The sequence below is a fragment of the Micromonospora sp. NPDC047793 genome (assembly GCF_040642635.1).
Classification (GTDB): Bacteria; Actinomycetota; Actinomycetes; order Mycobacteriales; family Micromonosporaceae; genus Micromonospora.
In genome coordinates, this window is sequence record NZ_JBEYSG010000004.1 from 228172 (window position 1) to 343514 (window position 115343).

Genomic DNA, 115343 nt, shown 5'->3' on the forward strand with positions numbered 1-115343 from the left:
GCCCACGCGGCGATCGAGAACCGCACCGCAGTGGGGAAGACCCTGCTGCTGATCTGAGCGCCTCGGAAACCGACCGGGCTGCGTCGGGGCATCACTGCCCCGACGCAGCCCCTGCTCCGGTGCGGTCAGAGCCAGTTCTTGTGCCACCTCTGGTAATTGCCGTTGTTGCACGGTTCGGCGTAGGCCCATCCGCTGTAATTGTTGTCGGCACACCGGCCGGTCAATTCGTTCGCCACTCGCGACGGCTGCGTGAGGAAGTACCAGAATTGGAGCGGCTGGCTGTTCTCGCACGCTGCGGTGTAAAGGTCACCGTTGTAGTTGGTGGAGAGGCATCGACCCGTGGCGACGTTCACCATGATGTATCGGTGGACGATGGGGGCGGCGGGCAGGTCGTACCACTTCTGGTTGTTTCCGCCGTTGCAGGCCAGGGTGTAGACGGTGCCCGACGAGTTGCTGTCCAGGCAGAGCCCGGTCTGCACGTTGCGCAGGTGGTACACGGGCGCCGCTGCGGCGGACGCCGCCTGTGGCGCGGCGATCACCGTCATGAGGCTGGCGAGGAGGGTGATCACCATGGTGAACAGCGCCCCGGCGGACTTGCTACGGATCATTCTGCGGTCTCCCGGATGAGGTGATGATGACATTCGCCGTGGTTGCTCACGCTGAATAGTGAGCTTTGTGGACGGCGGCGGCAGTCATTACATCGACACGGTTGTTGTCGGCGCAAGTTTCGATCCGGTGACCCTCTACACAAGATCTGTAGTGAACTTTGGGCGAGTGGTGTCGTAGCGGCGGATAAGTGTTGTCGGTCACGTGAACCATCGACCGCCCGGATCGTCGTCATCGGTATGCGGGAAATTCGATCCACCGCGCATGGGAAATCCACAGCGCGCTTCGTCCGAGCACTATCGACGCTGCTGCTGATACCGGTGGCGGTGCTGGCCCCCTCCCCGGCCCAGGCGACAGCACCGGCGGCGGCGGTCCAGACAGCCGCCGTCGACCCGACCGCCGCGAACCTGACCGCTGCCAACCGGATCGAGCCCGTCGCCGGGATGCCCGACTGGTCCCGCGCGGGCTATCTGGGTGGCGCGCCGTTGCCGTCCGACGGCGACCTGGCCGGTGGCGCCTGCACGATCAGCACGGCTCGGCTCGCCAGCGAGTTCGGCGTCCGCGCGAACGACAGCATCGACGACAGCAGCGGCCTTCAGGCCGCGATCGACCAGATCAAGGACTCCTGCTCGCCCTCGGGCAACCACCGCCGGCTCTCCCTGATCACCCTGCCCGCCGGGCGGATCGACATCACCCGGCAGATCTACGTCGACGCCAGCTTCCTGATCCTGCGGGGTCAGGGTGCGGGCGACGGCGGCACCCGCGTCGTCTTCCGGCCGGGCGCCGACACCCGGTACGACACGCTGACCGCAGACGGCAGCCGGTGGCACCAGGACTCGATGATCTGGGGCACCGCCCCCGACGAGGGCAGGGGCGGCTGGATCTGGCCCGGTCGTGCGCTGTTCAAGGTGCAGACCCGCGAGGTCGCCGAGCGGTACCTGGACGAGTGGACCACCGCACCGCGCAACCGCAAGGACCTGTTCGAGGGGTCGATCAACCAGCACTGGGCCTCGGGCGTGAAACTGGCTGCGGCCTCCGGCGACCCGGGCTTCTCGGCCCGTACCGGGCGCTCTGTGATCCACATCGACGCGGCGGCGAAGATGGACCGGTTCGTCGTCGGTGGCTACGTCTGGGTCGGCGCCGCGAACAGCCGGAACTTCTACGAGCAGCAGGGCCTGTCGCCGGACGACCCGGGCGTCCGCGAGAACCTGCACATGCGCCAGCAGATGTTCCGGGCGGTCCAGGTGGACCGCACCCGCAAGACCGTGACCCTCGACCGGCCGCTGGAGTACGACGTGCCGGTCGACTCGACGTCGGACGGCTCGGCGCCGATCGGCAGCACCGCCTACACCAGCAAGATCACGCCGTTGCGCGTGGTCGAAGGGGTCGGCTTCGAGAACTTCGCCTTCAGCCAGGAACTGCTGGACATGCCGAAGCACGGCGGTGGTCGCTACACCACGCCGCCGGGCGACGCGGTGCACAACTACGGCAACCTCGCGCCCGAGTACGCCATGCACGGCCTCGCCTTCAAGTGGGCCGCGAACAGTTGGGTGCGCGGACTGACCGGCACGATGACCGGCTCGCACCCGGTCGTCACGGAGGTCGCCCGCAACCTGCAGATCGAGCACAACACCTTCGACGGCGCGTGGAACAAGGGCAAGGGCGGCAACGGCTACCTGCGCGGCAGCCGGGTGTGGGACTCGCTCTGGGCCTACAACACCAGCCGGAACCTGCGGCACTTCACGTTCCAGTGGTCGGCCAGCGGCAACGTGGCGTTCCGCAACGACCTCGACTCCGACCTCAACCTGCACGGCGGCTGGGAACGGTACAACCTGTTCGAGGGCAACACCGTACGCGTGCCGTACGAGCACCGGTCCGGCAACTGCACCGCGAACTGCGGCGGTGAGGGCGGCGAGCTGGAGGACGGCACCTGGTTCCCGATCTGGTGGGCGGCGGCGGCCAAGGCGATCAAGTGGTCCGGTGCCTCCGGCCCGCAGAACGTCTTCCACCAGAACACCCTGATCAAGCAGTCCACGCCCGGCGGCCCGTTCCTGCCGTACGCGCCCTACTCGGTGGGTAGCGGCAACAGCAGCGCGATCTACCAGTTCGGCTCCGACGCGAACAACCCGCGCGCGTTCGCCCCGTTGAGCCAGGGCGGCGCACCGATCAAGGACTGGGCCGGGCGGGAGACCGCGACCTTCGACGGCCAGGGCGTCGTCGTCCGCAACGAGCGGTGGCCCTCCCTGTTCCTCCGCGACGTCGGCCAGCTCGATCCCCGGGACGAGAACCGCCAGGAGGTCATCACCTGGAACATGCAGGGAGCGGGGTCCGCGGCGGATGGCAGCTACCAGAACAAGTACCAAGAGGTGAGGAGCTTCCTCACGCAGAGCCAGGCATTCGTCGTAGCTCTGCAGGAAGCCGGAGTGCCCTCGCCGGGCATGACCCGTCTAGCCCAGCACCAGCAGAATGTCTACGATCGAGGCAATGTCCCGAATGGCCCGGGATTCCCGACCGTCGATGAGTATCGCTGGGGCAGCGAAGGGCGCCCCGGTAGCGCGAGGTTGTACTGGTTGCACACCGACACCTCGCCGGCGGGCTTCGGGCGGGTCAACCTGGCGGTGGCCACCCGAGAGCCGGCGGACGAGGTCATCGTGGTCGCCGCCGGACTCAACGGCTCCCGTCCCGCTCTCGGCGTGCGGCGCGGCGAGACGGTGTTCTTCACCGTGCACGGCTGGTCGCCCGGCGGCCCCGACACGCCAGCTCTATTGCAGAACATTCGTACGCACATGCAGAACAACCCGGGCCCGAACGGTCCTTACGAGTGGATAGTGCTCGGCGACTTCAACCGGGAACCGAACAATCTCCGTAACGCGCTGCCTGCGCAACAGTTCGGAGTGATGGATCCGCCTCAGCACACGCATCCCACCCAGAATCCGACGCACAGTTATGACTACGGGGTGACGGATTTCGGGGGCGGGGCGCCGACCCTGCTCAACGCCAGGACACTGACGACGACCGTCTCCTCGGATCACTTTCCCGTCCGGTACAGCCTGACGCTGCGCGCGGCTGCGGAGAACCCACCGCTTGCCACTCCGACGCTGCCGGGCCTGGCGTTGCTGCGCAACGCCGCCACCACGAACGTGGCCGACGTCGAGCCGGGCGGTGGCCCGCTGGTTCCGGACACCGCCTATGACGCGGGACGGGACCAGCGGTGGCGGCTGGACTGGGACTACGAGTTCGACGGTCACCTGCGGCTACAGAACGTGGCGGACGGCCGGTACATCGGGCTGGAGAGCAGCGCGCCGAACTCCCGCGCCGCGCTCAGCTCGGCACGGAGGCTCGACCAGTTGTGGCGGCCGATCATCGCCGACAACGGCGCGTGGACACTGCGGAACCACGTGAACGGACAACTGCTCACCGCCATCACGCCCGGTGACTTCCTGCTGGGTGTCCGGGACGCGGACGGTTCGGCGGAGCAGCTCTGGTTCTTCGCCTCCCAGACCGAGGTCGGGGAACGGCGGGAGATCCGGCACGTGGCGACGTCGCCGCAAGGGGAGACCGAGATCGATGTCGCCGATCCGGACGGCGTCGAGAACCGACCGGTGCGGCTGCTGCCGAACGACACGGCGACCGAAGGCTGGGAGCCGATCTTCGTCGGCCAGCGGGGTGCCGACCGCTGCTTCCATCTGCTCTTCGGTGACGAGTACCTGACGTCGTCGCCCGGCGGGACGGAGCCGCTGCCGGGTGGGCAGGTGGTACTGGAGCCGTACGCGCCGAACAGCGACGGCCAGGTGTGGTGCATGCACCAGGACACCGACTCGATGAGCATCTACAACATGACCGGGTTCCACGGTGCACCGGTTCCGTTGTACCTGACCGACCACGGGGTCCACGCCCAGCTCACGGTGGAGTTCGCCGGCTCCGACGGCGTCGAGAACTGGCGCTGGGCGGACTGACTCACGTCGAGGCGGCCCCAGGCCGGGCAGGTCGCCTGGGGCCGCCTCAGCCGGCGCACCGATACCGACGAATGAGATTCCCGCGCCGTTGGTGCGGGAGGAAGGAACTCGCCATGGAGCGACTTCAGGGTAAGACCGCGCTGGTCACGGGCGGAGCAATGGGAATGGGAGCGGCAACCGTACGCCGGTTCGTGACGGAGGGCGCCAACGTGGTCATCGCCGACGTCAACCGCACCGTGGCGGAGGCGCTCGCCGCGGAACTCGGGCCGCAGGCCGTCGCCGAGAGACTCGACGTCCGGTCGGCAGAGGAGTGGGCAGCCCTCGTCGGGCGGACGGAGGAGCGCTTCGGCTCCGTCGACATCCTGGTCAACAACGCCGGCATCGCCGACCCCGCTCCACTGGAGCAGTGGGACGCTGCGCGGTTGCAGCGCACGTTGGACGTCAACCTGATCGGTGTCTTCAACGGCATCCAGGCCGTCGTCCCGGCGATGAAGCGGGCCGGCGGCGGATCGATCGTCAACATCGGCTCCGTCGGCGCTCTCCAGGGCGTGCCGAGGATGTCCGGCTACGTGGTGTCGAAGTGGGGCGTACGGGGCCTGACCAAGACCGCCGCGCTGGAGTTGGGCGTCCACGGGATCCGTGTGAACGCGGTGCACCCCGGCCAGATCCAGACGCCGATGACCGAAGGCGTCACGTTCGACACGAGCAACGTCGCGCTCGGCCGGGTCGGGCAGCCGGACGACATCGCCCGGATCGTTCTCTTCTTCGCCAGCGACGACTCGGCGTTCGTCACCGGCAGCGAGGTGGCGGGCGACGGTGGGCAGATCGCCGGCCCGGCCGACTACCAGGGTCTGCCGCAATGACGGGCACGCCACACCCGAGGGTGGGAGAGGGGTGCGGCCTCAGGTGAACCGGCGGACCTGATCGCGGCGGTGGCCCCAGACGGTGAGTCCGGCGAGGACCGTGATCCAGACCGCGAGCATCACCAGTGACAGTGGCCCGACGGACTCCCCGGTGAGCGCGACCAGCACCAGGTCGGTCGCGCCCCGGGTGGGTACGAAGGGTGCGATCTGCTCGATGATCTTCGGCGTGTCCGCGTCGTCGAAGAACATCCCGCCGGCCACCGCCAGCGGCAGGAAGCCGACGCTGTTGGCGATGGCGGCCACCCGCATCGACATCAGGTAGCCCATCGCCAGCCCCAGCAGGGTGAAGGTCACCACCGCGACCATCAGCGCCCCCGCCGCCAGCAGTACCCGTGACGGCGGAGCCGAGGCGGCGGTGAACACGCCGGCCACCAGCAGGATCGGGATGACCGCCGCGGCGACGACCGCCAGCCCGACCAGCAGATAGCCGGACATCTGCGGCCCGATTCCACCGGGCAGGGTGCGCAGATAGTTTCCCCAGGCCGACTCCCGCTGCGCCGCGATCGCCACGCTGAAGTGACCGACACAGGCCATGAGCACCCCGAACACCACCAGGGTCGCGGTGGCCGAGGTGATCGCCACCGGGTCCTGGCCGATGAAGGGTACGACGAAGAACACCATGACTCCGACCGGAACCAGTGCCACGGTCAGGAACATGGTGGGCGTCCGGATGGTGTCGGCGAGGTTCCGCCGCGTGTAGGTCATGGTCAAGGAGGACATCGAACGGCCTTTCCGGTCAGGTGGTCCGCCGATCGCCGGTGATCGCCAGGAAGGCGTCCTCCAGCGAGGCGGATTCGATCTCGATGTCGGTGAAGGACGCGCCGGCGGTCACCAGTTCCCGGACCAGCGCGGCGGCATCGTTGGTGAGCAGATGGGCGCGGTCGTCGTCCGGCTCGATCGAGGCGACTCCGCTGAGTGCGGGCAGCACCGGGTCGGTCAGTGTGACCCGCTTGAGCCGTACCCGGCCACGGATCTCGGCGATACCGCCGTCGGCGATGACCCGGCCCTGGTCCATCACCACCACCCGGTCGGCCAGGGCCTCCACCTCCTCGATGTAGTGGCTGGTCAGCAGCACGGCTCCACCGTCGGCGTGGAAGGACCGGATGCCGTCCCACAACGCCCGCCGGGCGTCCACGTCGAGACCGGTGGTGGGTTCGTCCAGGAACACCAGCCGGGGCCGCCCGGCGAAGGCCAGCGCGACCGCGACCCGCCGCTGCTGTCCGCCGGAAAGACCGCCGGCCTGCCGGTCGGCCAACGAGGTGAGGTCGAAGCGGTCGAGTAGTTCGGCCCGGTCGACCGGATCGGGGAAGTGCGCCGAGACGAAGTCCACCAGTTCGGCGACCCGCCAGGTCTCCGGGAGCCCGGTCTCCTGCGGCGTCACGCCGATCATGCGGCGGGTCGACTCGCTGCGCGGGTCACCGCCGCACAGCTCGACACTGCCGGAACTGGGCCGGAGCAGGCCGGTCATGACGTTGATCAGGGTGGACTTTCCGGCACCGTTGGGGCCCAGCAGTCCGAGTACCTGCCCGGCCGGGATGTCCAGGGACACACCGTCGAGCGCGGCCTTGTCGTGGTAGCGGCGGGTGAGGTCGCGTACGTGGGCGAGGACGGTCATGCGGCGGCCTCCGGGACCTGTCGGTGCGGGTCGGACATGATCGACGGAAGGTCGGGGAAGGCGAACGGGCTCGGCTCACCGTGCGGTACGACCGGCCACGCCTGCCCGGTCCCGCCGCGTGTCAGCACCAGCTCGGCGACCTCGGCGACCCGTCCGGGAGACAGGACGGCCACTCCCAGGTCGCTGATGAAGGGGACCGCCTCCCCCAGGATCGGGGTGTCGACGAAGGTGGGGCACAGCGCGTTGACGGTGACGCCCCGGGCGGCCACGATCGGCGCGACGGAGCGGACCAGCCCGATCACCGCGTGTTTGGTGGCGGCGTAGAGCGGGTTCATCGGGCTCTCGCTCAGGCCGGCCAGGCTGGAGGTGGCCAGGATCGCGCCGGATCCCTGCGCGGTGAACACCCCCAGAGCGGCGTGCAGCCCGTAGACCACCCCGTCGAGGTTGACCGAGACCAGGTCGCGGTAGTGCTCGGGCCGGAAATCGTCGGTGAAGCTGCCCTGTTCACCGATTCCGGCGTTCAGCACGGCGACGTCGAGGCGGCCGAAGTGCGTGGTCGCGGCCTGGACGGCGGCGATGTTGTCGGCCAGCCGGGCGACGTCGGTACGCACGAAGGCGCCGGCAACCTCCCGGGCGACCGCTTCCCCGGCCGGATCGACGTCGGCGATGACGACGCGGGCGCCGCCGGCCGCGAAGCGACGGGCGATGGCCGCACCGATTCCGCTGGCGCCACCGGTGACGAGTGCGACTGTGCCGTCGAGGGGGTTCATGTCTTCTCCGTGCGGGACGGGACCGGCCGGGTGGCGTGGTCGATGGCGGTGGTGATCTCCCGCACGTAACGGTCGATGTCGAGGGCGGGATCGCGGGAGAGCGCGGTGGGCACGGCGTCGATCACGCCGCGCACGATCCGGGCCATGACGGTGACGTCGAAGTCCCGGAAGTCGCCGCATTCCTGCCCGGCCGTCAACAGGTGCTCCAGCGGCAACAGCAGTTGCCGGTCGAATTCGGCGGGGTCGGCGTCGGACACATCGGCCAGGCCGCCGCTGGTGAGGATCTCGACGAGGGCGATCATCCGGGCCGGGTGGACGCGCATGTATCCCAGGTTCGAACTGATGTAGGCCCGTAGTTGGCCTGCCGGTGTGGTCTCGGCATCGATCACCGGTGCCATGGACGCTGCGGCGTCGGCGTAGACGGTGGTGACGACCTGCGTGATCAGTTCGGACTTCCCCGCGAAGTGGTACGAGATCAGCCCACGGCTGATACCCGCCCGGGCACCGATCTTGCCCATCGACGCGCGGTGATAGCCGACCTCGGCGATGGTCTCCACGGCGGCGTTCACGATCTGCGCCCGCCGCGCCTCCTCGATGAAGGAGCGTGGCTGGCCGTCGTGATCAGGATTTGGCACCATGGCCAAAATTTAGCACGCACTGCCAACGGCCCGTCAGTGCAGCCAGTTCCGCCGGGATCTGTGGGTCGCTCCGAGGACCGCGCGCCCGCCGCGCGGGCGAGTTGTGCGTAGGTCGGGTGCCGGGATGCCGCTCAGGGTGCGGTGTGACGGAGGCCGTCGACGACGAGCGTCAGGACCTGGTCCGCATTGGTGCGGAAGCTCGGGTGGTCGTAGGCCGCGCAGATGCCGTTGATGGCGATCATGACGGCGTCGGCGCTCACGTCGTCGCGGATGGATCCGGCCTCGGCGGCGTCGGTCAGGAGGTCGGCGATGACCTGGTGCAGGGCCTGGGCGCCCTCGGCCAGGGTCTCCGAGCGGGTCGTCATGAGCGTCGCGAGGGTGCGGGCGAGACCCTCGTGGGCGTCCAGGTGGGCTACGAAGCCGCGCAGGAAGGACTCCAGCGCCTCGTCGGCGGGGAGGGCGGCGTGCAGCTCGCGGGCGCGGTCGCACAGTGCGGCGAGTTCTTCGCGGTAGACCGCCTCGGCCAGGGCCTCCCGGGTGGGGAAGTGGCGGTAGAGCGTGCCGGTGCCCACGCCGGCCAGCTTGGCGAAGTCGTCGAAGCGCAGGTTGAAGCAGTTCTTGGCGAAGAGTTCGCGGGCCTTGGCGATCAGGGCTTCGCGGTTGCGGCGGGCGTCGGCGCGGAGCGGCTTGGCGTCGGTCACGTGAGGTCCCAGGTTGACAAGTGGAGACTGTCTCCATATTTTTGGAAGTGGAGGCAATCTCCAATTATAGGGTACGAGGTGGCGCGTGAAGATCTTGATGTTCGGCCGGGGCGTTGTCGGTGCAGCCTATGGGTGGGCCCTGGAACGGGCCGGGCACCATGTCGAGTTCTACGTCCGGCCGGGGCGTGCGGCGACGTACGGGGACACGATCGACGTTGATCTGCTGGACGCGCGACGGCGGCCGTGGGGGAAGCGGGTCGTGGAAAAGTGGCCGGTGCGCCTCCGCGAGTCGCTGGAGCCGGACCATGACTTCGACCTGATCGTGCTGAGTGTGCAGCACTACGGCTTCGCCGAGGCGGCGGCATTCCTGGGGCCACGCGTGGGCGGGGCCACCGTGCTCGTCTTCAACAACCTGTGGGTCGAGCCGCTCACCGCGATCGAGCATCTCCCCACCGAGCAGGTGGCCTGGGGCTTTCCCGGCGCCGGCGGCGGGTTCGGCGACGACGGGGTGCTGCGGGCGTCCCTGCTGCCGATGGTCTTCCTCGGTACGCTCGACCGGCCGCCGACCGAGCGGGAGCGGGCCGTCCGCGAGGTGTTTCGCGGGGCCGGGTTCCGGACCCAGGAGAACTCCGACTTCCGGGGCTGGCTGGCGGTCCACTTCGTCCAGAACGCGGGTCTGCACACGCAGAGCCTGCGGCGGGGTTCCCTGTCCACGCTGACGCGGGGCGACATGCGCGAAGCGATCCTCGCCGTCCGCGAGCTGCTACCGCTGGTCGAGGCGCGGGGCGTCGACCTGCGGCGGCATCGGTCCTCGCTGCTGCCGTTCACCGGACCCGTCTGGCTGGCCGCGCCGGCACTCGCCTGGATGATGGGCCGATTCCCGCCGGCGCGCAGGGTGACGACGGCGCACGCCAACCCCGAGGAGTTGCGCGCGGTCTGCCGCGACACGCTGGCGGAGGCGCGCCGGCTCGGCATACGGGTGCCCCGCCTGGAGGCGGCCGAGCCCTACTTCACCGACGCGACGACGGCGGGAACGGCGGCGGCTGCGTAGTCGGTGCATGTAAGGAGGGGTCCCCTGCTAACGCCTGGTGTATAGCAGGGGACCCCTCCTTACATGCGACGCCGCGCGTCACCGAGTCTGGAGCCGCCTACGCCGGCTGCGTTCCTTGCGTCGGCTGCGCCGGCTGCGGATCCGGTTGGAACGCCACGTCGGTGACGTCGGCGACCAACTCGGTGAAGTCGGTGCCGTAGGCGGCCGGCTCGATGATGCGCAGCACCAGCGCGAACGGCCGGTCGGCGCCGTAGGTGCGGGCCAGCTCCGGGTGGTGCGTGCTCAGGTAGCGGGCGGCGGCGAGGTTGCTGCCTGCGGTCAGGCCGCCGATGAAGAACACCGGGCGACCACCCACCGGACCCCAGAACCGGGCGAGCAGGACGTAACTGGTCTCCGGGCGGTAGACGTACTCGGTGCCGCCGACCGTGAACGACCTCCGACGCTTCTCCTCGTCGAAGATCTCGTACGTCACGCCACGGAGGATCGCGCGTACGTGCGTGACGCTGCGCGGGCTGGCACCGCCGGGGCCGCCGACGCAGAACTCGGTCAGCCGGCCGATCTCCCCGGTCGGCTGGTCCTCGCCGACCCGGTCCGCGTGCGCGCCGCATTCCCGGGCGATGGTGGCCAGCTCCACCAGTGCGGCGACGTCGCGGCGGTGGACGCTGAACTCGCGCGGCGACGACGCGTGCCGGGAGACCACCAGGAGGCAGCTCGCTCCGGCGGTCAGGCCGAAGAACGCCCGTGCCCGGTTCAGCTTGCGCCGACGTAACAGAAACCCCGAGAGCCAGACCACCGTACCGGCGATGACGCTCGCCAGCAGATTGATCACAAGGTCACCCACGCCTCGATCATGTCCGATGCCGTCATGCCGGGCGTCAGCGGCGGGGTAGCACGCCGAGGAGGGTCGCGGTCAGTGCCAGCCTCAGGGAGTCCCGTAGCTCCATGTGGAAGCGGGCCAGGTCGGGTTCGGCCTGGTAGGCCGCCTCCAGGCTGGGCGGCGGTGTGCTGTACGCCGACAGCGCGCCGGCCATGACCATGGTCTGCAGGCTGAACAGCGTGGCGGTCTCGCCCAACTCCGGCAGACGCTTCTCGATCAGGGCGGTCATGGTGGCCAGGTGCGCCTTCGAGGCGCGCTTGTGGCGCAGGGCGACCTCGACGGAGACGTTGTGTTCCAGGACGGCGACCTGTGCGCCGAAGAGGTCGCAGAGCACCACTCGGGCGGCCAGTGAGCGGCTGAGGACCTCGGCCACCGCCGTCGCCCGCTCGGCCATGGGCAGGTCGTCGTCGACCGAGTCGGCCAACTCGCCGGCCAGGTCGGCAAGCCACTCCTGGAGGTGGCGGTCCAGCAGTTCGAGCAGCACCGCCTCGCGGGACTCGAAGTAGCGCAGCACGTTCGGCTTCGCCAGACCCACCCGGCGACTCAGCTCGTTCAGGGTGACCGAGGCCACGGGCATCTCGTCGAGCATCGCCGACGCCGCGTCGAGGATCGCCCGTCGGCGGATCTCGCGCTGCTCCTCGGTCCGCGCCCGCTGGAAGGTCACGATCGCCAGCCTAGCTTAGGTACCTCCGGTACGTTGACAACGTACCGCGAGTACTTTAGCGTCGTCGTTACAAAGTACCTCCGGTACCTAAAACGATGGGGAGCCTCGCATGAGCGAGAAGTGGACGACGGCGAACATCCCGGACCAGCGCGGGCGGGTCGCCGTGGTGACCGGCGCCAACACCGGACTGGGGTACGAGACCGCGAAGGCGCTCGCCGCACGCGGCGCGTCCGTGGTGCTCGCCGTACGCGACGTGACGAAGGGCCAGCAGGCCGCAGCGGGGATCGCCGGGGACGTGACCGTGCAGGCACTGGACCTGACCTCGCTCGACTCCGTCCGGAGCGCAGCGGGGGAGCTACGGTCCCGACTCGACCGGATCGACCTGCTGATCAACAACGCTGGCGTGATGTACACCCCGAAGCAGACCACCCGCGACGGCTTCGAGCTGCAGTTCGGCACCAACCACCTCGGGCACTTCGCGCTCACCGGGCTGCTGCTGGACCTGATGCGGCCGGTGCCCGGCTCACGGGTGGTGACGGTCAGCAGTGTCGGCCACCGCATCCGGGCCGACATCCACTTCGACGACCTGCACTGGGAGCGGTCGTACGGCCGGGTCGCCGCCTACGGACAGTCCAAGCTCGCCAACCTCCTGTTCACCTACGAGTTGCAGCGCCGCCTCGCCCCGCACGGCACCACCGTCGCGGTCGCCGCGCACCCCGGCATGTCCAGCACCGAACTCGCCCGCAACAGCCCGGCGGCACTCCGGCTCCCACTCACCTGGCTCGCCCCGCTGATCACCCAGTCACCGGCGATGGGCGCGCTGCCGACCCTGCGCGCCGCCACCGACCCCGCCGTGCTCGGCGGCCAGTACTACGGCCCCGGCGGACGCAACGAGGTCATGGGCCACCCCCGACTGGTCACCTCCAGCCCGAAGTCCTACGAGGTGGCCGTCCAGAAGCGACTCTGGGCCGTCTCCGAAGACCTCACCGGAGTCACGTTACCGGCCGTCGAACCTCCGCAGAAGTCGCCCATCGTCGGCCTGCGCGCTGCCTGAGAACGGTCAGGAGTCGCGGGTGGCGTCCAGCGTCGGGGTGTGGACCTGGTCGCAGGCGGCGAGCAGCGTACCGAGACGGCGACGCGCGTCGGTCACCAGCGGATCGCCCTCGCGGCGCAGCACGCGTACCGCCGTCGCGGTGGCCTCGGCCGCCCAGACGGTGAGCTGCGCCGCGGCGAAGGCGTCGGCGATCGCCAGCAATCCGGCGCCGTCCTCGGCGGCGCAGGCCCGCGCGTGCCGGGCCAACAGCGGCGACAGGGTCTCGTCGGTACGCTCGGCCAGCTCGGAGAGGCGTTGGGCCACCGAACGCCGTGCGCCGTCGGCGCAGGTCGGGCCGATCAGGGTGGCCGCCTGGCCCAGTCGGGTCAGGTCGTGCAGGGCCAGCACCTCGTACCCGGTCATCCCGTCGGAACGCAGCCGGTCGGCCAACGCGACCAGGTGCCTGACGGCGGCGGGTAGGTCGCCCGTGGCGGCGATCGTCCCGCCACGGGCCAACTCCAGCCAGGGATAGAACACCGCGATGCACGGGGAGTACGAACGGTCTGCCGCCGTCATCGCCGCGAGAGCCGTGTCGGCGTCGCCGCGCCAGGCCGCCACCTGTGCCCGCTCGCCGTGCGCGAGACTGCCGTAGAGCCGGCTGGTGGCCAGCATCGCGCCGGCCGTGTCGCTGAAGGTGACGGCCTGGTCGGTCCGCCCCCGGAGCCGTGCGGCGTAGGACTGGAGGACGGTCAGGAAGCCGCTGCCGAGCCGCAGGCCGCCGGAGCTGACCAGGTCGGCGAACTCGTCGGCGGCGATCGCGTCGATGCCGGCCAGGTCGCAGGTGAGCGCCAGCCGGGCGGCCCGGCTCGACTCCACCATCGCCTGGAGGTAGGGCACGTCTGCTCGCCAACCGGCGACGTCCGCCTCCACCTGGGCGACCGCGTCGGCGTTGCGGCGGAACAGACCGCGTGTCGCGTCGACGTAGGCGACCACGCACCGGGCCAGGCCACGGGCACCCGGACCGGACGCCGGGCGGGCCAGCACCGACTGGCTCAACCGCAGTGCGGCGGCGATCTCCATCCGGTGCATCCGCATGAGCGCCTCGAAGGCCCAGACCCGCGCCTGGTGGCCGGGATCCGTCAGCGTGACGGCCGCCTCGGCCAGGCTGTCGACGGTGGACTCCGCACCGAGGCTCCAGTACGTCACCATGCCCCGCACCGTCAGCCAACGGCTCCGACGCCGCTCGTCGACCAGATCGTCCCGGACCCGGTCGAGCACCTGGAGTGCCTCGTGGGGGCGCTCGCAGAGCATCAGGACGGTGGCGAGCAACTCGGCGGCGTCGTAACCACCACCGGCGTGCAGCGCCGCCTGCGCCAGTTGGACCGTCAGCGGTACGTCGTAGCGGGCGAACGCCTGCGCGGCACCGCCGAGCAGGAGGCGGGGATCCTGTGCGGAGCCCGCGCCGAGCCGCCACAGGGCGGCCCGCAGCAGGTCACCCGGGCGGCGGGCACCGGTGGCCTGCACCAACTCGGCCAGCTCGGTCTGCAACTGCCGCGTCCGGGCCGGCGGGCAGCGGCGGCGCAGCAGATCCCCGTACAGCGGATGGGTCAGCTGGACGTCGACCCGCCGGTCCCGCCGGACGATCGCGATCAGGCCGTGTTCCTCGGCCTGCCTGATGTCGTCGGCATGTGTCGCCGTGGTGAGCAGCCGCAGGCCGAGTTGCTCGCTCAGGGCGACCAATTCCACCACCTTGCGGACGCCGGGAGTGAGGTGGTCGATCCGGGTGCCGATCACGTCCGTCACGTCGAGCGGTCGCGTCGAGTCGCCGTTCCACTGCCACAGCCCGCCGGAACACGCCCACTCGCCACTGCCCGTCGTGCTGCGGAGCAACTCGTGGAGGAGCAGCGGGTTGCCGACCGACAGGCGGAGCATCCGGTCGATCGACCCCGTGTCAGCCGGCCCGCCGAGGACGTCCGCGAGCAACTCGGTGGTCTCGTCCCGGCCGAACGGGGTCAACTCGACGCGCTCGACCAGATCGTCGACGCAGAGGGGCCGCAGCGGCAACGGCACCTGCTCCCCGTCGTGCACCGTCCCGAGCAGGACGACGTCCTCCTGCCGGGCGAGCACGTGCACCAGTGCCGCCGACGGCGGGTCGAGCAGATGGGCGTCGTCGATGGTGAGCACGATCGCCCGGCCCATGGCCTGCTCGTGCACCGAGTCCACCACCCACCGCAGCACCCCGGCGGGGGTGAGCCCGGCCGGCTGCGCGACGGGCAGCACCTGGGCCAGACCGCCGAAGGGCAGGGCCGTACTCGGATGGCCGGCGGCGATGGGCAGGACGACGTACCGGCTCGCGGGAAGCTTCCCCACGGCCTCGCGCACCAGCCGACTCTTGCCGACACCGGCGTCGCCGCTGAAGAGGACGCCACGCCGGCCGATCCCTTCCACCACCGCTCGCAGGTGCGTGAGCTCACCGGTTCGGCCGACGAAACTTCCCCGATCCACCGAGGCATCGTATCGACGCGGACCCCGACCCGATGTCGCACACCGTGTGCGTCGAGATCGGATGACGTCGGCTACCCGCGAGTCGCGGCAGCCACTCTCGTTTGCATCCACCGTGCTCCGCGTGACGGTGAGCGGGCGTACGGATCAGCCGAACTGGTTAGGCTGACCGCCTTTAGGCTGGCCGGCGGAGGCATCGAGATGTGGCGGGTTCTGCTCGGGCTGGTGTTCGGCGTCCTGCTGATCGTGATCGGGACGGCCCTCGCCAGCGATTACCGCGGCGTTACGACGAAGCACGTGGACCTCTCGACGCGGTTTATCCGTCCGCTCAATCCTTTCCGGTCGTCTGACGACCGATTCGTCCGTCGCCGCGCTCGCTTCGTCCTGCTCGACAGGTTCATCGGTGCACTGATCGTGCTGGCCGGTGTGGGTGGGCTGGTGGCTGCCGTACACCTGCTGCTCGGTGAGTACCGCTAGCTCGGCGAAACGTCGCCCACGAGCCGGCCTCAGCTCTCGGGTCGGCCCGCGCTGATGATTTGGTGCGTACCTGTGGACCGGGCTCTACACTGGATGCAGCTAGAAGGGGAGTACCCCTCCGCTCGGTACCCGCCTAAGGCGCCAGCACAGGCAGCGCGCCCGGGGCCGAGAGCCCGGCAACGGGCTGGGGGAGACCTTCGGCCGACCTACCCTGGTCGAGCCGAGGTCGCTGAGACCCCATCGCTCGACCCGAGCGATGGGAGTGTCTTCGATGGGGATCACCATCGGGATCGTGGCCTGGGTCCTTGTGCCCGTACTAGCTCTTGTTGCCCGCGTCGTCATCGTGTTGATAGCTCTTCGCGGCACGAAGCCGAGCGAGCGCCCGGCAATCCTGCGGGCCCTGGCAGTTCTCCTGCCCTTGACTGGGCATACCGTTCCGAGGGACAACCACCGTGTCGAAGGGGGCGTCCGCACCCCTCGAAGCGGGGGGTGTCCCGGTCCCGACCAGGTCTCGTAGGGTGCGCTCACACGTACCTGGAGGAGTTGGGCTCGATGGGATCGAAGCGCAGGCGGGCCTGGGTGGGGCTGACGGCGGCGGCGGTGGCTGTCGTCGTACTCGGTGTCGGCATCGGCGCCGCCGGCGCGAGCGGCCGACAGCCCTGGTGGGGCCTCGGGCAGCAGGCCACGCCCACGCCGAGCGTGACCCCGGGCGACGCCCCGACCTCCGATGCGTCGTCGGCCCTGGGCGCGCCGGTGAGCGCCGGGCCGACCACGGCGGTGCCGTCGGCGAGTACGTCCCCGAGCGTGCCCGCGACCACGCCGTCGCCCTCGCGGACCCCGTCGGCCTCCGGCAGCCCGGCCGCGTCCGTCCCCGCGACGACGCCGCCGTCGGGTGACCGCACCACCGCGCCGACGTGGGCGCCGCCGCCCGCCGATGCCGGGTTCGACTACCAGATCGGCGGGGTGTACGCGCCGCCGTCCGGCGTCACCGTGGTCAGCCGCGACCTGGAGGCGTCGCCGGCCGCCGGGCTGTACAACATCTGTTACGTCAACGCCTTCCAGGCGCAGCCGGGCGCGGAGTCGTGGTGGAAGACCAACCACCCGGACCTGTTGCTGCGGGACGCGCAGGGCAACCTCGTGGTCGACGAGGACTGGGACGAGCTGATGCTGGACTTCTCGACCGCCGCCAAGCGGACCGCGTTGACCACGATCGTGGGCGGGTGGATCGACCGGTGCGCCAGTAAGGGGTTCAAGGCGATCGAGCCGGACAACCTGGATTCGTTCACCCGGTCCAAGGGGCTGCTGACCGAGTCGCAGGCGGTCGCGTACGCGGCGTCGCTGAGCGCGTACGCGCACGGCAAGGGTTTGGCCGTGGCGCAGAAGAACCTCGCGGAGCTGAGCACCTCGAACGCCCGCAAGGCCGGGTTCGACTTCGCCGTCGCCGAGGAGTGCGGCACGTGGAACGAGTGTGACGCGTACACCCGCACCTACGGCGCCAACGTGATCGTGATCGAGTACACCGAGAGCGGCTTCACCAAGGCGTGCGGGTCGCACGGCAGTCGGCTCTCGATCGTGCTGCGCGACCTCGCCGTGTCGGCACCCGGTTCCCGCACGTACGTCCGCAAGGCGTGCTGAGCGGGGTCCTCAGCTTCCGGCCACCACCTGGATGACGCTCTCGCCACCGACCGCGTTCCCCTGGTCGGCCATGGAGCTGATCAGGTTGTAGTAGCCGGGGCCGGCGTCCGGGGCGATCGCGATGGTGCTGACCGGCCGCCGGTCGGGCGCGTCGGCGGGGCGCACCGGCTCGGCCGGGTAGGTGACCAGCCCGGGGACGGTGAGCGTGCCCATCGCGTGCGCGGTGAGCTGCTCGACCGACTCGAACGGGCCGATCAGGTGGGCGGTCAGCTCGACGCCGGGCCCGGGAGTCGGCGTGACCGGCGGGTCGTCGGGCGACTCGACGATCCAGTTCAGGGTGAAGGTCTGCCCCGGCTGGTACAGCTTCTCGACGTCTGCGGCCTCACAGCAGGAGTAGGTGACCGTCGACGCCACGACCTCCTCCACCGGGCTGGCCACGCAAGCGGCCAGGAGCGGAAGCAGGAGGGCCAGCGGCCACGCGCGGTAAGCCTTCATGCGCCGGATCGTATGCCCCGGTCGCAACCCCTGACCTCGACGTTCGCGCCAGGAGCGGTGGCGAGCACGGCTCGGCCGCCGCCGGGGTCGGCGGCGGCCTGCCGTCGTCGTCTGTGGTGCTGGTCGGGTCAGCCGTTGTCGATCAGGCCGGCGATCTCGTTGTAGATCAGGTGCGCTTTCGCGCCCTGGTTGGAGGGGCAGCCGCCGAGGTGGTGCAGGGCGATCACCCGGTGGCTGCTGTTCAGCACCGGCGAGCCGGAGTTGCCGCCGGAGGTGTCGCAGCTGTAGCTGATGTTCCAGGTGTTGTAGTTCGCGTTCCGGACGGTGCAGCGTGCGCCGTTCTGGGCGTCCTCGAAGATGGACAGGCGCTTCGGGCTGCCGTCACCGTGGCCGGGGATGTACATCTGGGTGCCGGTGGTGGTGGCGGTCGTCGCCAGGTAGAGCGTGCCGAAGCCCTGGATGGCCGCGAAGTTGTTCACCGAGAACAGGGCGTAGTCGAGCTGGTTGGAACCGCCGCTGCTGACCCGGTAGAGCGTGGCGCCGCTGACCTTGGTGCCGGCGCCGGGGTTGGCACCGCCGCAGGTGCCGCACTGGTAGTTGAACTGCATCTCGCTGCCGCTGACCGCCGACTGCGTCGAGAAGCAGTGCTTGTTGGTCAGCATCCGGTTGGTGTTGCCGACCCGCCAGGTGGTGCACATGCCGCCGCCGCTGATCAGCAGGCGGGCCACGGCGTTGCCCCGGGCGAACTCGGTCGGGTGGCTGTTCTGGTAGCAGACCACGTCGCGGCGGGCGTCGGTGCTGCACACGGACTGGGTGGAGAAGTTGTGCGCGGCGATCTCGGTGCGGTCGTAACCGCGCCAGAACCGGTCGATGGTGGCGGCGCTGCTCCGGGTGGCGCGGGTGCTGTGCAGCGTCACCACCGCGGTGTCGCCCTCGACGGACATGGCCCAGAAGCCCGGCCGCCCGTCGGTGGTGTAGTCCGCGCCGGTCGCCCGGTTCAGGTGCCGGTCGTACCGGTAGCTCTCCCGGCCGTCGGGGCTGGAGACGGTGACGTACTCGCCGGGGCCGAGTCGCAGCGAGGCGAAGTGCACCTTGACGTAGGTGGCGCCGGGGTGGTGGATGACCTGGGTCCGGCCGTCACGGGCGTACGACAGCGCGCTGTCGACGGTGCGCAGCTCGCCGACGGTCGTCACGCCCTCGGCCACGAACTGGTCGGACTCGGGGGCGCGCTCGGACTGCGGCGCGAGAGGTGGCGCCGAGTACGCCTCGGCGGGTGCCGACAGCAGGCTCAGCCCGAGCGTGCAGGCGCTGAGCATGACCGCCAGCGTGCGCAGACGGCGCGGGGCGTGTGTCATCGTCGCTCCTCCCAGGAGACCGGAACCTTAACGATTGCTCAGTCTTCATACACGAGCTGCGGCAACACATGCAAGGATGTCGATATCTTCTCGATGTCGACGGGCGCGTCGTCAGACTGTCCCGGACAGGTAGTCCTTCCGTCGCTGCGGCGGGAACTTCTCGATCGCGTACCGCAGCATGACCCTCGGCATCGCCCGGTAGTGGCGGGCCAGGAACTCCTCCTCCGCCGCCGCGTCCCGGTTGCCCACCTCGCGCAGCATCCATCCGACCGCCTTGTGCACCAGGTCGTGCGGGTCGCGCAGGAGTCGCTCGGCGAGCCGGAACGTCCACGCGAAGTCGTCGGCCTTGATGAACGCGAGAGTGGCCATCACGGCGATCCGCCGGTCCCAGACCAGGGGTGATCCGGCCAGCCGCTCCAGGACGTCGCGGTCCTTGTCGAGCAGCCACGGCCCGAGGACGTACGGCGCGCAGGAGTCCACCAGGTCCCAGTTGTTCAGGTGACCGGTGTGCGTCAGGACCAGCTCGACGATCCGACCGCGTTCCGGCTCGTCGGCCCCGCCGAACTTGCGCACCAGGATGAAGATCGCGGTCAGCCGCTCCTCGTGCACGTCGCTGCTGAGCAGCGTGGCGGTGTCGGCCAGGGCGAGTCCGCGCCAGTGCCGACCGGCGACCCGGCGCTGCTGCGGCACGGTGACCCCGATGGCGCGGTCGCCCTCGCCGTACCCACCCGGGAACATCTGGAGGTACCGGCTCACACCGGCGGCGCGGGCCGGGTCGGCGAGTTGGGCGAGGTCGTGCCGGACGTCGGCGGCGGTGGTGGCCATGACTCGGCAACCTACCGCGAGCGGTGTCCGGTGTGGTCGTGGCGCGTAGTCGTGGCGCGGCGACGTTTCGAATCCGTCACGCAGTTCTGTCGGGCGTTGCGGGAAAGTGCTGGGTAGGTGAATTCCAAGAATGCGTCGCCCTGTGACGTCCACCATGTTGACAGTTTCCGGTGGCGCTCGATTCACGTCGCTTCACGAGTCGATTCACGTCCTCCGTTTCGGCAGTGACCTCGCTATTCACGTCGGTGTGCCGGAATGGGATCACACGTGGTTCTGGATCATTGTTGGCCGACGCTGTCCGAACGGTATTGTCGCTGACACTTTCCCGTAACCCCGCACCTCGGCGGATTCGCTAACTTCAGCGTCGCCCGGCAGGGGGCCGGGAAAGTAATCGGGGAGAGGGCGCATGCGCAGAAAACTGATCCGGCAATTACTCGCCGGTATCGCGGTGGGGGCGTTGCTGGTGCCGGTCGTGGTGTCGCCGGCCTCGGCGGCACCCGTGTCGCAGGTGCAGTCGTCGCAGGTGCGGTGGGAGCCCTGTGAGCAGGATGGCGCTGCCCTCTGTGGCACGCTCGACGTGCCGGTGAACTGGGCCGATCCGTCCGGACCGACGATCGAGTTGGCGCTGGCCAAACGACCGGCGACCGACCCTGAGGCGCGGCGCGGATCGCTGCTGGTGAACCCGGGTGGTCCGGGTGGGTCGGGCGTGGACTCCGCGTTGTGGGCGACCTACGGCGACGAATTGCGTCGTCATTTCGACATCATCGGTTTCGACCCGCGTGGAGTGGCCCGCAGTGCGCCTGTCATGTGCGCGGTCGACAAGATCTCGGCGTTGCCGGCGGGCGCCATCCGGACGTCCGCCGACTTTACCCGAATGGTCACCGCGAGTCGGGCGCTGGCCGACGACTGCCGCTCCCGGAGCGGGCCGGTATTCGATCACGTGAACACGCTCCAGGTGATCCGGGACATCGACGCGATCCGGGTCGCCGTGGGTGACCCGCAGTTGAATTTCCTCGGAATGTCGTACGGCACGCTGATGGCCCAGCAGTACGCCGAACTGTTCCCCACCCGGGTACGCGCCATCGTCGCCGACAGCACCATGGACCACAGCCTGGACGCCCGGGGTTTCGCGGTCACCCAGGCGGCCACCGGGCAGGACTCGTTCAACGAGTTCGTGGCCGGCTGCTCCCGGTTGCCGCAGTGCGCGCTGCACGGGCGGGACATCCGGGGGTTCTGGCGGCGGCTGCTCGACCGTGCCGGACGGGGTGAACTGCCGGACCCGGACGACCACAGCTACAAGATCACTAAGCGGGATCTGGTCAACTTCGTGCTGGGCAACGTGAACTACCAGCCGTACTGGCTCGACATCGCCGCCGAACTGGAGCGGGTCGACGCCGGCCGTCCCTGGGGCGTACCGGCGGCCCGCCAGTCGACCGAGGAGCAGCCGCCGACCGTGGTGCCCTTCGCGTACCAGGCGGTGCTCTGCGAGGACTGGAACCTCGGAGCGCAGAACATCGGGCAGTGGCGGTCGATCGTCGACGCGGCCCAGCTCGCCTCGCCGGACCTGCCGGACCTGCCCCGGGCGGCCATCGGTGCCATCTGCCTCGGCTGGCCCAGCACGGCGGACAACCCACAGCGGCCGGTCGCCCCGACCAACCAGGCCAAGCTCCTCTTCGTCAACTCGTTGCACGACCCGGCGACCGGCTACAACTGGGCGCTCGGTGCCACCGCACAGTTCGGTGACCACGCCGAGTTGCTCACCTACGAGGGCTGGGGGCACATCGTCTACGGCCGGGTGGCCTGCGCCGACGAGGCGATCGAGGCGTACCTGATCGACCTCGTGGTGCCGGCGGACGGTACGCGGTGCGCGGCAGCACCGCCGCCGGGCACCGAGTCCGACCAGGCCCGTGGCCGGTCTGCGGGTCCGTCAGCCGAGGTACCGCCCCTGGCGCCGCTGCGCGGCGCACCGGCGCTGCCGACCTGGCTCTTCTGACGCAAGGAGGGGTCCCCTGCTAACGCCTCGTGCATAGCAGGGGACCCCTCCTAACATCCGTCAGCGGTGCAGGTGCCGCCGCCAGTCGCGGGGGACCCGGTCGGTGGGGCCGGGCACGCCCTGGTCGAGAGGGCGGTGAGCGGGGGCGGCAAGTTCCGGACCCTGCTCGTACATCGTCTCCGCGGCGTAGTCCCAGAACCATGCCTCGCCCGGCTCGTAACTGCGGACGACATTGTGGCCGGTTGCGGCGGCGTGGGCGCTGGCGTGCTGGCTCGGCGACGAGTCGCAGCAGCCGACCTGCCCGCACTTGGCGCAGCGCCGCAGGTGGACCCACCAGCCCGGTGGGTCCGCGGCCTCGCAGTCGGCGCATCCCGGGCCGCTGGGTGGGACCGAGGGGTCGATGCCGTCCATGGGTTTCCTCCGTGAGAAGTGTCGGGTGCGGCGGGTCAGGCCCGGCTCGTGGCCAGATGCGGGACGTCGCGCAGGCTGAGCGCGACGGGCGGCGGCAGGGGGCCGTCGCCGGCGAAGGCCGTCAGCAGGTACGCGACGAGCCGCCGGGAGGCGGCCAGCGCCGCGTCGGCGGAGTTGGCGACGATGCCGCCGTTGGCCATGAGCAGCAGGACGAGGTCGTCCTCGCTGAAGTCGGGGCGCAGCCGCCCGGCGGCCTTGGCCCGTCGGGCCAGTTCGGCGAACCCCCGCAGGCCGCGTTCGCGTTCCCGGTCGAGGTCGACGGCACGGGGCAGCGACGCGACGACGGCCGCGCTGAATCCCCGGTCGACGGCCTGCATGGCGCACACCTTCTCGACCAGGGTGCAGAAGCCTCGCCACGGGTCGGGGTCGGCCAGGGCCTCGTCGACCACCGACACGCAGGCCGCGAACTGGTCGGCGAAGACCTCGGCGACCAGCGACTCCTTGGTGGGGAACCGACGGTAGAGCGTGGCGACGCCGACCCCGGCACGGCGGGCGATCGCGGCCATCGGCACGTCGAGCCCGCGTTCGGCGAACAGTGCGCGGGCGACCTCGACGATCCGGTCGCGGTTCTGTCGTGCGTCGGCGCGCAGCCCGACCGTGGTCGGCATCTGAGAGGCGTTCCCACTCACTCTTCTCACTTTAGCCTAAGCGGATGGTGCTCTCCGCTTGAGCTGTTAGTTTGGCGGGCACCGAGATCGCTGGAGGTGTGGTGCGCTACCGAATTGCCCTGCCCGTCAGAGCCGTGGCGCGGGTGAACGCCTGTGCGCTGACCCTGCGCTCCTCGCGCCGATGGGGTCGCCTGGTCGGCAGGTATCTGACCGTCATGACGTACACCGGACGTCGTTCGGGACGCACCTTCAGCACCCCGGTGGGATACCGGCGTACCGGCGACACGGTGACGATCCCGGTGGGCCTCGCCGACGCCAAGAAGTGGTGGCGCAACTTCCTCGGTGAGGGCGGCCCGATCACGCTGAACCTGGACGGCGTGGACCGCACCGGCCACGCGGTCGCCCGACGCGACGGGAAGGGCCGGGTCACCGTCACCGTCCGCCTCGACGGCTGACCCCGACCGACCGCGACCGCCGGACCTCGCCCCGCGCCGCCCGGCGGCCGGAGATGTTAGGAAGGGTCCCCTGCTATACGCGAGGCGTTAGCAGGGGGCCCTTCCTTACACCCGGTCCAGGAAGGCGGCCAGGCCGTCCAGGACCCGGGTGACGTCGCTGTCGTCGTTGTACGGGGCCAGGCCGAGCCGGAGCGCGTGCTCGTCGTCCAGGCCGAGGCGACGGAACGGCTCGTACGCGTAGAAGGAGCCGGCCGGGGCCAGGACGTCGTGGTCGAGCAGGAAGCGGTAGGCGTCGCGGGTCTTGCGGCCGGGCAGCGTGACCAGCAGCGTCGGGGTGCGGTCGGCGGCCCGGGAGTGGACCACCACGTCCGATCCCAGGTCCGCCAGTCCCTCCTCGATCCGCTGCCGCAGGCGGGTCTCGTGCGCGTCGACGGCGTGCAGCGAGGCGCGCAGCCGCTCCCGCCGGGACGTGTTCGCCGGGTCGTCACCGGGGACGATGTCGGCGAGGAACTCGACGGCGGCGGTGGCACCGTCCAGCATCTCGTACGGCAGGGTGCCGAGTTCGAAGCGCTCGGGCACCACGTCGGTGGCCGGGATCAGCTTGTCCGGTCGCAGCGTCTCCAGCAGGGCCGGGTCGGCGGCGAGCACACCGCAGTGCGGTCCGAGGAACTTGTACGGGGAGCAGACGTAGAAGTCGGCACCGAGTGCCGGTACGTCGACGAACTGGTGGGCGGCGTGGTGCACGCCGTCGACGAAGAGCAGTGCGCCGACCGCGTGCGCGGCGTCGGCGATCGCCCGGACGTCGGGTCGGGTGCCGAGCAGGTTCGACGCGCCGGTGACGGCGACCAGGCGGGTCCGCTCGGTGATGGCGGCGGCCACCGAGGCGGGGTCGAGTTCGGCGGTGGTCGGGTCGAGGTCGATCCAGCGCACCTCGGCACCGGCCCGTTCGGCGGCCAGCACCCACGGTCGGACGTTGGCGTCGTGGTCGAGGCGGGTCACCACCACCTCGTCACCGGGACCCCAGTCCCGGGTGAGCGTCCGGGAGAAGTCGAAGGTCAGCTGGGTGGCGCTGCGTCCGTACACGATCCCGGCGGCGGGTACGCCCAGCAGGTCGGCGTAGGCGAGCCGGAACGCGCCGACGGCGGCGTCCGCGTTGGTCTCCGACAGTGCGCCGGTGCCCCGGTTGGAGATCGGGGCCGTCATCGTGGCGGCGACGGCGTCGGCGACCGACCGGGGCGTCTGGGTGCCGCCCGGGCCGTCGAAGTGCGCGATGCCCGAGGCCAGCGAGGGGAAGTGGGCACGGAGCGCGGCGACGTCGAATCCGGTCGGTCCGGCGGATGCGGGGGAGGTCATCTCGGTCTCCTGGCGGTCGAGCGGGTGGTCCGGCGCCGGTGCGGGGCGTGGCGCCTGCAACATAGTGCAGGCCGGTGGAGTTCGGCAGGATGGGCACGTGGACATCGAGCCGGTCGACTGCGCGCCCGAGCAGGCTTTCCGGCGTCCGCTGGACCTGGACGACGATCTGGTCACCGCAGCCGGTCTGCCCCGGCCGATCGGGCCGCCGGCCAGCGTGCTCTATTCGCCCGGTGTCGCGGTGCGGTTCGGTGCGCCGGTCACGCTGCGTCGGCCCGCCGGTCGGTGAGCGTACGCGGGGGCGGCGGGGGCGGCGACGGTCCCTCCGGCGCGGCTAGGCTGACCGACGACAGTGGTCCTAATCAGACTGAGGGTGCGAACGTGGTGGACGGTGCGACGGTGACCGGCGGCGAACAGGACAGGCCCACTCTGGACACCGGAGTGCCGCAGACCGCGCGGATCTGGAACTACCTGCTCGGCGGCAAGGACAACTTCGCCGCCGATCGCGAGGTCGGCGACCAGATCATCGCCAACCTGCCGCAGCTCGCGCAGAACGCCCGGCTGTCCCGGGCGTACCTGGCCCGGGCGGTGCGCTACCTGGCCGGCACGGCGGGTGTCCGGCAGTTCCTGGACGTGGGCACCGGCCTGCCGACCGCCGACAACACGCACGAGGTGGCGCAGTCAGTCGCCCCGGAGGCGCGCATCGTGTATGTCGACAACGACCCGCTCGTGCTGGCGCACGCCCGTGCCCTGCTGGTCGGCACCCCCGAGGGCGCCACCGACTACGTCGACGCGGACCTGCGCGACCCGGACCGGATCCTGCACGAGGCGGCCCGGACGCTGGACCTGGACCAGCCGGTCGCCGTGATGCTGATGGGCATCCTCGGTCACGTCGAGTCCGACGAGGAGGCGAAGTCGATCATTCGCGGACTCGTCGACCGTCTGCCCTCCGGCAGCTACCTCGCGATGTACGACGGCAGCGACACCAGCGAGGCGGTCACCGAGGCAGTCAGGATCTGGAACGTCTCCGCCAACCCCCGATACCACCTGCGCAGCCCGGAGCGGATCGCCGGACTGTTCGAGGGCTTGGAACTCGTCGAGCCGGGCGTGGTGTCGGTGACCCGCTGGCGTCCCGACGGCGACCCGGCCGAGCTGCCCGAGGAGATCGACCAGTACTGCGCCGTCGGCCGTAAGCGCTGACCGGGTCGGCGACGGTAATCAGTCGTCGGACATCTAGCTGGCAGGCCATCTCGTTGGTACTGTCGCCCGATGCCGACGGATTTCGAAGCTGAGGGCGTCGACCGTACCCGCCTGGGTCGGCTGCTCGCGCGGGAGCGGTCCACGTTCGTGGACCGCCACCCCCGCTCGGCCGCCGCGTACGCCGATGCCGGGCACCTGTTCGGCAAGGTCCCGATGACCTGGATGAACAAGAACGCGGCCGGCTTCCCGGTCTATCTGGACCGGGCTCGCGGGGCCCGGGTCACCGACGTCGACGGCAACGAGTACGTCGACTTCTGCCTCGGCGACACCGGGGCGATGGCCGGGCACTCCCCGGCGCCGGTGGTCGAGGCGGTCACCCGACGTCTGGCCGATCTCGGCGGGGCGGCCACCATGCTGCCCACCGAGGAGGCGGCGTCGGTCGGTGCCGAGCTGACCCGTCGCTTCGGGCTGCCCGCCTGGAGTTTCACGCTCACCGCCACCGACGCCAACCGGTGGGCCATCCGGCTGTTGCGCGCCGTCACCGGCCGTCCGCGCATCCTGGTCAACAGCTACTGCTACCACGGATCGGTGGACGAGTCGCTGATCGTGGTCGGGCCGGACGGGCGGCCCCGCAGCCGGGCGGGCAACGTCGGTGCCCCCTGCGACGTGACCACCACCAGCCGCGTCGCCGAGTTCAACGACCTGGACGGGCTGGCCCGCGAACTCGCCCACGGCGACGTGGCCGCCGTGCTGATGGAGCCGGCGCTGACCAACATCGGCATCGTGCTGCCGGAGTCCGGCTACCTCGACGGGGTGCGGGCGCTCACCCGGCAGCACGGGACCTACCTGGTCAACGACGAGACGCACACGTTCTCCGCCGGGCCGGGAGGCGCGACGGCCGCCTGGGACCTGACGCCGGACGTGGTCACCATCGGCAAGGCCATCGGCGGTGGGATCCCGGTCGGCGCGTACGGCCTCTCGGCCGAGCTGGCCGCCGACCTGACCGCCCGGACGGACCTCGACCTGGTCGACATGGGCGGCGTCGGCGGCACGCTGGCCGGCAACCCGGTGTCGGTCGCGGCCACCCTGGCCACCCTGCGCGAGGTGCTCACCGACGAGGCGTTCGCCGGCATGGCCGAGACGGCGGCCCGCTTCGCCGAGGGGGTGGGCGCGCTGTTCGCCGAGTACGCGTTGCCGTGGTCGGTGAGCCGGCTCGGCGCGCGGGTGGAGTACCGCTTCGTCGACCCGGCCCCGCGTACCGGCACCGAGTCGGCCCGGTGCGCCGACGCCGACCTGGAGGACTACCTGCACGTCTATCTGCTCAACCGGGGAATCCTGATGACCCCGTTCCACAACATGGCGCTGATGTGTCCGCAGACCACGGTGGAGGACGTACGCCGGCACCACGAGGTCTTCGGCGACGCGTTGGGCGAGCTGGTGGGATGACCGATCGGGTGGGAACAGTCGAAACCTATTGACTCTCGATAGGTAGCGAGTGATAGTCGATGCATGCTGGTGACACGTTGGGCGGTGGCCGCCCTCAGAGTCTTCCTCGTGGTGCTGTTCGGGATCCTGGTCGTGTTCCAGACCCTCTCGCTGCCGGGGCAGTTCGCCCACATGGCGCAGGAGTCACCGGAACAGGCGTACCTGCGATGGCCGTTGACCGCCGTCACGGTGTTCTGGGTGCTCTGCGTCCAGGTGGTGGTCGTCTGCACCTGGAAGTTGCTCACCCTGGTCAAGAACGACCGCATCTTCAGCCCGGCCGCGCTGGTCTGGGTGGACGTGATCGTGTGGGCCGTCGCCGCCGCCTGGGTGGTGCTGGTGGCCGTCTTCCTCTACGTAGGATTCAGGGCCGACGACCCCGGAGTCCCGTTCCTGCTGCTCCTGCTCTCGACCGGCGTCGCCGTGCTGGGGCTGCTGATGGTGGTGCTGCGCGCGCTGCTGCGCCAGGCCACCACGCTGCGGACCGACATGGAAGCGGTGATCTGATGCCCATCGTGGTACGCATCGACGTCCAGCTCGCCAAGCGCAAGATGAGCGTCGGTGAGTTCGCCGAGCGGGTGGGGCTCACACCGGCGAACGTGGCGGTGCTCAAGAACGGCCGGGCCAAGGCCGTCCGGTTCAGCACCCTGGAGGCGATGTGCCGGGTGCTCGACTGCCAGCCCGGTGACCTGCTGGAATGGGTCGAGGAGTGAACCCTGCGGGGCCCGGCCGTCGCGCCGGGCCCCGCGAGGTGCGGCCTCAGTAGCCGTAACGGCTCTTGAGGTGCCGCCACCAGTCCCGGAACATCCAGGCGTCGAACTCGGTGATCGAGCTGGCGCTGCCGGCCCGCATCAGGAACCCGCCGACTCCACTGGGCGTCCAGTCGTAGAAGTCGTCGAGGCCGAAGGTGTGGCCTATCTCGTGCAGCAGGATGTGCATGTTCTCGGCGTTCAGGTTGTTCATGTAGTACTCGCGGCCCATGCGTTGGCCCCAGTCGCCGCCGGCACCGCCGCCGAACCCGTCGGTCAGCCACAGCGACTGGTCGTAGTGGCGGGCCACCCCGCCGGGGCAGTTCGGGTACTGCCCACCCTGGTTGAAGAAGCGACCGCACGCGGGCGCGCACTGCGGGGCGTTCTCGCGGATGTCGTTGACGTAGACGTCGACGCTGGTGTCGGTCCACTGGAGCTGGCCGCGGTCGCGGACCGCCCAGCCGACCACCTTGATCGGCACCTGCTGGTAGGGCCAGGCGTTGTGCCCGACCATCACGTCCATCCACTTCCTGTACTGCCGGGCGAGCGTGGCGTGGATCTGGTCGCGCTGGGCGGCGGTGACGGTGGCGCCGGAGTCCCAGCGGACACAGAAGTTCAGGTAGCCGCGGTTGGCGATGACCTGGTCCCAGCCGTAGTTGCGGAAGCCGTACGGGTTGCCGTTGTGGTAGGTCTGTTCCACGTGCTGCCACACCTGGTTGAGCGGGTTCACCAGGTGCGCGGGCGGGTTCCAGCCGCTGGTCGGCGTGGTCGGGCTCGGTGCCGGGGTCGTCGGGGCGGGCGTGGTCGGTGCCGGGGTGCCGGGCGTGCCGGTGCAGGTGACGCCGTTGAGCGCGAACGTGGTCGGTGCCGGGTTGCTGCCGCTCCACGACCCGTTGAAGCCGAACGAGGCGGCGGCGCCGGTGCCGAGGGCACTGTTGTGGCCGACGCTGGTCGCGGTGACCCGGCTGCCGCTCTGCGTCACGGTGGCGTTCCACGCCTGGGTGACGCTCTGCCCGGCGCCGTACGTCCAGGTCACCGTCCAGCCGTTGAGCGGGTCGCCGAGGTTGGTGGCGGTGACCTCGGCACCGAACCCGCCGGACCACTGGTTGGTGACCCGGTAGTCGACCCGGCAGCCCGGGGCGGCGGCCTGCGCGCCGGTCACGGCCAGGGTGGCTCCGCCGGTGAAGGCCAGGGTGGCGACGACCGCCACACCGAGCCGTGGTCCTGTTCGGGGTGATCTCATAGGTGGTCCTCCCGGTGTCGGAGACGCCGTCGGTGGACACACCGACAGCGATAGATTGGCGTCGATGTAAACTAAATGGCGGCAGGTGGGAGGGCTGGTCGGGCTGACCGGTGTTCGCAAACCCTGCCGTATTCGGCCCCGGGCTATTGCCGAAATGGTTTTCGTGGACGAAGCTGGCCCGCTTGGTCCTCTGCGGGGTGCCGGAGCGGGCCTGATTGCCGAAATCCCGTGATCTCTGCGATCGGTTTAAGCCGGAGATCTCCTGGGAGGGATTGCCGAAATGGTTTTCGAGGTTCATTGTCGGAGATCAGACCACCGGGGTCCTCGCGCGTACGCGGGCCATCGGTCCCGGCGGCACGGGCGACGCGACGGGGACCTCTGGGCAGGGGAGAGCAGGCGATGATCGAGAAGAGCGGCGGGTCACGGATGGGCGCGGCGAACAGTGGGGCCGGCGCCGGGCGGTCCAGCGGTCGATCGATCATGCGTGACGTCGCGGCGCGGGCGGGGGTGTCGGCGCAGACGGTCTCCCGGGTCATCAACGGCCACCCGTACGTCGCCGACGACACCCGCCAGCGGGTGCTGGCGGCGATGCGGGAGCTGGACTACCAGCGCAACCCGGCGGCCCGCGCCCTGGTCACCCGGCGTTCCGGCACGCTCGGGATCATCGGCTACGAGAGCCCGCTGTACGGGCCGACCTCGATGCTCTACGCCATCGAGGGCGCGGCCCGATCCGCCGGCTACTTCGTCAGCGTCGCCAGTGTGCGACACCTGGACCGGCGGTCGGTGCTCGACGCCGCGGACTGGTTGCGTCGGCAGTCGGTCGAGGGACTCATCGCCATCGCGCCCAAACCCGCCATGGCCGGGGCGCTGGCCGAGGCGGCGGGCGAGCTGGCGGCGGTGACCGTCGGCGGTGGATGCAGCGACGAGATCGCCAGCGCGCAGATCGACAACGTGGCGGGTGCCCGACTCGCCACCCGACACCTGCTCGACCTCGGCCACGCCACCGTGCACCACGTGTCCGGCCCGGAGGACTGGCCCGAGGCGGACGAACGGATCCGTGGCTGGCGGGAGGCCCTGCGGGCCGCCGGTGCGCCGGTGCCCGCCGTCGTCCCCGGCGACTGGAGCGCCAGCACCGGCTACCGGCAGGGGGAGCGGCTGGCCGCCGACCCCGCCGTCACCGCCGTCTTCTGTGCCAGCGACCAACTCGCCCTCGGCGTGCTGCGGGCGTTGCACGAGGCGGGCCGCCGGGTGCCGGAGGACGTCAGCGTGGTCGGCTTCGACGGCACGCCGGACGGGGCGCACTTCCTGCCGCCGCTGACGTCGGTGCGGCAGGACTTCGCCGAACTGGGCCGGCGCAGCCTGGGACTGCTGCTGGCGCAGCTCGACCCGGCCGGGCAGACGCCGGCGCGCCGACGCGACCTGCTGGTGCCGGAACTGATCAGCCGGCGCAGCGCGGCGGCCCCGTGCGGCGTCGGCCGACCGCTGCGCGCGCTGCGACCGGCCAGCCTGATCGGTTAGGTCCTCCCGACGTCCCGGCGGCTGTCGGAGGCCGGGGCCGTCTCGCGGCCCGGTCCGCTTCTCCGACGGGGGTGCGGACACCGGGCCGGCTTCCTCGCCGGGACCGTCGGCACCGGGCCGGTGTGGGGATCAGCGGTGCACCGCCGGTCCGGTCGACTCGCGGACGACGAGGCGGCCGGGTTGGCGGATGACGCCACTGCCGGGATTGCCGTCCAGGGCGGCGTAGAGGTGCTTGACCGCGGTCGCGCCGAGCCGTTCCAGGTTGAGGTCCACCGTGGTCAGCGGTGGTCGGCAGTCGGCGGCGAAGAACTCCCAGTTGTCGTAGCCGACGATCGCCACGTCGTCCGGGATGCGTCGCCCGAGGTCACGCAGTGTGTCGGCGGCTCCGGCGGCGAGCTGGTCGTTGCCGCAGAAGATCGCGTCCACGTCCGGGCGGGCCGCCAGCAGCAGTCGGGTGGCGTGCCGGCCCCACCGCTGCGACCACTCGCCGAACAGCGGGTCCCCGGCGGGATCGAGGCCCGCCTCGGTGAGCACCGTCCGCAGCCCGGCCGCCCGGTCCCGGGCCGACCGGTAACCGTCCGGGCCGGTGATGTGCCCGATCCGCCGTCGTCCGTGCAGCACCAGGTGCTCGGCGGCGAGCCGGGCGCCGCCCTCGTCGTCGGCGATCACCGACAGGTCCCGGGGGTCGGTCGACTCGGCGTAGGCGTAGACCACCGGAACCGGGATGTCCTGCGTCAGCGAGGGACCCACCTCGTTGCTGTCGCCGACCACGATGAACCCGTCGACCTGCCGCGCCAGCAGCGTACGGATGTAGTGCTGGCGCCGGATCGCGTCACCCCGGGCGTCGCAGAGCAGCACCGACATCTGCTCGTTGCCGAGGGCGTTCTCGGCACCGAGCAGGATGGACATGGCGAACCGGCCGCCGAGTTCGTCGGTGAGCAGCCCCACGGTGCGGGTGCGGCCGTTGATCAGCCCGGAGGCCAGCGCGTTGGGCTGGAAGGAGAGCTCGTCGGCCGCGCGCAGCACGCGTTCCCGCGTCGCCTGGGCCACCTCGGCGCGTCCGTTGAGCGCCTTGGACGCGGTCGCGACCGAGACGCCGGCCCGGCTGGCCACGTCACTCAGCGTCACTGACTGTGATCGTCGTCGACCCACCGAAAGCCTTTCGCAAGAGTTTCAGGATGGCCGGCAGGTGGTCGCCGCCCCCGTATGACGGGCAAGCGTAGAGCGCAGGGTGCATGTAAGGGAAGGTGAAGCCCACACCGAAACGGGTTCAGGTTTTACCCATCAGACATCTTGCCGAAACCGTTTTCGTGGGACACGCTAGCGGCGGAAAGTGATACCGACCACCTCGGCGGCGGTGCGGCTCGCCGTGCCGGTCCCGTCGGACCCGGCGGGAGGCGACACCGATGAGGACGGACGAGGCATCGCCCACGAAGACGGTGCGGACCGCGTCGTCGTCACCGGTCCACCCCACCCGCGCGACGCAGCGATGCGGCGGTGCCGCATCGGACCGTCCACACGACACCTCGGCTCGGCGGGACTCCGTCGGCGGCCTGTTGTCCACACCCTGACCCTGCCCGGCCGGTCATCCGCCGGCCGTACCTGATCATCCGGCTTCGCCGATCACGTCCACGGCCGACGGCCGGTGCGGCGGCTCCGGTCCCACCCGATCGAGCGGAACCGCCCGCTACCCGGCTCACGGGAACCGCCTCGCGGATCCCCGGCGAGCATCGATGCAGACTAGGAGAGGAATCATGAGGAAAACCCTGGGCAGGCGTACTGCCCTGCGTTCGCTGGCCGGAGCAATGGCGGCGACGATGGTCCTCGCCGTGGCGGCCTGCGGCAGCGACGAGCCGAGCGGCCCGAGCGCCGCCGAGGCCGGCCCGACCGGCGTCGACGACGGCAGCGAGCTGACCCTGTGGACCCGCGCGCCGCTGGAGAAGCAGGCGAAGCTGCTGGTGGACGCGTACAACGCCACACACCAGAACCAGGTCAAGCTCACCGTCGTACCGAACGACGACTACGTCGCCAAGGTCGGCGCGGCGGCCGGCTCCGGTGGCCTGCCGGACCTGTTCGCCGCCGACATCGTCTACGTGCCGAACTGGGTCAGCCAGGGCCTGTTCCAGGACATCAGCTCCAACATCGACGGCCTGGACTTCAAGGACCAGATCAACAAGGGACACCTGTCGGCGGGCACCGTCGACGACAAGGCCCACGTGCTGCCCTTCGTGCTGGACCTGTCGATGATGTTCTGGAACAAGCAGTTGTTCCGGGACGCCGGGCTCGACCCGGAGAAGGCGCCCGCGTCGCTCGCCGAGTACGCCGCCGCCGCCAAGGCGGTGCAGGCCTCGGGCAAGGAGGGCGTCTACGGTACGGCCGCCGGCCTGAACTGCGGCGGCTGCCTCGTCTTCACCTGGTTCCCGTCCATCTGGGCCGACGGCGGGCAGGTGCTCAGCGACGACGGCACCGAGTCCAAGCTGGCCGACGAGACCGCGCAGAAGGTCTTCAGCACCTGGCAGGACCTGTGGCGCTCCGGTGCCGTGCTGCCCGCCTCGGCGGGGGAGACCGGTCCGACCTGGACCGCCGCCTTCACCGCGGGCAAGGTCGGCCTGATGTTCTACCCGGCGACGCTGCTCTCCTCGACGCCGTTCGACGCCGGTGTCGCCGGCATCCCCGGCCCGAACGGCGGCGCTTCCACCTTCGTCGGTGGCGACGGTGTCGGCATCTCGAAGGACTCCAAGAAGGCCGCGCAGGCGTGGAACTTCCTGAGCTGGATGATGTCCGAGGAGGCCCAGGTCGAGGTGCTGGCCAAGAACAAGGACGTGGTCTCCCGCGCAGACCTGGCCAACAACAAGTACGCCGCCGAGGACCCGCGCCTGGTGACCATCAACGAGGTGGCCGGTCAGGGCGACACCCCGGTCGCGCTCAACTTCCAGCAGGCGTTCAACGCGCCGAACAGCCCGTGGCTGACTCTCGTCCGCAACCAGGTGCTCAACGGTAACGGCGACCTGCCGAAGGACAACGGCGAGATCACCGCCGTCCTGAAGCAGTAGGTACCCGGTGGGGGCGGGTGCCGCCCGAGGAGTCCCTACCGGTCGGCACCCGCCCCCGCCGCGCCCACGTTCGGTCCGTCAGCGAAGGAAACGAGAGGTCCCATGAGCGTCACCGCACCGTCTCGCCCGCCCAGTGCGGCGACACGGCGCCGCGCCCGTCCCCGAGGTCGTCAGGCACTGCTCGGCTGGCTCTACGCGATGCCGACCGCGGTCTTCGTGGCGCTGCTGTTCGCCGTGCCGCTGCTGCTGGTCATCAAGATGTCGCTGTCGCGGTGGCCGCTGCTCACCGGTGACCAGGGGTTCAACGCGCCCGACAACTTCGTGAAGGCGGTCGAGCACCGCTTCTTCACCGACTCGGTGGTGTTCACCCTCAAGTACACGGCGCTCGCGACCGTGCTGCTGCTGACGCTCGCTCTCGGGTTGGCCCTGCTGGTGCAGGAGTCCAGCCGGTGGAACAACCTGCTGCGGGCCTCGTTCCTGATCCCCAGCGCGCTCGGCCTGGCCTCGGCGTCGCTGCTGTTCTACGTGATCTACTCGCCGTACGCGAGCCCGCTGGCCCCGCTGATGGACCGCCTGGGCATCACGTTCCTCGGCTCCCCGAACGCGGCGCTGTTCTCGACGACCTTCCTGATCGTGTGGCGGTACGCCGGGTTCTACATGGTGCTCATGCTGGTCGGCCTGCAAGGGATCCCCGCCGACGTGTACGAGGCGGCGCGTACCGACGGGGCGAGCCGCTGGCAGACCTTCCGCAAGGTCACGCTGCCGCTGCTGCGCCCCACCCTGGCACTGACGACCGTGCTCTGCGTGACCGGCTCCCTGCTCGCCTTCGAGCAGTTCTACATCCTGACCAAGGGCGGCCCGGACAACAGCACGATCACCGTCGTGCAGCTCATCTACATGGTGGCCTTCCAGGGGCAGAACGACCTGGGGGTGGCGGCGGCCATCTCCGTCATCGTGCTGGTCGCCCTGATCATGATCAACGCGTTGCAGATGCGCGCCTTCCGGTCCGAGGGGAACTGATCCGATGACCGTCGTTTCCCGCACCACAGAGACCGTCGCCGACGGGACACCGCCGTCCGCACCGGAGCCGTCGCGGCCGAGGAAGCCGAGCGGCACCACCATCGCCGGGATCGCGCTGCGGACGCCGTACTGGGTGTTCACCGGTTCGGTCGCCCTCATCTTCCTGGCACCGCTGGTCTGGACGGCGGTCGCCTCGGTCTCCCCGCAACCGGGCACCAACCAGGTGGACGGCTGGGGCATCGGCAACTACCAGACGTTGGCCGCCTACCAGGCCGGCGTCTGGCGCTACCTCGGCAACTCGGCGTTCGTCTCGCTGCTCACGGTCGCGCTGACGCTGCTGATCTCGTTCCTCGGCGGGTACGCCTTCGCGCGGTTCCGCTTCCCCGGCAAGAACATCCTGTTCCTGCTCACCCTGGCCATCCTGATGGTCCCGTACGCGACGCTGCTGATCCCGCTCTATGTGCTGCTCAACCAGGTGGGGTTGCAGAACTCCCTGGTCGGCGTCGCGCTCGTGCTGACCATGTTCCAGTTGCCGTTCTCCACCTTCCTGATGCGCATCTCGTTCGAGGCGGTGCCCCGCGAACTCGACGAGGCCGCGATGGTCGACGGGTGCTCGTCGTTCAGCGCGCTGTGGCGGGTGCTGCTGCCCGCCGTGAAACCGGGTCTGATCACCGTCGGTCTCTTCGGTTTCCTCGCCGCGTGGAACGACTTCATGGCCCCGCTGATCCTGATCAACGACACCGAGAAGATGACGCTGCCGCTGGCCGTGTCGAACCTGCGCGGCCAGGTGCAGGGTGTCGTCGACTACGGGGCGACCGAAGCGGGCGTCGTCGTCCTCGCCCTGCCGTGCATCGTCCTCTTCCTCCTGCTGCAACGACACTACGTGCGCGGCTTCATGTCCGGCGCGCTGAAAGGATGACCATGAGCGGCAACGCACATCCGGCCGCACCCGTCCTGCCGGTCCGGGGTCGCCTGCGCCCCCTCGACCTGCGGGAGGTCCGGATCGCGGGCGGATTCTGGGCCGAGCGCCAGTCGGTCAACGGGGTGACCCTCGACCACATCGCGCACTGGCTCGAACGGGAGGGCTGGGTCCGCAACTTCGACCTGGCTGTGGCGGGAGACCTTGCCGGCGAGCGGCGCGGACGCGAGTTCTCCGACTCGGAGATCTACAAGTTCCTCGAAGCGTTGGCGTGGGAGATCGGCCGGACCGCCGACCCGGATCTCGAATCGCGGTTCCGTGCCCTGGTGCGGCGGGTCGGCGCGGCGCAGGAGCCCGACGGATACCTGAACACCAAGTTCGGCCGACCCGGGCAGGAACCGCGCTGGTCGGACCTCGAATGGGGGCACGAACTCTATTGCGTCGGGCACCTCGTCCAGGCCGCCGTGGCCCGGGCCCGGACCCGGCCGGACGCCGACGACGGCCTGCTCCAGATCGCCTGCCGGGCCGCCGACCACGTGTGCGAGACGTTCGGCGTGGACGGCATCGACAGCGTCTGCGGCCACCCGGTGATCGAGACCGCGTTCGTGGAACTGGCCCGCACCACCGGTCAGGACCGCTACCTGACCCAGGCCGCGCTCTTCGTCGACCGGCGCGGCCACGGTCGGCTCGCCGACATCGAGTTCGGTCGGGAGTACTTCCAGGACGAGACCCCGATCCGGGAGGCCACCGTGCTGCGCGGGCACGCGGTGCGTGCGAACTACCTGGCCGCCGGTGCCGTCGACGTCGCGGTCGAGCTGAAGGACGCCAGCCTGTTGGACGCGGTACGCGGTCAGTGGCACCACGCGGTCACCCGCCGCACGTACGTCACCGGTGGGCAGGGTTCCCGGCACCAGGACGAGGCGTTCGGCGAGGACTGGATGCTGCCGCCCGACCGGGCGTACTCGGAGACCTGCGCGGGTGTCGGCTCGGTGATGCTGGCCTGGCGGCTGCTGCTCGCCGACGGCGACTCCCGCTACGCCGACCTCATCGAACGGACGCTGTTCAACGTGGTGTCGACCTCGCCGTCGACCGACGGACGCAGCTTCTTCTACACCAACACGCTGCACCGCCGGGAACTCGGCACGGTGCCCGACGCCGACCGGCCCAGCCTGCGCGCGGCGGCGTCGCTCCGGGCGCCGTGGTTCGAGGTCTCGTGCTGCCCGACCAACGTGGCCCGCACCGTGGCCAGCCTCGGCGCGTACGCCGCCACCTGCGACGACGAGGGTCTGCACCTGCACCAGTACCTGCCCGGCACCATCGCGCACCGCCTTCCCGACGGGCGGGAGCGGTGCCTCGTCATCACCACCGACTACCCGCACGACGGCGAGATCCGGGTACGCGTCGACAGCGACGACGACCGCCCGTGGTCACTGTCGCTGCGGGTGCCGGACTGGGCCGTCGACGGCGCCACGGTCACGGTGGCCGGAGCCACCCGACCGGTCGCCCCCGGCATGGTCACCGAGCAGCGCACCTGGCAACGCGGCGACGAGGTCGTCCTCGCCCTGCCGATGGCGCCCCGGTTCACCCATCCGGACAGCCGCATCGACGCGGTGCGGGGCTGTGTGGCGGTGGAGCGCGGTCCGCTGGTGTTCGCGATCGAGTCGGTGGACGTGCCGGGGGTGACGAGCGTCGACGAGCTACGGATAGACACCAGCCAACCGCCCCGGCTGGTCGACGGTCGGGTGGTGGTGCGGTGCCGCCGGGTGCGCCCGCACGACCACGAATGGCCCTACCGGGCCGACGTCGCCGAGTCCTCGCCCGCGCCCGTCGAGGTGTTCGACGAGGTGACGTTGGTGCCGTACCACGCCTGGGCCAACCGTGGGCCCTCGACCATGCGGGTCTGGATCCCCGTCGACGGTGACCTGCCGGAGCAGGGCCGGGGGCGGAGCTGATGTTAACGCTCACATCGGATTGTCCGAACCGCGCCGACAGCACCACGAGCCGCTCGAATCACCACCGAGGTGCGACGTGGGGGACCGCCTCACCCGCCCGCCCGCACCGATATCAAGGAGGAAGAAGATGATCCGCAGACGCGTGCGGAGGGTGCCCCTCTGGGGCGCCCTTGCCGCGCTCGTGGTGTCGGGGACGGTAGCCGTATCGTCCCCGGCCCACGCGGCCGGCCCGATCCTGCCCGGTAACGAGGGCGACGTCGGGGTCCACACCAACGGTCAGAACCACGTCATGGACATCGGCGACCCGACCTACAGCAACGTCGGCGACGTCGTGAACCAGCTCCGGCCGGGCGTACCGTTCACCGCCGGCAACATGCACCAGTCCGTCTTCGACGCCGACCTCGCCGCCGGCGGCACCGACTACTACCTCGACCGCATCCTCGGAGTGAGCGGCACGCTCGGGTCAGCGGTGCTGATGACCCGAGGGCGCACCCTCTACATGCGCGGCGCCAGCAACAACAACTTCACCGTGATGGGCTTCGCCGGCAACACGTTCGTCGGCGGCCCCAACAACCTCGGCAACCTCTACACCGTCACGGTGCCCGGCCAGACCGTGTCCGAGGTCAACGCCAACCGGTTCAACGCACCGAGCCACGCCCGGAGCCGCTACACCATCGGCTCCACCGGGGTCCGCGCCGACCTGACGAAGTTCATCACCTACGACAACGTGGCGGTCACCGCCATCGAGTTCACCAACCCGGGCGGCTCGGCGGCGACCTTCACCGTCCGGGCCGCGTCGCCGCTGGCCACCCAGGCTGCGGGCGACAGCGCGCTCACCGGCACCCGCACCATCACCAGCGGCTCGAACAACGGGCTCGTCGACACCCCGTGGGACTCCGTCCGGGTGGACCTCACCGGCTCCGGCTTCACGCGTACCGGCAGCAACCTGGACCGCGAGATCACCGTCCCGGCCGGTGGCTCGCTGTCGCTGTCCGTGGTGGGCGCGGTCTCCTCGGCCACGCTGCCCGAGACGGTGGAGAGCTACCAGGAGTACGCCGGCCTGTCGCCGAGCGTGGCCGTGCGGACCGGCATCACCGCCTTCCACCGCCAGTGGGCCCAGGACGTGCCGTACATCAACGTCCCGGACGCGGCGATGGAGAAGGCGATCGTGTACCGCTGGTGGGGCGAGCGCTACAACTCGCTCGACGCCAACGCCTCCGGCCACGTCTACCAGTACCCCACGACGATCGAGGGGGTGAACCTCTATCAGAACTCGGTCGCGCTGACCCAGCCGATGCACCTCCAGGACACCAAGTGGCTGCGGACGCCCTATCTGGGGTACGGCCAGATCCTGAACATCGGTGAGCTGTCCGGCTCGTCGGCCTTCCTGGACAGCCCGGGGCACACGAGCTGGAACAACCACTACTCGCAGTACCTCGGCACGGCCGGGCTCGAGGCGTACCAGGTGCACGGCGGCGGCAAGCAGGTCGCCCGCAAGTTCGCCCAGTACTTCGAGGGTGACGGCGTCGGTCAGCTGGAGCACTACGACGGCAACGACGACAAGCTGATCGCGTACGACACCAACTACATGCCGGGCAACGACGCCGACGCGATCACGTTCGGCTTCCCGAAGGTGAACACCGGGGCACCGGGTGCGCGGACGATCGAGCGCCCGGAGTCGGCGTACGTGTGGGGCGCGTTCGACGCGGCCCGTCAGCTCTACCAGCTCTCCGACGCCGACCAGGCCAAGGTCGACGCGATGGGGGCCAGCGCCGACGAGATCCGGGACGCGATCCTGACCCGGCTCTGGAGCCCGGACATGCGGATGTTCCTGTCCGGCACGTCACACGGCGCGAGCAGCGCGGCGACCGCGAACGGGCGGGCCAACCCGCTGCCCGCCTCGGCCCGGAACCTGATCCCGGCCAAGGAGACGAACCTCTACGACATCTACGCCGAGAACCTGATCCCGACCGACCAGTGGGAGAAGTACGTCGACGGGTTCCGGTTCCTGACCTACGGCGACAACTTCCCGATCTTCCCGTTCTACACCGCCAACCAGTACGACCGGTCGGCGTACGGGATCGGCGGTTCGAACAACTTCTCGAACATCAACTTCACCGTGCAGTACCGCGGTGTGCGGTCGGCGCTGCGCCACTACGACCCGGAGCAGAAGTACATCACCCCGGAGTACGCCAAGCGGCTGCTGGACTGGATGGCGTGGAGCATCTACCCGAACGCCGACATGCGGGTCGCGAACCAGGCGGAGTACTACTCCAACTGGAACCCGACGACGCGCTCCTACAACCGCAACAACCAGAACCACATCATGCTCGGCAACATGAACTACATCTTCATCGAGGACATGGGCGGCATCCAGCCGCGTTCCGATGACAAGATCGAGTTGTGGCCGATCCAGTTCGGCTACGAGCACTTCATGGTCAACAACCTGCGGTACCACGGTCAGGACGTCACCATCGTCTGGGACCCGGACGGCAGCAAGTACGGCCTGGGCGCCGGCTACAGCCTCTTCCTCAACGGCGAGAAGAAGGTCACCACCGACAAGCTCGGCAAGGTCACCTACGACCCGAACACCAACCAGGTGCAGGCCGAGGAGGGCGTGACCGTCACCTTCACCGCCACCACCGGGGCCGACTTCCCGAGCGCGGTGGACACCCCGATCTCCGACGACCGCGTCGTCGGCTACCTCAAGACGGCCGGTATCGACCTCACCGAGCAGGCGCCGAACCTGGCGCAGGGCGCCCAGCTCAGCTCCTCGTACACCCAGCAGGGTGTGCGGCCCACGCCGTGGCGGCAGTTCCACACGCCCGGCTGGAGCACCACCTCGATGAACTACACGCCCGGCGCCATCTCCGAGACCGAGCGTCCGGTGTCGCTGGCGGCCGTCACCGACGGGATCACCGCCAACGAACCCTACTGGGGCAACTACGGCACCACCGAGCGCAACGGCTACATCGAGCTGGACCTGGGCGCGGCCAAGAGCCTCGACAACGTCAAGGTCTTCTTCGTCAGCGACCGGCAGGCCGGTGGCTACCGCGAGCCGGCACGCTGGTGGGTGCAGGTGCCCGACGGCAACGGCGGCTGGAAGGAGGTGCCGGACCAGTTCAAGAACCCGGTCGTGCCCTCGGCGAAGTTCAACGAGGCGCTGTTCGACACCGTCACCACCGACAAGCTCCGGGTCACCTTCACCAACAACCCGACCCACTTCACCGCGATCAGCGAGATCCAGGTGTTCGAGTCGGGGCGGGACGTGCCGGACGTGACCAACCAGGCGCCACAGGTCACCGCCAACCGGGACGGCTCGGCGGACGGAAACCTCTCCACCCGGCTCGTCGCCACGGCCGCCGACGACGGCATCCCGTACGACAGCGAGCTGACCTTCGGCTGGGAGACCGTCTCCACGCCGCAGGGCGCGGGCGTCATCTTCGCCGACGCGCGGGCGCTGACCACCCGGGTCACCGGCACCGTCGCCGGTGACTACGTGTTCCGGTTCTGGGCCGACGACGGCGAGAAGCGGTCGACGGCGAACGTGTCGGTCACGCTGGCCGAGCGCGAGGTCACCGCGGAGTTCGGTGCCTCGGCCACGATCAGCACCAGTGGCACGGCATCGTGGGAGAACCACTCGCGGGTCAACGAGCCCACCACGCCGACCAACTCCAACCCGGGTGCCGGCAGCGGCTGGGGCAACTGGGGCCAACCGCAGAACGGCACCAGCACCGCACGGGAGGCGTGGATCCAGTACCGCTGGAGCGCGCCGGTGCGACTCTCCTCGACCGACATCTACTGGTACGACGACAACGGCGGCACCCGCCGTCCGAACGCCGGCACGTACGCCATCGAGACCTCGGAGAACGGCACCACCTGGACGCCGGTGACGCTGGCCGAGGGCAGCACGTACGCCGGAGGGCTGGCGACCAACCGGTTCAACAGCTTCGAGTTCACGCCGATCACCACCAGCTACCTTCGCATCCGCATCTGGGGCGTGCAGGGCAGCGGTGCCGGCACCGGCGTGCTGCGCTGGCGGGCCAACGGCGAGACGGTCGACTCGGTGCGGTCCCCGGTGCTCATCCGCACCGGTGTCGGTGACGTGCCGACACTGCCGAGCACGCTGGACGCCGTCTACGCCAGCGGCGAGCGCGGCCAGGTCGCGTTCAACTGGCAGGAGATCACGCCCGAGCAGGTCGCCGAGCCGAACGTCGACCCGTTCGTGGTCTACGGCACGAACGACGCGTACGGGCTGATCGCCGAGGCGCGGATCTACGTACGGCCGGAGATGTCCACCGGCGGTATCTCGATCCAGGGCGCCGAGACCTTCGAACAGTCCGTCGAGGTGGGCGAGCTGCCGTTCCTGCCGGACAAGGTGGAGGTCTCCTACAACGACGGGTCGCGGGACAACCAGGCCATCGGTGTCGACTGGGACTTCGACGAGCGCATCGTCAACACCCCCGGCCGTTACACGATCATCGGTGACCTGATCCTGCCCCCGTACGTCAGCCAGGCCGGGGCGACCCGGACCACGTTGACCCTCACCGTCGGCGACCCGCCCCAGACCCCGGTCTGGGACGTGGAGGTGCAGGCCAGCACGCGCTGCACCGGCCGGAACGTCTACGTCTCCGTCAACGCCCACAACGCCGGGGACGTGCCGCTGCGCATCGAGCTGATCACGGCGTACGGCTCGCGGACGGTCGCCGACGTGGCGTCCGGGAAGGCCGCCTTCCAGGCGTTCAACACCCGCGCCACCTCGGTGCAGGCCGGCACCGCGACGGTGAAGGCCACCGGCACCGTCGACGGCGAGCCGGTGACCGTCGAGTTCGAGGCGCCGTTCGGCGCGCTCACCTGCGGTTGACCCCTCGTGGTGGCGGCGCCCGGCCTGGGGCGCCGCCACCACCCCCGCGCACGAGTGAGGAGATCGACACCGTGAACACCACCGTGGGACGCGGCGCCGCCCCACCCTCCACCCGGCCGTCGCCCCGATGGCGCAGGGCGATCGCCGTGGCCGCGTCCGTCGCGCTCGTCGCCGGCGGTCTGACCGGCGTCGCCGGTCCGGCGTACGCCGCCGAGCCCCCGTCGTACACCTTCACCACCACGGTCAACCCGATCCTCGGCGACGGCAGCTACTACTCCGCCGACCCGGCGCCGATGGTGGTGCGGGCCGGTGCCCCCGGCAACGACACCGACGCCGACCAGCTCTACGTCTACACCGGCCACGACCAGGCCGGACCGTCCACCAACGACTTCGTCATGAACGAGTGGGGCGCCTTCCGGACCACCGACGTCGAGGCGGGGGAGTGGACCCACTACCCGTCGCTGATGCGCCCGGAGGCCGTCTTCGCCTGGGCCACTCCCGGCCGTGCGTACGCGGGCCAGGTCGTCCAGGGCGTCGACGGACGCTACTACTGGTACGTCCCGATCCACGAACGCACCAGCACCGCGTCGGACCGGTTCGCGATCGGGGTGGCCGTGTCGGAGAGCCCGACCGGCCCGTGGACCGACCACGCGGGGGGCCCGATCATCTCCCAGCGGGTGCCCACGCCGAACACCATCCACAACATCGACCCGACGATCCTGGTCGACGGCGAGGCCCCGAACCAGCGGGTCTACATCTGGTGGGGCTCCTTCAGCCAACTGCGGATGCTCGAACTCCAGCAGGACATGAAGACCCCGATCGGCACCCCGCGCACCGTCACCGGCCTGACCGGCTTCTTCGAGGGCGCCTGGATCTTCACGCGTAACGGCACCTACTACATGGCGTACGCCGGCAACAACGCCGGCCCGACCTCGCAGTGCACCCCGGCGAACTACCACGCCTGTCTCGCCTACGGCACCGCCGCGTCGCCGGAGGGACCGTGGACCTACCGGGGAACCTTCCTGCGGCCGGTCTCCTCGACCACCAGCCATCCGGGTGTCCTGGAGTTCAACGGCACCTGGTACCTGGCGTACCACACCGCCGACGCCGTGGGCGGCGGTCACTTCCGGCGCTCGGTGGCGATCGACCCGGTCGAGTGGGACGACTCGCTGACGCCGCCCCGGATGAAGCTCGTGACGCCGACCCCGGCCACGGGACGTGACCTCACGCCCCGGCCGAACATCGCCCAGGAGGCCCGGGTCACCGTCTCCAACGAGCCGGTGCCGGTGCAGTACTGGGTGAAGGCACTCAACGACGAGATCGTCCGGTCGAACCCGCTGCCGCCGGACATGTGGGGCACCTGGACCGGCAACAACCCGCCGCAGCAGTGGGTGCAGTACAGCTGGGACCAGCCGATGCGGATCTCCGGTTCGCAGATCGACTTCTGGAACGACCAGCCGCAGGGCACCGGCGTCGGAGTCGCCGCGCCCGCCCGCTGGCGTATGCAGTACTGGAACCTGGAGGCCGGGCAGTGGGCCGACGTGCCCAACCCGAGCGGTTTCCCGACCGGTACGCAGGGCTTCCAGAACACCACCTTCGACCCGGTGACCACCACCCAGGTCCGCGCGGTGTTCGACGCGTCGACCAACGGCAGCACGTACTCCGGGGTGGCGGTCGAGGAGTGGAAGGTCCTCGCCGCGCAGCCGGAGTCGGTCAGCGCACCGGCGATGACCGTGGAGGTCGGCGAGACCGACCTGCCGGACACGCTGCCGGTGTCGTTCGGCGCGCAGACGCTGCGGGTGCCGGTCTACTGGGACGAGGTGGCGCCCGCGGACGTCGCCGAGCCCCGGACGTTCACCATCGGTGGGACCGTGCTCGGCTACGCCGCCGATCGCGTCTCCGCGCAGGTCACCGTCATCTCACCGGACGACACCGAGGGAGACGTGACGCCGCCGACGGTGACGCTCACGCCCAGCGGCAGCGCCGGCAGCGACGGCTGGTTCCGCTCCACGGTGCGCGTGCGGGCCGCCGGTGTCGACGACCGGGGTGGCCGGATGACCATCTCCACGCGGGTCGGCTCGGACACGCCGGTCGAGACCACCGACGTCCGGTCGGTCGACGTCACCGTCTCCGGGGACGGCCGGCACACGGTCACCGCGACCGCCACCGACCGCGCCGGCAACGTCTCCGACCCGGCCTCCCTGGAGGTACGCGTCGACGCCACCGCACCGGTCAGCACCGCCACCGTGAACAGCACCACGCGGGCGGTCACGCTCGCCGCGACCGACGCCACCTCCGGCGTCGCCCGGATCGAGTACGCCATCGGCACGGGCGCCTGGACCACGTACGACGGTGCGGTCCCGGCACCCGACGCGAACCGCCACACGCTGGCGTACCGGGCGGTCGACGTGGCCGGGAACCTGGAGACCGCCCGGACGGTCGCCATCCCGGCCGACCTGTCCGGGCCGCTCACCGGCAACATCGGGCCGATCGGCACGCCGACCGCCTCGTTCACGGCGAGCTGGAACAGCCTCACCGCGCTCAACGACGGTGCCGACCCGACCAACCCGGGTCAGGCGCAGATCTGGGGCACCTGGTCGGGCACCCGCCCGGCCACCCAGTGGATCCAGTACGACTGGAACCGCCCGGTGCGGATCACCGGCACCGAGCTGAAGTTCTGGCGGGACTCCAACCGGGGCACCGGCGACGGTGTCGCCCAGCCCGACGGGTGGGTGCTGCAGTACTGGGACGCCACCACCTCGACCTGGCGTGACGTGACCGGCGCGTCGCCGTACGGCACCAGCACCACCGCGTTCAACACCGTCTCCTTCGACCCGGTGACCACGTCGAGGGTGCGGGCCACCATCCAGGCCAACGGCAACGGCACCACCTACTCGGCGGTCGCCGTCACCGAGTGGCGGGTGTTCGCCGACGACCCGGGCGTCCGGCCCGAGGTGCCGGTGACGGTCACCGTGCAGACGCGGTGTGTGGCGGGGAAGGCGTACGTGGCGGTGCAGGCGCGTAACGACCACGACGCTGCGGTGGACGTGGTGTTGGAGAGTGCGTACGGGCAGCGGTCGGTGTCGGCTGTGGCGCCGGGTGCGAGCGCGTTCCAGCAGTTCACCACCCGTGCCGCGTCGGTGCCGTCCGGCAGCGCGACGGTCCGGGCCACCGGCACGGTCGACGGCACGGACGTGACGACCGTGGTCACCCAGGACCATCCCGGCGCGAACTGCGCCGCCGACCCCCGTCAAGCCCAGTAACCACGAGAGACAACGGAGAATCGCATGAACACAGGGAATCGGAAGCGGTTGCTGGCGGCGGGTGCCGCCGGGGCGTTGCTGGTCGGGTCGGTGGCGATGGCCGCGCCGGTGTCGGCCGATCCGGGTGACAGCGGTGACGTGACGGTCACGGTGGAGATCGAGGAGTTGGTGGAGCCGGGTGTGTTGGCGATGTCGATCGCGGGTGACTCGGTGGCGTTGACCGAGGACGGGTCGACGTTGGTGGTGCGGCAGTTCGTGGGTGGTCTGCCGACGGTGACGGTGACCGATACGCGTACGGTCGACGAGGTGCCCTCGGGTGCGGCGTGGGCGGTGCTCGGTAGTGCCACCGACTTCACCGGGGCCGACGGTCAGGAGCCGATCGGTGCCGGGCACCTGGGCTGGAAGCCGCGCCTGGTCGACGGTGGGGACACCGGTCTGGTCAGCGAGGGCGAGGAGGTCGTCACGGTGTTGGACGAGCCGACGCAGCCGGGCAACAACGTGGGTCTGGTCGACCAGGAGTTGCTGGTCTCCACGTTCGACTCGGGTGCGGTCGCCGGTGGGGCGTACTCGGTCGACGCCGACCTGTTCCTGCGCACCCCGGCGGACGTGGCCGCGGGCGAGTACACCTCGACGCTGACCCTGTCCCTGTTCGAGTGATCCACCGGGTGGAGGCCGCCCGGCGTGGTGGCCTCCACCCGTACCCCTGCGGGGTAAAGGGCTCGTCGTGAGCGTGCCCAGGATCCCGAGGCGGCGCCGGCGCGCGGCGGCCGGGCGTCACACGCGGAGGGGCAGGCCGTCGTGATGCAGCCGGAACGCGTCCAGGTCGGTGGCGTCGACCGCCAGCCGCAGGCCGGGCAGGTGCCGTGCCACCCGGTCGAACAGGATACGGCTCTCCAACCGCGCCAGGTGCGCGCCGAGGCAGAAGTGGATGCCGTATCCGAAGGCGAGGTGCCGACGGACGTCGGTGCGCGCGATGTCGTACTCGTGCGGCCGGTCGAAGACCGCCGGGTCCCGGTTGGCCCCCCACACCGACAGCCCCACGCGGTCGAACGCGGGGATCCGCCCACCGGCCAGCTCGACGTCCGCGAAGGCGAACCGTGGCGGCACGATCTCCACCGGCCCCCGGAACCGCAGCGTCTCCTCCACCACCGCCTCGGCCAGGGTGGGATCGTCGCACAGCGCCTCCCACTGCGCGGGGTGGGTGAGCAGCAGGCGGAGTCCGTTGACGATCAGGTCGACGGTGGTCTCCTGCCCGGCGATGAGCAGCAACTGCACCAGCGCCACCAACTCGTCGCGGTCCAGCCGGTCCGCCCGGTCCTCCGCCGCCACCAGCTCGGAGATCAGGTCGTCGGCCGGGTCGGCGCGGCGGCGCGCCGCCAGGTCGTCGAGGTACGCCGCGAACTCCAGGGTCGCCGTCGGGCCGTCGAACCCGGCCGACACGATCGCCGCCGACCAGGCCCGGAACTGCGGCCGGTCCGCCTCCGGTACGCCCACCAACTCGGCGATGACGTTGACCGGCACCGGATCGGCGAGGTCGGTCACCGCGTCCACGTGACCCCGCCGACGTGCCCGGTCGACGAGTCGGTCGGCGAGGTCACCGATCCACGGCTCCAGCCGGGCCACCGCCCGCGCGGTGAATCCGCCGCTGACCAGTCCCCGCAGGCGGGTGTGGTCGGGCGGGTCGAGGCTGATGAGCTGCCGGGACTCGATCCTCGCCACCTCGGACAACGCCTCCGGGGCCGGGGCGGGGCCGTCCGGGCGGTGCCGGTGCACCTCGTGCCCGATCATCGGGTGCCGCAGGCCGTGCAGCACGTCGGCATGACCGGCGACCACCCACAGCCGGTTGCCGGCGGGGTCGATCTGGAGCACCGGTCCGCCGCTGTCCCGCACCCGGTCGTAGAACTGGTGCGGGTTCCGGCGTACCACCGGGTCCCACAGCTCCGAAAGGCCGAACGCGACCGCCACCTGGCCTCCTCGGATGAAAGGAAGGGTCCCCTGCTAACGCCTCGTGTATAGCAGGGGACCCCTCCTTACATTCGGGCAGCGAACGTTTCGGGGGAGTTTTCGGGAAGGGAGCACCGACGGGCCTTCCTGAGCCGAGTCGACGGGACGCATCGGTGTAGTGTTCCGCGCAGGTACGAGCGACAGTGCGGGTCGGGCAACGGTCCGAAACAACGCCGAAAACGTTTACAAGATCACGTCCACCGGGAGTGCCTGTACGGGCTTCCGGGGCAGCCTGTCGCCGCTGCGTCGCATCCGTGCCGGTCGTTGGGAGGGAGCACCGCATGACGTCCGAGCCCGAGGTCCCCGCCAACCGCACACCCACCCTCACCGACGTCGCCAAGCTGGCCGGCGTCTCGGTCGCCACCGCCTCCAAGGCCATCAACGGACGTGGCGAGGTGCGGGCGACCACCCGGGTACGCGTGCTGGAGGCCGCCGAGCTGCTCTCCTTCGCGCCGAACGCCCTGGCCCGAGGTCTGCTCAGCGGCCGGACCGGGACGGTCGGCCTGCTCACCAGCGATCTGGAGGGACGGTTCTCGATCCCCATCCTGATGGGGGCCGAGGACGCCTTCGGGGCGGGGCAGGTGTCGGTCTTCCTGTGCGACGCCCGGGGTGACGCGATCCGGGAGAAGCACCACGTCCGCGCGCTGCTGTCGCGCCGGGTGGACGGGCTGATCGTGGTCGGCTCGCGGACCGATCCCCGGCCGCCGCTGGCCGGCAACATCCCGGTGCCGGTGGTCTACGTGTACGCCCCCTCCTCGGACCCGGCCGACATCTCCATCACCGTCGACAACGTCGGTGGTGGCCGCCTCGCCATCGAGCACCTGCTGGCCTGCGGTCGGCGCAACATCGCCCACATCACCGGCGAGCCGGGGTTCCAGGCGGCCCGTGACCGGGCCGAGGGCGCGGCGGCGGCGCTCGCGGCGGCGGGCCTGGGCATGGTCGGTGACCGGCCCTACTACGGGTCGTGGGACGAGTCCTGGGGGCGCGCCGCCGCACGCATGATCGTGGAGCAGCGGCCCGAGGTGGACGCGATCTTCTGCGGCAGCGACCAGATCGCCCGGGGCGTCCTGGACGCGTTGCGTGATCTCGGGCGGGACGTGCCGGGGGCGATCTCGGTGATCGGCTTCGACAACTGGGAGGCCATCTCCGCCGACTGCCGCCCCCGGCTGACCAGCGTCGACATGAACCTCCAACACCTCGGCGCGGTGGCCGGGCAGCGCCTCTTCGCGGCCATCGACGGTGCGGTGACGCACTCCGAGGAGTTCGCCAGCCGCCTGGTGATGCGCGAGTCGACGCTGCCCGTGCGCTGAGGGAGCCGGAGGTCCGGGGCTGAGGCGGCGGCCGACCGTCCGGGCGCTGAGGTGGCCGCCGGTGGATGGTGGCCCGGGTGGCTACCGGGTGGTGAGCCCGAGGCTGATCGTCTTGGTCAGCGTGGCGTTGTCGTCGTCGCCGTCGAGCGACCAGATCATCGCCCCGCCGAGCCCGGCGGTCCGGATGTAGAGCATCTTCTGGAGCACCACCGCCGGGTCGTCGTACGTCCACAGGGTGGTGCCGTCGAACAGCCAGGCGTGCCCGGCGCGCAGGTCGCGGTGCACCGTGAATCCCTTGCCCGGCAACGTCTTGAGCTGCTTGTAGTCCTCGTAGCCGGCGGCGTGCGTGGCCGGTGCCGGGCCGGTGGCGGGGCGGAACAGGCCGGTGCCGCCGCCGGTGACGCCGGTCCAGCCCTGGCCGTAGTACGGGATGCCCAGCACCAGCTTGCCGCGTGGTGCGCCACGGGCGATCCAACCGTCGACCGCCACCTGCGCGGAGAAGTCGGGGTCGTCCGGCGCGCCCCTGGGCACGCGCAACGCCGACTGCTGGTTGGTCACCGAGTCCCAGCTGCCGTGGAAGTCGTACCCCTGCACGGTCGCGAAGTCCAGGTACTTGAAGATCTTGCGGCCCTCGAATCCGGCGTCCATCGCGGCCGGGTTGGCCGGCAGGAAGGCGGTCAGTGGGTAATGCGTGCGGGTGGTCCGGCCGTACGCGTCGAGCTGCCGACGGAACTCGGCGAGCAGCTTGGTGAAGTTCTCCCGGTCCTCGGGGCGGACCACGTTGCCCGGTTCACCCGTCGAGCCAGGCCACTCCCAGTCCAGGTCGATGCCGTCGAAGACCCCGGCGGCCGAGCCCGGTCCGCCGCTGCCGCCGTCCAGGATCGGCAGGTCGCCCTTGAGGTAGAGGCCGATGCAGGAGGCGACGAACGCTTTCCGGGAGGCGTCGGTGCGGGCCGCGTTGGAGAAGTACGTCGACCAGCTCCAGCCGCCCAGCGAGATCATCACCTTGAGGTGCGGGTGCTTGGCCTTGAGCTTCGCCAACTGGCCGAAGTTGCCGTTGAGCGGCTCGCCCCAGGCGTCGGCGACCCCGTCGACGCTCTCCTGCGCCGGGACCGGGCGCTGGTAGTCGGCCCAGGCGTCGCCCTCACCCGGCCCACCGTCCACGAAGCAGCGACCGTCCTCGCTGACGTTGCCGAAGGCGTAGTTGATGTGGGTCAACCGACTCGCCGCCCCGGAGGTGTCCAGCTTCTGCACCGGGAACGCCCGGCCGTAGATGCCCCACTGGGTGAAGTAGCCGACCCGGTGGTAGCCGGTGCCGCGCTGCGGAGCCGCGTTCGCGGCGACCGGTGGTGCGGCGGTGACCAGCAGCGTGGTCAGCGCCACGAGGGCGGTGAGGCGGCGGGCACGGAACGGTCGCATCGGCACTCCCGGGAGGTCCACGGCGATCAGTAAAGACACTTGCCTGATTGACGAAGTTAAGCTGATCACCGTTTCCGGTCAAGGGTTGGTCCGGTTCCCGTCGCCGCGCTCACGCAGGTCCCGCTCGGCGGCGGCGACCACCACCGGATCGGCGCATCCGGCCGCGTAACCGGCGATCCGGCGGCGGATGTCCCGGCCGAGCAGCCAGGTGCCGATCCGGTCGGCGACCGGCCGCAGCAGCGCCGGACGGCAGCGGAAGTGGTACCGCCAGGTGGCGACCGAGTGGCCGGGCTCGGCGGCCGGCGCGAACCGCCAGCCGCCGGCGAACATCTCGAAGAACCACGGGCCACGCACCATCTTCATGCCCACGGTGGTCGGCGGTGCGTAGGAGACGTACTCACTGACCATCGAGAAGCCGTGCCGGGACCGGGTGAACGTGCGGACGCCCTTGTCCGGCCGGACGGCGCCGTCGACGAAGTGCTGACTGCGGACGAACGGGTCCCACCGCCGCCGGACCGGCATGGTGGTCTGCGAGATCGCGAACGCGAGATTCGGGGGTACGGGGACGACGGCCACCGCCTCAACCACGGGCATCGCCCCATTCTCCCCCGGTGCGACCGGTTCGGCCCGGGTAGCCGGGTGCCCGTCCGGCCCCGGGTGGATCGACTGGTCGTCCGTTGTATCGATGGTTCTCGAATGAAACACTCTGCGTAGTCGCGTCCGGGGCCGGCGTGCGAACCATCGTCAGGGCGTGCGGGAATGCCACCCGCGCAGGGCAGCCCGTTTCCAGGCACCGGCCGCCGTGCTGCGCCCGGTGCTCCCACCACCCCGGAGGAGACACCGCATGTCGAAGAAGTACGCCCTGGCGACGATCGCCGCCGCGACGCTGGCCCTGGTGGGCGCGGCCGGCGTGGCGAGCAGCGCGGGCGCCGCCACGTCCCCGCCCGTCCCGCTCACCACCTCGCAGTCGCCGACGCCGACGGTGACGGTGTGTCCGCCCGCGCTGCCGCTGGCCGGCATGGTGGCCGGCACCACCACCACGACCGTCACCATCCGTTACTCGCTGACGTTCCGCCCGCCGTGCGGGTACGACCTGCCCATCACGGTGCACCTCTTCGCCACCCGGGAGGACGCCGAGCAGTGGCACAACCCGGTGGCCTCGGCGGACACCGGGCTGGAGAGCTACGGCAACGTAGTGGTCGAGGGGCTCACCCCGGACACCGAGTACTGGTTCCGGTTCAGCGATGCGAAGGGCCGGCGGGACCCGTACATCCTCGGCGGGCCGGCGCGTACGCAGGAGGTGCCGGTGTGTGCCGCGACGGCGACGATCGGCAGCGGCTGGGGGAGTGGCTTCGTCGCCACGGTCACCGTGCGCAACACCGGGACCGAGGCGCTCGACGGCTGGCGGGTTTCCTGGACCTGGCCCGGTGACCAGCGGATCCAGTCGCTCTGGAACGGGACGGTGACCGAGGCGGGTAGCGAGGTGACCGTCCGCGACGCCGGCTGGAACGGCCGACTCGCCCCGGGCGGGTCGACGACGTTCGGCCTGCTCGCGTCGACCACCTCGGTGCCGGAGGGCTTCGCGCTCGCCTGTGGTCGCTGAGGCGGACGGCGTACCCCGGCCGCATGGAGGATTGTGAGTGCGTTACCGGGTGGTAACGATGTCGTGTCATGGACTCTGCCCTGACCCTGATCGGACTGCCCGTCGCCCTCGGCATCATCATGCTCGGTCTGGGTCTCGGCCTGACCGTCGCGGACTTCCGGCGGGTGGCCCAGCACCCGAAGGCCGCCGTCATCGCGCTGGCCTGCCAGGTGCTGCTGTTGCCGGCGCTCTGCTTCGGCCTGGTGCTCGCCTTCGACCTGCCGCCGGAACTGGCCGTCGGGATGATGCTGCTCGCAGCGTCGCCCGGCGGCACCACGGCCAACCTCTACAGCCACCTGTTCGGGGGACACGTGGCGCTGAACATCACCCTCACCGCGATCAACTCGGTGCTCGCCGTGCTCACCCTGCCGATCGTGGTCAACCTGTCGGCGGGCTACTTCCTGAGCGACGCGACGAGCATCGGCCTGCAGTTCGACAAGGTGGTGCAGGTGTTCGCCATCGTGCTCGTGCCGGTCGCGATCGGCATGCTGGTGCGGGCCCGGGTGCCGCGCGTCGCCGACCGGCTCGACCGGCCGGTCCGGATCATGTCCGTGGTGGTGCTCGTCGCGGTGATCCTCGGCGCGGTGCTCGGCGAGCGGGAGAACATCGCCGACTACTTCGTCGCGGTCGGTCTGGCGGTGCTGGCGTTCAACCTGCTCAGCCTCGCGATCGGCTACGGGGTGCCCCGTCTGGCCGGGATCGACCCGACCGCCGCGAAGGCGGCCGGTTTCGAGATCGGCATCCACAACAGCACCCTGGCCATCACGATCGCGCTCAGCCCGGCGCTGCTGAACAACACGCAGATGGCGATCCCGGCCGCCGTCTACGGCATTGTCATGTTCTTTACCGCAGCGGCTTTCGGATACCTGGTCAACCGCGTCGACGCGCGGCCCCGCAGCACCCGCGACGGTGCCACGACGACCTGAGAATAGGGGCGCTGAGCAGTCAGGACACGACGATCACCGGTCGCCGTGCGGGCACCGTCCACGCGCGATGCCGCATCGACGACTGGATCTGCCGTCGCGTTCCCTGCCTGTGCAACGATCGTTGAGCGTCATGCCGACCGCCCGGTCCCGCCGGCCTGCCTGTGCCTCGGTCACCGGCAGGGCTCGGCGGAACGGCGCCACACCTCGTACCCCTTGGAGAGCACGATGTCCTTCTCTCCGGCTCAGGTCTTCGCCGCGCTGAACGCGGTGCGGCCGCCCGACCAGCCGTCCCCGGTGCTCGGCACGGCCGTGGTGATCGGCGGCAGCGTCGCCGGTCTGCTGGCCGCCCGGGTGCTGTCCGACCACGCGGCGAGCGTGGTCGTGATCGACCGCGACGACCTGCACGTGCCCGGCGGACGGCCGGGCGTGCCACAGGGGACGCAGTTGCACGCGCTGCTGCCCGGCGGCTTCCTGCAACTGGAGCGTCTCTTCCCCGGGTTCCGGGAGCAGGCCCTGGCCCAGGGTGCGGTCGAGGCGCCCCCCGCCGCCCGGCGCAACTACCTCGACGGCCGTCTCAAGGTGACGGTGCCCGACGACGCAGACAGCCTGGCCGGGAGTCGGCCGCTGCTGGAGGGGCTGATCCGTCAGCAGGTCCTGCGGCTGCCCAACGTCAAGACGGTGACCGCCCGCGCCACCGGCCTGGTCGTCGACGGTTCGTCCGTGGTCGGGGTCCGGTGCGACGTCGACGCCGCGTCCGGTGTCGAGAACGCCGACCTGGTGGTGGACGCCATGGGCCGGTCGAGCCGGCTCTCCGACTGGTTGGTGGACGCCGGTTGGGAGCGACCCGCCCTGCGGCGGATGCCGGTGCACCTCAACTACGCCACCGCCCTGTTCCGCCGTCGCGAGGCGCACCCGGAGCACACCGTGGTGATGGCCCTGAACAGCATCAAGGCGTCCTCGGACGTGGCCGGGGCGGCGTACTTCGCCATCGAGGACGGCCGATGGATGGCGATGATGGCCGGTTACGGTGACAACCGTCCCGGCCGCACCGCCGAGGACTTCGTACGCCGGCTGCGCGAGCAGTTCCCACCCGAGTTCAGCGAGGTCGCCGACAGCGAGATGCTCGGCGAGGTGCAGACCTACCGCCACGCCGACAGTCGGCGGCGGGACTACCACGCGCTGCGGCGGATCCCGGCGGGCCTGGTCAGTGTCGGTGACGCGGTCGCCTCGTTCAACCCGGTATACGGCCAGGGGATCACGGCTGCGGCGCTGCACGCGGCCTGCCTGTCGGCGTACCTGCGCTCCGGGCCGGACCTGCGCTTCCCGGCCCGCCGCTTCTTCGAGCTGCAACGGGTGGTGGTGGACGCCGCCTGGTCGATCTCGACCTCCGCCGACCTGGCGTTGCCGCACGTCGACGGTCCCTACCCGCGTGGGTATCGGCTCTCCAGCTGGGTGAGCGGCCAGATCGTCCGGGCGACCATGACCGACGTGACGACGGCCCGCCGCTTCAACGACGTCGTCTCGATGCGGGAGCACCCCCGTGCGCTGGCCCGCCCCGGCGTGGTGCTGGGCGCGCTGTGGGCGAACTGGCGGGCACGCTGACCGCGCCCGACATCTAGCCCGAACGTCGGACCTGTCCGGTTAGCCGGACGCGGCACCATAGTTGCATCTATTGCAATGTCAGCATATGTTGCTGGTGGTGAGCGGAAGGAGTGCCGGATGGGTGCCGGGCACGATCACGGGCAGCAGGTCCTGCGCGCGGGGGAGAAGCACCGGGGGCGGCTCTGGGCGGCCTTCGCCCTGCTGGCCGTCTTCATGGTGGTCGAGGCGATCGGTGCCTGGGTGACCGGTTCGCTGGCGCTGCTGTCGGACGCCGGGCACATGTTCACCGACGTGCTCGGCATCGGCATGGCGCTGGCCGCGATCACGGCGGCGAGCCGGGCCTCCCGGGACGGGCAACGCACCTTCGGGCTCTATCGGATGGAGGTCCTGGCGGCGCTGGCCAACGCCGTGCTGCTCTCCGGGGTGGCGCTCTTCGTGCTGGTCGAGGCGGTACGCCGGCTCGGCGAACCGCCGGAGGTGCTGGTCGGGCCGATGCTGGCGGTGGCGGTGGCCGGGCTGATCGCCAACATCGTGGCGTTCCTGCTGCTGCGCTCCGGTGCCGAGGAGAGCCTCAACGTGCGGGGCGCGTACCTGGAGGTCTTCGGTGACCTGCTCGCCTCGATCGGGGTGATCGTCGCGGCCGGGGTGATCGCGTTGACCGGCTGGTGGTACGCCGACCCGATCGTGGCCGTGGCGGTCGGCTTCTTCATCCTGCCCCGCACCTACCGGCTGGCGCGGGCCGCCCTGCGGGTCCTGGTCCAGGCCGCGCCGCCGCACCTGGACGTCGCCGAGGTCCGCGACGCGCTGCGCGAGGTGGAGGGCGTGGCCGACGTGCACGACCTGCACGTCTGGACGCTGACCTCGGGCATGGAGGTGGCCTCGGCGCACCTGACCCTGGCCGGCGGGGCGGACCTGGCCCGGGTGCTCGCCGCCGCGCGCCGGCTCCTGCACGACCGCTTCGGGATCGAGCACGCCACGTTGCAGGTGGAGCCCGGGGACGCCGAGGGCGTCTGCCACGGCGCCCATTGGTGACGGCCGGGAACCCGGAGCCCCGCCGCGCCGACTACCTGGGAAACCACCCGCACCGGGAGCCGTCGTTGAACCGCCCGCACCACCTCGTCCCGACTCTGATCCTGCGCCGTCCGGTGCTGGTGCCCGCCGCCATGGTCCTGGTCGCCGCCGGTGCCGCAGCCGTGCTGCTGTGGTGGGGCGGCGGCAGCGTACCGCCGACTCCGCCGGGGCTGCCCGACCCGGACCCGACCGCGGCCTGGCTGTTGCCGGCCGCCCGGCTCGGCATGCAGATCGGCGCGGTGGCCACCATGGGACTGCTGGTGGCGGTCACCGTGCTGTCCCCGCGCGACGACGGCGGTCGACTCTCCGCGCTGGGCTACCGGCGGCTGCGCGCTGCGGCGTGGACCGCCGCCGCCTGGGCGGTGTCCGCCGGTGTCGCGGTCTGTTACACGCTCGTCGACCTGTTCGGGCTGCCCGCCACGCAGGTGTTGTCGGCCCGTGCGGTGCTGAACTTCGTGCGCAGCGTGTCGCTGGGCCAGTCCTTGGCGCTCAGCGGAGCACTGGCGCTGGTCGCGGCCGTCGTCGCGGCCCGCAGTCTGCGTCCGTCCGGGGCGGTGGTGGCGCTGCTCGCCGCGCTGGCCGCAGTGGTGCCGCCGGTCTTCACCGGGCACGCCGCGTCGGCCAGCAACCACCAGGTGGCCGTCTCGGGCCTGCTGCTGCACGTGGTGCCGGTCACCGTCTGGGCCGGCGGCCTGCTCGCCCTGGCGATCACCGCCCGGGGCACCGCCGCCGACTTCGCGGTTGCGGTGCGCCGGTTCTCCCCGCTGGCGCTGGTCTGTCTGGTCGCGGTCGGTCTGTCCGGACTGCTGTCGGCGAGCGTACGACTGACCGGCCCGGCCGACCTGACCGGCACCGGGTACGGGCGGCTGGTGCTGGTCAAGACCACCGTGCTGGCCGTGATCGCGGTGCTGGGGCAGTGGCACCGGCGGTCCACGATGCCGGCCCTGGCCGCCGGCCGGCGACGCCCGTTCGTGCGGGTCGCAGTCGTGGAGACGCTGCTGTTCGGGGCCGCCGTCGGGGCCGCCGTGGCGCTGTCGCGTACCCCCGTGCCGGCCGTCGGCGCCGACGAGGACGTGGCGACCGCCCTGCTCGGCTTCCCGATGCCGCCGCCGTTGAGCGTGGCCACGGTGGCCCGCCTCTGGCTGCCGGAACCCCTGGTCATCGCCGCCACCGTGGGCGCGGCCGGGCTCTACCTCGCGGGGGTGTGGCGGCTGCGGCGGCGCGGCGACGCCTGGCCCGCCGCGCGTACCGCGTTCTGGCTGCTCGGCTGCGTGGTGATCGTCGTCGCCACCTCCAGCGGCCTGGCCCGGTACGGCCCGGTGCTGTTCGCCGTGCACATGGTGCAGCACCTGCTGCTGATGATGGTCGCGCCGATCCTGATGGTCCTGGCCGGACCGGTCACCCTCGCACTACGGGCGCTGCGACCGGCCACCGACCCGCGTTGGCCGGGTCTCCGGGAGTGGCTCCAGGCGGGCCTGCACTCCCGGGCGTCCCGCGTGCTGACCCACCCGGTGGTGGCACTCGTCGTCTACGTGGCCAGCCTCTACGTGCTCTACTTCACCGGCCTGTACGAGCTGGCGGTCCGTTCGCACGCCGCCCACCTGGCGATGGTCGGGCACTTCCTCGCCGTCGGGTATCTCTTCTTCTGGGCGGTCATCGGCGTCGACCCGGCACCCCGCAAGGTGCCGTACCCGCTGAAGATGGTCCTGGTCCTGATCAGCATGGTGCTGCACGCCTTCCTCGGCGTCGCGCTCATGCAGTCGGCGACCGTGCTGGCCGCCGACTGGTGGATCGCGCTGGACCGGCCGTGGGGGCCGACCCCGCTGGCCGACCAGCAGGCCGCCGGGGGCATCGCCTGGTCCTTCGGTGAGCTGCCCACCGTGATCGTGATGGGGGCGCTGATGTTCCAGTGGATCCAGGCCGACCGGCGGGAGGCCCGTCGCCGCGACCGGGCCGCCGACCGTGCCGAGGCGGAGGGACGCGAGGACCCGGAGCTGGCCGCCTACAACCGGATGCTCGCCGAGCTGGCCGAACGCGACCGCCGGGTCCGCCGGTGAGGTCCCGTCCAGCCTGCTCCCAGCTATCTGCCAGCCGACCGGTGCAGCATGGGCTGCTCCCGCAGAGAAGGTTGACGCCCGCATGACGAGGAACCTGCGACTGACGTTGGCGATGATCCTGGTGGTGATCCTCGTCATGATCGGCCTGACCGCGATCAACCGGAACTCCGGCCCACGCGCCAGCGGCGAACCGGTCGATCCGGCCGTGCTGGTGCGCGACGACAGCCACCGGCTCTCCACCGCCACCGACGGCAGGGTCACCCTGGTGGAGTTCCTCGACTTCGAGTGCGAGGCGTGCGGCGCGGTCTACCCGGCGGTGAGCGAACTCCTCGACACCTACCAGGACCGGATCACGTTCGTCGTGCGGTACTTCCCGATCCCCAGCCACCCCAACGCCGAGCTGGCCGCCCGGGCCGCGCAGTCCGCCGCCAACCAGGGCCGGTTCGCCGAGATGTACACCGTGCTGTTCGAGAACCAGGAGACGTGGGGGCACCAGCGGACCCCGCAGACCGAGGCGTTCGTCGGGTACGCGCGCACCCTCGGCCTGGACGTCGAGGCGTTCCAGCGCGACCTCGACGCCCCGGCCACCGCCGAGCGGGTGGCCCGGGACCGCGCCGACGGGGAGGCCGCCGGGGTGCAGGGCACGCCGACGTTCTTCCTGAACGGTCGGCAGTTGACGAACGTGCGTACCCAGGCGGACATGGTGGCCGCCATCGACGCCGCGCTCGCCGGATGAGCGCCGACGCGGCGTGCCGGCCGACGGACACCGACGCACCGGACGCGGGGTTCCTCGCCCGGGTCACCGCGTGGGTGCTCGCCGTCGGCGGTGCTGTGGGCCTGCTCGCGGCAGCCACGCTCACCGTCGAGAAGATCAACCTGCTGAGCGACCCGGACTACGTGCCGACGTGCAGCATCAACCCGATCCTCTCCTGCGGCTCGGTGATGACCACCCCGCAGGCCGCCGCCTTCGGCTTCCCGAACCCGCTGCTCGGCATCGCCGGTTTCGCGGTGGTCGCCACCGTCGGCGTCGTGCTGCTCGCCGGGGCGCGGCTGCCCGGCTGGTTCCGGGCCGGTCTCCAGGTCGGTGTCACGTTCGGCGTGATCTTCGTGCACTGGCTCATCTACCAGAGCCTGTACGTCATCGGCGCGCTCTGCCCGTACTGCATGGTGGTCTGGGTGGTGATGATCGCGATCTTCGTCTACACCACGCTGCACCACCTGCGCCGGGTGCCGCCGTCGTCGCCACCGGCCCGGCTGGCCGGGCTCGCCGGCTACCACAGCTTCGTCCTGGTCGCCTGGTACACGGTGATCCTGCTGGCGGTGCTGGTGCGCTTCTGGGACTACTGGTCCACCCTGCTCTGACCCCGGCCGCGCCACCGGGTCGACGGTGGCGCGGCACCGGCCGCGAGCGTCACGGAGCGGGGACGACCTCCTGCCCGAGCGGCCAGATCGCCGCCGGCACCAGCTTGAAGTTGGCCACCCCGAAGGGGATGCCGATGATGGTCAGGCAGAGGCTCACCCCGGCGACGATGTGCGACAGCGCGAGCCACCAGCCGGCCAGCACGACCCAGATCACGTTGGCGACGCCGGAGGCCACCCCGACACCCGGCTTGGGCACCAGGGTCCGGCCGAACGGCCACAGCGAGTACGACGCCAACCGCAGCGACGCGACGCCGAACGGGATGGTGACGACGAGCACGAAGCAGATCAGGGCCGCGATGCCGTACCCGACCGCCAGCACGATCCCGCCGCCGAAGATGAGCCACAACACGTTCAGCACGAATCGGATCATGACTCCATGATGACCGGTGGGTGCCACCGACCGCGAAGGGCGGCCGGTGGCACCGTCGCTCGGCCGGTGAGGCAGGTACTCAGCCGGTGACGCCGGTCACCGTCGTGCCGGACCTGGTGACGCGGTAGGTCGCCTGGGCACCGCTCCAGAAGTGGAAGGTGAGGGTGACCGGGGCACCGTCGCGGACCTCACCGAAGAAGGTGGAGGTCAGCGTGATCCGGTTGGCGGCGTAGTCGGGCGCGAAGGCGACGTCGAACTCCTTGTACGACGTCCAGTCGTGCGGGCCGGCGTTGCTGCCGTCGGCGTACCTCGCCTCCATGGTGGCGAGCTGGTCGCCCCGGAACTGGGTCGGGATGGCGAACGCGCCTGTCGTGCCGGTGGCGTTGGAGAGCACCGGCGGGTCGTACGTGACGATGTCGATCCGCCACGGCACGCCGGTGGAGAAACGGGCGTGCAGGGTGGCGTTGACGCCGTACGCCCGGCTGCCGACCAACCGGGTCAGCGCACTCGCGGTCAGCGTGAGCTGGTTGCCGGAGACGGTGTAGTCGGTGCCCTGCGTCAGGTTGGTGGTGCCCTGCCGCAGCCCGGAGAAGGTGGTGCCGTTCAGGTTCAGCGTCAGCGACTTGGCGGTGACCGCGCCGGTACGCGGCACGTACACCTGGTCGGCGGAGGCGGTGCCGGAGCGGGTCGTCCAGCTCGACTTGATCTGGGCGAACAGCTCCGCGTCCTTCCACCGGAAGGCGACCCGGTCGAAGTGCTGGCCGTTGTCCCAGAGCTGGGTGGTGAGCCGCTTGGTGCGGGCGTAGTGGCCGAGGAACTCGAAGAACTTGAGTTTCTCGCCCTGCTGCACGGTGCCGGTGTGCCGGTCGAAGCCGAGCAGCCCGTACTCGCCGATGACGACCGGGATGTTCCGGGCGACGAAGGCGTTGTGCACCCGGTCGAACCGGTCGACGAGGTCCTGCTGGGTGACCGCGTCGAACCGGATGCCGCCGGCGACGTTCACGCTGAACGGCCAGTAGCCGTAGAAGTGCACGGTGGCGATCAGGTTGCGGTCGTTGAGCTGGGTGAAGGTGCTCACCAGCTCGTCGATGCGGGGCTGGTCGGAGGAGGTGTGCAGGGTCGGCAGGACCAGCATCCGGGTGGCGTTGTTGCCGCCGGAGGCGCGCACGATCCGGTGGAACGAGGTGTTCAGCTCGTGCAGGAGCTGCGCGTTCTGGGCGTCGCCGGAGCTGTTGGCGAACTGCGGCTCGTTGACGCTCTCGAAGTGCAGTTTCGGCCCGGCGTCCCGGAACGCGGCGGCGATCTGGGTCCAGAGCGCGTTGTAACGGTTGAGGACCGTGGTGCGGTTGGTCGGCATCTCGTGGATCCACTGCCACGAGTCGTGGTGAATGTTGATCATCACGTAGAAGCCGTCGTCCAGGGCCCAGCCGACGACCTCCTTGATCCGGTTCAACCAGGCGGCGTCGATCGTGTACGAGGGTGCCGCGCCGTGCCGGTTGCTCCAGGTCACCGGGATGCGGATGCTGTTGAAGCCCTGGGCCCGGATGGCGTCGAGCTGTGCCGGGGTGACCCGGGGGTTGCCCCAGGCGGTCTCGTCGGCGCCGACCGAGTCGAAGGTGTTGCCGAGGTTCCAGCCCGGCTGCATCGCGTCCACGTACGCCATGGCGTCACCGGCGGGCGGCGGGGTGGTCGGCGGCGGCGTGGTGGGGGGCGGGGTGGTCGGCGGCGGGGTGGTCGGGCCGACGCTCCCGGTGCAGGTGACCCCGTTGAGGGCGAACGAGGTCGGCGCGGTGTTGCTGGTGCCGGTGTAGGTGCCGTTGAAGCCGAACGAGACGCTCTGGTTGGTGCCGAGGGCGGCGTTGTAGCCGACGTTGGTGGCCGTCACGTCGTTGCCGGCGGAGGTGACGGTGGCGTTCCATGCCTGCGTCACCCGCTGGCCGGAGGGGAACGTCCAGGTCAGCCGCCAGCCGTTGACCGCGTCGCCGAGGTTGGTCAGGTCGACGTTGGCGGTGAAGCCGCCGGGCCACTGGCTGGGGGCGGAGTAGACCACCCGGCAACCGGCGGCGGCGTGTGCGGCGCCCGCGTTGACCAGGCCGACGCCGGCCAGTAGGACCGCTATCCCGCTGGTGACCAGGCCGAACCGCCATCGTGTCCTGCGTAGTGTGCCTCTCAGCCCGGCCATGACGCTCCTCGGTGTGGTGATGGTGTCGACGGGTGCTGGCCGAGCGCCGCCGGGACCACCGGAAACGTCCGGCCGGCTCGCACCATAAGTTGGGATCAACAACTTTGTCAATCGACTCAGGCTGATATTGGCTGCTTCTGCGCAGGTAGGGGAGTTGTGTCGGAGCGAGTGCCTCTCGGGTGTGCGTACCGGACTGTCGGACGCGTACCGGCGAATGAGCGCAGCCCGGGCGGGTAGTCGGCGGCGTGACGGCGACGGACGAACGGGACAGCGGATGGCTGCGGGGCGCCGTCGGGCGGGTGGTCGGGATGGTCGCCCGCGTGGTCGGCGGGATCAGTGGACGGATCGGCTGGCGGGAACGGCGCCGGACGCTGGAGCTGTACGCCATCCTCGCCGTGCAGGCCGGAGCAGCCGCCGCCGTCGCCTGGACGGTCGCGCACCAGGTGCTCGGGCATCCGTCACCGGTCTTCGCGCCCAGCGCGGCGGTGGGCACGATCGCCGCCGCGATCGGCCGGCGGACCCGCCGCACCGTGGAACTGCTGATCGGCGTGCTGGCCGGGATCGTGGTCGGCGACGCCCTGATCTGGGTCATCGGCACCGGACCCTGGCAGATCGGCACCGTCGTGACGCTGGCCATCCTGCTCGCCCTCACGCTGAGCCGGGGCGGCCAGGTGGTGACCCAGGCCGGCGGCACGGCGGTCCTGATCGCCACGCTCGCGCCCGTGCAACGCGGGCTGGAGGTGCCCAGGATCATCGACGCCACGATCGGTGGGCTGGCCGCCGTGCTGGTGGTGGCCGTCCTGCCGGTGAACCCGGTGCGGCTCGTCCAGCGGGCGGCCCGTCCGCTGTTCACGGTGCTGATGGAGCAACTGCACGTGGGCGCGGACGGCTTGTCGGCCGGCGACGCCGAGGAGGTGGCCCGGGCCCGGGACGCCCTGACCGCCCTCGACCCGCAGGTCAAACTGATCAAGGACGCGGTCGCCGGAGCCCAGGAGGCGGTGGCGATCTCACCGGCCCGATGGCACCGCCGGACCGACTTCGAGCACTACGAACGCGGCGTCCGCTACCTCGACCTGGCCGTGCGGGGCTGCCAGGAGATGCTGCGTCGGGCCGCCACTGCGGTCCGCGACGACGAACCGGTGCCGGCCGGTCTGCCCGCGGCGGTGCACTACTTCGGCGACGCCCTCGCGCTGATGCAGATCGCGGCGGAGAGCGGGCACCACACCGGTCGCACCGAGCGGCTGATCCTCAAGGCGGTGGACCGGGCCGCCGAGGCGTACCACGAGGGGGTGGGCTTCTCCGGCAGCGTGGTGGTGGCACAGATCCGGACCGTCGCCACCGACCTGCTGCGCAGCCTCGGCCGCTCGGAGTCGCAGGCCAGCGAGTCGGTCCGGGAGCGGTTCGGGCGGCGGCAGGAGGAGGGCCGGCCACCCGGGGCGCAGCCCGATCGCGCGTGACCGGGCTGCGGCCGTGTCACAACCGCCCGGCCACCGTCCGGGCCACCTCGGTGAGGCGTCCCACGTACCCGGCCGGGTCGTCCAGCCGGACCAACCGGACGGCCACCCAGGTCCCGGAGACGCTGACGAAGACCGCCCCCTCCTCCAGGTACGCCTCGTCGCCGATGCCGGAGAGCGTCTCGAACTCGTGGTCGAGTTCCCGGTCGATGTCGAGGATCTTCTTCGCCCCGTCGCCGACGAAGACCTCCACCTGGGCCAGCGGCCCCGAGACCGGCCCGGTGTACGTGCAGGTGTCCGCCACCGGCACCGGGTCCTCCAACGGCGTACCGGCCAACTCCTCGGCCTCCGCCCTGGTCACCAGCGCGCAGGCGTCCACCTCGGGCGGGTCCGGCGGCGCGGGCGTCTCGTTCGGCGGCTCCGGCGTTCCGGCCGGCTCCGGTGCCCCGGCCGGCGCGGGTGGCGGTGCTGCCGCCGGCTCGGCGGCCCCGCCACAGGCGGTGAGCACGGCCGCCAGGACCACCGTCCCGATGAGCCGGGCGGTGCTGGGCAGGTGCCTCATCGTCGTCTCCCTCCGCCGCGCCGTCACCGGGGCAGGGCGTCGAGCAGCCGACGCAGCGCCTGCGCGTACCCGTCGGGACGGGCACCGAGGCGGGCGAAGCTGCTCAGCGTCACGGTGTAGGCGCCGCCGGCGCCGACCAGCACCGCCTCGGCGCCGATGTCCTTGACGGCCAGGTAACCCTTCGCGCCGTTCCCGATCTCCGTCACCGTCGAATAGATCTGCCCGGCCTGCTGGCGCTGGTAGTCGTAGGTGCCCTCGCCGGTCGACCGGGAGGCCGTGGTCACGGTGAGCTGGGCCACCCCCTTGCCGTCGCCGAAGCTGCACGTGCCCTGGTCCACCATGGACTCACCGACGAACTCGGAGACCTGTGCCGCGGTGAACGGGCAGGGCGGGCGTACCGTGTCGGCCGCGTCGACGGGCAGGTCGACGTCGGTGTCCGCGTCCGCGCCCGCTCCCGTGTCCGGCGCCGGTGGAGCCGCGGTGCCGCCGTCGCCGCATCCGGTCAACGCGAGCACCACCACGCAGAGCGCGGGCAGGATCTGTCGCCGCACGTGTCCTGCTCCCTTCTTCGGCCGACCACTGACTGTCTCGACGCTACGGTCGGCGGACCGGGAAGGAATCCGGTGTTTCCCTAGCTTTCGACGCCCGCCGCCGACGTCCGGGTGCCGGTCGCCGTGCGGGCGAGAGCGGCACCGAGCTCGGCCCGCCGGGAGATGCCCAGCTTCCGATAGACCCGGGAGAGGTTCGTCTCGACCGTCTTCGGGCTGACGAACAACTCGTCGGCGATGGCCCGACTGGTGCGCCCCTGGGAGGCGAGCCGGGCCACGCGTTCCTCGGTCGCGGTGAGGTCCGACGGCGCGGGCGGACGCCCACCGAGCCGGGCGGCCTCGGCGCGGGCCCGTGCCGCGAACGCCGCCGCCCCCAACGCGTCGAACTCCGCCGCCGCGGCCTGCAACGCCTCCCGGGCCTGCCGCTTGCGGCGCGACCGGCGGTGCACCACCCCGGCGACCAGCAGACACCGGGCGCGGTCCAGCGGCAGGACGTCGGGCGGCACCGTGGCCCGCGCGCTGTCGATCTCCGCCAGCGCGGCCGACGGGTCGACCCCACCGGCGCTGTCCACCAGGGCCCGGCTGCGCGCCAACCCGAGCAGCGTCCAGGGGCGCGGCAGCCGCCGGTGTCGCTGCGCCAGCCGCGCCAGCGTCGCCGCTGCGGTGACCAGGTCGCCGACCCCGACACACGCCTCGATCCAGTCCGGCTCGAAGCGTTGGGCCAGCGGCTCGGTCAGGCCCATCCGGTCGAACACCGCGGCGAGCCGCCGGAACCCGGCGGCGGCGTCGGCCGTCCGCCCGGCACTGAGCGCGACGAACGCACCCAGGTGCAGGTGGATCCGGCGGCACCAGTCGTCGTCGAGTTCCTCGCCGAGCCGGGTGCCGGCCTCCGCCACCCGGGCCGCCGCGTCGAGCCGGCCCCGCATCGCGTCGAGGAACGCGGCCAGCCAGGTCTCGGCGGTGAGTTCGGTGCCCAGCAACTCACCGAGCTCGCGGGCCGCCGCGATGTGCCGCTCCGCCGCCGCCCAGCGTCCGGCCAGCAGCTCGGTCTCGCCGAGGTGTTTGAGCAACTCGTGCTGGGACGGCTCGTCCCCGCGTGCGGTGGCCCGGTCCAGCAGCCCGGCCAGGCGCTGTCGGGCCCGGTCCAGGTCGTCGATGCCCTTCCACCAGACCGCCGGGATCGTGCCGGCCAGCCAGGACGGCTCCGCACCCTCCATGGCCAGCGCCCGGTCGAGCAGTTCGACGCGGGGCGGCACTCCGGCGCGTACCTCGTTGAAGAAGAGGTTCATCAGGGCGGCGGCCAGCAGCGGACGGTCACCGCCGGGCCCGGTGAGCAGCCCGACCGCCGCCTCGGCGTGCGTGCGGGCCGGATCCGGCAGGTCGACGAAGAGTGCCAGGTGGGCGTGGATCCGGCCGGACAGGGGAGAGCCGGGTCGGGTCGCGGTCAGTGCCCGCGTCGCGGCCTCGACGGCGGTGCCGCCCGGCTCGTCGGCGCTCCACGCCACCACGGCCCGCAGCAGCAGCGCCTCGGCACGGACGTCGCCGCCGAACCCGTCGGCCACCGCCTCGGCGGCGAGTCGGGCACCCGGATGGTCACCGCAGTCGAACCGGCACCGGGCCGCCGCCAGCCGTCGCCGCCCCTGGGCCTCCCGGTCGTCCGCCGGAGTGAGCCGCGCCGAGGACTCGTAGAGCGTCACCGCCGCCTCCGGCGCGCCGCGCGCGTGCTGCCGTGCCGCAGCCGCCGCCAGGGCGTCGGCCACCACCGGGTCGGGCGTGGTGGTGCAGAGCGCCAGGTGCCGGACCCGCTCGTCCGGATCGGCCACCACCTGGGCCAGCCGGCGGTGCAGGGCACGCCGGACGCCGGGCGGGATGCCCGTGCGGACCGCCGCCGCGTACACCGGGTGGGTGAACTCGACCCGCTGCGGTGTCACCACCAGCAGCCCCGCCTCCTCGGCGGCGTCGAACGCGCCGGGACCGACGCCGGCGGCGGCCAGATCCCCGAGCAGCGGTACGCCGAGCAGAGCGGTCAACCGCACCGCGTCCCGGCAGCGGGGCGGCAGCCCGGCGAGGACGTCGTCGAGGAGATGGTGCATGGAGGCGGCCACCGGCAGGTCCTGCCCCGGCTCGGGCGGCCGCGGCAGGCGCTGCACCGCACGGGCCACCTCGATGGCGACCAGCGGGTTGCCGGCGGCCTCGCGGGCGATCCGGGCGAGCAGCGGACGGCTCAGCGGGGCACCGATCCGGTCCCGCAGCACGTGGTGCAGCGCGGCCACGTCGAGCGGGGCCAGGGCCAACCGCGTCAACCGCCGGGGACCGGTGTCGAGCCCGAGCGGAGCCGGCCGGGGCGCCGGCCCACCGGGAACGCGGCAACTCACCAGCGTGGCCGGCACCGGGTCGAGTCGGCGCAGCGCGAACCGCAGCGCGCGTTCGCTCGGCCGGTCCAACCAGGGCGCGTCGTCCACGGCGACCAGCACCGGCCGACCGGCGGCGAGCGCCGCCTCCAGCAGCGTCCGGGTCGCCGCGCCGACCACGCGTTCGTCGAACGTCTCGTCGCTGTCGCCGGTGAGCAGCACCACCTCGGCGGCGACCCGCTGCGGACGCGGCAGGTCCACCACCAGGTCGGCCAGCGGGCGGAGCAGGTCGGCGAGCGCGGCGAACGGCAGGTCGGTCTCGCACTCGGTCGGCGCGCAGGTGAGCACCGACCATCCGGCCCGGGTCGCCTCGGTGACCAGGGCCCGCAGCAGGGTCGTCTTGCCGATCCCGGCCGGACCTTCCAACAGCACCGGGCCGGGCTCGCCCAGCGTGCGCCAGGCCAGGTCGAACAGGTCGTCCCGGCCGACGAGCGAACGCGGCATGTGGCGATTGTGGCACCGGCCGGCGTCGATGGGCATCAGGCGCTCGGCGCGCCGGGGCGGTCGGTCGGCCGGGGTCCGTTCAGGCGTGTGGCGTCCGGCTCGGCGGGATGCCACAGGCGGTTCGTGCGTCGCGTCGGCCGGTGCTCGATCGTTGCCGAAGACGGGAGGCGTCGTCGTCGGCCGGCGCACCACGCCTCCGGGCGTGCGGTGCACGCGGCTGGATGATCACGATGGGTGTCCGAAGGAGAGGTAGCGGCACGACGTACGCCGGAGAGGGGTGGGGTGTTGGAGGGTAGTGATCCGACTGACGTCGTCCGCCGGGCGACGGCTGAAGCGCTCCGGCGGATCGCCGGGGAGACGGTCCTGATCGGCATCGTGGGGAGCCGGCTGGGGGCACTGGGGGACGGCCTGCGGGACGTCCTGCGCGCGGCGCTCGTGACGCAGCGGGTGGCGGCGCCGCTGCGGCTGATCGGGCTGTGTCGCGAACTCGACCTCGGGCCCGACGCGTTCGACCTGCTGGGACACCATCTGCTGGGAGCGCTGGTCGGGCACCGGCCCGGACCGGACGCACTGGTACGCGCCGGCGGTGCGCTGGGGTTGGCGCGACGGGAACTCTTCGTCCCCCACGGTGCGGAGTCGGACGACACGGTCCGGGTGCTCCGTCCGCACACCGGTCGCGGCAACAGCGCGAACGCCCGCTACCGCGCGACGAAACCGCCGGAGCACCTGCCCTCGCCGCCCGCCTGGACCTGCACCGGCTGCGGCCAGGAATGGCCGTGCCCGGTCAAGCAGAGCCAGTTGCTGGCGGAGTTCGGGGGAGCGCGGGCCGCGCTCGCGGTCTATCTGGGGTCGTGTCTGCTCGCGGCCGCCCGGGATCTGCCCGGGTTACCGCCGGCCCACGCCCGAGACCGGTTCCTCGGCTGGTTGCCGCGCCGACCGTGCTGAGCACGGTCACCGGTCGGGCCGGAGCGGAGACATTCCCGCACCGACCCGACCGGGTCTCTCAACGTGCGGTGGGCTCGGGCGCGGTGCCGTTGGCCGCGACGACCGGGTGCCCGGCCTCGTCCTCGGCGGGCGGTCCGGCGAACCAGTCGATGCCGCCCTTTCCGCCGGCCGCGACCACTGCCGCCGCCCGCGCCACCGGGTCGGTCAACGCCGACGGGTCGGACTGCGTCGGCCCAGGGCCGGACCGGCCGGCGTCCGGGCCGCCGCCGGAGGCGACGCCCTCGGCTCCGGTCGGGGAGGCGGTGCCCTCCGAGCCCTGGGAGGACGTGTCCGCCGGGCCATCGGCGGAGCTGCCCGCCGGGCTGCTCTCCGCGCCGGCCTCGGCACGGGCAGCGTCCGAGCCCGCGCCGGAGCGGGGAGCGTCGGTGCCGGCACGAAGATCGCCCGCGCCGGGACGGTGGGCGTCCGCGCCCGGACGCAGAGTGTGCGGACCGGCGGTGGTGCCGTCCTGGCCCGAGGCGACGGCACCGTTGGCCACCGGCCGCGCCGGACCGCCGTACTCGGCACCGGCCGCCTCGGCGCGACCGTCCCCGTTCCCGGTCGACGGCTGCGCGCCGGTCGCCGGGGCCGGCTCGCCGTTGACCCGGGCGGCCGGGCGGGCACCCACCATCGGGTACTCGGCGGTCTCGGTGCCGCCGGCCGCCGCTGCCATGACCGCCGCCGCCGCCAGGTCGGCGACCCGCTTGGCCTCCCGCTGCACCCGCGCTCGGGTCTCCTTGGCGTGCCGCTCGGCCGCCTCGACGGCCCGGCGCACCTCCTCCAGCCGCTGAGTCTCCGCCGCGAGGTCGCGTCCGGTCTCCTCCAACTGCTGGCGCAGCCGGGTCAGCTCGGCGTCGGTGGCGTCCCGGTCCCGCCGGGTCTCGTCGAGCTGCCCCCGGGCGCCGTCCAGTTCCTCCTGCAACCGGGCCAGCGCCTCCTGCTGCTCGCCGACCTGGAGCTGGACGGTGTGCAACTGCTCCTCGGCGGCGGCGGCCTGCTCGTCGCTGAACGTGCGGGTCTCGGCCGCCTGCTCGTCGGCGCGCTTACGGATCTCGGCGGAGTACTGCTGCGCGTCCGCGATCATCGAGCTGACCCGCTGCTCGGCGGCGGACCGCTGGGCGGCCAACTCGCGCTCGACCGACGCCCGCTGCTCGGCCAGGTCCTCCTCGGCGTTGGAGCGCCGCTCCGCGAGCTCCTCCTCCACGGTGGTCCGCCACTGGGTCAGTTCCTGCTGACTCTTGGACCGGGCCGCCTGGATCTCCTGGTGGATCTGGGTACGCGCGGACGTGGTGAGCGCCTCGGCCGCCGAGCGGGCCTGCTCGACCTGCTGGCGGCACTGCTCCCCGATGCGCTGCGCCTCCTGCTGGGCGCGCTCGTGCGCGGCCTCGCCCTCGGTCCGCAGCTTCTCGGCGCGTTCGCGGGTCTCGGCCAGTTCCGCCTCGGCCGTGGCGCGCTTCTCCTCGTACGTCCTGTCGTGCTCGGCCCGCCGGGAGGCCAGTTCCTCGTCGAGGTCGGCCAGCGCCTTGACGGTCCGCTCGCGCGCGTTGGCGAGCGTCTTCTCGGCCTCCGCCTGGAGCTTGGTGGCCCGCTGGGTGTGGGTGTCCACGATGGCCGTCGCCTGCTTCTCGGCGAGGTCCAGGATCTGGTCGACCATCGGGCCCAGGTCGCGGAAGGACGCCCGGTCCATCTGGGTCGGCCGCTGGCGTAGCTCGGTCACCTCGATCTGGAACGCCTGGAGCTTGCCGGTCAGGTCCCGTACGTGTGACGTGGCCCGGTCCCGGTCGGCGGCGACCGCGGCGATGCGGGCGTCGGCCTGCTCGACGTAGCGATCGACCTGCCGCTTGTCGTACCCCCGCATGGTGACCTCGAAGTTCGGCCGCGAGGCCAGGTCGTCGCGGGACGCGAACGGTTCCTCGCCGATGGACATGCCCATCCTCCGTACGATCGCGAGCGCCACACCGGCCGCCCGGCTGCGATGACGCGCAACGCTACCGCTGCTCGCGTTCGTCTGTCGTCCCACCCCGGTACCGATTACGCACCGGCTTGCGGGGTGCGCACGTCCCTCGGCCGCGCGGGCGGTCGGCGGGGTGTCCGAGTGGCCTGTCCCGGCGCTACGCCGGCCGGTTTTCATCGAGTCGCGTCGACCCGCGCCGGTGCGGTGACCGGCGTCAGGGGCCCCATCTTGACAGCGAGTTAGGTTAGGTTAGCCTAACCGCATGTCGAGCGCACTGGCGTCGGGTGACGTCGAGCAGAGCCTGCGTGGAGTCGATCTCCACCTGGGCTACCACGGCACGTCGGTGGTGCACGGTGCCGCGATCACGCTCCGCCCCGGTGCGGTGACGGCCCTGGTCGGGCCGAACGGCAGTGGTAAGTCCACCCTGTTGCGGGCGCTGGCCCGACTGCACCCGATCGACAGCGGCACGGTGCTCTTCGCCGACGGCTCCTCCGCCGCCGGTCTGCCCGCCAAGGAGTACGCCCGCCGCGTGACCCTGCTCGCGCAGAGCCGGCCGGTCCCCAACGGAGTCACGGTCCGTGACGTGGTCGGCTACGGTCGGCACCCGTACCGGGGACGCTGGCGCGCCGACGACCCGGACGGTCCCGCCGCGATCGGCCGGGCGATGGAGGTCACCGGGGTCACCGCGATGGCCGACCGGCCGGTGGACGAGCTGTCCGGCGGCGAGTTGCAGCGGGTCTGGCTGGCCACCTGTCTGGCCCAGGACACCCCGGTGCTGCTTCTCGACGAGCCGACCACCTTCCTCGACCTGCGCTATCAGGTCGAGATCCTCGACCTGATGCGTGACCTCGCCGACGACCACGGTGTCGCCGTCGGCGTGGTGCTGCACGACCTCAACCAGGCCGCCGCGGTGGCCGACGAGGTGGTGCTGCTGCACAGCGGCCGGGTCCGGGCCACCGGCACCCCCGCCGAGGTCTTCACCGAGCACGACCTGACCGATACCTACGGGATTCGGATCGAGGTCGTCGTCGACCCGCTCAGTGGTCTGGTCACCACCCGCCCGGTGGGCCGCCACCTCACCCGCGTCCCGGTCTGATCCCGGACCGACCCGAACAACCCATCCCGAGAAAGAACATCATGTCCCGTACCCGTGTCACGGCCCTGGTCGCCGCCGCCACCGTTCTGGTGCTGGCCGCCTGCGGCACCACCGAGAACACCTCTGATCCCGCCTCCACCCCCTCCGCCGCCGGCGGGCCGGTCACCCTGACCGACAGCCGGGGCAAGGAGATCACGCTCGACCAGCCCGCCACCAAGGTCGTCGGCCTGGAGTGGGGCGAGGTCGAGATGCTCGTCGGCCTCGGTGTCATGCCGGTCGGTGTCGCCGACCCCAAGGGCTACGCCACCTGGGTGACCGCCGCCAAGCTCGACGCGGACGTCAAGGACGTCGGCACCCGGGGCGAGCCGAGCGTCGACTCCATCGTCGCGCTGGAGCCGGACCTCGTGGTGATGACGGACGACCGTGGCGCCGGCACGATCGCGCAACTGGAGAAGTACGTCCCGGTCGTCGTCACCAAGGGCAGCGACGCCAAGGACAACATCGGCCGGATGCGCGCCGACCTGAACATGATCGCCGCTGCGGTCGGCAGGACCGCCGAGGCGGAGAAGCTGCTCGCCGACTTCGACACCGCGATCGCCGACGGCAAGAAGAAGATCGCCGACGCCGGTGCCGCCGGCAAGCCGTTCGCCATCGCCGACGGCTGGAAGGAAGGCAGCACGGTCAGCATCCGGATGTTCGGTCAGGGCGCGCTCGTCTCCCAGATCGGCATCCAGCTCGGCCTCACCAACGCCTGGCAGGGCGAGGTCGACGAGGCGTGGGGCCTGGGCCAGACCGACGTCGAGGGCATGACCGTGCTCAAGAGCCCGGACCTGCACTTCTTCTACAACGCCTCGGACGGCGTCGACGTCTTCGCCGACGGCCTCGCCGACAACGCCATCTGGAAGTCGCTGCCCTTCGTCCAGCAGGGCAACCTGCACCGGATGCCGGACGGCATCTGGACGTTCGGCGGGCCGCTCTCCGGCAAGCAGTACATCGACCAGTTCGTCAACACCTACGCGGTGTGACCACCCTGTCCGCACCCCCGCGTTCGGAGCCGGCCCTCGGGCCGGCTCCGGCCGGGCGCGTCTCGGCCCCCCGCGTCGTAGGGGCCTTCGTCGCCGCCATCGCGCTGCTGCTGGTGGTCGCCGGTGTCCACCTCACCCAGGGCACCTCCGCCGTCGGCGCGCTCGACCTGCTGCGGCTGCTCACCGGCGGCGACGACGAGACGGCCCGGGTGCTCGTCGCCTCCCGGGTGCCCCGACTGCTCGCCGGGCTGGCCATCGGTGTCGCCCTCGGCTTCGCCGGTGCGGCCCTCCAGTCGATCGCCCGCAACCCGCTGGCCTCGCCGGACACGCTCGCCGTCAACGCGGGCGCCCACCTGGCCATCGTCTCGGTCTCCGCGTTCGGCATCGCGCTGCCCGCGCTGCCCGCCGGTGGCCTCGCCTTCTGCGGCGGGCTCGCCGCCGCCGGCCTGGTGATGGCGATGTCCTCCGGCGGGCAGGCCGGCACCACCCGGCTCATCCTCGCCGGTTCGGCCACCGCCATGGCGCTCAGCTCGGTGACCATGCTGCTGCTCCTGCTCTTCGAGCAGGCCACCATCGGCCTGTTCGCCTGGGGCAACGGCTCGCTGGTGCAGAGCGACCTGAACGCGCTCACCCAACTCGCCCCGGTGCTCGGCATCGCCGTCGTGGCCCTGATGCTGCTCGGACACCGCCTCGACATCCTCGCCCTCGGCGACGACACCGCCACCGTGCTCGGCCTGGACGTACGCCGTACCCGGCTGATCGTCACGGTGCTGGCCGTCCTGCTCGCCGCCTCGGCGGTGACCCTCACCGGGCCGGTCGGCTTCGTGGGCCTGTGCGCGCCGGTGATCGTCCGGCTGCTCGGCTCGGTGGTGCCCGGGGTGCACCGGCACCGGGTGCTGCTGCCGCTCTCCGGCATCGCCGGAGTGATCATCGTGCTCGGCTCCGACGTGCTGCTGCGGGCCGTCATGGGTGGCCAGGCCGGGGTGGACATCCCCACCGGCGTGGTGACCACACTGCTCGGCGCGGCCGTGCTGATCTGGCTGGCCCGGCGGCACCGCGACGCCGGACCGACCCGCCGCCCGCCGGGCGGGCACGCGGCCGTACGCTCCGCAGGCTTCCACCGCACCGTGGTCGTCGTGGCGGCCACCGTCACCGCTGCGGCGGTGCTGCTCGGCATGCTCGCCGGGGACACCTGGGTGCTCGTCGGCGACATCGTCAACTGGTTCAACGGCACCACCGGGCCGGGGTACACGTTCGTGCTGGACCAGCGCTGGCCCCGGGTCGCCGCGGCGATGCTGGCCGGTGCGGCGCTGGCCGTGGCCGGCACCACCGTGCAGGCGGTCTGCCGCAACCCGTTGGCCGAGCCCGGCATCCTCGGCATCACCGCCGGAGCCGGCCTGGGCGCGGTCTCACTGCTCACCTTCGTGCCGCTGGCCGGGGTGTGGGCCGTCTCCGGGGTGGCCGGGCTGGGCGCGATGCTCGCCTTCGCCCTGGTCTACGGCGCGGCGTGGCGCGGCGGGCTCAGCTCCGACCGGCTGGTCCTGATCGGATTCGGGGCCTGGCAGGGCGGCATGGCGCTGATCACCTTCATGATCGTGGCCTTCGACCCGTGGAACACCGGCAAGGCGCTCACCTGGCTCTCCGGCTCCACCTACGGGCGTACCGCCACGCAGGTGCTGCCGGTGGTGATCGCGCTGCTGGTGCTCACCCCGGCGGTGGTCGCCGCCCGCCGCGAGCTGGACCTGATGACGCTGGACGACGACACTCCCCGGGTGCTCGGCGTCCGGCTGGAACGCACCCGGCTGATCGCGCTCGGCGCGGCGGCGCTGCTCACCTCGACCGCCGTCTCGGCCGTCGGTGTGATCGGCTTCGTCGGCCTGGTCGCCCCGCACGCGGCCCGCGCGCTCGTCGGCGGCCGGCACAGCCGGGTGCTCCCGGTCGCCGCGCTGCTCGGCGCGGCACTGGTCAGCCTCGCCGACACCCTCGGCCGCACCGTGATCGCCCCGGCACAGATCCCCGCCGGTCTGGTCACCGCCATGATCGGTACCCCGTACTTCGTCTGGCTGCTGTGGCGTTCCCGCGCCGCCGCGCCCCGATCCCGGTGACGCGCCGCCGCGCCACCGGTCCGCACCAGAGAGGCACCATGACCAACACCCTGCCGATCACGCCCTGGCGGTTGTTCGCCGTCGAGGTCCGCGCGGTACGCCGGCTCAGCCCCTCCTTCGTCCGGGTCACCTTCACCGGCCCCGACCTGGACCGTTTCGCCGACAACGGCTACGACCAGCGGATCAAGCTGGCGTTGCCGTTGCCCGGTCAGCGTGGGGCGGACCTGCCGCAGGGGCCGGACTGGTACGCGCAGTGGCGGGCCCTGCCCGAGCCGCTGCGCAACCCGATCCGCACCTACACCGCGCGGGCGGTCCGGCCCCACCTCAACGAGGTGGACGTCGACCTGGTGCTGCACGGCGACTCCGGCCCGGCGACCCGGTGGGCGCGGCGGGTACGCCCCGGCGACGAGATCGCCATCGCCGGCCCGGACGCCGGGTACGACGGCGACCACGGTGGACGGGAGTTCCGACCCCCGTCCACCGGTCGCCTGCTGCTCGCCGGGGACGAGACGGCGGTGCCGGCGATCGGCGGGATCTGCGAGCGGCTGCCGTCCGACGCCCGGGGCCGGGTGCTGCTGGAGGTGCCGTCGACGGCGGACGTGCTGCCGCTGGTGGCGCCGCCCGGCGTCGAGGTGACCTGGCTGCCGCGCGACGGCGACCCGTACGGCGCCCGGTTGGTCCCCGCCGTGGCGGAGGCCGCCGAGGAGCTGCTGGGCCGGGCGCTGCCGGTCGGGGCGGGCGTGTCGGGGGCGTACGCGTCCGGCGGTCAGCTCGTCGACGACGTGGACGTGGACCGCGCGATCCTCTGGGAGGTGCCCGACGCCCTGCCGTCCACGCCGCTGTACGCGTGGCTGGCGGGGGAGGCGGGTGTCATCCGTACCCTGCGCCGGCACCTGGTCGCCGAGTGCGGCCTGGACCGGCGGGCGGTGGCCTTCATGGGCTACTGGCGGCACGGCCGCGCCGACCCCTCCAGCTGAACCCGGGCGGCGCGGCGGTCAGGCCAGCGGGTGCGAGATGCCCCGGGCGTGGTCGGTCAGGGCCGCACCGACCACCGTCGCCTCCAGCGGCAGGACCTCCAGGCAGCGGCGGACCGCGATCGCCATCAGCGTGTTCGGCACCCGCATGGAGAGCGTGCAGTGCGGCACCCAGTGGCCCGGCCGGTAGTGCTCGACCAGCTCGACCCCGGCACCGGTGAGCCGGTCGTGCACCAGCCGGTGGTGCGTCAGCAGCTCCGTGGTGGGTGTCGGGCCCAGCCAGAGCACCCGGCCGACGAACTGGCCGGCGTGCTGGAACGACAGCCGCAGCGGCGCCGCCACGACGGTCCCGGCCAGCGCCGCCGCCACCTGCTCCGGGTCGAGACGGGGCGCGACCGCCAGCGAGACGTGCGGCCGGTGCCGCTGCTCCAACAGGGACCGCAGGCTCTGCACCCCCTCGGCCTCCAGGGCGTCCCAGAGCACCCGGATGCGGCGGGTGGCGACGGTGTCCAGATAGAGCTCCAGCGCGGCGACCACATGATCACTGTAGGCGGACCGTCCCTCACGGCACGATGACCGCCCGACCCTCCAGCGTGCCGTCCTGCATCCGGCGGTACGCGTCCATCGCGTCCTCCAGGCCGAACGTGGTGGTCTTCGGACGGACCAGTCCGCGTGCCCCCAGGTCGAGCACCTCGATCAGCTCCGGCCGGCTGCCCCAGTACGTGGTCTGCACACTGGCCTCGTACGGGACCGTGAAGAAGCCCACGGTCAGCGAGCCGCCGCCGATACCCACGACGGTCAGGTCGCCGACGGTCCGCACCACCGAGACGGCGAGCTTCAGGGTGGGGTCCGCCCCGACGAAGTCGAGCACCACGTCGGCGCCCCGGCCTCCGGTGATCGTCCGGATCTCGTCGGCGGTGCCCGCACCGGAGCGCAGCGTCAGGTCCGCGCCGCACTCCTGCGCGAGCCGCAGCGCCTCGTCCCGGGTGTCCACCGCGACCACCCGGGTCGCGGTGGTGGCCTTGAGGATCTGCACCCCCACGTGCCCCAGACCGCCTACGCCGATCACCACCGCCGTACTGCCCGGCACCAGCTTCGGCCAGGACCGGCGGATCGCGTGGTACGGCGTCAGCCCCGCATCGGTCAACGGTGCCGCCTGCGCCGGGTCCAGCCCGTCCGGCAGCGGCACCACGAGCCGGGCGGCGGGCACCAACTCGTACTCGGCCATGCCGCCGTCCAGACCCAGACCACCGCCGCCACCGGGCACCGGCGCGGCGGCCGGGTTCTCGCAGTAGTTCTCGGCGCCGACCCGGCAGCGGGCGCAGGTCCCGCAGCCCCACGGCCCGTACACCGCGACCGGCTGACCCACCTCCAACCCGGTCACCCCGGCACCGAGGGCGTGCACCCAGCCGGCGTTCTCGTGCCCCAGCACGAACGGCGGCCCCCACGGCAGGGTGTCCGAGTCGAAGTCGTGCATCAGGTGCAGATCGGAGTGGCAGGCACCGGCACCACCGATCTTCACCACCACCTGACCGGGGCCGGGCGTCGGCTCGTCGATCTCGACCAGTTCCGGCTCGCTCTTCCAGGCGGGCAGCCTCAGCGCGCGCATCTGTCGCCTCCTTCGTCCACCGGCTGCCTCCCCGGCGCGCGCCGGAACAAACCCGAGGACGAACGCGCGCCCCACCGGCTTGCCGAGCGGTCCGTGCCGTCCTGACCGGACGCTCCGGTGCCCGCCGCGTCGGCGACGGGCACCGGGACGCGGTGCGGTACTCAGCCGTGCCAGGACCCTTCGGTGTGCATGCCGGTCGCCTCTTCCAGCGCGTTGTCCGGCAGATCCTCGCCGGCCACGTCGTCCGGGAACGGCCGCCTCGGCGGCGCCGGGTCCGGAGGTGCGCCCGGTCCGGCCTCGGGCGTACGGGTCGGCTCCACCGACCCGAACCCGTGCCGACCCTCGGGCCACTGCCCGGCCCCGTCCGCCGCCCGCCGTTCGCCCCGCCGTCCCTCGGGCACCGCGGTCTCCTCGCTGCCCTCGTCCATCGGCGAGTGCTCGCCGGCACCCCACGGCGGGTCGGCGTCGAAGCCGTCGGTGGTGCCCCAGGGCGCGACGCTCCCCGGTCCCCGGTCCTGCCTGTCCCTGTCGGTCATGGCCACCTCGCCTGTCGGTACGCCCGGCGGTCGCGGTCGGAACGCGCGTCGTGCCGGTGGGCCGTCAGCGGCCGTTCATGGCCATGTGCCGCCGGACCGCGTGCATCGCCGCCATCCCGCCGGCACCCTTGCCTATCCGGCCCGGCGCGTGCGCCAGGCCGTTCGCCCGGCCGAAGATGCCGCGCAGCACCTGGCCGGGCTTCTGCTGCTCACCCATGTACGCGGTGACCACGATCAGCGCGCCGGTCAGCGCCGGGATGGCCCACTGGAGCATCCGCAACTGGCGCTGGCTGGCGGCCACGTGCGCCGGGGTCTGCCCGTTGGGCTCGGTGACGCCCTGCACCGACGGCGCACCGGCCTTGGCCAGACGCATGCCGAGCAGCCGGCTGTAGCCGGTCACCGCCAGCGCGCCGACGGTCAGCGCGGTCTTCACCGCGCTGGCCCGGCCGACGCCCCGCTGGGCGGCCATCCGCGGGCTCTCGGTCACCAGTTCACCGACCGCGCCGGCCAGGTGCGCGCCGATCGCGGCGGCGTTGACCGGCGTCCACCGGGTCCAGCCGGTCGAGGCCGTCGGAAGTCGTTTGGTCGAGTCGTCGATGCGGGCCGCGGCGCCGTTGACGCCGAACGCTCCCATCAGGGAGCCGCCGAACCAGGCCGCCAGGCCCAGGTCGTGCATCGAACGTAGTGCGGTGTGGTTGTCAGACATCAGGTCCCCCTCCGCCGTGTCGGGCGCAGCGGCTTACCCCGGTCCGCACCGGCTAATCCACGCCGGAGGGGGCCGCCCCGACGCGCGGGTGGTCGCGTCGGGACGGCCCCTGGTGGTGACTCAGGAGACGCTGATCGTGCCGTTCGAGGCGCGTACGCAGGCCACCGAGCGGGCGGCGGTGGTGGACGCCCCGGTCAGGCACTGGCCGAGCACCTGGTGCCCGGCGGCGTTCGGGTGCCACGACTCCTGGCAGGTCTGGAAGTGGGTCACGCAGGTGTTGGCGATCCGCTGGATGGCGATCTTGTCCTTGCCGGAGAGGCTGGTGACGAAGGTGCCGTTGGGCGGGTTGTCCTGCAACCGGATCGGAGTGGCGAGGGTGCCGGTCGGGCTGTTGGTCCGCTCGCAGAGCCGGGCGCCGTCGAAGGCCCGTTGCACGTTGAGATAGACCAGGTCGGCGCCGGGGAACTCGGCGGCCAGCGTGCTCCGGGTGGAGCCGACGATGGTGCCGAGGCCCTGCGAGAAGCGGTGCCCGGGAGCCAGGCTGGCGCGGTGGATCGGGCAGCCGGCCGCGTACCGCTCGGCACCCAGCGCGCGGAACTTGTCCCGCGTGTCGTCCCGGCTGTCCTCGGAGTGGTACCCGGCCTCCAGCTCCAGCGGCAGCGGGTTGGTGTAGTCCTGCAGCACCACCCGGTGCTGGCCGTCGGCGTCCACCTCGCGCAGCGTGGTCAGGATCTGCCGTACGGCGGCGGTGGTCTCGGCGGTGGCGGCGCTGAGCTGCGCCGGGGTCGCCAGGTCGGCGTCGGTGCACGGCTTCTGCTCCACCGGCCCGTTCAGGTACGCCCAGAACTCCCACCAGCCCGTCCAGGCGTCCGCGATGAACCGGTTGGCGCACTTCTCGGCGACCCCGCCGAAGGTGAAGGAGCTGTTGTTGGAGCCGAGGCCGATCAGCACCAGGTCGATGTCGTGGGTCTGGGCGACCGTGCGGAGCTGGTCGAGCTGCGCGGCGACCTGACGCCCGTTGGTGCGGGCCGACGAGGCGGCGGCGATGTCGTGCGGCTGGCCGCCGGAGCAGGCCAGGTTGAACCGGGCCTGGATGCCGGGCAGCGACGCCTGGTGCAGCGAGGCGTTGCCGGAGCGGTGGCAGAAGAAGGCGTCACTGTTCGGCGCGGTCCACCCCGGGAATCCGCGCGCGACGCCGGTCGAGTCGACCACAGGCTGGTAGGCCCCGGCCCCTTCGCCGCTGATGAAGCTGTCGCCGAGGGCGACCGCCGCGGTGGGTAGGGCCGCCGCGGCGGGGGCGGACGCGGCGACGGTGGTGGTGAGGGCCGCTGTGGCGATGGCCAGGGCCAACGCGGCGGTACGACGCAACCCGGACATGGCTTCCCCATCCGTTCATGGAAATATGAAAGATCCTCTTGAGCGGTGATGACATCACGCGGGTGTGACGCACGTCAACCATGGGAAACATGAGTGGCACCGGGACGCCAGGGACGGCGTGGGCGGACCCCCCGGACCACCCGCACCGGCGGCCCGGGCATAACACCGGAGACCCGGACGTTGACCGCGGCAAGGTCCACCAGCAGCACCGCCACGCGGCGTGCCGCGTGGGTGTCCGCTCGGCTTGTCGGGGCGTGCGGCTACGCTCGCTGCGGCGTGCCCGCGCCGGGCCGACCGCCGACGGTGCGGTGCAGCACATCGCCGAGACCGGGGAGTACGACCAGTTGACCGCAGAGCCTGAGACCCTGTACGGGGCCGACGACCTCACCCACCTCGAGGGGCTGGACGCCGTTCGCAAGCGTCCCGGCATGTACATCGGTTCCACCGACAGCCGTGGCGTGGGCCACCTCGTCAACGAGATCCTCGACAACTCCACCGACGAGGGTGTGGCCGGTCACGCCACGAAGGTCGAGGTCATCCTGCATGCCGACGGCTCGGTGCAGGTCGACGACGACGGGCGTGGCATCCCCACCGACGTGCACGCCCGCTCCGGCATCTCCGGCGTCGAACTGGTCCTCACCCGCCTGCACGCCGGCGGCAAGTTCGGCGGCTCCGGCTACAAGACCTCCGGCGGCCTGCACGGGGTCGGCGCCTCGGCGGTCAACGCGCTCTCCCGCCGCTTCGACGTCACCGTCCGCCGGGGCGGCAAGGTGCACACCATGTCGTTCCGGCACGGTGTGCCGGGCATCTTCGACGGCGACGGCCCGGACGCGTCCTTCACCCCCGGCCCGGGGCTCCAGGTCGTCGGCGGGGTCAAGCGCGGCCAGCGCACCGGCACCTCGATCCGCTACTGGCACGACCCCCGCTACTTCGAGACCGGCGCCGCCCTCGACCACGACGCGGTCCGGGCCAAGCTGCGCCACACCGCGTTCCTGGTCCCCGGCGTCAGCTACCTCCTGCGCGACCACACCGGCGAGCAGCCCACCGAGGAGCGGTTCCACTACCCGAACGGGCTCACCGACATGGTGGACTTCCTCGCCCCGACCGGTGACCGGCCGGTCTCCGGCACCCTGCTGGTCACCGGCGAGGGGACCTACCGCGAGAACGCCGCCGACGCCAACGGTGTGATGCAGTCCAACGTGCAGCGGCGCGCCGAGATCGAGGTGGCCTTCCGCTGGGGCACCGGATACGAGCGCACCGTCGAGTGCTTCACCAACACCATCCGCAACGCGCACGGCGGGACACACCGCAAGGGCTTCGAGCGGGCGCTGGCGCGTACGCTCGCCGACGCCGTCCGCAACACCCGGGGTCTGCTCAAGGCCAAGGAGGACGCGCCCACCCTGGACGACGTCCTGGAGGGCATGACCGCGGTGGTGCACGTGCGGGTGCCCGAGCCGCAGTTCACCTCGCAGACCAAGGACGAGCTCTCCACCGCCGGTGTGGTCAAGGTGGTGCAGGGGCTGGTCGAGCAGCACGTCAAGTCCTGGCTGGACGACCGCAGGACCAAGACCGAGGCGCGGACGGTCCTCCAGAAGATCGTCGACGCGGCCCGGGTGCGGCTGACCCAGAAGCAGCAGAAGGACGCCGCCCGGCGCAAGACCGCCCTGGAGGGCGCGTCCATGCCGCCCAAGCTGGTCGACTGCCGCGCCGCAGGTATTGACAGGAGTGAGCTTTTCATCGTCGAGGGCGACAGCGCATTGGGCACAGGGCGACTTGCCCGCTCTGCGGAGTATCAGGCGCTACTGCCGATCCGGGGCAAGATCCTGAACGTGCAGAAGGCCAACCTCCAGCAGGTGCTGGACAACGCCGAGTGCGCCGCGATCGTGCAGGTCCTCGGCGCGGGGTCGGGGCGTACCTTCGACCTGTCCTCGCTGCGGTACGGCCGGGTGCTCATCATGGCCGACGCGGACGTCGACGGCGCGCACATCCGGACGCTGCTGATCACCCTCTTCGCCCGCTACATGCGACCGTTGATCGAGTCGGGCCGGCTCTACGCCGCGATGCCGCCCCTGCACAAGATCACCACCAAGGGGCGCAACCCCGAGACCATCTACACCTACACCCAGGCGGAGATGGAGGCGACGGTCCGCAAGCTCGCCTCGGCCGGCAAGCAGATCGTCACCCCGGTGCCGCGCTTCAAGGGTCTCGGTGAGATGGACGCCGACGAGTTGTGGGAGACCACGATGAATCCGGCCACCCGGTCGGTACGCCGGATCACCATCGACGACGTCGACGCCGCCGAACGGATCCTCGACCTGCTGATGGGGGAGAAGGTCGAGCCGCGCCGCAACTGGCTGATCGACTCCGCCGACCGCGTCGACCGCGACGCCATCGACGCCTGACCACCGGGTTCTGGAAGGAAAGCTGAGCCATGGCACGCCGCAAGGACACCAAGGTCGACCACTCCGCGTTCGACCGGGCCGGCGCGCGGATCGTCGACAACCCGCTGGTCACCGAGGTCTCCGACTCCTACCTGGAGTACGCCTTCTCGGTCATCCACTCGCGCGCCCTGCCGGACGCGCGGGACGGCCTCAAGCCGGTGCACCGGCGCATCCTCTGGTCGATGTACGAGCAGGGCTACCGGCCGGACCGGGCGCACGTGAAGTCGGCCCGCATCGTCGGCGACACGATGGGTAAGTACCACCCGCACGGCGACAGCGCCATCTACGACGCGATGGTGCGGTTGGCACAGGACTTCTCGCTGAACACCCCACTCATCGACGGGCATGGAAATTTTGGGAGCCCGGACGATGGACCGGCAGCGTCGCGTTACACCGAGGCTCGGATGTCGCGGGAGGCGATGCTGCTCGTCGGCGAGCTGGGTGAGGACACCGTCGACGTCGAGCCCAACTACGACGGCTCGCTGACCCAGCCCACCGTGTTGCCGGCCGCCTTCCCGAACCTGCTGGTCAACGGCGCCTCCGGCATCGCGGTCGGGATGGCGACGAACATGATCCCGCACAACCTCGGCGAGGTGGTCTCGGCGGCCCGCTGGCTGATCCGGCACCCGAACGCCACCCTCGACAAGCTGATGGAGTTCGTGCCCGGTCCCGACCTGCCCACCGGTGGTCTGCTGCTCGGCCTCGACGAGGTGCGCCGGGCGTACGAGACCGGGCGGGGTGTGGTGCGGATGCGCGGCAAGGTGGAGATCGGCCCGCTGGAGGGCAGCCGGGGACGGCAGGCGATCACCGTGGTCGAGCTGCCGTACGGCGTCGGTGCGGAGAAGGTCATCGCGGCGATCACCAACGAGGTGAACAAGACCAAGCGGCTGACCGGCATCGCCGACGTGAAGGACCTGACCGACCGGGAGAGCGGCACCCGCCTGGTGGTGGAGTGCAAGGTCGGGGTCAACCCGCAGGCGCTGCTCGCCGACCTCTACCGCCTCACCCCGCTGGAGCAGTCCTTCGGCGTGAACAACCTGGTGCTGGTCGACGGCCAGCCGCGCACCCTGGGGCTCAAGGAGCTGCTGGAGGTGTTCCTGGCGCACCGGTACGAGGTGGTGACCCGGCGCAGCGCGTACCGCAAGCGTAAGCGCGAGGAGCGGCTGCACCTGGTCGACGGCCTGCTGATCGCGCTGCTCGACATCGACAAGGTGGTCAAGCTGATCCGGGCCAGCGAGGACGCCCCGGCGGCCAAGAGCGGCCTGATGCGGCAGTTCACACTCTCCGAGATCCAGGCGACCTACATCCTGGACACTCCGTTGCGCCGGTTGACCAAGTTCGACCGGTTGGAGCTGGAGGCCGAGCAGGAGAAGCTGCGCGGGGAGATCGCCGAGCTGTCCACCATCCTGGACGACGAGAACGTGCTCAAGAAGGTCGTCTCCGACGAGCTTGCCGCGGTGGTGAAGCAGTTCGCGGCGCCGCGTCGGACGACGCTCGTCGACGGTGACCTCAAGGAGGTGCTGGCGGCGTCCGTGCCGGCCGGGCCGCTGGAGGTGGCCGACGACCCGTGTCAGGTGATCCTCTCCGCCACCGGGCTGGTGGCGCGTACCGCCGCCGAGTCGGAGGAGGCCGCCGAGGGGCGGCGTCGGCACGGCCGGGTCAAACACGACGCGGTACGCGCGCTGGTGCACTCCACCGCCCGGGGTCGGGTGTTGCTGGTGACCAGTGCGGGGCGGGCGTTCAAGGTCGACGTGCTGCCGCTGCCGGTGCTGCCGGAGCAGGCGGGCACGGTGTCGTTGCGGGGCGGGATGTCCGCCGCCGAGCTGGTGCCGTTGGCGCCGGGGGAGACGGTGGTGGGGCTGGCGCCGCTCGGTGCGACCGCCGAGGGTTCGCCCGGTCTGGCGCTGGGGACCCGGCAGGGTGTGGTCAAGGTCTGTGCTCCCGACTGGCCGGTGCGCTCGGACGAGTTCGAGGTGATCGGGCTGCGTGCGGGTGACGAGGTGGTCGGAGCGAGCTGGTTGACCGACGGTGCGGAGACGTTGGCGTTCCTGACCAGTGCGGCGTCGCTGTTGCGCTTCCCGGCGGGCACGGTGCGTCCGCAGGGGCCCAAGGGCGGCGGCATGGCGGGGATCGCGCTGCCGGGTGACGCGCAGGTGGTGTACTTCGGTGCGGTGCGCACCGACGATCCGGAGCACGGTGAGCCGATGGTGGTCACCTCCACCGGCGGCACGGTGAAGGTGACGCCGTTCGCGGCGTACCCGGTGAAGGGGCGGGCGACCGGCGGGGTGCGGGCGCAGCGGTTCCTCAAGGGGGAGACCGACGTGGTCGTCGGCTGGATCGGTCCGCGTCCGGTGGGTTCCACGGTGAACGGGGAGCCGGTGGAGCTGCCGGCCGCCGATCCGCGTCGGGACGGCTCCGGTTTCGCCGTCATGCTCGGCCCCACGGTCATCGGTCACCAGATCGACCGCGACTGATCCGCGCCGACGGGTGCGGGTGAGCGGAATCTACGGCACCACCTCCACCGTGTGGAGGTGGTGCCGTGTCAGGTACGGCCGCTGTCGAGCTGAGAGCGCCAACGGATCGCGTTGCCCGGGCCGTCGGTGGGGCATCCGCGTCGCGTCCCTGACCTGCTGGTCGGTCGTCACCGGCCCCTGATAGCACGTACGGCTCAGCTCGACAGTGACCGAAGGAGACCATCCCCCCCACACCTTGCTCCTGTCGGGATGCGGCGCTACGGGACCTGTGCGATCCACTGGTGGTCGAGGGCGTCGAGCATCGCGTCGACCACCCGACCCCGACCGCGCCCGTCCACGGCCGCGTGGGCCCGGGCCGAGAGGGCGGCCCGGCGTACGCCGCTGGTGAGTAGCTCGTCCAGGGTCCGGAGGGCGGCGGTCCGGGTGGTGTCGTCGGTGCGGAGGTCCGGCAGTTCGCCGAGTCCGGCGGCCAGCCCGGCGGCGGCCACCCGGCGGTACGACTCGCGTTGGTTGTCGACCACGCAGACCAGCGCCGACGGGGCACCGAGGCAGCAGAGTTCCCAGGTCGAGGTGCCAGCCGCGCTGACCACCAGGTCGGCGGCGGCGATCATCTCCGGCAGGGCGCCGGTGGGCGGCACCGGCCGCAGCGACTGGCCCGGTCCGGTGGTCAGCGCGGTGAGTCGCCCGGTGACCTCGGGGCGCCCGACGACGACGGTGAGCGTCATCGGCCGCCCGGTGGCCAGCAGCAGCTCGGCCAGGACCGGTGCCGCTGCGGCCGCGTCGGTGCCGCCGAAGAAGGCCAGCACCGAGGGCCGGTCCACCTGCCTCGCCGGGCGGGGCGTCGCCGGCCGGGCGGCCAGCACCGAGTCGCGCAGCAGGGCGTACGCGCTGCCGGCCAGCAGCCGTCCGGAGGTCACCATGTCGGCGCCGAAGTTCTGGTCCAGGAACAGGTCGGCGTCCTGCCCCCGGGTGTCGCCGTCGACGACGGCCAGGGTCAGCACCCCGGCCCTCCGCAGCGCGTGCGCACCGGCCGGGTCGAGGTCGTACGAGTCGAGCACCAGCACGTCCAGGTCGTGCCGGCGGGCCGCGCTGACCAGTCCGTCCGGGGTGTCCGGGCCGGGACGCAGCGGGATGCCCCGGGCGGCGAGGTGACCGGCCGCCCAGCCGACGGTCACCGTGCCGAACACCTCGACGGTGGCACCCCGGGCCAGGAGTTCCTCGCCGAGGGCGAGACAGCGGACCAGGTGCCCGACGCCGCGTTGCGGGTCCGCGTCGCAGCGCAGACCGACTCGTACCGTGCTCAGCATTCCTCCAACCGCTTCTGCCGCACGTCGGCGTTGAGTGCCCGCACCTCCGGTCGCCGGTCGAGCCAGTCGGCGAGCGTGGCCAACGGCACGGCGACGTCGCCGAAGTGCGCCGCCACGGCGCTGACCAGTTGCCAGTCCGGCTCGGTGTCGAGGGTGAGCCGCAGCCGGGACCGGTCCGGTGGGAGGGTGACGCCGAGCACCCGGAAGCGCTCCGGATGAGCGTACGCGTACGAGGTGACGTGCACCCGGTCATGGCCGGTGGCGAGCGTGTCCACGGTCCGCAGCGCCTCCGTGCGGATGATCTCCACGTCCAGGCCGCGTGGCAGCGTACGGGCGATCGACGTGCTGGCGTAGTCCAGGCCGGGCACCGCCCGGTACACCGAGGCGACCAGCGTGACGATCTGCGGGTCGAGCAGCGGGCAGTCGGCGGTGAACCGCATCACCGCCTCGCCCGGGTGGGCGTCGAGCGCGCCGACGAAACGGGCCAGCACGTCGTCGACGGGTCCCCGGTGCCAGGCCACCCCGAGCCGTTCGCACTCGGCGACCACCGCGTCGTCGCCGGGGTCGGTGCTGGTGGCGACCACCAGGTCGGCGAGGACTCCGCTGTCCTGCGCGGCCCGCACCACCCGGCCCAGTACGCTGCGTCCGGCGAGGGGACGCAGCACCTTGCCGGGCAGCCGGGAGGAGCCCATCCGGGCCTGCACCACGCCCACGATCCGTTCGGTCACGACTGGTCCGTCCGCTTGGGTTGCTGGGGCGTCAGGGCGGCACGGACGCGCCGCTTCGCGGCCCCCGCGCCCCGGCGGGCCAGCCGGGCCGGGGTGACGGCGAGCCGACCCACCCGGTAGCTGAGCGAACCGCTGAGCAGGTTGATCGTCGCCTCGGTCCGGCGCAGCGCGCGTTCCCGCGAGGTGAGCAGCTCCTCGGTCCAGGCCAGCAGCGCGGCCATCCGGGTGTTCTCCTCGCGCTGGCGTCGCCACGCCTCGTGGAGCTGCTGGTAGCTGCGGGGACCGGGCGGCGGGTCGGTCGGGGAGACCGCGCGCAGGTGGGCGTCGAGGTCGGCGCGTCCGGCGGCGTCCAGCCCCCGTCGCGCGGCGCCCACCGCGGCCTCGGTCTCCACCGCCGCGTCCACCACCGTGCGGTCGAAGTCCCGTCCGGCGACCCCGCCGAGCACCACGGTCAGGCCCGCCACGTCCAGCGTGGAGGTCCACGGGTGGGCGTACCCGCCGGTGACCAGTTCGGTGGCGAAGCGCCACAGCGTCCGGGCGAGGACCACGTCGACCGGGAGCGGGTCGCCGGCCCGCCAGCTCGGATCGAGCACCGCGAAGCGGTCACCGGCGACGACCAGGTTCTCCGCCCCGGCCAGCGCCACCGCCCCGCCGAGCCGACCCTGCTCGGCCTGCCCGGAGAGCCAGTCGGCGTACCCGCGCAGGAGGCGACGCAGCAGGCCGGTGTCGCGGCGCAGACAACCGTCGAGCAGCAGGGTCCGCAGCAGCCGCCCCGCCGGGACCGGCCAGTCCGGTGCCGCCGGGTCGCGGTGGGCGGCCTGTCGGCTCGCGTACGGTGCGGTGGCGGGTGTGGTCCGTCCGGTCGGTGCCGGGCCGCGCCACCGCCAGCCCTGCGGGCCGTCGACCACCTCCAGGACCGTGTCGTCCGTGCCGTCGGAGCACACCAGCGCCACCGGCAGCCCGTCGGAGCGGGGGGCGGGTGTGTCGGTGCCCCGCTGGGCGAGCACCAGCCAGCACGGGGCCAGCTCGGCCGCCTTGCCGGCGTGCAGCGCGTCCACGGCCAACCGGGCCGGATCGGCCAGCACGAACCGGCCGTCGAACCCTTCGGCGCAACTGCGCTGCAACACCGCGTCGAACAGCCCCGAGTCGATGTGTCGGCTGAGGCGGTCGGTGGCGAGCAGCGCGGTGGTCAGGTCCGGCCGGGGATATCCGGCATAACAGCCGTCCACTCGCAGTCCGGCGTCGACCAGTCGGACGTGGAGCTGGTCCAGCCCGGCCGGGCGGTCCCCGTCGAGCGCCCCGCCGACGGTCCACGCCGCGTCGGCGCGGTCGGCGTACCAGGGGGAGTCGGCCACCAACCGGTGGACGCCGAGCGGGTTGTCCAGCCGCAGCAGCAGCGTCCCGCCGGGGCGCACGGCCGTCGCCAGGCGCCGCAGCCGGGCGTCCCACCCGAGCCGGGGCCCCTCGACCGACTCGATCGCGTCCAGCCCGGCGGCGGCGAGCACCAGGTCGTACTCCTCGTCGTCGGGCAGCCCCGACACACCGGCCACCACCACCCGGTCGACCTGACCGGCGAGCGCCGCCGCGTCGGGGTAGCCCCGCAGCAGCGCGGTGAGCCGGGTGTGCGCCAGCGCCGTGCGTACCGCCGCATCGTGCGGCCCGGCCAGCAGCACCCGGGCGCCGTCGGGTGCCAGCCCGGCCACCAGCGTGGCGAGCGGGCCGGCGTCGGCGGCCCGGTCGGACCAGGCCGGCATCTCGCCGCCGGGCAGCGTCACGGCCGTCTCGGTCGTCACGTCGTCTCCTCGTCCGGGGTCGCCCAGCCCAGCAGTTCGCGCAGGGCGGCGGGCGGGTAGCGGTGGTCGGTGCCCAGTTCGGCGCGGGTGATCTCCACGGCGGTGGCCAGGTGCACCCGTTCGCCGTGCAGCTCCGGCCACTGGCGGCGGATCCGGGCGGTGCCGCCGAAGGTCGGGTCCTCGTCGGCCAGCGTCATCGGGTCGCCGTACACGGCCGGTTCGCACCCGGCCGCGACGCCGTAGAAGATGGCGCTGGTCAGCCGGTTCGACGCGACCCGCCGGTGGCGGCGCAGCTCGTCGAGCTGCCGGTCCAGGAACGACGGGTCGGTGTCTTTCCACCAGTGCCCCCGGTAGCCGTGGCAGACGACCCGGAACCCGGCGTTCTCGTAGAGCCGGCGGACCCGACGCATCCGGTGCTCGTGCCAGTAGAGGCAGACGGTGACCGGGCCGGGCTCGGTGTCCCGGATCCGGGCGATCAGCTCCCGGTGGTCACCCTTGACGTGCTGCCCCTCCCACCCGTGGAACGGGTACCAGATGGTGCCCTCCCGCTCGGGCGCGGGCTCGGCGGCCCGCATCGCCAGCAGGTACGCGAAGGGCGCCCCGATCACGGTGACGTTGCGTCGCCCCACCGACCAGGCCCGCCGCCGGGTCTGCTCGGACCAGAGCAGGCTGGGGGTGCGGTCGGCGTACGGGTGTCCGGGCGCCAACCCGTCGCCGATGTTCCAGCCGTGCTGCACGTACCCGTCGATCCGGGGCGGATGCCCGTCGCCCAGTCCGGCGTAGCGGGCCAGCACGTGCGCGTGCCCGTAGAAGTGGTTCGCGTGGTGCATCGGGTCCTCTCAGGCGGCCGACCGGACCCGGGTGCCGCGCAGCGCCGCAGCCAGCGCGTCCACGACCCGGTCCTGATCGGCGTCGCGCAGCCCGGGGTAGAGCGGCAGCGACAGTTGCTGGGCGTAGAACGCCTCCGCGACCGGGTGGGTGCCGCGCCGGTGGCCGAGGTCGGCGAAGACCGGGTGCCAGTGCACCGGGATGTAGTTCACCTGTACGCCGATGCCGGCGGCGCGCATCCGGTCGTACACCTGTCGACGGCGGCCGTCGCGCACCCGGATCGGGTACAGGTGCCAGGCCGGTGCGGCCCAGTCCCGCCGACCCGGGGTGAGTACGCCGGGCAGGTCGGCCAGGGCCTCGTCGTAGCGGGCCACCAGCTCGGCCCGGCGGGCCAGGAACGCGTCGAGGCGGCGAAGCTGGCTGCGACCGAGCGCGCAGAGTACGTCGGGCAGCCGGTAGTTCAGCCCGTACGAGTGCACCTCCTGGTGCCAGCCGCCCTCGTCCGGCCACCGCTGCTCGTCGGGTTCCCGCACCAGCCCGATGTTGCGGAACCGGCGGGCCCGGGTGAGCAGCTCCGGATCGTCGGTGACGACCGCGCCGCCCTCGGCGGTGGTCATGTTCTTGGTGGGGAAGAACGAGAACGTGGTCACGTCGGCGAGCGTGCCGACCGGCCGACCCCGGTAGGCGGCCCCGATCGAGTGCGCCGCGTCGGCGAGCAGCGTGGCGCCCGTACCCTCGATCGCGGCGCGCAGCGCGTCGTAGTCGGCCGGGTGTCCGGCGTAGTCCACGGCGGCGACGACCTTGGTCCGCTCGGTGACGGCGGCGGCTACCGCGGCCGGGTCCAGTGTGTACGTCTCCTCCTCGACGTCGGCGAAGACGATCCGCGCGCCCAGCGCCAGCGCGCTGCTCGCGGTCGCCACGAACGTCGTCGGCGGCACGATCACCTCGTCGCCGGGGCCGACACCCGCCGCCGCGTACGCCACGTGCAGCGCCGCCGTGCCGTTGGAGACCGTCGCCACCCCGGTGCCGCCGGCCCACCGGGACAGCTCCGCCTCGAACGCGGCGACCTCGGGGCCGGTGGTGAGCCAGTCGCTGCGCAGGGCCGCGACCACGGCGGCGACGTCCTCCTCGGTCACCGACTGTCGGCCGTACGGCAGCATCGCACCGGCATGGTGCTCGTTCATGCCTGCACTCCGCTTTGCTCCGCGCCGACATGAGTCCCACTGTGCTGCTGATTCACTCGCTGGCGCTCGTTCATGCGGCGAGGGCGGTGAGGCCGAGCATGGCGCGCAACTGCGGCACGGTGAGCCACTCGTCGTTGGTGTCGGACTGGTACGCGAAGCCGTCCGACACCGGCTCGCAGTCGACCGGCGGCTGGTAGCCCCAGGTGGCGATGGTCGGCTGCACGATGAAGCGGTCCTTGGCGATCAGCGTCCGGCGGCTGTCGTCCGGCGCGATCATCTCCTCGTGCAGCTTCTCGCCCGGACGGATGCCGATCTCGTGCGTGGTGGCGTCCGGCGCGACGGCCTCGACCAGGTCGAGGATGCGCATGCTGGGGATACGCGGCACGAACAGCTCGCCGCCCTGCATCTGGTCGAACGAGTCCAGGACGAACTGCACCGCCTGGTCCAGCGTGATCCAGAACCGGGTCATCCGCTTGTCGGTGATCGGCAGGCTGCGGCCCTCGGCGGCGAGGCGGCGGAACAGCGGCACCACCGAGCCCCGGCTGCCGACCACGTTGCCGTAGCGCACCACCGAGAAGCGGGTGGGGTGCTGGGCGGCGTAGTGGTTGGCGGAGACGAAGAGCTTGTCGCCGACCAGCTTGGTCGCGCCGTACAGGTTGATCGGGCTGGACGCCTTGTCGGTGGAGAGGGCGATGACCTTGCGTACGCCGGCCTCGATCGCCGCGTCGACGACGTGCTGCGACCCGGTGATGTTGGTGGCGATGAACTCCGACGGGTTGTACTCGGCGGTGTCGACCTGCTTGAGCGCGGCGGCGTGCACCACGTGGTCCACCCCGTGCATGGCCCGGGTCAGCCGGTGCCGGTCCCGGATGTCCCCGATGAACCAGCGCAGTCGCGGGTCGTCGCCGAGTTGCTGGCGCAGCTCGTACTGCTTCAGCTCGTCACGGGAGAAGACCACCACCCGGGCCGGGTCGACCTCGCTGAGGAGGTGCCGGAGGAAGGTCCGGCCGAAGGAACCCGTGCCCCCGGTGACGAGGATGGACGATCCGTTCAGCTCGCTCAATGTGGTGCTCCCGTGGTCGTCGGTGAGCCGGCGACACCGCAGCCGGTCGGGTGGGAACGCTAGGGGCGGTGGGTTAACGCGCCGACGCCCGGTGGTTAACCCGGGCCACTGCGGCCGTGAATGGCGGGCACCGTCGGGCTTGATTCCGGCGGTGTCGGAAACAGTCGTCGAACATGTCGTGAACGCGACGTGGACGGCATGCAGAATCAGTGTCGACGGCGATTGTCGCGCTCCAGTGTAATGGGGATCACGGTGATTTCCCGCCCGTCGTGCACCTCCGTGCGGCCCACACCCTCCACGAACCGGAAACGACGGTTCATCTGCCGTACCACGGTGTTGTGGGCGAGCACCTCTCCGTCGAGTCGGTCCAGTGTCAGCACGTCGAAGGCGTACCCGAGCGCCGCCCGCGTCACGGCCAGCCAGACGGGCAGCGTCTCGCCCCGCTCGGCCAGCCCCTCGGCGTCCAGATAGAACCCCCACGACCCGGTACGCGGACCGTCGAACCGCAGGTCGAAGAAGGTGACCGCACCGCAGGGCACCCCGTCGTGCAGGTAGGTCAACACCCGGCGGGAAGGGTCGGTGCGGACCGCCGCCCACCACCGCCGGTGCTCCTCGGCACCGATCACGTGACTGGTCTTGCTGGCCTGTCGATTGACGTCCTGATTACGCCAGGACAACATCAGGTTAACGTCGTCCCCGGTGGCGTCTCGCAGCACGTAACGCTCACTTTCTGTTCGCATTTTCAGGGTCATCGGGCACCCTAATCACGATTCATCCGGCTGTACACTCCGCGGCATGACGGAATTGAGTCGCGCGCAGATTCGCGACCTCATGGGGCAGGTGCTGGCCAATCAGGGCAAGGCACTGCCGGACGACGACGCGGCGGATCTGCGGGAGATCGGTTTCCGGTCGCTGGACTTCTCCGAACTGGCCCTGCGGGTCGAGGACGCCACGGGCGAGGAGTTGAACTTCGACGCCCCCGGGTTGCGGCGCATCGCCACCGTCGGCGACGTCCTCGACTTCCTCGCCGAACTCCAGCGGCAGTGAGCGTCCGGACCGCCGCCCGCCTCGGCCCGTACCCGGCCGGTGTGGACAACCGCGTCGTGGTCGGCGGCAGCGCGCTGACCTGGCGGGACCTGCCCGAACCGGTCCTGCCGGACCCGGTGGCGGTGCTCGCGCACTCCGCCCGCGACGCGCTCGCCGCCGCCCGGCACCACGCCGTGCACGGCACCGAACTGCTGCTCACCAGCGCCGGTCGGGTCGACGCCGGAATGCGGGACGACCTGCGCGCCGCCGGCTTCACCCTGACCGCCGCCGACCCGACCGCGCTGGGTCATGGGGCCGCGCTGGGGGACGGTGCCGTCGTGGTCGGGGACGGTCTCGTCGTCCTCGCTCCGTCCCGGCCCCGACCGGCCGAGCGCGGCCGGCTCTGGCTGTTGACCTCCGGCACCACCGGACGTCCGAAACGCGTCGGGCACACCCTGGAGTCGGTGACCACCGTCCGGGGTGCCCAACCGGGCCGCACCTGGCTCTGCCCGTACGCCCCCGGCACGTACGCGTGGTGGCAGGTGGTGACGCTGGCGCTGACCCAGCCGGGACAGCACCTGGTGGTGGTGGAGCCCGAGCGACTCGACGACTGGCCGGCGCTGGCCGCCGCGCACGGTGTCGACGCGGCCTCCGGTACGCCCACCTTCTGGCGTCGGGCGCTGCACCGCGACCCCGAGGCGCTGGCCCGGGTGCCGCTGCGTCAGCTCACCCTCGGCGGCGAGCCGGTCGACCAGGCAATCCTGGACCGGCTGCGGGAGGTCTTCCCGGCCGCCCGGATCTCCTGGATCTACGCCTCCTCCGAGGTCGGCGCGGCGATCGTGGTGCACGACGGGCGGGCCGGGTTCCCGGTCGAGTGGCTGGACCGCAGCGCCCCGGAACGCCCCACCATCGGGCTGCGCGACGGGGAACTCGTGGTCACCTCGCCGCACCACGGGGTCGGGTTGGCCGGACCGGTCCGCACCGGGGACCGGGCACGGATCGTCGACGGTCGGGTGCTGATCACCGGCCGGCTCGACACCGACGAGATCAACGTGGGCGGCAGCAAGGTCTCCGCCGGGCTGGTCCGTGACGTGCTCACCGCCCACCCCCGGGTGGCCTGGGCCCGGGTCACCGGCCGACGCGCTCCGCTACTCGGTCACATGGTCGTCGCCGAGGTCGTACCCGCCCCTCCGGTGTCCGGCGCGACCGGCCCGGACCTGGACGAGGCGGCGTTGGTGCGCTGGTGCACCGACCGGCTGCCCGAGTACGCCGTGCCCCGCCGGATCCGGCTGCACGCCGAGATCCCCGTCAAGGAGACGTTGAAGAGCGATGTCTGAATCCGCCGTCCCCGTTCCGCCCTCCACCGTGGTGCTCGTCTCCGGCGGTTCCCGGGGCCTGGGCCTCGCCATCGTCACCGACCTGCTCGACGCGGGGGTGAAGGTGGCCGCCTTCGCGCGTACCGTCACCCCGGACCTGGCGAAGCTCGCCGAGGCCCGTCCGGATCGGGTCCACGTCGACTCGGTCGACGTCACCGACCGGGCCGCCACGCAGGCGTTCCTCCGGGCGGCGGAGGAGCGGCTCGGGCCGGTCGACGGGGTGGTCAACAACGCGGCGGTCGGGCAGGACTCGCTGCACGTACACACCGCTGACGCCGACATCGCCCGGATCGTCGAGACCAACCTGACCGCCCCGTTGCAGCTGACCCGGCTCACCGTGCGGCGGATGCTGGCGCAGGGCCGGCGCGGTCGGATCGTCAACGTCACCTCGATCTGCGCGCAGCGCGGCTTCCCCGGCCTGGTCGCGTACTCCGCCACCAAGGGCGGGATGGACGCCGCCACCCGCTCGCTGGCCCGGGAGTTGGGCGGCCGGATGCTGGTCAACGCCGTCGCTCCGGGCTTCTTCGCCTCGGAGATGTCAGCGGTGCTCGGTCCGACCCAACTCGACCAGATCGTGCGCCGCACCCCGACCGGCCACCTGACCGAGCCGCACGAGGTGGTACCCGTGGTGCGGATGCTGCTGCGCGACCAGACGAACATCAACGGCCAGGTCATCGTGGTCGACGGTGCCGCCTCGATCTGACCCGCGCGCCCCATCCTCCCGCGTTGCTGTGGACGCGGGCGGACCGTCCGTGGCCACGCTCCTCGCCGCCGCGCCGCGACACCTGCGGGTCGCGTCGGCCACCGACTCGGGCGACGCCGTCACCCGCAGCCACCTGGCCGACGGACGGTGCGTCGGCTGGTACGCGCCATCGATCCCGGGTTGGCGGGTCGCGATCGACGCCGAGTACGCCGCTGCCGAGGTGCCGCCGATGCTGGCGCACCGGTTCGGCACCTCGAACTTCTGGGCCCGGTGGACCCGCACCGAGTGTGTGGCCAAACTCGCCGACGTGCCGATGGTCGCCCTCTGGCGCCGGTACGGCCTGAGTGTGCCCGCCGGCACGGTCTGGCTGTGGCGCACCCTGGTCCTCGGGCTCGACCTCGACCTCGGTCCTTCGGGCCTCGCCCGCGAGGTCGGCTCGGCGGACCGGGAGGCACTCTCCGACCTGGTCGTCACCGTCGCCTTCGCCGTAATCCCGGGCCTGCCGTCTCCCGGTCCGGACCTACCGCCTCCTGACCTGGACCTACCGCCTCCTGGTCGGTCCCTTTCGAGCTGAACCGTCTGCGCCGTCGTGCCGCCGACCGGCCCGGGCCTGCCGTCTCCCGGGCCTGCCGTCTCCTGGTCGGTCCCTTTCGAGCTGACCCGTCTGCGCCGTCGACGCCCCGACCGCCTCGCCCCATCCGATCGAGTCCAGAGCGGCCTGCCGGATCGCGGCATGTCGCTGGCTGCCGCTCCGGGGTGGGTAGATTTGTTGTCGCTGGGGCGACAACAAATCTACCCACCAACCGTCGGGGCGTTGTGTGGGACACCAACCGTCGGGGCGTTGTGTGGGACACCAACCGTCGGGGCGTTGTGTGGGACACCAACCGTCGGGGCGTTGTGCGAGGGATCGCAACGGCCGACCCACATGCCGAACTGGTGGCGGCGAGGGCCAACGCTCAGATCAGGTCCCAACTCAGCGGGGTGCCCCGGGCGACGTCGGTGGTGAAGTGGCGACCGAGGACCCGGTCGATCTCCACCGGGTGCAGCCCGCCGGCCGGCCGGATCGAGCGTACGGTGGCGGCGGTGACCTCGTCCCCGGCGCGCACGTCGGCCACCACGTAGAGCGAGCGGCGGAAACGCAGGCCCTCCCGTTCGGCGGGGGTGGGGCCGACGGCGGTGCCGCCGAGCGCCGCGTACGCCCGCTCCGATTCGACCACCAGCGCGGCAAGCTCGGACGGGTCCAGCGAGAAGTCGGAGTCCACGCCGCCGTCGGCGCGGTCCAGCGTGACGTGTTTCTCGATGAAGCATGCCCCGAGGGCCACCGACGCGACCGGCACGCCGATGCCGGGCGTGTGGTCGGAGAGACCGACGGGCACCCCGAACGCCTCGGCGAGCACCGGGATGCGGCGCAGGTTGCTGTCGGCGGGCGGGGCCGGGTACGAGGCGGTGCAGGCCAGCAGCACGATCCCACCGGCACCACCGTCGCGGGCGGTGCGGACGGCGGCGTCGATCTCGGCCAGCGTGGCCATCCCGGTGGAGATGACCATCGGCTTGCCGGTGGCCGCGACGAGCCGGATCAGCGGCAGGTCGACCAGCTCCGACGAGGCGATCTTGTACGCGGGCGCGTCCAGTTCCTCCAGCAGCTCCACGGCCGAGGCGTCGAAGGGGGAGGAGAAGACCGTCAGCCCGTGCTCACGGGCCCGTTCGAAGATCGGCCGGTGCCACTCGTACGGGGTGTGTGCCCGCTCGTAGAGCCGATAGAGGTTCTGCCCGCCCCACAGCTCGTGCCCGCCGGAGATGCGGAACGCCGGGGTGTCGACGTCGATGGTGATCGTGTCGGGCCGGTACGTCTGGAGCTTGAGCGCGTGTGCACCGGCCGCCGCGACGGCATCCACGATGGACAGTGCCCGCCCCGGGTCGCCGTTGTGGTTGCCGGACATCTCGGCCACCACGAAGGGGCGCTCCCCGGCACCGACCAGGTGCGGGCCGATCTTCAACGTGGTCATCGTGATCCGTTCTGACGAGTCCGCACCAGCGGGCGGGGTGACGTGGGGGCCGCTGTGCCGTCGGGCGGGGGCGGGGACGCGGCGGTCGCCGTGGCGGTCGGGGTCGATGCGTCGGGCGGGGGCGGGGCGGCGGGCGCCGCAGCGCGCAGCCGGGTGGCCATCCGGTGGGCCCGGCGTAGCGCGGCGTACGCCAGGTAGCTGTCCCGGCCGACGAGGAGGTGCTTGAACCCGGCCACTCCGCCGGGCCGGGGGTACCCGCTGCCCGGCAGGTACCGGCGGTAGTGCTCGGCGACCCGGCGGAAGAAGTCGCGCCGCAGGTGCGGGTGCAGTCGGTCGTCGTTGCCCACCACCACCAGGAAATGGTTCACCATCAGGTCGAACAGCTCGCTGTGCCAGCGCCCGTCCGGGTGCCGCTCGTGCCGCCAGGTGAAGAGCCGGTCGTACTGGTCGAAGGCGTCGAAGTGCCGGCCGCTGCGGGTGGAGGTGATGGCGCCCTGGCGGCCCTGGCGGTACAGGTAGCAGACCCGGTCCAGCACCGAGATGCGTGCCGCGCCGATCAGCAGCGGGTGGCTGAACGGGATGTCCTCGTACCAGCCGGGGTGGAAGCGCAGCCCCAGCTCGGCCAGGAACTCACGGCGGACCACCTTGTTCCAGGCGGTGTGCTGCACCCGCAGCAGCCGGGGCCGGTCGGCGAGCCGGAACACGCCGGGTGCGTCCCGCAGCAACCGGCTGCTGGGGTCCACCTCCCGGCGGCCACAGTCGTGCACCCGCAGGTGGTCGACCATCATCACGTCGGGGCGGTCCGCCCGCAGCCGGTCCAGCACCACCGGGATCGTGCCCGGCGGCAGCCAGTCGTCGCTGTCGACGAACCAGACGTACCGGCCGGTCGCCACGTCCAGCCCGGCGTTGCGGGCCGGGCCGAGGCCGACGTTGGTCGCCAGGTGCCGCACGCGTACGCCCGGATGCTCGGCCGCGTACGCGCGCAGCAGATCGCCGCACCCGTCCGGCGACGCGTCGTCCACCGCGACCAGTTCCACCTCGGCGGCCCGGTCGGCGGGCACGTCACCACGGATCGAGTCGAGGCACTGCCGCAGGTACGCCTCGACGCGGTAGACGGGTACCACGATGCTCAACAGCGGCGCGTGCGTCGGCTGAATGACCACGCCGCAACCATCGACCGCCCGGATGGACGGCCCTGGAACCCGACGTGGCCGGCGGTGGTGGAGTTTTTGAACAGCCGGGCAGCGCCGGGTTAACGGTTGAGCATGCGGCGCACCGAGCCGGGGACGGCCTTCTTGATCCGGGTCCGGATCCGCTCCGGCCGAGGCATCGCCTGTGACGCCTGCTCGCGGAGTACAGCCTCCTGGTCACGCAGCCACTCGATGCGCTTGACCAGCACCTCGGGCGAGGTGGCCAGTGCCGGGCGGACGGCCGGCGGGAAGGCGGTCGCCTGCCGGGTGGCGTCGAACACCGCCGCGCTGTCGGCGTCGTTGAAGGAGTTGCCCAGGTTGTGCTTGGTCAGGAACTGGAGCATCGTGTCGTACCGCTGCTTGTGGCCGTTGACCATGCCCGAGTAGTCGGCCTCGTCGTAGAGCTGGGCGGCGTCCACATCGGCCGGCACGTCGCGCATCACCCGGTGCGGGATCTCGAAGTAGCGGGCAAGCTCCAGGGTGCGCGAGTCGTGCGCGAAGAGGAAGCCCGGCGTGCCGGCGAGCAGCGAGACGATGGTGCCGTGGATGCGGGTGCCGAAGTTGAAGTCGAACCCGGAGAGGTAGTCGATCCACGTCCACGGGTCGACGAACATCCGCACCTTGTCCTCGGTGAACAGCGGGTGCGTGGTGTGGATCGGGATCTCGCTGGTCTTGCCACGGTCCTCGGGGGCGTCACCGAAGAGCAGGGTGCCCAGCGTCTTGAGGTCCTGCGGGATGTAGCGCAGGTTCTCGTAGCGCTGGTGGTGCGTCTTGATGATCTTCGCCATCGACTTGACGTACGGCGAGACGGTCAACGCGATCTTGTCGTACGGGCCGATGAACGTCTTGCGCTTCTCCACCGGCAGGGTGTCGCCGTGCAGGAACATCGACGGGCAGCCGATCACGTCGACGTTGGAGAAGCCGATCGTCCGCAGGTAGTCGGCGGTGATCTCGCCCCGGACGCCGATGCTGGGCGAGCGGTCGAGGACGGCCCGGCAGAAGCGACTGACCTGGTCGTCGATGGGACGGAGGTATTCCCGGTCACCGTCGACGTTCGTCTGCACACCCACCCCGAGCACCACGACCGGGATCTTGAGTCGCTCGATCAGCCGGCTCATCGCGTCGAGCCGGTGGGCGTAGCTGCGCCGGAACGCGTTCGCCAGCGGGACCACGAAGACGTCGTACTCCTCGTTGATCCGGTCGCTGTCGCGCATGTTCACCGTGAAGCCGTTGGGCGTGATGGTGGCGGCGCGGGTGGCCAGCAGCTTGTTCGCGGCGTGACTGAAGACCAGGTTGCCCGCGTTCTCACCGATCAGGTTCCGCTCGAACGTCTCCTCGGGCGAGTTGACGTCGAAGGGACCCTTTCGGGCCCGCATCAGGATCCGCTGGTGCATCGCTGACTCTGCCTCTCGTCGGTGCCGGCCCCGCCTCGGCATGCCCGGCGCACCACCGAGCCGGATGGCGGGGTGGGTGCTCATCCAAGTCCCGGGAATACTAGGCCACCGGAGGACCGGTTGACACCTGCGCCGCATCCGCCCCTCCTGCCTCGCGTCGAGTGGGTGTGCCCGCACCGGTATGGTGCCCGGAATGACCAGCGCCACCGTCGTCGATAGGCAGCCCTCCACCACCCGACGCGGTGACGCCAGCCGATTGCCCTCGTTGACCGGACTGCGCTGGATCGCCGCGCTGCTGGTCTTCGGTTTCCACGCCGGCACCATGCGCATCATCGCCGAGCCCGGTCACCAGGCGGTGGTCAGCGAGATCTTCACCCTGGGCCTGTCCGGGGTGCAGTTCTTCTTCATCCTCAGCGGCTTCGTGCTGGTGTGGTCGGCCCGGGTCGGTGACTCCCGCCGCCGGTTCTGGCGTCGTCGGCTCGCCAAGATCTATCCGAACCACCTGGTGATGTGGGCGCTGGCCATGCTCGCGGCGCTCTGGTTCGCCGACCCGATCAACCCGGTGGCCGCGCTGGAGAACCTCTTCCTGCTCCAGGCATGGGACCCGCGACCGGGCTACTTCTACAGCGTCAACAACGTGAGCTGGTCGCTCTCCTGCGAACTGTTCTTCTATCTGTGCCTGCCGTTGGCGTTGCCGCTGATCCGCCGGGCCAGGCCGTGGATGCTGTGGGCCGTCGTGATCGCCATGCCGTTGCTGATCCTGGCGCTCTGGCCCGGACAGCAGTTGGTGCCGGAGCAGAGCCGGTGGTGGTTCGCCCAGATCTTCCCGCTGGTGCGGTCGCTGGAGTTCTGGATGGGTGTGGCCGCCGCCGAGCTGATGCTGCGCGGTCGCTGGCGCGGGCCCCGGCTGCCGCTGGCCACCGTGATCTTCGTCGCGACCTGGGTGGCGGCCTCGCAGTGGATCCGGGCCGAACTCTGGGCGGCACTGCTGTCGGTGGCGTACGTCCTGGTGATCGCGGCGGCGGCCGACGCGGACGTGCACGGTCGCCGCTCGCCGCTGCGTTCCCGGCTGATGGTCTGGCTGGGCGAGGTCTCGTTCGCCTTCTACCTGGTGCACGTCTTCGCGATCATGACGATCCTGCGGCTCACCGGCGACTGGGGCACCGGCCTGCCCGGCTGGTGGGGAGTGCCGGCGGTGATCGGGTTCCTGCTGCTCACCCTGGCGCTGGCCGCGTTGCTGCACCGCTACGTGGAGCAACCGATGATGCGCCGACTCGCCCCGAGCCGCGCCCCCGCCGCCCCGCCGCCTGCCGCCGGACCCGCCGCCCCGCCTGGTGGCGGGTCCGCCGAGCCTGCGGGACCGTCCGCAAATCCGCCCGCCGGATCGCCCGCTGGCCCGCCCGTCGGGCCGCCGAGGCAGCGGGTGCCGGGTGACGAGCCGAGTACGGCAGGTCACCGCGACCGGGACCGCTGAGTCCACCGTGGACCGTTGTCGTCGACGCTCCGACCTGCTGTTTCGTGTGCCGATTACGGCGCGTCGTCTACCCGACACGCCCGCCGCCGATGCGGTGCGACATCGGTGGCGGTAGCGTGACCGGGTGCTTCCCGTCGCGCCCGCCCGTCCCCTGTGGTGGCTGGCGCGCTGGGCGACGCGACTGCTGACCGGGTTCGCGGTCGCCGCCGCGTTCACCCTCGGCGCCTGGGCGATGCCCGCACTGGCCGCGCCCGCACTGGCCGCGCCCGCACTGGCCGCGCCCGCACTGGCCGCGCCCGCACTGGCCGCGCCCGCACTGGCCACGCCCGCACTGGCCACGCCCGCACAGGCCGCGCTCGTCGGGCACCCCGCCGCCGGCCGGTTCGCGGCGGCTCCTCTCCTCATGCCCTCGCCCCGTGCCGACTGGCACCCCTCGTCGACGGGTGCGCTGGTCACGGTGTCCGCCACGGGGGCCGTCGACCGCGCCGACGCGCTCGGCGTACCCGGGCTGTCGCCCGAGACGGGCCTGGCGCAGCGGCCCGCCGTGACGGCGGTGGTGGGCGGCCCGGCGGCGTCCCTTCCGACGGCGGTCCCGCCGGGTGCCCACGGTGCCCGCGCCCCACCCGGCGACTGACCTCACGCCCCGCTGCGGCACACCGACCGGACTCCGCCGCAGCCCGTCCCGCAACGCCCGGGACCTCTGCCCCGCGAAACATCCCGTCACCGCCCCGCCCGGTTCCGACGCGCCGCCGTCGGGGGACCGGGTGCCGGCGGCCCGCTGTCAGCGCACCACGGCCCACGAGGTACCGCCATGGAGAAGACCGTCCTCTACCAGTTCCTGATCGAGGTGCCCCGGGCCGCCGCCATCTGGTCGGTGCTGCTCGTGCTCGCACTGGGTGTGCTCACCGTCCTGGTCGCCCGGCCCGAACCCTCCTCGTCCGGCACCGACGAGACCAGCGGCCCGGCCGACGACCCCGCCGAGGCCGAGACGGCCGACCTGCGCCGCTACGCCGGTGAGGTGGCGGTGGCCGCCGCCGGGGCCGCACAGAACGCCGCCCGGCGGCGGGACGCGTGGCGTACCACCCAGACCGCCCTCGACCGTGCCTGGGCCCGCTTCGACGAGGCGGAGAGCCGGGCCCGACGGCTCGCCGGGACCACCGCGCTGCCCGCCCCCCGCACCCCCCGCACCGCCAGCGAGTACGCCGCCCGGGAACGCTGGCTGCACCACGCCGCGATGGTGGCGCACTGGCGCGGTGACCTGTCGGCGCGGCAGCTCACCGACGTGCTGGCCCGGCGGGCCGGCTGGGACCCCCGCCTGCACCCGGCCGCACAGGAGGTCGTGCTGGCCCGGGTCGTCCGGGACAACCACCGGGCCACCTACCGGGCCGCCGCCGAGCGGGAACGGGCCGCCTGGCGGGAGACGGAACGGGCCACCGAAGCGGCCCGGGTGCTCTCCGCCGAGGCGTACGCCGCCGCGCAGCGCCTGCGACCGAATTCGGTGCCGGCACCCGCCGTGACCACCGCCGCACGTCCGGCCGCTGCGGCCCTGCGCTGGCGTCCGGCGCGCGTGGGGTGACCCGGGCGAGACGCGCGGAGCCCCGGTAATCCGGCCTGATCGGGTGAGCCCGGTCACACCGATCGCCGGAACGGACGGTGGTGCCGCAACCGCCCGAGACGTGACGTGATGTCCGGAGGCATTGTCCGGGGGTGGTCCGGTTGTCACCGCCCGTTACGTCGATCGCCGTCGGTCCTGTTGCGGGACATCGATGACCGAACGCCCGAAAATCACTGAGCTGGATCATGTTTGCGCAGGTCAGAGCGGGTTGGCAGGGCAATGGCCGACCAGTAATGTCGGCCCGTCCGATGCGGTAACCGATCGCAGGAGGCGACGCCGCATCGACCCGCCTAATCGTGGTCTCACGAACCGGGGACCCACCGCACCTCTGGGGTGAATCCGCGAGCTTCGGCTCACGGTAGGGCCAACTTCCCGCCCGAACCCGTCAGCTAACCCGGTCGGCGGTGTCGGAAGGAGCTTTCCTCTCGTGCATCCCCTTGTGATACCCCTCTTGTTCCTCCACGGCACTGCGGTGCCCGCGCTCACCGGGCCGTCGGCCGCGAGCTGACTGCGGCCCCCGCCCGGCCCCGACCGGGCGAAGCCCCTCGCACGGCCCGTCCGCCCACTCGGGCGGTCCTCGGCATGTCCTGTCGAGCTGACCGCCGGAGCGGATCGCCGTGCCTCCCTGAGCCCCGTGGAGGACTCCGTGAAGCAGACCCTGACGCGCCAGCTACGCCGGCTGGCCACCGAACGCCCCTACCAGGTCGTCGCCGCCTCGGCCGCCGCGCTGGCGCTGGCCACCGGCACCGGTGCCGTACTCGTCGGCACCGAGGACGCCCCGGCGACCGCGCACACCACGACCGCCGTCGCCGAGACGCGGGGCGACACCGCCGCCTCCCGCGCCGACACCCGCGTGGAGCCGACCCCGTCGACCCCGCCCGGCAGCGCGGCCCCGAGCAGCGCCGCACCGTCACCGTCGCCCTCGCCCACGCCGAAGGCCACCTCGGCGGCCCCCTCGCCGGTGGCCGTCAGCGAGAAGACCGCACCGAAGCCACCGACGCGCAAGGTCCTGGACTACGACTTCCAGGCCCAGACCACCGGCTACTACTGCGGCCCGGCCGCGGTACGCAACGCGCTCAGCGCCGCCGGGGTCGACCGTGACCAGGACACCCTGGCCGCCCAGCTCGGCACCACGTACGCCGGCACCAACTCGGCTCTGGACACCACCCGGGTGCTCAACGCCACGCTCAAGGGCGAGCCGTACTCGACCACGATGCTGCGGGGCGGCTCGGCCACCCCGACGCAGATGGACCAGCTCCAGGCCGACGTGGTGGAGGCGATCACCGACGGGCGCGGTGTGGTGGTGAACGTGGCCGGCAGTGCCACCGACACCGACGGTGGCTGGCACTCCTTCCCCGGCGGCCACTACGTCGCCGTGGTCGGCTACGCGGACGACGGTCGACTGGTCAAGATCGCGGACTCGGCCGACGCCTCGTACTACTCGTACTGGATGAGCACCACCGACCTCGCCCACTGGGCCGCCACCCGCGGCTACTCCTCCTGAGATGTAAGGACGAGATGTAAGGAAGGGTCCCCTGCTATACACCAGGCGATAGCAGGGGGCCCTTCCTTACATCCGGGCCTGAGGTGCTGTTCAGCGGATCGCTATCTGACCGGGGTCGTCGTGGCGGCGATCCCGGTGCTTCTCGGTCTACAGGTCTGACCGAGTACGCCCACCGCTCACCACGGCCGCTGCTGCGCGCTCAGGGGGCGGTCGGCAGCGCCGCGTCGTCGGTCGTGGTCCGTGGCGCCGGGGCGGTCCAGGCCGGGTCCAGTTCCCGCCGGGCGGCGGAGAGGAACGCCTCGGCGTACGAGTCGGCGGGGAAGTCGCCCAGGTAGCGCCGCCGGGTCGCCCAGCGTGCCTCGGCGAGCGGATCGGTGTCGAGCAGCCGCGTCAGCACGTCGTCCAGGTCGGCCATGTCCCGCCGCAGCACGTAGCCGGTGGCGGCGAGGGGGAACCGTTCGACGAACCGGTCACCGTCGACGCCGGTGTCGGTGACCGCGTAGGGCTTGCCCGAGTACAGCCAGTCGGAGACCACCCCGGAGACGTCGGAGACCAGCGCGTCCGCCCGGTTCACCGACTCGGCCAGGGTGAGCCGGCTGGCGGCGGCGCCGAAGACGTGCTGGCGGCCGGTGCGGGAGCGGTCGGCGGCGAGCAGTTCGTGCAGCCGGGCCAGGCGACGGGCCGAGCCCGGGTGCTGGTTGGTGTAGGGGTGGGCGCGCAGGATCACCGTGGCGCCCCGGTCGAGCAGCCGCCGCAGCAGCGTCTCGGCCATCGGCAGGGAGCAGTAGTCGGCGTCGGCGTGGTGGCCGGTCCAGGTGGGGGTGTAGAGGACCGTGGGGTTCGTCAGCCCCCGGGTCGGCTGGTGGCGTACCTCGATCGCCTCGACCTGCGGGCGGCCCACCACCACGAACTTCTCGGGCGGGATCTCCACCCCGGCGCGGGCGTACCGGTCGACGGCGGCCTCGCCGGCCACGAAGATCCGGTCGAAGATCGCCGACACCGGGTTGGCGCTGGGCGCCTTGTCGCTGTCGCCGTGGTGCAGTTGAACGTGGGTGAGCTGGGTGAATCGGATGCAGTGGCTGTTCTTCGCGCCGTGGTTGACGTAGAACGCCACCCGCAGGCTCGGCACCAGCACCTCGTCCATGGTGCGCAGGGTGGGGCAGTAGACCACCGGTGCGGTGGTGGCCGCCGCGACGGCGGGCAGGAACTCCGGTTCCCGCAGCATCACCACGAACGGCCGTCCGATCCGTTCCAGGTACGGCAGCCACATGGTGACCTGGTACTCCGAGCCGGGCGGGGCGGAGAAGTGCAGCACGAACTCCGGCTGGTGCCGGCGCAGCGCCCGGGTGACCGCCGACCCGCCGGCCGTCGGCCGGAACCGGCGGCGGGCCAGGTCGAGGGCGACCGCCCCGGCGGCGGCACCGACCGGCAGGCAGACCAGCAGGGCGACCACGGCGGGCAGCCCGGCCAGGGCGGCCACTGCCAGGGCGGCGAGCAGCCCCGCCACCGCGTCGTCGAGCCGGGCGGCGACCTGCGGCACCCAGGTGCGTACCGGCAGGTTGGCGACGCGGATCTCCAGGTTGCCGGCGGTCCGCAGCGGCCCGGTGACCAGCACCAGCCCGAGCAGCACGAGGGCGGTGACCGCCAGGATCGGGTCGAAGCCGCCGTCGAGCTGCCGGGCGTAGCCGACCAGGATCCCGGCGGCGAGCAGAGCGGTCTCCGCGACGCTGTCGGCGCCCGGTCGGACCCGGCGCTCCCAGACGGTGGCGGCGAGCGCGGCCACCGCCAGCCCGAGCCCCCAGGCGGTCGCGCCGGTGAGCGCGAGCACCAGGAACGCCAGGACCGCCCCGCCGGTGGCCAGGCCCCGGGCGGCCAACTTCGTGACCAGGTCACCACGCATTTCGGCGCTGCCTTCGTGCTCGTCGTCGGCGGGTCAGCCGACGCGGGTGCCGCTGCTGGGGGCGTCGGCCTGGGTGGGTACCGGGGCGGAGGTCGACGCCTCGCCGGGCGGCCGGCGTACGTCGATGACCTGGCCGGTGAGTTCCGAGATCAGCACGTCCAGCGAGGCCTGGGCGACGGTCTCGGCGGCGAGCAGGGTGTTCTCGGGCTCCGCGCCGAAGGCCTTGGTCCGCATCGGGGTGGCGGTCCGCTCCGGGTTGATGATGTTGACGCGTACGCCGAACTCGGCCCACTCGTCGGAGAGCGCCTGGGTGAGGTTGACCAGCGCGGCCTTGGTGGCCGAGTAGAGCGCGTAGTCGGCCCGTCCCCGGGTGTACGAGCTGGAGGTGTAGAGCAGGAGCTGGCCCTTGGTCTGCTGGAGGTAGGGCAGGGACTGCCGGGCGACGGTCACCGGGCCGACGAAGTTGACCTGGAGCACCCGGTCGATGGTCTCCTGGTCCATCTCGGCCAGCGCGCCCTTCTCCAGGATCCCGGCGGTGACCACGACGTGGTCGATCCGTCCGGTGGCCTCGAAGGCGGTCCGCAGCGCGGCCTCGACGTCCTCCGGCCGCTCCACGTGCGTGCCGGTGCTGGAGCGGCTGAACGGGAAGACCTGGGCGCCGTGGCGGCGGGCCAGCTCGGTCAGGTCGTGGCCGATGCCGTAGCTGCCGCCGAAGACGACGATCGTGCGGCCGGTGACCTCTTCGCTGTACGACCGGTGGTCGGTCAGCCGGGGCACCTTGGCGGCGGCGAGCTGGAACAGCTTGTCCGCCAGGTGCACGTCGACCGGGTGGGTGACCTTGATGTTCTCGTCCGAGCCGTCGATCACCTTGATCGGCACCTCGGGCAGGTAGCGCAGGACCACACCGCAGTCGTCGGTGGCGGCGAAGTTCGGGTCACCCTCGGCCAGCCGGTACGCCTCCCGGATGGTGGTCGACCGGAACGCCTGCGGGGTCTGGCCCCGGCGCAGCGTGGCGCGGACCGGGATGTCGGTGATGCACTCGTCCTCGTCGACCTGGATGATCGTGTCGGCCGACGGGATGGCCACGTCGACCGCCGCGTACGTCCAGAGGGCGTTCACGCACTCCCGGACGATCCGGCCGCTGAGCAGGGGTCGTACCGCGTCGTGGAAGAGGATGTTGCAGTCGGCCTCGCCGACGGCGTCCAGCGCGACCCGGGTGGTGGCGTTGCGGGTGTCGCCGCCCTCGATCACCTTGGTGACCTTGCGGAAGCCGGCCTTGTCGACGATCCGCTGCGCCTCGTCGACGTGCCCGGCGGCCATCAGCACGATGATCTCGTCGATCTCCGGCGCGGCCTCGAAGACGGCCAGGGTGTGCTCGATGATCGGCTTACCGGCGATCTTGAGGAGCTGCTTGGGGATGCCGAGGCCCAGTCGCGTGCCGGTGCCGCCGGCCAGCACCACGGCCACCGTCCGCGAGGGTCGCCACGGTGCCGGGCTCTCCGGCGGGCTGCCCGGGTCGGTGGTCTGGTCCTGCGTCATTGCCGGTCCTCGCTCTCGGGGGTACATGGCTCGGTGAGGTGGTGTGGGGTGGGGGGTGTCGCCGACGCCGGCGACGGGTTGAACCTTAACGCGCGGACCGCGCCACCCCAACGGGCCGACGCGGTCCGCGCGACGCCGGACGGGCGTCGGACGTTCGCCCGGACTCTACTTGCCGTTCGTGAACGCCTCGTAGGCCTTCAATACCTCGGCGGTCGGTCCGTCCATCCGGATCAGGCCCGATTCCAGCCAGACTGTCCGTTCGCAGGTGTCCCGGACCGAGGAGAGCTGGTGGCTGACCAGGAACACCGTGCCGGCGCTCTCCCGCAGCTCGCGGACCCGCTTCTCGCTGCGCTTGCGGAACGCCTTGTCGCCGGTGGCCAGCGCCTCGTCGATCAGCAGCACGTCGTGCTGCTTGGCCGCCGCGATGGAGAAGCGCAGCCGGGCCGACATGCCGGAGGAGTACGTCCGCATCGGCAGGGAGGCGAAGTCGCCCCGCTGGTTGATCCCGGAGAACTCGATGATCTCCGGGAGCTTGCGCTGCACCTCGGCCGGGCGCATACCCATGGCCAGGCAGCCGAGCGTGACGTTGCGCTCCCCGGGTAGGTCGTTGAGCAGCGCCGCGTTCACCCCGAGCAGCGACGGCTGCCCCTGGGTGTAGATCGCGCCGCGCTCCACCGGCAGCAGACCGGCGATGGCCCGCAGCAGCGTCGACTTGCCGGAGCCGTTGGTGCCGATCAGCCCGATCGCCTCACCCCGGTACGCGGTGAAGGTGACCCCGCGCACCGCGTGCACCTCGCGCACGTTCGGCGCCGAGGAGCGGCTCATCATCCGCTTGAGCGCGGCCACCGGGCTGGTGTTGCCGGCGGCGCCCTTGTGCACCCGGTAGACGATGTGCGCGTCGTCCACCACCACGGTCGGGATCCGGTCCTGGATCCGGGGGAGGGTGACCGTCACGTCGTTGGACATCTCGAGGTGATCAACCACGACCGTACTCCTGTTCGCCGCGCCAGAAGTAGAGGTAACCGCCGATGCCCATCACGACCGCCCAGCCGACCGCGATCAGCCAGGTCAGCGGCAGCGAGTCGTTGAGCAACGGGGTCTCCTCCAGCAGGGCGCTCCGGGCCAGCTCGATGTAGACCAGCATCGGGTTGAACTGCACGATCCCGGTGGCCCAGCCGGGAAGGTTCTCGGAGAACAGCGTCACGCTGTAGAGCACCCCGGAGCCGTACATCCAGGCCCGGAGCACGAAGGGCATGACCTGCTTGAGGTCGGTGGCCTTGGCGCCCAGCCGGGCCACCACCATGGTCAGCCCGGCGTTGAAGACCGTCTGGAGCAGCACCGCCGGCACCAGCATCAGCCACATCAGCGTGATCGGCTCGCCGGTGGCCACCACGATGCAGACCAGCACCACCAGCGAGCCCAGGAGTTGCTGGAACTGGGTGGTGGTGATGGCCAGCGGCAGGCAGGCCCGGGGGAAGTGCAGGGCCCGGATCAGGCCGAGGTTGCCGCTGATCGCCTGGGTGCCCTGCTGCACCGTGGTCTGGGTGAAGTTGAAGATGAACAGACCGGTGGTGAGGTAGGCGATGAAGTTCGGGATGCCCCTGCTCTGCTCCAGCACCACGCCGAAGATCAGGTAGTAGACCGCCGCGTTGGTCAGCGGGGTGAGCACCTGCCAGAGCTGCCCGAGTCGGGCGTTGCTGAACGAGGCGGTCAGCTTGGCGTTGGCGTACGCGGCGATGAAGTGCCGGTAACGCCACAGCTCACCGCTGTAGCGGCGCAGTGAGGGCCGCTCGCCGGCCACCCGCAGGCCGTGGCGGGTCGCCAGCTGCGCGGGAGTGAGGCCGGAATCGGGGTCGGCCAGCGCGGTGTTGGCCATGGGGATGGGCGCTCCGATCTGTCGTGCGGCGGATACGTTCGCGACGATGGAATCTAGCGTGGAGCGCCGCCTCGCCGCTGCGTGGACAGTAGTCCGAAAGACGTCGGGACGCAACCGTACCGTCGTTGCGCTACATTGTTCCTCGTGACAGTCGAGAGAAGTCCCAGGTGACGACCGGGAAGAGGCGTACGCCGGCCGGTGCGGCAGTGCTCCGTGGCGAGATCACCACGGCCATTCGCCGTGCCCTGATGCAGGAACTCGCGGCGGTCGGCTACGGCCGGCTCTCCATCGAGGCGGTGGCGCGCCGGGCAGGCGTCAGCAAGACCGCCATCTACCGCCGGTGGAACTCGAAGCTCGACCTGGTGCTGGAGGTGGTGGCCGCCGCTGCCGGTGGTCGGCTGCCCGCGCTGGACACCGGCAGCCTCCGCAGCGACCTGGTGTTGCTGTTCCAGGTGGTGGCGCACGCCCTGCGGCATCCGCTCGCCGTGCAGATCATTCCCGACCTGCTGGCCGAGGCGGCCCGCAACCCGACCATCGACGAGACCCTCCAGCAGGTGTTACGCGCCCGGCAGCACGAGGTCGTCGGCCGGTTGATCGGCCGGGCGGTCGAGCGCGGCGAGGTGTCCGCCGACATCGACCGGGACGCCGCGGTCGACCTGATCGTGGGTCCGCTGTACTGGCGACTCGCCGTCGCCCGCGCCCCGCTCACCGACAGCTACCTGGAGACCCTGGTCGAGTCGGTGGCACGCGGGCTCGGCGGCCCCGACCCGCTGCCCCGGCCGAGGGCGGCCCCGACCGGGGGTTGAGCAGGCCCGACCCGGGGTACCGCTGGCGGGAGTCGGGCATCGGGTCCGCGCGTCGCTGCGCGTCGCCTCGACTCGACATCCGGGATGACTACGCTCGGTGTGGTTCGCGGGGTCTGCCAGGCGGCCGTGGAGTGTCCAGCCGCACCCGCCCGTACGACGACGACAAGGACGCAGTGTGTCGATGACCGACCAGACCGTCGCCGAGCCCGCTCCGGCAGCGGCCGACGGACCGACCGGTCCCGCCTCCCCACCACCCGGCCCGCAGCCGTCGCCCTGGCGGCACCTCCGGGCCGGGCTGCGCGGGCTCGGGGCCGGGATCGCCGCGATCCCGGCCGTGCTGACCGACGTCGCCGTGCTGGCCTTCGCGCTCTGGACGCTGCTCTATCACCTCGCCCTGCCGCTCGGCTGGGCCCCGTCGTCGACCCTGCGGATCTGGCTGGTGACCGGCCCGGCGCTGGCGCTGCTCGCGGTGCTGGTGCGGGTGGGTCAGTGGGCCTGGCGGCGTCGGGCCGTCCGGGCCGCGCCGCCCGCGGACCCGAGCGACCCGTCCCGCCCCACCGCGACCGACAGCCCGACCAGCACCGACAGCCCCGCAGGCACCGACAGCACGACGAGCACCGACAGCACCGACGCTACGACGAGCACCGACGCCACGCCGGATCCCGACACCGCGATCGGCGCGGACGCGCCGACGCGCGCCGGGACGACGCCGGACACGACGCCGGCCGAGGGCGCGGACGGGTCTGCCGGTACGCCGACGGACCGGCCCAGCCGGATGCCGGTCGCCCAGCGCCTGGCGACGGCGGTCGTCCTGCTCTTCGGCGTGGCGGCGGCGGTCACCGCCGGCCTGGCCGGCACCCCGGCGGGCGAGAACATCTCCTGGTGGTGGCCCGCCACGACCGGTGCGGTCGCCGCCGTCGGCATGGCGGTGCTGACCGTGTGGACCTGGCGGCGGGTCCCGCCGACCCGGCCCTCGGCGCCCGCCCCGAACGCCTGGCAGTCGCTGTACGCGTTGCTGATCTCCGGTGTGGCGGCGGCGGCCTCGCTCTACATCGCCCGCAACACCCCCGACGACGTCTACTACGTGGGCCGGTCGGTGTGGGTGGCGGAACGCGACATCGTGCCGCTCAACGACTTCCTGTTCAGCGAGAACGTCCTCCCGGCGATGGCGTCGCTGCCGCCGACCGCCAGCATCGAGGTGCTGGCCGGCGCGCTGGGCCGGTTCCTTGACATGCACGCCTCCTCGGCGACCTGGTTCCTGCTGCTGCCGGTGATGGCGGTGCTCGCCGTCCTCGCGCTCTGGCGGGTGGTGCACCGGTGGGCGCCGCGCCGTCCGGTGCTGGCCTTCACCGTGGCCGCCGCGTTCCTCGCGCTGGTCGCCGGCTCGGACGCCGCGCTGGGCACCTTCCACCTGCCCCGGCTGTACGAGGGCAAGGGCATGTTCGTGTCGGCTGTCGTGCCGTTGATGTGGTACTACCTGACCCGCTGGTTCGACGACGGGCGCAAGCGTCACCTGGTGCTCATCTTCGCGCTGTCGGTCACCGCCATCGGGCTGACCACCACGGCGGCGATCATCCTGCCGATGCTGGTCGGCGGGGCGGCGCTGATGATGCTGCTGGTCGGGCGCTGGAAGTCGGCACTGCTGGTCGGCGTCGTCGCCCTGGCGTACCCGGTCGGCTCGGTGGTGTTGACCCAGATCGTGCTGGGGCAGGGCACCGCGGACGGGGCGGACGCGGTCGCCTACGACGCCGCGTACACCTACCGGCGCACCTTCGAGATCGGCATCGTCGGCGTGATCGGCGGACTCGCCCTGTGGTGCGGTCCGCTGCTGGCCCGTCGTCGTACGGCAGGGCTGCTGGCCGCCGGTGGTGCGCTGACGCTGAGCGTGCTGATGGTGCCCGGGGTGCTGGAGTGGCTCGGCTCGCTCACCGGCATCTCGGTGGTGCTCTGGCGGGTGCCGTGGCTGCTCGCCCTGCCCGCGCTGATCGGGCTGCTCTGCACGGTCTGGCTGCCCACCCGGTTCCGTTCGGTACGCGCCCTGGTGGGCGTGGTGCTGGCCGGCTCGATGATCGCGTCGTTCGCCGTCTACGCCACTCCGATGTGGTCCGAGCGGAGTTGGGTGGAGATGCGCGACCGGCCGAGCTGGAAGATCCCGGAGCGGCGGCAGGTCATCGCGGAGTGGATCGTGACCCTCGACCGGCCGGACGGCTTCCTGCTCGCGCCGGCCACCATCATGCGGGCCATGCCGATGGTGACCAGTCAGGTCCGCGTCGTGCTGCCGCGCGACTTCTACCTGGTCGAGTACGACCTGGAGTCGCAGTTCGCGAAGGACCGGCTGCTGTTGACCCGGTTCTCCGACGGGGGACCGGCGGAGGGTCGACCGACCCGGGACGAGGTGGCCGAGGCGCTGGAGCGGCTGGACGTCGGGACGATCTGTGTCTACAACGGCAACCGGTTCGCCCGACGGACCGCGGCCCGACTCGGGTACGCCGAGTTCGCCGAGTTGCCGCCGCCGGTGCCCGACCAGCCGGGCGGGGTCACCTGTCTGCGTCGGAACTGACGCGTCCGGCGGATTTCGGGTCGGTTACGTGGACCGTCCGTTTCGAGTGATCGACGGTTTGGGCGAAAGATGCCGGATACCCGAGCGTTGTCCCGGCGAGGTTTCGCGTTAAGGTCGCAGCTACGCTGGCGGCCGTTCGAGGCGTATCCAGCCGGTCATCGATCTCGTTAGGGAGCGTACTCGTTGTTCGGCATGTTGAGTTCACGCGTGGGCGTCGCCGCGCGTGGCGCCCTGCTGGTGGCGTCCTACCTGGTGTTACTCGCCGCTGGCGCGTTCGGGTGGGTGGCCCTCTTCGCCGTCGCCGGAATGGCGGCGGTGTTGGGCGAGTTCGCCGTGGAACGGTGGTCACCGGCCACCGCGACCCTCCTGCAGAAGGTCGGTATCAACCGGGTCTACCGGCAGTTGGGCCGGGACCTGTCGGTGGTGGTGCTGGTCGCCTCCCAGGTGTCGCTGACCGGCACCGAGCTGACACTGCTGCTCCTGCTGCCCGCCGCGGTCTGGTTGGTCGCCGTCTTCGCCGGGGCGTTCAACCGGATGATCGACCGGCGCAACCCGGTCTCGGCCCTGGTCCGCAACATCGACCTGGGCCGGATGCGGTCCGCCCCCCGCCCGCCGGAGTGGGCCTCCGAGGTGGCCGGTGACCGGTTGCCGTGGGCGAACGTCCTGCTCATCCCGGCCGCCGTGGTGGCCGTCGTCGCCGACGACGTGACGCCGGTCTTCGTGGCAGGTCTGGTGGCCGTCGGGCTGGCCGGGGTGGTCGGCGGCATCGTCGCCTTCACCTGGCTGCGCGGCCGGGGCACCGGGCAGAGCCCGCAACTGCCGGCCGTGCAGAACTGGCTCAACAGCTACCGCCCGGAGGTGGCGCTCTACTTCGCCGGCCCGGCCAAGGACGTCTACCAGGCGAACATGTGGCTGGCGCCGATCGAGGCGCTGGGCCGTCGCGGGGTGGTGCTGATGCGCAGCCGGGACGCCTTCCTGGAGCTGGCCGACACCCGGCTGCCGGTGATCTTCGTGCCGGCCGCGCCGGATTTCATGAACCTGGACAAGAGCAGCATCCGGGCCACCCTGTACGCCGCCAACGTCGGGCCGAACATCCACATGCTGCGTGAGCCGGGCATGAAGCACGTCTTCGTCGGTCACGGCGACAGTGACAAGGCGGCCAGCGTCAACCCGTACAGCAAGGTGTACGACGAGGTCTGGGTCGCCGGCCTGGCCGGTCGGGAGCGGTACGCGCGGGCCGGGGTGGGCGTGCTGGACGCCGACATCGTGGAGATCGGCCGCCCGCAGTTGGCCGGCCTGCACACCTTCGGCTCGGAGGCCGTCGAGCGCCCGTTCACCGTGCTGTACGCGCCGACCTGGGAGGGGTGGCTCGACGACGACCCGTACCACACCTCGCTGATGCTGATGGGCGACCGGATCGTGGCCACGCTGCTGGCCACCCGTCCGGCGGTCCGGCTGATCTACAAGCCGCACCCGTTGACCGGCACCCGCTCCAAGCAGGCCAAGGCGGTGCACCAGCGGATCGTCGAGCGGATCCGGGCGGCTGGCGGCGACGTCGACGCGTCCAGCCTGGACGGTCCGGCGCACCGGGTGGTCACCGGTCGGGTGCCCGCGCTGTTCGACTGCTTCAACGAGACCGACCTGCTGATCAGCGACGTCTCCAGCGTCGTCTCGGACTTCGTGCAGAGCCAGCGGCCGTACGTGGTGGCCAACCCGGCCGGGCTGCCCGAGGACGAGTTCCGGCGGACGTTCCCCACCTCGCGGGCGGCGTACCTGCTCGCGGCGGACTGCGGTGAGCTGGAGAAGATCGTCGCGGTGACCCGGGCCGGTGACGACCCGATGACCGAGGCCCGCCGGGACCTGAAGACCTATCTGCTCGGCCCGGCCGAGGCGAACCCGATGGACCGGTTCGCCGAGGAGATCGGGCGGCTCTGCCGCTGACCCGCATCACGACCGCCACGCGCCCGGGACGACCTGTCGTCCCGGGCGCGTCGCCGTCCGGCATCGGCGGGCCACCGTCCCGGGCCGCCGAGCGCCGCCGTCCGGGTCGGCGGCGGCACGCCGGGACCGGTTTTGTCCGGTACGGGCCCGGCCGGGCGTGCGGACGGGCATGCTCGGAGGCAGGCCGGTGGAGAGGGGATGGGCGTGGAGAGCTACCACGAGGACTGGACCGACAGCCAGCGGGCGCTCTACGACGAGTGCTACCGGGCCGGTACGGACTGGGCCGCCGACCCCGACACCGCCGCCGAGGACGTGCAGCAGGTGATCAACCTCGGCCAGGCCGACGACGACACGCTCGCCGACGCCGAGATCGACTTCCCGCCCCTGGTCGACGCGGTCACCGAGGCCACGGGTGAGCTGGTCACCACCGTGCCGGCGAGCCACGACGACCCGGCCTTCCGGGGTTTCGTCGACGGCGTACGCGACGCCACCGCCGACGAGGTCTTCGGCCTCTGAGTCACCGTCACCCGCCCTGGGCCTGTCACCCGGGGCGGTTGTCTGC

Annotated in this window: 95 protein-coding genes and 1 riboswitch (1 of these 96 running past the window's edge); of the genes, 50 read left to right on the plus strand and 45 right to left on the minus strand. The window is 71.7% G+C overall.

From position 1 onward, the window contains the following. Nucleotides 1-57, plus strand: partial view of a zinc-binding dehydrogenase gene (locus tag ABZ738_RS11185; RefSeq protein ID WP_131051213.1) — the 3' portion only. It extends 915 nt beyond the left edge of the window; 57 of the gene's 972 nt are visible here — the last part of the coding sequence; the start codon falls outside the window, past its left edge; the stop codon is at nucleotides 55-57. 68 nt (nucleotides 58-125) lie between these two features. Here the strand turns inward: ABZ738_RS11185 and ABZ738_RS11190 are convergent, their stop codons facing one another. Next, nucleotides 126-608, minus strand: coding sequence for an RICIN domain-containing protein (locus tag ABZ738_RS11190; RefSeq protein ID WP_161594883.1), 483 nt, complete (start codon nucleotides 606-608; stop codon nucleotides 126-128). A gap of 318 nt (nucleotides 609-926) precedes the next feature. Between ABZ738_RS11190 and ABZ738_RS11195 the strand changes: the two genes are divergently transcribed. Next, the gene (locus ABZ738_RS11195) at nucleotides 927-4562 is read left to right on the plus strand and encodes an endonuclease/exonuclease/phosphatase family protein (RefSeq protein WP_357212471.1); all 3636 of its coding nucleotides are present in this window, start codon (nucleotides 927-929) and stop codon (nucleotides 4560-4562) included. A 113-nt stretch (nucleotides 4563-4675) separates the two neighbouring features. After that, nucleotides 4676-5425, plus strand: a complete 750-nt coding sequence (locus tag ABZ738_RS11200) for a glucose 1-dehydrogenase (RefSeq protein WP_357212473.1) — start codon at nucleotides 4676-4678, stop codon at nucleotides 5423-5425. A 39-nt stretch (nucleotides 5426-5464) separates the two neighbouring features. Here the strand turns inward: ABZ738_RS11200 and ABZ738_RS11205 are convergent, their stop codons facing one another. From ABZ738_RS11205 to ABZ738_RS11225, 5 genes are all read right to left on the minus strand, one after another. Next, entirely contained in the window at nucleotides 5465-6190 is a 726-nt protein-coding gene (locus ABZ738_RS11205) for an ABC transporter permease (RefSeq protein WP_357212475.1), read from the minus strand. 31 nt (nucleotides 6191-6221) lie between these two features. Next, on the minus strand, nucleotides 6222-7100 hold the full coding sequence (locus ABZ738_RS11210; RefSeq protein WP_357212477.1) for an ABC transporter ATP-binding protein: 879 nt from the start codon (nucleotides 7098-7100) through the stop codon (nucleotides 6222-6224). Then, nucleotides 7097-7870, minus strand: coding sequence for an SDR family oxidoreductase (locus ABZ738_RS11215; RefSeq protein ID WP_357212479.1), 774 nt, complete (start codon nucleotides 7868-7870; stop codon nucleotides 7097-7099). The genes ABZ738_RS11210 and ABZ738_RS11215 overlap by 4 nt, the downstream gene beginning before the upstream one ends. Then, on the minus strand, nucleotides 7867-8508 hold the full coding sequence (locus ABZ738_RS11220; RefSeq protein WP_357212481.1) for a TetR/AcrR family transcriptional regulator: 642 nt from the start codon (nucleotides 8506-8508) through the stop codon (nucleotides 7867-7869). The genes ABZ738_RS11215 and ABZ738_RS11220 overlap by 4 nt, the downstream gene beginning before the upstream one ends. A 131-nt stretch (nucleotides 8509-8639) precedes the next feature. After that, nucleotides 8640-9209: a TetR/AcrR family transcriptional regulator gene (locus tag ABZ738_RS11225; RefSeq protein WP_176093850.1), complete on the minus strand. Its 570-nt coding sequence runs from the start codon at nucleotides 9207-9209 to the stop codon at nucleotides 8640-8642. Nucleotides 9210-9294: 85 nt separating this feature from the next. On the opposite strand from ABZ738_RS11225, the gene ABZ738_RS11230 reads away from it, so the two are divergent. Next, complete coding sequence (locus ABZ738_RS11230; RefSeq protein WP_131051222.1) at nucleotides 9295-10260, plus strand: 2-dehydropantoate 2-reductase N-terminal domain-containing protein; 966 nt, start codon at nucleotides 9295-9297, stop codon at nucleotides 10258-10260. 97 nt (nucleotides 10261-10357) lie between these two features. Here the strand turns inward: ABZ738_RS11230 and ABZ738_RS11235 are convergent, their stop codons facing one another. Together ABZ738_RS11235 and ABZ738_RS11240 are read right to left on the minus strand one after the other, a co-directional pair. Next, nucleotides 10358-11101, minus strand: coding sequence for a hypothetical protein (locus ABZ738_RS11235; protein WP_357212484.1), 744 nt, complete (start codon nucleotides 11099-11101; stop codon nucleotides 10358-10360). Nucleotides 11102-11135: 34 nt separating this feature from the next. Beyond that, on the minus strand, nucleotides 11136-11801 hold the full coding sequence (locus ABZ738_RS11240; protein WP_176093853.1) for a TetR/AcrR family transcriptional regulator: 666 nt from the start codon (nucleotides 11799-11801) through the stop codon (nucleotides 11136-11138). Nucleotides 11802-11910: 109 nt separating this feature from the next. Between ABZ738_RS11240 and ABZ738_RS11245 the strand changes: the two genes are divergently transcribed. After that, entirely contained in the window at nucleotides 11911-12855 is a 945-nt protein-coding gene (locus ABZ738_RS11245) for an SDR family NAD(P)-dependent oxidoreductase (RefSeq protein WP_357212486.1), read from the plus strand. 6 nt (nucleotides 12856-12861) lie between these two features. On the opposite strand, the gene ABZ738_RS11250 is transcribed toward ABZ738_RS11245, so the two are convergent. Beyond that, on the minus strand, nucleotides 12862-15339 hold the full coding sequence (locus tag ABZ738_RS11250) for an AAA family ATPase (protein WP_357212488.1): 2478 nt from the start codon (nucleotides 15337-15339) through the stop codon (nucleotides 12862-12864). A 198-nt stretch (nucleotides 15340-15537) separates the two neighbouring features. On the opposite strand from ABZ738_RS11250, the gene ABZ738_RS11255 reads away from it, so the two are divergent. Both ABZ738_RS11255 and ABZ738_RS11260 read left to right on the plus strand, forming a co-directional pair. Continuing rightward, a complete protein-coding gene (locus ABZ738_RS11255) occupies nucleotides 15538-15813 on the plus strand; it encodes a hypothetical protein (RefSeq protein ID WP_357212490.1) in 276 nt (91 codons plus the stop codon). Between the two features lie 552 nt (nucleotides 15814-16365). Next, nucleotides 16366-17448: an endo alpha-1,4 polygalactosaminidase gene (locus ABZ738_RS11260; RefSeq protein ID WP_357212492.1), complete on the plus strand. Its 1083-nt coding sequence runs from the start codon at nucleotides 16366-16368 to the stop codon at nucleotides 17446-17448. 9 nt (nucleotides 17449-17457) lie between these two features. Here the strand turns inward: ABZ738_RS11260 and ABZ738_RS11265 are convergent, their stop codons facing one another. The 3 genes from ABZ738_RS11265 to ABZ738_RS11275 all read right to left on the minus strand — a co-directional run bounded on the left by ABZ738_RS11265 (nucleotide 17458) and on the right by ABZ738_RS11275 (nucleotide 20123). After that, nucleotides 17458-17943, minus strand: coding sequence for a hypothetical protein (locus tag ABZ738_RS11265; protein WP_236145554.1), 486 nt, complete (start codon nucleotides 17941-17943; stop codon nucleotides 17458-17460). A gap of 128 nt (nucleotides 17944-18071) precedes the next feature. Beyond that, complete coding sequence (locus tag ABZ738_RS11270; RefSeq protein ID WP_131051230.1) at nucleotides 18072-19298, minus strand: serine protease; 1227 nt, start codon at nucleotides 19296-19298, stop codon at nucleotides 18072-18074. 111 nt (nucleotides 19299-19409) lie between these two features. Beyond that, the gene (locus ABZ738_RS11275; RefSeq protein ID WP_357212495.1) at nucleotides 19410-20123 is read right to left on the minus strand and encodes a DNA alkylation repair protein; all 714 of its coding nucleotides are present in this window, start codon (nucleotides 20121-20123) and stop codon (nucleotides 19410-19412) included. A gap of 406 nt (nucleotides 20124-20529) precedes the next feature. On the opposite strand from ABZ738_RS11275, the gene ABZ738_RS11280 reads away from it, so the two are divergent. Beyond that, a complete protein-coding gene (locus ABZ738_RS11280; protein WP_357212497.1) occupies nucleotides 20530-22116 on the plus strand; it encodes an alpha/beta fold hydrolase in 1587 nt (528 codons plus the stop codon). 60 nt (nucleotides 22117-22176) lie between these two features. Here ABZ738_RS11280 and ABZ738_RS11285 read toward each other — a convergent pair whose 3' ends face one another. Continuing rightward, nucleotides 22177-22527, minus strand: a complete 351-nt coding sequence (locus ABZ738_RS11285) for a UBP-type zinc finger domain-containing protein (protein ID WP_357212499.1) — start codon at nucleotides 22525-22527, stop codon at nucleotides 22177-22179. A gap of 35 nt (nucleotides 22528-22562) precedes the next feature. Next, the gene (locus tag ABZ738_RS11290) at nucleotides 22563-23216 is read right to left on the minus strand and encodes a TetR/AcrR family transcriptional regulator (RefSeq protein ID WP_236145555.1); all 654 of its coding nucleotides are present in this window, start codon (nucleotides 23214-23216) and stop codon (nucleotides 22563-22565) included. Nucleotides 23217-23296: 80 nt separating this feature from the next. On the opposite strand from ABZ738_RS11290, the gene ABZ738_RS11295 reads away from it, so the two are divergent. Further along, a complete protein-coding gene (locus ABZ738_RS11295; protein ID WP_131051234.1) occupies nucleotides 23297-23650 on the plus strand; it encodes a nitroreductase/quinone reductase family protein in 354 nt (117 codons plus the stop codon). A 105-nt stretch (nucleotides 23651-23755) separates the two neighbouring features. Here the strand turns inward: ABZ738_RS11295 and ABZ738_RS11300 are convergent, their stop codons facing one another. Continuing rightward, entirely contained in the window at nucleotides 23756-25003 is a 1248-nt protein-coding gene (locus ABZ738_RS11300) for a cysteine desulfurase-like protein (protein ID WP_357212502.1), read from the minus strand. A gap of 97 nt (nucleotides 25004-25100) precedes the next feature. Here ABZ738_RS11300 and ABZ738_RS11305 point away from each other — a divergent pair, with 97 nt between their 5' ends. The 5 genes from ABZ738_RS11305 (at nucleotide 25101) to ABZ738_RS11325 (ending at nucleotide 28395) form a co-directional block, all read left to right on the plus strand. After that, nucleotides 25101-25289 carry a hypothetical protein gene (locus tag ABZ738_RS11305; protein WP_357212504.1) on the plus strand — a complete coding sequence of 63 codons (189 nt, stop codon included), beginning with the start codon at nucleotides 25101-25103 and terminating at the stop codon, nucleotides 25287-25289. Between the two features lie 95 nt (nucleotides 25290-25384). Next, complete coding sequence (locus ABZ738_RS11310) at nucleotides 25385-26200, plus strand: SAM-dependent methyltransferase (RefSeq protein WP_254877058.1); 816 nt, start codon at nucleotides 25385-25387, stop codon at nucleotides 26198-26200. 69 nt (nucleotides 26201-26269) lie between these two features. Further along, nucleotides 26270-27646, plus strand: a complete 1377-nt coding sequence (locus ABZ738_RS11315) for a transaminase (protein WP_357212506.1) — start codon at nucleotides 26270-26272, stop codon at nucleotides 27644-27646. Between the two features lie 63 nt (nucleotides 27647-27709). Further along, entirely contained in the window at nucleotides 27710-28189 is a 480-nt protein-coding gene (locus tag ABZ738_RS11320) for a DUF2975 domain-containing protein (protein ID WP_131051237.1), read from the plus strand. Continuing rightward, complete coding sequence (locus tag ABZ738_RS11325) at nucleotides 28189-28395, plus strand: helix-turn-helix transcriptional regulator (RefSeq protein WP_076472788.1); 207 nt, start codon at nucleotides 28189-28191, stop codon at nucleotides 28393-28395. Before ABZ738_RS11320 ends, ABZ738_RS11325 begins: the two co-directional genes overlap by 1 nt. Nucleotides 28396-28441: 46 nt before the next feature. On the opposite strand, the gene ABZ738_RS11330 is transcribed toward ABZ738_RS11325, so the two are convergent. Next, nucleotides 28442-29674 carry a cellulose-binding domain-containing protein gene (locus tag ABZ738_RS11330; protein WP_131051238.1) on the minus strand — a complete coding sequence of 411 codons (1233 nt, stop codon included), beginning with the start codon at nucleotides 29672-29674 and terminating at the stop codon, nucleotides 28442-28444. A gap of 399 nt (nucleotides 29675-30073) precedes the next feature. Here ABZ738_RS11330 and ABZ738_RS11335 point away from each other — a divergent pair, with 399 nt between their 5' ends. Further along, nucleotides 30074-31192, plus strand: a complete 1119-nt coding sequence (locus tag ABZ738_RS11335) for a LacI family DNA-binding transcriptional regulator (RefSeq protein WP_357212509.1) — start codon at nucleotides 30074-30076, stop codon at nucleotides 31190-31192. 129 nt (nucleotides 31193-31321) lie between these two features. Here ABZ738_RS11335 and ABZ738_RS11340 read toward each other — a convergent pair whose 3' ends face one another. Continuing rightward, nucleotides 31322-32344, minus strand: a complete 1023-nt coding sequence (locus ABZ738_RS11340) for a LacI family DNA-binding transcriptional regulator (protein WP_131052002.1) — start codon at nucleotides 32342-32344, stop codon at nucleotides 31322-31324. A 602-nt stretch (nucleotides 32345-32946) separates the two neighbouring features. Between ABZ738_RS11340 and ABZ738_RS11345 the strand changes: the two genes are divergently transcribed. The 7 genes from ABZ738_RS11345 to ABZ738_RS11375 all read left to right on the plus strand — a co-directional run bounded on the left by ABZ738_RS11345 (nucleotide 32947) and on the right by ABZ738_RS11375 (nucleotide 46920). Beyond that, nucleotides 32947-34245 (plus strand): sugar ABC transporter substrate-binding protein, encoded by a 1299-nt coding sequence (locus ABZ738_RS11345; protein WP_357212512.1) that lies wholly within the window; start codon nucleotides 32947-32949, stop codon nucleotides 34243-34245. A gap of 102 nt (nucleotides 34246-34347) precedes the next feature. Further along, nucleotides 34348-35265, plus strand: coding sequence for a sugar ABC transporter permease (locus ABZ738_RS11350; protein ID WP_131052000.1), 918 nt, complete (start codon nucleotides 34348-34350; stop codon nucleotides 35263-35265). A 4-nt stretch (nucleotides 35266-35269) separates the two neighbouring features. After that, complete coding sequence (locus ABZ738_RS11355) at nucleotides 35270-36184, plus strand: carbohydrate ABC transporter permease (RefSeq protein WP_131051999.1); 915 nt, start codon at nucleotides 35270-35272, stop codon at nucleotides 36182-36184. 2 nt (nucleotides 36185-36186) lie between these two features. After that, complete coding sequence (locus ABZ738_RS11360) at nucleotides 36187-38136, plus strand: beta-L-arabinofuranosidase domain-containing protein (protein ID WP_131051998.1); 1950 nt, start codon at nucleotides 36187-36189, stop codon at nucleotides 38134-38136. A gap of 127 nt (nucleotides 38137-38263) precedes the next feature. Next, entirely contained in the window at nucleotides 38264-43000 is a 4737-nt protein-coding gene (locus ABZ738_RS11365) for an Ig-like domain-containing protein (protein ID WP_343232755.1), read from the plus strand. A gap of 62 nt (nucleotides 43001-43062) precedes the next feature. Beyond that, complete coding sequence (locus ABZ738_RS11370; protein ID WP_357212737.1) at nucleotides 43063-46263, plus strand: family 43 glycosylhydrolase; 3201 nt, start codon at nucleotides 43063-43065, stop codon at nucleotides 46261-46263. Nucleotides 46264-46287: 24 nt separating this feature from the next. Beyond that, nucleotides 46288-46920 carry a hypothetical protein gene (locus ABZ738_RS11375; protein ID WP_357212515.1) on the plus strand — a complete coding sequence of 211 codons (633 nt, stop codon included), beginning with the start codon at nucleotides 46288-46290 and terminating at the stop codon, nucleotides 46918-46920. Nucleotides 46921-47037: 117 nt separating this feature from the next. Here ABZ738_RS11375 and ABZ738_RS11380 read toward each other — a convergent pair whose 3' ends face one another. Continuing rightward, nucleotides 47038-48228: a cytochrome P450 gene (locus ABZ738_RS11380; protein WP_357212517.1), complete on the minus strand. Its 1191-nt coding sequence runs from the start codon at nucleotides 48226-48228 to the stop codon at nucleotides 47038-47040. 320 nt (nucleotides 48229-48548) lie between these two features. On the opposite strand from ABZ738_RS11380, the gene ABZ738_RS11385 reads away from it, so the two are divergent. Then, the gene (locus tag ABZ738_RS11385; protein WP_176093163.1) at nucleotides 48549-49577 is read left to right on the plus strand and encodes a LacI family DNA-binding transcriptional regulator; all 1029 of its coding nucleotides are present in this window, start codon (nucleotides 48549-48551) and stop codon (nucleotides 49575-49577) included. Between the two features lie 81 nt (nucleotides 49578-49658). Here ABZ738_RS11385 and ABZ738_RS11390 read toward each other — a convergent pair whose 3' ends face one another. Together ABZ738_RS11390 and ABZ738_RS11395 are read right to left on the minus strand one after the other, a co-directional pair. Continuing rightward, on the minus strand, nucleotides 49659-50996 hold the full coding sequence (locus ABZ738_RS11390; protein ID WP_357212520.1) for a glycoside hydrolase family 18 protein: 1338 nt from the start codon (nucleotides 50994-50996) through the stop codon (nucleotides 49659-49661). Nucleotides 50997-51074: 78 nt separating this feature from the next. Further along, nucleotides 51075-51590 (minus strand): SRPBCC family protein, encoded by a 516-nt coding sequence (locus tag ABZ738_RS11395; protein ID WP_131051846.1) that lies wholly within the window; start codon nucleotides 51588-51590, stop codon nucleotides 51075-51077. Nucleotides 51591-51840: 250 nt separating this feature from the next. Between ABZ738_RS11395 and ABZ738_RS11400 the strand changes: the two genes are divergently transcribed. The 7 genes from ABZ738_RS11400 to ABZ738_RS11430 all read left to right on the plus strand — a co-directional run bounded on the left by ABZ738_RS11400 (nucleotide 51841) and on the right by ABZ738_RS11430 (nucleotide 59656). Further along, the gene (locus tag ABZ738_RS11400) at nucleotides 51841-52599 is read left to right on the plus strand and encodes a cellulose-binding domain-containing protein (RefSeq protein WP_131051847.1); all 759 of its coding nucleotides are present in this window, start codon (nucleotides 51841-51843) and stop codon (nucleotides 52597-52599) included. 68 nt (nucleotides 52600-52667) lie between these two features. Continuing rightward, entirely contained in the window at nucleotides 52668-53564 is an 897-nt protein-coding gene (locus ABZ738_RS11405; protein WP_176093167.1) for a bile acid:sodium symporter family protein, read from the plus strand. 225 nt (nucleotides 53565-53789) lie between these two features. Continuing rightward, nucleotides 53790-55166 carry an FAD-dependent oxidoreductase gene (locus ABZ738_RS11410; protein WP_357212523.1) on the plus strand — a complete coding sequence of 459 codons (1377 nt, stop codon included), beginning with the start codon at nucleotides 53790-53792 and terminating at the stop codon, nucleotides 55164-55166. Nucleotides 55167-55283: 117 nt separating this feature from the next. After that, a complete protein-coding gene (locus tag ABZ738_RS11415) occupies nucleotides 55284-56198 on the plus strand; it encodes a cation diffusion facilitator family transporter (protein WP_131051850.1) in 915 nt (304 codons plus the stop codon). 131 nt (nucleotides 56199-56329) lie between these two features. Beyond that, entirely contained in the window at nucleotides 56330-58294 is a 1965-nt protein-coding gene (locus tag ABZ738_RS11420; RefSeq protein ID WP_357212740.1) for a cytochrome c oxidase assembly protein, read from the plus strand. Between the two features lie 82 nt (nucleotides 58295-58376). Beyond that, nucleotides 58377-59030, plus strand: coding sequence for a thioredoxin domain-containing protein (locus ABZ738_RS11425; RefSeq protein WP_131051851.1), 654 nt, complete (start codon nucleotides 58377-58379; stop codon nucleotides 59028-59030). After that, nucleotides 59027-59656, plus strand: coding sequence for a vitamin K epoxide reductase family protein (locus ABZ738_RS11430; RefSeq protein WP_131051852.1), 630 nt, complete (start codon nucleotides 59027-59029; stop codon nucleotides 59654-59656). Before ABZ738_RS11425 ends, ABZ738_RS11430 begins: the two co-directional genes overlap by 4 nt. A gap of 49 nt (nucleotides 59657-59705) precedes the next feature. Here the strand turns inward: ABZ738_RS11430 and ABZ738_RS11435 are convergent, their stop codons facing one another. After that, nucleotides 59706-60086, minus strand: coding sequence for a YccF domain-containing protein (locus tag ABZ738_RS11435; RefSeq protein WP_131051853.1), 381 nt, complete (start codon nucleotides 60084-60086; stop codon nucleotides 59706-59708). Between the two features lie 79 nt (nucleotides 60087-60165). Continuing rightward, nucleotides 60166-62268, minus strand: a complete 2103-nt coding sequence (locus ABZ738_RS11440) for a cellulase family glycosylhydrolase (RefSeq protein WP_357212526.1) — start codon at nucleotides 62266-62268, stop codon at nucleotides 60166-60168. A 245-nt stretch (nucleotides 62269-62513) separates the two neighbouring features. Here ABZ738_RS11440 and ABZ738_RS11445 point away from each other — a divergent pair, with 245 nt between their 5' ends. Then, a complete protein-coding gene (locus ABZ738_RS11445; RefSeq protein WP_357212528.1) occupies nucleotides 62514-63725 on the plus strand; it encodes an FUSC family protein in 1212 nt (403 codons plus the stop codon). A gap of 16 nt (nucleotides 63726-63741) precedes the next feature. Here the strand turns inward: ABZ738_RS11445 and ABZ738_RS11450 are convergent, their stop codons facing one another. From ABZ738_RS11450 to ABZ738_RS11460, 3 genes are all read right to left on the minus strand, one after another. Continuing rightward, nucleotides 63742-64284, minus strand: a complete 543-nt coding sequence (locus ABZ738_RS11450) for a DUF3558 family protein (RefSeq protein WP_176093171.1) — start codon at nucleotides 64282-64284, stop codon at nucleotides 63742-63744. A gap of 23 nt (nucleotides 64285-64307) precedes the next feature. Then, nucleotides 64308-64835, minus strand: a complete 528-nt coding sequence (locus ABZ738_RS11455) for a hypothetical protein (RefSeq protein WP_357212530.1) — start codon at nucleotides 64833-64835, stop codon at nucleotides 64308-64310. Nucleotides 64836-64915: 80 nt separating this feature from the next. Further along, nucleotides 64916-67687, minus strand: a complete 2772-nt coding sequence (locus tag ABZ738_RS11460; RefSeq protein ID WP_357212532.1) for an AAA family ATPase — start codon at nucleotides 67685-67687, stop codon at nucleotides 64916-64918. Nucleotides 67688-67969: 282 nt separating this feature from the next. On the opposite strand from ABZ738_RS11460, the gene ABZ738_RS11465 reads away from it, so the two are divergent. Beyond that, nucleotides 67970-68632: a hypothetical protein gene (locus tag ABZ738_RS11465; protein WP_254876764.1), complete on the plus strand. Its 663-nt coding sequence runs from the start codon at nucleotides 67970-67972 to the stop codon at nucleotides 68630-68632. A 58-nt stretch (nucleotides 68633-68690) separates the two neighbouring features. Here ABZ738_RS11465 and ABZ738_RS11470 read toward each other — a convergent pair whose 3' ends face one another. Continuing rightward, complete coding sequence (locus ABZ738_RS11470) at nucleotides 68691-70598, minus strand: hypothetical protein (protein WP_357212534.1); 1908 nt, start codon at nucleotides 70596-70598, stop codon at nucleotides 68691-68693. A gap of 289 nt (nucleotides 70599-70887) precedes the next feature. Between ABZ738_RS11470 and ABZ738_RS11475 the strand changes: the two genes are divergently transcribed. From ABZ738_RS11475 to ABZ738_RS11490, 4 genes are read left to right on the plus strand one after another with little or no spacing between them, the layout of a single operon-like run. Continuing rightward, nucleotides 70888-71721 carry an ABC transporter ATP-binding protein gene (locus ABZ738_RS11475; RefSeq protein WP_357212536.1) on the plus strand — a complete coding sequence of 278 codons (834 nt, stop codon included), beginning with the start codon at nucleotides 70888-70890 and terminating at the stop codon, nucleotides 71719-71721. Nucleotides 71722-71762: 41 nt separating this feature from the next. Next, nucleotides 71763-72746 (plus strand): iron-siderophore ABC transporter substrate-binding protein, encoded by a 984-nt coding sequence (locus tag ABZ738_RS11480; protein WP_357212538.1) that lies wholly within the window; start codon nucleotides 71763-71765, stop codon nucleotides 72744-72746. Next, nucleotides 72743-74851 (plus strand): iron ABC transporter permease, encoded by a 2109-nt coding sequence (locus tag ABZ738_RS11485; protein WP_176093177.1) that lies wholly within the window; start codon nucleotides 72743-72745, stop codon nucleotides 74849-74851. The genes ABZ738_RS11480 and ABZ738_RS11485 overlap by 4 nt, the downstream gene beginning before the upstream one ends. A gap of 38 nt (nucleotides 74852-74889) precedes the next feature. Continuing rightward, entirely contained in the window at nucleotides 74890-75828 is a 939-nt protein-coding gene (locus tag ABZ738_RS11490) for a siderophore-interacting protein (RefSeq protein ID WP_357212540.1), read from the plus strand. An 18-nt stretch (nucleotides 75829-75846) separates the two neighbouring features. Here ABZ738_RS11490 and ABZ738_RS11495 read toward each other — a convergent pair whose 3' ends face one another. The 5 genes from ABZ738_RS11495 to ABZ738_RS11515 all read right to left on the minus strand — a co-directional run bounded on the left by ABZ738_RS11495 (nucleotide 75847) and on the right by ABZ738_RS11515 (nucleotide 80053). Further along, a complete protein-coding gene (locus tag ABZ738_RS11495; protein WP_131053753.1) occupies nucleotides 75847-76362 on the minus strand; it encodes a 2'-5' RNA ligase family protein in 516 nt (171 codons plus the stop codon). Nucleotides 76363-76387: 25 nt separating this feature from the next. After that, nucleotides 76388-77434 (minus strand): NAD(P)-dependent alcohol dehydrogenase, encoded by a 1047-nt coding sequence (locus ABZ738_RS11500; protein WP_131053752.1) that lies wholly within the window; start codon nucleotides 77432-77434, stop codon nucleotides 76388-76390. A gap of 161 nt (nucleotides 77435-77595) precedes the next feature. Beyond that, nucleotides 77596-77970, minus strand: a complete 375-nt coding sequence (locus ABZ738_RS11505) for a hypothetical protein (protein WP_131053750.1) — start codon at nucleotides 77968-77970, stop codon at nucleotides 77596-77598. A gap of 64 nt (nucleotides 77971-78034) precedes the next feature. After that, a complete protein-coding gene (locus tag ABZ738_RS11510) occupies nucleotides 78035-78676 on the minus strand; it encodes a hypothetical protein (RefSeq protein WP_357212543.1) in 642 nt (213 codons plus the stop codon). 120 nt (nucleotides 78677-78796) lie between these two features. After that, nucleotides 78797-80053, minus strand: coding sequence for a hypothetical protein (locus tag ABZ738_RS11515; protein WP_131053748.1), 1257 nt, complete (start codon nucleotides 80051-80053; stop codon nucleotides 78797-78799). Nucleotides 80054-80397: 344 nt separating this feature from the next. On the opposite strand from ABZ738_RS11515, the gene ABZ738_RS11520 reads away from it, so the two are divergent. Then, nucleotides 80398-82455: a DNA topoisomerase IV subunit B gene (locus tag ABZ738_RS11520; protein ID WP_254877039.1), complete on the plus strand. Its 2058-nt coding sequence runs from the start codon at nucleotides 80398-80400 to the stop codon at nucleotides 82453-82455. Nucleotides 82456-82484: 29 nt separating this feature from the next. Next, nucleotides 82485-84968: a DNA topoisomerase (ATP-hydrolyzing) gene (locus ABZ738_RS11525; RefSeq protein WP_357212545.1), complete on the plus strand. Its 2484-nt coding sequence runs from the start codon at nucleotides 82485-82487 to the stop codon at nucleotides 84966-84968. 257 nt (nucleotides 84969-85225) lie between these two features. On the opposite strand, the gene ABZ738_RS11530 is transcribed toward ABZ738_RS11525, so the two are convergent. From ABZ738_RS11530 to ABZ738_RS11560, 7 genes are all read right to left on the minus strand, one after another. Continuing rightward, the gene (locus tag ABZ738_RS11530; protein WP_357212744.1) at nucleotides 85226-86272 is read right to left on the minus strand and encodes a spore coat protein; all 1047 of its coding nucleotides are present in this window, start codon (nucleotides 86270-86272) and stop codon (nucleotides 85226-85228) included. After that, on the minus strand, nucleotides 86269-87003 hold the full coding sequence (locus ABZ738_RS11535; RefSeq protein WP_357212547.1) for a glycosyltransferase family protein: 735 nt from the start codon (nucleotides 87001-87003) through the stop codon (nucleotides 86269-86271). Before ABZ738_RS11535 ends, ABZ738_RS11530 begins: the two co-directional genes overlap by 4 nt. Then, a complete protein-coding gene (locus ABZ738_RS11540) occupies nucleotides 87000-88796 on the minus strand; it encodes a class I SAM-dependent methyltransferase (RefSeq protein ID WP_357212549.1) in 1797 nt (598 codons plus the stop codon). Before ABZ738_RS11540 ends, ABZ738_RS11535 begins: the two co-directional genes overlap by 4 nt. Next, nucleotides 88793-89626, minus strand: coding sequence for a hypothetical protein (locus ABZ738_RS11545; RefSeq protein ID WP_357212551.1), 834 nt, complete (start codon nucleotides 89624-89626; stop codon nucleotides 88793-88795). The genes ABZ738_RS11540 and ABZ738_RS11545 overlap by 4 nt, the downstream gene beginning before the upstream one ends. Nucleotides 89627-89635: 9 nt before the next feature. Continuing rightward, nucleotides 89636-90784 carry an aminotransferase class I/II-fold pyridoxal phosphate-dependent enzyme gene (locus ABZ738_RS11550; protein ID WP_176095715.1) on the minus strand — a complete coding sequence of 383 codons (1149 nt, stop codon included), beginning with the start codon at nucleotides 90782-90784 and terminating at the stop codon, nucleotides 89636-89638. Nucleotides 90785-90878: 94 nt separating this feature from the next. Next, nucleotides 90879-91871, minus strand: a complete 993-nt coding sequence (pseB, locus tag ABZ738_RS11555; protein WP_131054456.1) for a UDP-N-acetylglucosamine 4,6-dehydratase (inverting) — start codon at nucleotides 91869-91871, stop codon at nucleotides 90879-90881. A gap of 206 nt (nucleotides 91872-92077) precedes the next feature. Continuing rightward, nucleotides 92078-92623 carry a GNAT family N-acetyltransferase gene (locus ABZ738_RS11560; protein WP_357212553.1) on the minus strand — a complete coding sequence of 182 codons (546 nt, stop codon included), beginning with the start codon at nucleotides 92621-92623 and terminating at the stop codon, nucleotides 92078-92080. Between the two features lie 43 nt (nucleotides 92624-92666). Here ABZ738_RS11560 and ABZ738_RS11565 point away from each other — a divergent pair, with 43 nt between their 5' ends. Genes ABZ738_RS11565 through ABZ738_RS11580 form a run of 4 tightly spaced genes read left to right on the plus strand, consistent with a single transcriptional unit; the run spans nucleotide 92667 to nucleotide 95550 of the window. Continuing rightward, complete coding sequence (locus ABZ738_RS11565) at nucleotides 92667-92918, plus strand: acyl carrier protein (RefSeq protein ID WP_357212555.1); 252 nt, start codon at nucleotides 92667-92669, stop codon at nucleotides 92916-92918. Further along, complete coding sequence (locus tag ABZ738_RS11570) at nucleotides 92915-94234, plus strand: AMP-binding protein (RefSeq protein ID WP_357212558.1); 1320 nt, start codon at nucleotides 92915-92917, stop codon at nucleotides 94232-94234. The genes ABZ738_RS11565 and ABZ738_RS11570 overlap by 4 nt, the downstream gene beginning before the upstream one ends. Next, nucleotides 94227-94976, plus strand: coding sequence for an SDR family NAD(P)-dependent oxidoreductase (locus ABZ738_RS11575; RefSeq protein ID WP_357212560.1), 750 nt, complete (start codon nucleotides 94227-94229; stop codon nucleotides 94974-94976). The genes ABZ738_RS11570 and ABZ738_RS11575 overlap by 8 nt, the downstream gene beginning before the upstream one ends. A 49-nt stretch (nucleotides 94977-95025) precedes the next feature. Further along, complete coding sequence (locus ABZ738_RS11580) at nucleotides 95026-95550, plus strand: hypothetical protein (protein ID WP_357212562.1); 525 nt, start codon at nucleotides 95026-95028, stop codon at nucleotides 95548-95550. Nucleotides 95551-95932: 382 nt separating this feature from the next. Here ABZ738_RS11580 and pseI read toward each other — a convergent pair whose 3' ends face one another. The 3 genes from pseI to ABZ738_RS11595 all read right to left on the minus strand — a co-directional run bounded on the left by pseI (nucleotide 95933) and on the right by ABZ738_RS11595 (nucleotide 99566). Next, nucleotides 95933-96982 (minus strand): pseudaminic acid synthase, encoded by a 1050-nt coding sequence (gene pseI / locus ABZ738_RS11585; protein WP_176093184.1) that lies wholly within the window; start codon nucleotides 96980-96982, stop codon nucleotides 95933-95935. Then, nucleotides 96979-98145, minus strand: coding sequence for a glycosyltransferase (locus tag ABZ738_RS11590; RefSeq protein WP_357212570.1), 1167 nt, complete (start codon nucleotides 98143-98145; stop codon nucleotides 96979-96981). Before ABZ738_RS11590 ends, pseI begins: the two co-directional genes overlap by 4 nt. Before the next feature lie 89 nt (nucleotides 98146-98234). Then, a complete protein-coding gene (locus tag ABZ738_RS11595) occupies nucleotides 98235-99566 on the minus strand; it encodes a polysaccharide pyruvyl transferase family protein (RefSeq protein WP_131057022.1) in 1332 nt (443 codons plus the stop codon). A 193-nt stretch (nucleotides 99567-99759) separates the two neighbouring features. On the opposite strand from ABZ738_RS11595, the gene ABZ738_RS11600 reads away from it, so the two are divergent. The 4 genes from ABZ738_RS11600 (at nucleotide 99760) to ABZ738_RS11615 (ending at nucleotide 104159) form a co-directional block, all read left to right on the plus strand. Then, nucleotides 99760-101040: an acyltransferase gene (locus ABZ738_RS11600; protein WP_357212573.1), complete on the plus strand. Its 1281-nt coding sequence runs from the start codon at nucleotides 99760-99762 to the stop codon at nucleotides 101038-101040. Between the two features lie 124 nt (nucleotides 101041-101164). Next, nucleotides 101165-101674, plus strand: a complete 510-nt coding sequence (locus tag ABZ738_RS11605) for a hypothetical protein (protein ID WP_357212575.1) — start codon at nucleotides 101165-101167, stop codon at nucleotides 101672-101674. Between the two features lie 177 nt (nucleotides 101675-101851). Continuing rightward, nucleotides 101852-102616: a hypothetical protein gene (locus ABZ738_RS11610; protein WP_357212577.1), complete on the plus strand. Its 765-nt coding sequence runs from the start codon at nucleotides 101852-101854 to the stop codon at nucleotides 102614-102616. A 316-nt stretch (nucleotides 102617-102932) separates the two neighbouring features. Next, a riboswitch (cyclic di-AMP (ydaO/yuaA leader) is annotated at nucleotides 102933-103074 on the plus strand. A gap of 215 nt (nucleotides 103075-103289) precedes the next feature. After that, nucleotides 103290-104159 (plus strand): C39 family peptidase, encoded by an 870-nt coding sequence (locus ABZ738_RS11615; RefSeq protein WP_131057283.1) that lies wholly within the window; start codon nucleotides 103290-103292, stop codon nucleotides 104157-104159. A gap of 199 nt (nucleotides 104160-104358) precedes the next feature. On the opposite strand, the gene ABZ738_RS11620 is transcribed toward ABZ738_RS11615, so the two are convergent. From ABZ738_RS11620 to ABZ738_RS11635, 4 genes are all read right to left on the minus strand, one after another. Continuing rightward, on the minus strand, nucleotides 104359-106059 hold the full coding sequence (locus ABZ738_RS11620) for a CDP-glycerol glycerophosphotransferase family protein (RefSeq protein ID WP_357212579.1): 1701 nt from the start codon (nucleotides 106057-106059) through the stop codon (nucleotides 104359-104361). A 33-nt stretch (nucleotides 106060-106092) separates the two neighbouring features. Next, nucleotides 106093-107598, minus strand: a complete 1506-nt coding sequence (locus tag ABZ738_RS11625) for a bifunctional cytidylyltransferase/SDR family oxidoreductase (RefSeq protein ID WP_357212581.1) — start codon at nucleotides 107596-107598, stop codon at nucleotides 106093-106095. A 165-nt stretch (nucleotides 107599-107763) separates the two neighbouring features. Continuing rightward, nucleotides 107764-108564, minus strand: coding sequence for an ABC transporter ATP-binding protein (locus ABZ738_RS11630; protein WP_131056216.1), 801 nt, complete (start codon nucleotides 108562-108564; stop codon nucleotides 107764-107766). 10 nt (nucleotides 108565-108574) lie between these two features. Continuing rightward, the gene (locus ABZ738_RS11635) at nucleotides 108575-109474 is read right to left on the minus strand and encodes an ABC transporter permease (RefSeq protein ID WP_131056213.1); all 900 of its coding nucleotides are present in this window, start codon (nucleotides 109472-109474) and stop codon (nucleotides 108575-108577) included. Nucleotides 109475-109641: 167 nt separating this feature from the next. Here ABZ738_RS11635 and ABZ738_RS11640 point away from each other — a divergent pair, with 167 nt between their 5' ends. From ABZ738_RS11640 to ABZ738_RS11655, 4 genes are all read left to right on the plus strand, one after another. Continuing rightward, on the plus strand, nucleotides 109642-110280 hold the full coding sequence (locus ABZ738_RS11640; protein ID WP_131056214.1) for a TetR/AcrR family transcriptional regulator: 639 nt from the start codon (nucleotides 109642-109644) through the stop codon (nucleotides 110278-110280). Between the two features lie 181 nt (nucleotides 110281-110461). Then, the gene (locus tag ABZ738_RS11645; RefSeq protein ID WP_357212584.1) at nucleotides 110462-112840 is read left to right on the plus strand and encodes a DUF6077 domain-containing protein; all 2379 of its coding nucleotides are present in this window, start codon (nucleotides 110462-110464) and stop codon (nucleotides 112838-112840) included. Between the two features lie 192 nt (nucleotides 112841-113032). Further along, on the plus strand, nucleotides 113033-114781 hold the full coding sequence (locus ABZ738_RS11650) for a CDP-glycerol glycerophosphotransferase family protein (RefSeq protein WP_176093193.1): 1749 nt from the start codon (nucleotides 113033-113035) through the stop codon (nucleotides 114779-114781). A gap of 198 nt (nucleotides 114782-114979) precedes the next feature. Beyond that, the gene (locus ABZ738_RS11655) at nucleotides 114980-115297 is read left to right on the plus strand and encodes a hypothetical protein (protein WP_236146045.1); all 318 of its coding nucleotides are present in this window, start codon (nucleotides 114980-114982) and stop codon (nucleotides 115295-115297) included. Nucleotides 115298-115343: the final 46 nt, after the last annotated feature.

Excerpts from the sequence above, each read along its gene's own strand:
- ABZ738_RS11190 (WP_161594883.1), bottom strand. The coding sequence starts at position 608 with ATGATCCGTAGCAAGTCCGCCGGGGCGCTGTTCACCATGGTGATCACC.
- ABZ738_RS11200 (WP_357212473.1), top strand. The coding sequence starts at position 4,676 with ATGGAGCGACTTCAGGGTAAGACCGCGCTGGTCACGGGCGGAGCAATG.
- ABZ738_RS11205 (WP_357212475.1), bottom strand. The coding sequence starts at position 6,190 with ATGACCTACACGCGGCGGAACCTCGCCGACACCATCCGGACGCCCACC.
- ABZ738_RS11210 (WP_357212477.1), bottom strand. The coding sequence starts at position 7,100 with ATGACCGTCCTCGCCCACGTACGCGACCTCACCCGCCGCTACCACGAC.
- ABZ738_RS11215 (WP_357212479.1), bottom strand. The coding sequence starts at position 7,870 with ATGAACCCCCTCGACGGCACAGTCGCACTCGTCACCGGTGGCGCCAGC.
- ABZ738_RS11220 (WP_357212481.1), bottom strand. The coding sequence starts at position 8,508 with ATGGTGCCAAATCCTGATCACGACGGCCAGCCACGCTCCTTCATCGAG.
- ABZ738_RS11245 (WP_357212486.1), top strand. The coding sequence starts at position 11,911 with ATGAGCGAGAAGTGGACGACGGCGAACATCCCGGACCAGCGCGGGCGG.
- ABZ738_RS11255 (WP_357212490.1), top strand. The coding sequence starts at position 15,538 with ATGTGGCGGGTTCTGCTCGGGCTGGTGTTCGGCGTCCTGCTGATCGTG.
- ABZ738_RS11260 (WP_357212492.1), top strand. The coding sequence starts at position 16,366 with ATGGGATCGAAGCGCAGGCGGGCCTGGGTGGGGCTGACGGCGGCGGCG.
- ABZ738_RS11265 (WP_236145554.1), bottom strand. The coding sequence starts at position 17,943 with ATGAAGGCTTACCGCGCGTGGCCGCTGGCCCTCCTGCTTCCGCTCCTG.
- ABZ738_RS11270 (WP_131051230.1), bottom strand. The coding sequence starts at position 19,298 with ATGACACACGCCCCGCGCCGTCTGCGCACGCTGGCGGTCATGCTCAGC.
- ABZ738_RS11275 (WP_357212495.1), bottom strand. The coding sequence starts at position 20,123 with ATGGCCACCACCGCCGCCGACGTCCGGCACGACCTCGCCCAACTCGCC.
- ABZ738_RS11280 (WP_357212497.1), top strand. The coding sequence starts at position 20,530 with ATGCGCAGAAAACTGATCCGGCAATTACTCGCCGGTATCGCGGTGGGG.
- ABZ738_RS11285 (WP_357212499.1), bottom strand. The coding sequence starts at position 22,527 with ATGGACGGCATCGACCCCTCGGTCCCACCCAGCGGCCCGGGATGCGCC.
- ABZ738_RS11300 (WP_357212502.1), bottom strand. The coding sequence starts at position 25,003 with ATGACCTCCCCCGCATCCGCCGGACCGACCGGATTCGACGTCGCCGCG.
- ABZ738_RS11315 (WP_357212506.1), top strand. The coding sequence starts at position 26,270 with ATGCCGACGGATTTCGAAGCTGAGGGCGTCGACCGTACCCGCCTGGGT.
- ABZ738_RS11320 (WP_131051237.1), top strand. The coding sequence starts at position 27,710 with ATGCTGGTGACACGTTGGGCGGTGGCCGCCCTCAGAGTCTTCCTCGTG.
- ABZ738_RS11325 (WP_076472788.1), top strand. The coding sequence starts at position 28,189 with ATGCCCATCGTGGTACGCATCGACGTCCAGCTCGCCAAGCGCAAGATG.
- ABZ738_RS11330 (WP_131051238.1), bottom strand. The coding sequence starts at position 29,674 with ATGAGATCACCCCGAACAGGACCACGGCTCGGTGTGGCGGTCGTCGCC.
- ABZ738_RS11335 (WP_357212509.1), top strand. The coding sequence starts at position 30,074 with ATGATCGAGAAGAGCGGCGGGTCACGGATGGGCGCGGCGAACAGTGGG.
- ABZ738_RS11345 (WP_357212512.1), top strand. The coding sequence starts at position 32,947 with ATGAGGAAAACCCTGGGCAGGCGTACTGCCCTGCGTTCGCTGGCCGGA.
- ABZ738_RS11350 (WP_131052000.1), top strand. The coding sequence starts at position 34,348 with ATGAGCGTCACCGCACCGTCTCGCCCGCCCAGTGCGGCGACACGGCGC.
- ABZ738_RS11355 (WP_131051999.1), top strand. The coding sequence starts at position 35,270 with ATGACCGTCGTTTCCCGCACCACAGAGACCGTCGCCGACGGGACACCG.
- ABZ738_RS11360 (WP_131051998.1), top strand. The coding sequence starts at position 36,187 with ATGAGCGGCAACGCACATCCGGCCGCACCCGTCCTGCCGGTCCGGGGT.
- ABZ738_RS11365 (WP_343232755.1), top strand. The coding sequence starts at position 38,264 with ATGATCCGCAGACGCGTGCGGAGGGTGCCCCTCTGGGGCGCCCTTGCC.
- ABZ738_RS11375 (WP_357212515.1), top strand. The coding sequence starts at position 46,288 with ATGAACACAGGGAATCGGAAGCGGTTGCTGGCGGCGGGTGCCGCCGGG.
- ABZ738_RS11385 (WP_176093163.1), top strand. The coding sequence starts at position 48,549 with ATGACGTCCGAGCCCGAGGTCCCCGCCAACCGCACACCCACCCTCACC.
- ABZ738_RS11390 (WP_357212520.1), bottom strand. The coding sequence starts at position 50,996 with ATGCGACCGTTCCGTGCCCGCCGCCTCACCGCCCTCGTGGCGCTGACC.
- ABZ738_RS11395 (WP_131051846.1), bottom strand. The coding sequence starts at position 51,590 with ATGCCCGTGGTTGAGGCGGTGGCCGTCGTCCCCGTACCCCCGAATCTC.
- ABZ738_RS11400 (WP_131051847.1), top strand. The coding sequence starts at position 51,841 with ATGTCGAAGAAGTACGCCCTGGCGACGATCGCCGCCGCGACGCTGGCC.
- ABZ738_RS11405 (WP_176093167.1), top strand. The coding sequence starts at position 52,668 with ATGGACTCTGCCCTGACCCTGATCGGACTGCCCGTCGCCCTCGGCATC.
- ABZ738_RS11410 (WP_357212523.1), top strand. The coding sequence starts at position 53,790 with ATGTCCTTCTCTCCGGCTCAGGTCTTCGCCGCGCTGAACGCGGTGCGG.
- ABZ738_RS11415 (WP_131051850.1), top strand. The coding sequence starts at position 55,284 with ATGGGTGCCGGGCACGATCACGGGCAGCAGGTCCTGCGCGCGGGGGAG.
- ABZ738_RS11420 (WP_357212740.1), top strand. The coding sequence starts at position 56,330 with ATGGTCCTGGTCGCCGCCGGTGCCGCAGCCGTGCTGCTGTGGTGGGGC.
- ABZ738_RS11425 (WP_131051851.1), top strand. The coding sequence starts at position 58,377 with ATGACGAGGAACCTGCGACTGACGTTGGCGATGATCCTGGTGGTGATC.
- ABZ738_RS11430 (WP_131051852.1), top strand. The coding sequence starts at position 59,027 with ATGAGCGCCGACGCGGCGTGCCGGCCGACGGACACCGACGCACCGGAC.
- ABZ738_RS11435 (WP_131051853.1), bottom strand. The coding sequence starts at position 60,086 with ATGATCCGATTCGTGCTGAACGTGTTGTGGCTCATCTTCGGCGGCGGG.
- ABZ738_RS11440 (WP_357212526.1), bottom strand. The coding sequence starts at position 62,268 with ATGGCCGGGCTGAGAGGCACACTACGCAGGACACGATGGCGGTTCGGC.
- ABZ738_RS11450 (WP_176093171.1), bottom strand. The coding sequence starts at position 64,284 with ATGAGGCACCTGCCCAGCACCGCCCGGCTCATCGGGACGGTGGTCCTG.
- ABZ738_RS11460 (WP_357212532.1), bottom strand. The coding sequence starts at position 67,687 with ATGCCGCGTTCGCTCGTCGGCCGGGACGACCTGTTCGACCTGGCCTGG.
- ABZ738_RS11470 (WP_357212534.1), bottom strand. The coding sequence starts at position 70,598 with ATGTCCATCGGCGAGGAACCGTTCGCGTCCCGCGACGACCTGGCCTCG.
- ABZ738_RS11475 (WP_357212536.1), top strand. The coding sequence starts at position 70,888 with ATGTCGAGCGCACTGGCGTCGGGTGACGTCGAGCAGAGCCTGCGTGGA.
- ABZ738_RS11480 (WP_357212538.1), top strand. The coding sequence starts at position 71,763 with ATGTCCCGTACCCGTGTCACGGCCCTGGTCGCCGCCGCCACCGTTCTG.
- ABZ738_RS11490 (WP_357212540.1), top strand. The coding sequence starts at position 74,890 with ATGACCAACACCCTGCCGATCACGCCCTGGCGGTTGTTCGCCGTCGAG.
- ABZ738_RS11500 (WP_131053752.1), bottom strand. The coding sequence starts at position 77,434 with ATGCGCGCGCTGAGGCTGCCCGCCTGGAAGAGCGAGCCGGAACTGGTC.
- ABZ738_RS11505 (WP_131053750.1), bottom strand. The coding sequence starts at position 77,970 with ATGACCGACAGGGACAGGCAGGACCGGGGACCGGGGAGCGTCGCGCCC.
- ABZ738_RS11510 (WP_357212543.1), bottom strand. The coding sequence starts at position 78,676 with ATGTCTGACAACCACACCGCACTACGTTCGATGCACGACCTGGGCCTG.
- ABZ738_RS11515 (WP_131053748.1), bottom strand. The coding sequence starts at position 80,053 with ATGTCCGGGTTGCGTCGTACCGCCGCGTTGGCCCTGGCCATCGCCACA.
- ABZ738_RS11525 (WP_357212545.1), top strand. The coding sequence starts at position 82,485 with ATGGCACGCCGCAAGGACACCAAGGTCGACCACTCCGCGTTCGACCGG.
- ABZ738_RS11545 (WP_357212551.1), bottom strand. The coding sequence starts at position 89,626 with ATGCACCACGCGAACCACTTCTACGGGCACGCGCACGTGCTGGCCCGC.
- ABZ738_RS11550 (WP_176095715.1), bottom strand. The coding sequence starts at position 90,784 with ATGCTGCCGTACGGCCGACAGTCGGTGACCGAGGAGGACGTCGCCGCC.
- ABZ738_RS11560 (WP_357212553.1), bottom strand. The coding sequence starts at position 92,623 with ATGACCCTGAAAATGCGAACAGAAAGTGAGCGTTACGTGCTGCGAGAC.
- ABZ738_RS11565 (WP_357212555.1), top strand. The coding sequence starts at position 92,667 with ATGACGGAATTGAGTCGCGCGCAGATTCGCGACCTCATGGGGCAGGTG.
- ABZ738_RS11575 (WP_357212560.1), top strand. The coding sequence starts at position 94,227 with ATGTCTGAATCCGCCGTCCCCGTTCCGCCCTCCACCGTGGTGCTCGTC.
- pseI (WP_176093184.1), bottom strand. The coding sequence starts at position 96,982 with ATGACCACGTTGAAGATCGGCCCGCACCTGGTCGGTGCCGGGGAGCGC.
- ABZ738_RS11595 (WP_131057022.1), bottom strand. The coding sequence starts at position 99,566 with ATGCACCAGCGGATCCTGATGCGGGCCCGAAAGGGTCCCTTCGACGTC.
- ABZ738_RS11600 (WP_357212573.1), top strand. The coding sequence starts at position 99,760 with ATGACCAGCGCCACCGTCGTCGATAGGCAGCCCTCCACCACCCGACGC.
- ABZ738_RS11610 (WP_357212577.1), top strand. The coding sequence starts at position 101,852 with ATGGAGAAGACCGTCCTCTACCAGTTCCTGATCGAGGTGCCCCGGGCC.
- ABZ738_RS11620 (WP_357212579.1), bottom strand. The coding sequence starts at position 106,059 with ATGCGTGGTGACCTGGTCACGAAGTTGGCCGCCCGGGGCCTGGCCACC.
- ABZ738_RS11625 (WP_357212581.1), bottom strand. The coding sequence starts at position 107,598 with ATGACGCAGGACCAGACCACCGACCCGGGCAGCCCGCCGGAGAGCCCG.
- ABZ738_RS11630 (WP_131056216.1), bottom strand. The coding sequence starts at position 108,564 with ATGTCCAACGACGTGACGGTCACCCTCCCCCGGATCCAGGACCGGATC.
- ABZ738_RS11635 (WP_131056213.1), bottom strand. The coding sequence starts at position 109,474 with ATGGCCAACACCGCGCTGGCCGACCCCGATTCCGGCCTCACTCCCGCG.
- ABZ738_RS11645 (WP_357212584.1), top strand. The coding sequence starts at position 110,462 with ATGACCGACCAGACCGTCGCCGAGCCCGCTCCGGCAGCGGCCGACGGA.
- ABZ738_RS11650 (WP_176093193.1), top strand. The coding sequence starts at position 113,033 with ATGTTGAGTTCACGCGTGGGCGTCGCCGCGCGTGGCGCCCTGCTGGTG.
- ABZ738_RS11655 (WP_236146045.1), top strand. The coding sequence starts at position 114,980 with ATGGGCGTGGAGAGCTACCACGAGGACTGGACCGACAGCCAGCGGGCG.